At 39.5% G+C, this 115343-nt stretch carries 94 protein-coding genes and 7 pseudogenes (2 of these 101 cut by a window edge); 41 read left to right on the top strand and 60 right to left on the bottom strand.

Annotated elements, in window-relative coordinates; translation table 11 throughout:
* The 8 genes from gtfB to EL101_RS13640 form a co-directional block, all read right to left on the bottom strand.
* Window positions 1–867: the 5' portion of an accessory Sec system glycosylation chaperone GtfB gene (gene gtfB, locus EL101_RS00995; RefSeq protein ID WP_096598331.1), read on the bottom strand. The gene continues 465 nt to the left of window position 1, outside the view; only the first 867 of its 1332 coding nucleotides appear in the window; the start codon lies at window positions 865–867; its stop codon lies beyond the left edge, outside the window.
* Window positions 860–2368, bottom strand: coding sequence for an accessory Sec system glycosyltransferase GtfA (gene gtfA, locus EL101_RS00990; RefSeq protein WP_096598329.1), 1509 nt, complete (start codon window positions 2366–2368; stop codon window positions 860–862). Before gtfA ends, gtfB begins: the two co-directional genes overlap by 8 nt.
* 15 nt (window positions 2369–2383) lie before the next feature.
* The gene (gene secA2 / locus EL101_RS00985; RefSeq protein WP_096598327.1) at window positions 2384–4771 is read right to left on the bottom strand and encodes an accessory Sec system translocase SecA2; all 2388 of its coding nucleotides are present in this window, start codon (window positions 4769–4771) and stop codon (window positions 2384–2386) included.
* Window positions 4768–5694, bottom strand: coding sequence for an accessory Sec system protein Asp3 (asp3, locus tag EL101_RS00980; RefSeq protein WP_096598325.1), 927 nt, complete (start codon window positions 5692–5694; stop codon window positions 4768–4770). Before asp3 ends, secA2 begins: the two co-directional genes overlap by 4 nt.
* Window positions 5672–7228 (bottom strand): accessory Sec system protein Asp2, encoded by a 1557-nt coding sequence (asp2, locus tag EL101_RS00975; protein ID WP_096598323.1) that lies wholly within the window; start codon window positions 7226–7228, stop codon window positions 5672–5674. The genes asp3 and asp2 overlap by 23 nt, the downstream gene beginning before the upstream one ends.
* Window positions 7212–8777 carry an accessory Sec system protein Asp1 gene (gene asp1 / locus EL101_RS00970; RefSeq protein WP_096598321.1) on the bottom strand — a complete coding sequence of 522 codons (1566 nt, stop codon included), beginning with the start codon at window positions 8775–8777 and terminating at the stop codon, window positions 7212–7214. The genes asp2 and asp1 overlap by 17 nt, the downstream gene beginning before the upstream one ends.
* A gap of 10 nt (window positions 8778–8787) precedes the next feature.
* A complete protein-coding gene (secY2, locus tag EL101_RS00965) occupies window positions 8788–9996 on the bottom strand; it encodes an accessory Sec system protein translocase subunit SecY2 (RefSeq protein WP_373364894.1) in 1209 nt (402 codons plus the stop codon).
* Between the two features lie 117 nt (window positions 9997–10113).
* Complete coding sequence (locus EL101_RS13640; protein ID WP_103214025.1) at window positions 10114–10392, bottom strand: LPXTG cell wall anchor domain-containing protein; 279 nt, start codon at window positions 10390–10392, stop codon at window positions 10114–10116.
* Window positions 10393–10414: 22 nt separating this feature from the next.
* On the opposite strand from EL101_RS13640, the gene EL101_RS13635 reads away from it, so the two are divergent.
* From EL101_RS13635 to EL101_RS13620, 4 genes are all read left to right on the top strand, one after another.
* A complete protein-coding gene (locus EL101_RS13635) occupies window positions 10415–10819 on the top strand; it encodes a hypothetical protein (protein WP_126489866.1) in 405 nt (134 codons plus the stop codon).
* Between the two features lie 39 nt (window positions 10820–10858).
* Window positions 10859–11323 carry a hypothetical protein gene (locus tag EL101_RS13630; protein WP_126489865.1) on the top strand — a complete coding sequence of 155 codons (465 nt, stop codon included), beginning with the start codon at window positions 10859–10861 and terminating at the stop codon, window positions 11321–11323.
* A 39-nt stretch (window positions 11324–11362) separates the two neighbouring features.
* A complete protein-coding gene (locus EL101_RS13625; protein ID WP_103214032.1) occupies window positions 11363–12097 on the top strand; it encodes a hypothetical protein in 735 nt (244 codons plus the stop codon).
* A gap of 99 nt (window positions 12098–12196) precedes the next feature.
* Entirely contained in the window at window positions 12197–12493 is a 297-nt protein-coding gene (locus tag EL101_RS13620; RefSeq protein ID WP_197717999.1) for a hypothetical protein, read from the top strand.
* Between the two features lie 1085 nt (window positions 12494–13578).
* On the opposite strand, the pseudogene EL101_RS13765 reads toward EL101_RS13620, so the two are convergent.
* The 3 genes and pseudogenes from EL101_RS13765 to EL101_RS13760 form a co-directional block, all read right to left on the bottom strand.
* Window positions 13579–17940: pseudogene (locus EL101_RS13765) on the bottom strand (lectin-like domain-containing protein); the annotation flags it as partial.
* Window positions 17941–21071: 3131 nt separating this feature from the next.
* Entirely contained in the window at window positions 21072–21353 is a 282-nt protein-coding gene (locus EL101_RS13610) for a hypothetical protein (protein WP_126489864.1), read from the bottom strand.
* A gap of 313 nt (window positions 21354–21666) precedes the next feature.
* Window positions 21667–21765 (bottom strand): annotated as a pseudogene (locus EL101_RS13760) (KxYKxGKxW signal peptide domain-containing protein); the annotation flags it as partial.
* A gap of 750 nt (window positions 21766–22515) precedes the next feature.
* Here EL101_RS13760 and lqo point away from each other — a divergent pair.
* Complete coding sequence (gene lqo, locus EL101_RS00930) at window positions 22516–24009, top strand: L-lactate dehydrogenase (quinone) (RefSeq protein WP_096543297.1); 1494 nt, start codon at window positions 22516–22518, stop codon at window positions 24007–24009.
* 13 nt (window positions 24010–24022) lie between these two features.
* Window positions 24023–24124 (top strand): SE2200 family small protein, encoded by a 102-nt coding sequence (locus EL101_RS00925; RefSeq protein WP_019165094.1) that lies wholly within the window; start codon window positions 24023–24025, stop codon window positions 24122–24124.
* Window positions 24125–24177: 53 nt separating this feature from the next.
* Here the strand turns inward: EL101_RS00925 and lip are convergent, their stop codons facing one another.
* Window positions 24178–26127, bottom strand: coding sequence for a YSIRK-targeted triacylglycerol lipase (lip, locus tag EL101_RS00920; RefSeq protein WP_096596065.1), 1950 nt, complete (start codon window positions 26125–26127; stop codon window positions 24178–24180).
* Between the two features lie 264 nt (window positions 26128–26391).
* On the opposite strand from lip, the gene EL101_RS00915 reads away from it, so the two are divergent.
* Complete coding sequence (locus tag EL101_RS00915) at window positions 26392–26886, top strand: isoprenylcysteine carboxylmethyltransferase family protein (protein ID WP_096543295.1); 495 nt, start codon at window positions 26392–26394, stop codon at window positions 26884–26886.
* A 262-nt stretch (window positions 26887–27148) separates the two neighbouring features.
* Here EL101_RS00915 and EL101_RS13755 read toward each other — a convergent pair.
* From EL101_RS13755 to EL101_RS00900, 4 genes and pseudogenes are all read right to left on the bottom strand, one after another.
* A pseudogene (locus EL101_RS13755) lies at window positions 27149–27301 on the bottom strand (LPXTG cell wall anchor domain-containing protein); the annotation flags it as partial.
* Window positions 27302–27658: 357 nt separating this feature from the next.
* Window positions 27659–30643 (bottom strand): annotated as a pseudogene (locus EL101_RS00910) (SdrD B-like domain-containing protein); the annotation flags it as partial.
* A gap of 806 nt (window positions 30644–31449) precedes the next feature.
* A pseudogene (locus EL101_RS13750) lies at window positions 31450–31564 on the bottom strand (YSIRK-type signal peptide-containing protein); the annotation flags it as partial.
* A gap of 169 nt (window positions 31565–31733) precedes the next feature.
* Complete coding sequence (locus EL101_RS00900; protein ID WP_096596062.1) at window positions 31734–32264, bottom strand: HTH domain-containing protein; 531 nt, start codon at window positions 32262–32264, stop codon at window positions 31734–31736.
* A 354-nt stretch (window positions 32265–32618) separates the two neighbouring features.
* Here EL101_RS00900 and ssuE point away from each other — a divergent pair, with 354 nt between their 5' ends.
* The 3 genes from ssuE (at window position 32619) to EL101_RS00885 (ending at window position 34812) form a co-directional block, all read left to right on the top strand.
* Window positions 32619–33158: an NADPH-dependent FMN reductase gene (gene ssuE, locus EL101_RS00895; protein ID WP_096596061.1), complete on the top strand. Its 540-nt coding sequence runs from the start codon at window positions 32619–32621 to the stop codon at window positions 33156–33158.
* Between the two features lie 165 nt (window positions 33159–33323).
* Window positions 33324–34508: an AAA family ATPase gene (locus EL101_RS00890; RefSeq protein ID WP_096596060.1), complete on the top strand. Its 1185-nt coding sequence runs from the start codon at window positions 33324–33326 to the stop codon at window positions 34506–34508.
* Window positions 34495–34812, top strand: coding sequence for a hypothetical protein (locus EL101_RS00885; protein WP_096596059.1), 318 nt, complete (start codon window positions 34495–34497; stop codon window positions 34810–34812). The genes EL101_RS00890 and EL101_RS00885 overlap by 14 nt, the downstream gene beginning before the upstream one ends.
* Before the next feature lie 533 nt (window positions 34813–35345).
* Here the strand turns inward: EL101_RS00885 and EL101_RS00880 are convergent.
* Both EL101_RS00880 and EL101_RS00875 read right to left on the bottom strand, forming a co-directional pair.
* Window positions 35346–35921: a TetR/AcrR family transcriptional regulator gene (locus EL101_RS00880; RefSeq protein WP_096596057.1), complete on the bottom strand. Its 576-nt coding sequence runs from the start codon at window positions 35919–35921 to the stop codon at window positions 35346–35348.
* On the bottom strand, window positions 35921–36727 hold the full coding sequence (locus tag EL101_RS00875; RefSeq protein ID WP_096596056.1) for an arylamine N-acetyltransferase family protein: 807 nt from the start codon (window positions 36725–36727) through the stop codon (window positions 35921–35923). The genes EL101_RS00880 and EL101_RS00875 overlap by 1 nt, the downstream gene beginning before the upstream one ends.
* A 123-nt stretch (window positions 36728–36850) precedes the next feature.
* Here EL101_RS00875 and EL101_RS00870 point away from each other — a divergent pair, with 123 nt between their 5' ends.
* From EL101_RS00870 to EL101_RS00860, 3 genes are all read left to right on the top strand, one after another.
* Window positions 36851–38254 carry an MDR family MFS transporter gene (locus tag EL101_RS00870; protein WP_096596055.1) on the top strand — a complete coding sequence of 468 codons (1404 nt, stop codon included), beginning with the start codon at window positions 36851–36853 and terminating at the stop codon, window positions 38252–38254.
* 276 nt (window positions 38255–38530) lie between these two features.
* A complete protein-coding gene (locus tag EL101_RS00865; RefSeq protein WP_096596054.1) occupies window positions 38531–39487 on the top strand; it encodes an amidohydrolase family protein in 957 nt (318 codons plus the stop codon).
* 369 nt (window positions 39488–39856) lie between these two features.
* Window positions 39857–39961 (top strand): type I toxin-antitoxin system Fst family toxin, encoded by a 105-nt coding sequence (locus tag EL101_RS00860; protein WP_119529677.1) that lies wholly within the window; start codon window positions 39857–39859, stop codon window positions 39959–39961.
* Window positions 39962–40209: 248 nt separating this feature from the next.
* Here the strand turns inward: EL101_RS00860 and merA are convergent, their stop codons facing one another.
* From merA to EL101_RS00795, 14 genes are all read right to left on the bottom strand, one after another.
* A complete protein-coding gene (merA, locus tag EL101_RS00855) occupies window positions 40210–41535 on the bottom strand; it encodes a hypothiocyanous acid reductase MerA (protein ID WP_096596053.1) in 1326 nt (441 codons plus the stop codon).
* The gene (hypR, locus tag EL101_RS00850; RefSeq protein ID WP_240622743.1) at window positions 41536–41961 is read right to left on the bottom strand and encodes a redox-sensitive transcriptional regulator HypR; all 426 of its coding nucleotides are present in this window, start codon (window positions 41959–41961) and stop codon (window positions 41536–41538) included. It lies immediately after the preceding gene.
* Window positions 41962–42045: 84 nt separating this feature from the next.
* Window positions 42046–42708: an ABC transporter ATP-binding protein gene (locus EL101_RS00845; RefSeq protein ID WP_096596051.1), complete on the bottom strand. Its 663-nt coding sequence runs from the start codon at window positions 42706–42708 to the stop codon at window positions 42046–42048.
* A gap of 12 nt (window positions 42709–42720) precedes the next feature.
* Complete coding sequence (locus EL101_RS00840) at window positions 42721–43770, bottom strand: ABC transporter permease (protein WP_096596050.1); 1050 nt, start codon at window positions 43768–43770, stop codon at window positions 42721–42723.
* Window positions 43771–43920: 150 nt separating this feature from the next.
* A complete protein-coding gene (locus EL101_RS00835) occupies window positions 43921–45255 on the bottom strand; it encodes a nucleoside recognition domain-containing protein (protein ID WP_096596049.1) in 1335 nt (444 codons plus the stop codon).
* Window positions 45249–46358 carry an NAD(P)/FAD-dependent oxidoreductase gene (locus EL101_RS00830; protein WP_096596048.1) on the bottom strand — a complete coding sequence of 370 codons (1110 nt, stop codon included), beginning with the start codon at window positions 46356–46358 and terminating at the stop codon, window positions 45249–45251. Before EL101_RS00830 ends, EL101_RS00835 begins: the two co-directional genes overlap by 7 nt.
* 238 nt (window positions 46359–46596) lie before the next feature.
* Window positions 46597–48192 (bottom strand): xylulokinase, encoded by a 1596-nt coding sequence (locus EL101_RS00825; protein WP_096596047.1) that lies wholly within the window; start codon window positions 48190–48192, stop codon window positions 46597–46599.
* A gap of 222 nt (window positions 48193–48414) precedes the next feature.
* Window positions 48415–49572 (bottom strand): aminotransferase class I/II-fold pyridoxal phosphate-dependent enzyme, encoded by a 1158-nt coding sequence (locus EL101_RS00820; RefSeq protein ID WP_096596070.1) that lies wholly within the window; start codon window positions 49570–49572, stop codon window positions 48415–48417.
* A gap of 74 nt (window positions 49573–49646) precedes the next feature.
* Entirely contained in the window at window positions 49647–51023 is a 1377-nt protein-coding gene (locus tag EL101_RS00815; protein ID WP_096596046.1) for a sodium:solute symporter family protein, read from the bottom strand.
* Window positions 51024–51494: 471 nt separating this feature from the next.
* On the bottom strand, window positions 51495–51623 hold the full coding sequence (locus EL101_RS13745) for a putative holin-like toxin (protein WP_422396468.1): 129 nt from the start codon (window positions 51621–51623) through the stop codon (window positions 51495–51497).
* A 367-nt stretch (window positions 51624–51990) separates the two neighbouring features.
* Window positions 51991–52437, bottom strand: a complete 447-nt coding sequence (locus tag EL101_RS00810; protein WP_096596045.1) for a Dps family protein — start codon at window positions 52435–52437, stop codon at window positions 51991–51993.
* A gap of 119 nt (window positions 52438–52556) precedes the next feature.
* The gene (locus EL101_RS00805; RefSeq protein ID WP_096596044.1) at window positions 52557–52880 is read right to left on the bottom strand and encodes a hypothetical protein; all 324 of its coding nucleotides are present in this window, start codon (window positions 52878–52880) and stop codon (window positions 52557–52559) included.
* Between the two features lie 214 nt (window positions 52881–53094).
* On the bottom strand, window positions 53095–54585 hold the full coding sequence (locus EL101_RS00800; RefSeq protein WP_096540035.1) for a catalase: 1491 nt from the start codon (window positions 54583–54585) through the stop codon (window positions 53095–53097).
* A gap of 247 nt (window positions 54586–54832) precedes the next feature.
* Window positions 54833–55363: a YfiT family bacillithiol transferase gene (locus EL101_RS00795; RefSeq protein ID WP_096596043.1), complete on the bottom strand. Its 531-nt coding sequence runs from the start codon at window positions 55361–55363 to the stop codon at window positions 54833–54835.
* Between the two features lie 338 nt (window positions 55364–55701).
* Between EL101_RS00795 and EL101_RS00790 the strand changes: the two genes are divergently transcribed.
* The 3 genes from EL101_RS00790 (at window position 55702) to EL101_RS00780 (ending at window position 58496) form a co-directional block, all read left to right on the top strand.
* Window positions 55702–56139, top strand: a complete 438-nt coding sequence (locus EL101_RS00790) for an Hsp20/alpha crystallin family protein (RefSeq protein ID WP_096596042.1) — start codon at window positions 55702–55704, stop codon at window positions 56137–56139.
* Window positions 56140–56508: 369 nt separating this feature from the next.
* Window positions 56509–56811, top strand: a complete 303-nt coding sequence (gene spn / locus EL101_RS00785; protein WP_096596041.1) for an SPIN family peroxidase inhibitor — start codon at window positions 56509–56511, stop codon at window positions 56809–56811.
* A gap of 269 nt (window positions 56812–57080) precedes the next feature.
* Window positions 57081–58496, top strand: a complete 1416-nt coding sequence (locus EL101_RS00780; protein ID WP_096596040.1) for a pyridoxal phosphate-dependent decarboxylase family protein — start codon at window positions 57081–57083, stop codon at window positions 58494–58496.
* A gap of 217 nt (window positions 58497–58713) precedes the next feature.
* On the opposite strand, the gene EL101_RS00775 is transcribed toward EL101_RS00780, so the two are convergent.
* Window positions 58714–59172, bottom strand: coding sequence for an Lrp/AsnC family transcriptional regulator (locus EL101_RS00775; RefSeq protein ID WP_241523316.1), 459 nt, complete (start codon window positions 59170–59172; stop codon window positions 58714–58716).
* A 180-nt stretch (window positions 59173–59352) separates the two neighbouring features.
* Between EL101_RS00775 and EL101_RS00770 the strand changes: the two genes are divergently transcribed.
* From EL101_RS00770 to EL101_RS00760, 3 genes are all read left to right on the top strand, one after another.
* Complete coding sequence (locus EL101_RS00770) at window positions 59353–59916, top strand: TetR/AcrR family transcriptional regulator (RefSeq protein WP_170141202.1); 564 nt, start codon at window positions 59353–59355, stop codon at window positions 59914–59916.
* Window positions 59917–59947: 31 nt separating this feature from the next.
* Window positions 59948–60517 (top strand): isochorismatase family protein, encoded by a 570-nt coding sequence (locus EL101_RS00765; RefSeq protein WP_096596038.1) that lies wholly within the window; start codon window positions 59948–59950, stop codon window positions 60515–60517.
* A 100-nt stretch (window positions 60518–60617) separates the two neighbouring features.
* Window positions 60618–61829 carry a putative multidrug effflux MFS transporter TcaB gene (locus EL101_RS00760; RefSeq protein WP_096596037.1) on the top strand — a complete coding sequence of 404 codons (1212 nt, stop codon included), beginning with the start codon at window positions 60618–60620 and terminating at the stop codon, window positions 61827–61829.
* Between the two features lie 77 nt (window positions 61830–61906).
* On the opposite strand, the gene EL101_RS00755 is transcribed toward EL101_RS00760, so the two are convergent.
* Both EL101_RS00755 and EL101_RS00750 read right to left on the bottom strand, forming a co-directional pair.
* Entirely contained in the window at window positions 61907–62545 is a 639-nt protein-coding gene (locus EL101_RS00755) for an NAD(P)-dependent oxidoreductase (protein WP_096596036.1), read from the bottom strand.
* A gap of 77 nt (window positions 62546–62622) precedes the next feature.
* Complete coding sequence (locus EL101_RS00750; RefSeq protein ID WP_096596035.1) at window positions 62623–63318, bottom strand: CPBP family intramembrane glutamic endopeptidase; 696 nt, start codon at window positions 63316–63318, stop codon at window positions 62623–62625.
* A gap of 276 nt (window positions 63319–63594) precedes the next feature.
* On the opposite strand from EL101_RS00750, the gene EL101_RS00745 reads away from it, so the two are divergent.
* From EL101_RS00745 to icaC, 7 genes are all read left to right on the top strand, one after another.
* Window positions 63595–64221, top strand: coding sequence for an FMN-dependent NADH-azoreductase (locus EL101_RS00745; protein WP_096596034.1), 627 nt, complete (start codon window positions 63595–63597; stop codon window positions 64219–64221).
* Window positions 64222–64594: 373 nt separating this feature from the next.
* A complete protein-coding gene (locus tag EL101_RS00740; RefSeq protein WP_096596033.1) occupies window positions 64595–65119 on the top strand; it encodes a DoxX family protein in 525 nt (174 codons plus the stop codon).
* A gap of 391 nt (window positions 65120–65510) precedes the next feature.
* A complete protein-coding gene (locus EL101_RS00735) occupies window positions 65511–66392 on the top strand; it encodes a helix-turn-helix transcriptional regulator (protein ID WP_096596032.1) in 882 nt (293 codons plus the stop codon).
* A 77-nt stretch (window positions 66393–66469) separates the two neighbouring features.
* Window positions 66470–67696: a poly-beta-1,6 N-acetyl-D-glucosamine synthase IcaA gene (gene icaA, locus EL101_RS00730; RefSeq protein WP_096596031.1), complete on the top strand. Its 1227-nt coding sequence runs from the start codon at window positions 66470–66472 to the stop codon at window positions 67694–67696.
* Window positions 67693–67989, top strand: coding sequence for an intracellular adhesion protein IcaD (icaD, locus tag EL101_RS00725; protein ID WP_240622742.1), 297 nt, complete (start codon window positions 67693–67695; stop codon window positions 67987–67989). The genes icaA and icaD overlap by 4 nt, the downstream gene beginning before the upstream one ends.
* The gene (gene icaB, locus EL101_RS00720; RefSeq protein WP_096596029.1) at window positions 67973–68839 is read left to right on the top strand and encodes an intercellular adhesin biosynthesis polysaccharide N-deacetylase; all 867 of its coding nucleotides are present in this window, start codon (window positions 67973–67975) and stop codon (window positions 68837–68839) included. The genes icaD and icaB overlap by 17 nt, the downstream gene beginning before the upstream one ends.
* Window positions 68826–69884, top strand: coding sequence for a polysaccharide intercellular adhesin biosynthesis/export protein IcaC (gene icaC / locus EL101_RS00715; protein WP_096596028.1), 1059 nt, complete (start codon window positions 68826–68828; stop codon window positions 69882–69884). Before icaB ends, icaC begins: the two co-directional genes overlap by 14 nt.
* Here icaC and EL101_RS00710 read toward each other — a convergent pair.
* The 5 genes from EL101_RS00710 to bioD form a co-directional block, all read right to left on the bottom strand.
* A complete protein-coding gene (locus EL101_RS00710; protein ID WP_096596027.1) occupies window positions 69881–70915 on the bottom strand; it encodes a family 20 glycosylhydrolase in 1035 nt (344 codons plus the stop codon). The two genes, icaC and EL101_RS00710, sit on opposite strands and share 4 nt — an antisense overlap.
* A gap of 269 nt (window positions 70916–71184) precedes the next feature.
* Window positions 71185–71877, bottom strand: coding sequence for a 6-carboxyhexanoate--CoA ligase (locus EL101_RS00705; RefSeq protein WP_096596026.1), 693 nt, complete (start codon window positions 71875–71877; stop codon window positions 71185–71187).
* Between the two features lie 2 nt (window positions 71878–71879).
* On the bottom strand, window positions 71880–73004 hold the full coding sequence (locus EL101_RS00700; RefSeq protein ID WP_240622741.1) for an aminotransferase class I/II-fold pyridoxal phosphate-dependent enzyme: 1125 nt from the start codon (window positions 73002–73004) through the stop codon (window positions 71880–71882).
* Window positions 73004–74356, bottom strand: coding sequence for an adenosylmethionine--8-amino-7-oxononanoate transaminase (bioA, locus tag EL101_RS00695; protein WP_096596024.1), 1353 nt, complete (start codon window positions 74354–74356; stop codon window positions 73004–73006). Before bioA ends, EL101_RS00700 begins: the two co-directional genes overlap by 1 nt.
* A complete protein-coding gene (bioD, locus tag EL101_RS00690; RefSeq protein WP_096596023.1) occupies window positions 74346–75023 on the bottom strand; it encodes a dethiobiotin synthase in 678 nt (225 codons plus the stop codon). Before bioD ends, bioA begins: the two co-directional genes overlap by 11 nt.
* A gap of 466 nt (window positions 75024–75489) precedes the next feature.
* Here bioD and EL101_RS00685 point away from each other — a divergent pair, with 466 nt between their 5' ends.
* Window positions 75490–77094: an L-lactate permease gene (locus EL101_RS00685; protein ID WP_096596022.1), complete on the top strand. Its 1605-nt coding sequence runs from the start codon at window positions 75490–75492 to the stop codon at window positions 77092–77094.
* Between the two features lie 94 nt (window positions 77095–77188).
* Here EL101_RS00685 and EL101_RS00680 read toward each other — a convergent pair whose 3' ends face one another.
* Together EL101_RS00680 and EL101_RS00675 are read right to left on the bottom strand one after the other, a co-directional pair.
* Window positions 77189–78376, bottom strand: a complete 1188-nt coding sequence (locus tag EL101_RS00680) for a spr1629 family repressor/antitoxin (RefSeq protein WP_096596021.1) — start codon at window positions 78374–78376, stop codon at window positions 77189–77191.
* Window positions 78377–78397: 21 nt separating this feature from the next.
* Window positions 78398–79156, bottom strand: coding sequence for a spr1630 family ClpXP-sensitive toxin (locus EL101_RS00675; protein ID WP_096554158.1), 759 nt, complete (start codon window positions 79154–79156; stop codon window positions 78398–78400).
* A gap of 379 nt (window positions 79157–79535) precedes the next feature.
* Here EL101_RS00675 and EL101_RS00670 point away from each other — a divergent pair, with 379 nt between their 5' ends.
* A complete protein-coding gene (locus tag EL101_RS00670) occupies window positions 79536–80579 on the top strand; it encodes a zinc-dependent alcohol dehydrogenase family protein (RefSeq protein ID WP_019166823.1) in 1044 nt (347 codons plus the stop codon).
* Between the two features lie 129 nt (window positions 80580–80708).
* On the opposite strand, the gene EL101_RS00665 is transcribed toward EL101_RS00670, so the two are convergent.
* The 6 genes from EL101_RS00665 to ptsG all read right to left on the bottom strand — a co-directional run bounded on the left by EL101_RS00665 (window position 80709) and on the right by ptsG (window position 87906).
* Window positions 80709–81434 (bottom strand): DUF3169 family protein, encoded by a 726-nt coding sequence (locus EL101_RS00665; protein WP_096596020.1) that lies wholly within the window; start codon window positions 81432–81434, stop codon window positions 80709–80711.
* Window positions 81431–81634 (bottom strand): helix-turn-helix transcriptional regulator, encoded by a 204-nt coding sequence (locus EL101_RS00660; protein WP_014612771.1) that lies wholly within the window; start codon window positions 81632–81634, stop codon window positions 81431–81433. Before EL101_RS00660 ends, EL101_RS00665 begins: the two co-directional genes overlap by 4 nt.
* Before the next feature lie 288 nt (window positions 81635–81922).
* The gene (locus EL101_RS00655) at window positions 81923–82690 is read right to left on the bottom strand and encodes an IclR family transcriptional regulator (protein ID WP_096596019.1); all 768 of its coding nucleotides are present in this window, start codon (window positions 82688–82690) and stop codon (window positions 81923–81925) included.
* 30 nt (window positions 82691–82720) lie between these two features.
* A complete protein-coding gene (locus EL101_RS00650) occupies window positions 82721–84082 on the bottom strand; it encodes a YjiH family protein (RefSeq protein ID WP_096596018.1) in 1362 nt (453 codons plus the stop codon).
* A 31-nt stretch (window positions 84083–84113) separates the two neighbouring features.
* Window positions 84114–85046: a lactate/malate family dehydrogenase gene (locus EL101_RS00645; RefSeq protein WP_096596017.1), complete on the bottom strand. Its 933-nt coding sequence runs from the start codon at window positions 85044–85046 to the stop codon at window positions 84114–84116.
* A gap of 799 nt (window positions 85047–85845) precedes the next feature.
* Window positions 85846–87906, bottom strand: a complete 2061-nt coding sequence (gene ptsG, locus EL101_RS00640; RefSeq protein ID WP_096596015.1) for a glucose-specific PTS transporter subunit IIBC — start codon at window positions 87904–87906, stop codon at window positions 85846–85848.
* A 440-nt stretch (window positions 87907–88346) separates the two neighbouring features.
* Between ptsG and EL101_RS00635 the strand changes: the two genes are divergently transcribed.
* From EL101_RS00635 to EL101_RS00625, 3 genes are all read left to right on the top strand, one after another.
* Entirely contained in the window at window positions 88347–88862 is a 516-nt protein-coding gene (locus EL101_RS00635) for a YceI family protein (RefSeq protein ID WP_096596014.1), read from the top strand.
* A 693-nt stretch (window positions 88863–89555) separates the two neighbouring features.
* Complete coding sequence (locus EL101_RS00630) at window positions 89556–89993, top strand: hypothetical protein (protein ID WP_096596013.1); 438 nt, start codon at window positions 89556–89558, stop codon at window positions 89991–89993.
* Between the two features lie 308 nt (window positions 89994–90301).
* Window positions 90302–90748, top strand: coding sequence for a helix-turn-helix transcriptional regulator (locus tag EL101_RS00625; RefSeq protein WP_096596011.1), 447 nt, complete (start codon window positions 90302–90304; stop codon window positions 90746–90748).
* A gap of 378 nt (window positions 90749–91126) precedes the next feature.
* Here EL101_RS00625 and nagA read toward each other — a convergent pair whose 3' ends face one another.
* Genes nagA through EL101_RS00575 form a run of 10 tightly spaced genes read right to left on the bottom strand, consistent with a single transcriptional unit; the run spans window position 91127 to window position 100544 of the window.
* Window positions 91127–92284: an N-acetylglucosamine-6-phosphate deacetylase gene (gene nagA / locus EL101_RS00620; RefSeq protein WP_096596010.1), complete on the bottom strand. Its 1158-nt coding sequence runs from the start codon at window positions 92282–92284 to the stop codon at window positions 91127–91129.
* 31 nt (window positions 92285–92315) lie between these two features.
* Window positions 92316–92717, bottom strand: a complete 402-nt coding sequence (locus tag EL101_RS00615; RefSeq protein WP_096596009.1) for a PTS sugar transporter subunit IIA — start codon at window positions 92715–92717, stop codon at window positions 92316–92318.
* A gap of 21 nt (window positions 92718–92738) precedes the next feature.
* Window positions 92739–93623, bottom strand: coding sequence for a PTS system mannose/fructose/sorbose family transporter subunit IID (locus EL101_RS00610; RefSeq protein ID WP_096596008.1), 885 nt, complete (start codon window positions 93621–93623; stop codon window positions 92739–92741).
* The gene (locus EL101_RS00605) at window positions 93610–94509 is read right to left on the bottom strand and encodes a PTS mannose/fructose/sorbose/N-acetylgalactosamine transporter subunit IIC (protein ID WP_096596007.1); all 900 of its coding nucleotides are present in this window, start codon (window positions 94507–94509) and stop codon (window positions 93610–93612) included. Before EL101_RS00605 ends, EL101_RS00610 begins: the two co-directional genes overlap by 14 nt.
* Window positions 94510–94530: 21 nt before the next feature.
* Window positions 94531–95010, bottom strand: coding sequence for a PTS sugar transporter subunit IIB (locus EL101_RS00600; protein WP_096596006.1), 480 nt, complete (start codon window positions 95008–95010; stop codon window positions 94531–94533).
* A gap of 14 nt (window positions 95011–95024) precedes the next feature.
* Window positions 95025–96797 carry a glycoside hydrolase family 35 protein gene (locus EL101_RS00595; RefSeq protein ID WP_096596005.1) on the bottom strand — a complete coding sequence of 591 codons (1773 nt, stop codon included), beginning with the start codon at window positions 96795–96797 and terminating at the stop codon, window positions 95025–95027.
* A gap of 12 nt (window positions 96798–96809) precedes the next feature.
* Entirely contained in the window at window positions 96810–97751 is a 942-nt protein-coding gene (locus tag EL101_RS00590) for a tagatose 1,6-diphosphate aldolase (RefSeq protein ID WP_096539964.1), read from the bottom strand.
* Window positions 97745–98683, bottom strand: a complete 939-nt coding sequence (locus EL101_RS00585) for a 1-phosphofructokinase family hexose kinase (protein WP_096596004.1) — start codon at window positions 98681–98683, stop codon at window positions 97745–97747. The genes EL101_RS00590 and EL101_RS00585 overlap by 7 nt, the downstream gene beginning before the upstream one ends.
* Before the next feature lie 6 nt (window positions 98684–98689).
* Window positions 98690–99805 (bottom strand): SIS domain-containing protein, encoded by a 1116-nt coding sequence (locus EL101_RS00580; protein ID WP_096596003.1) that lies wholly within the window; start codon window positions 99803–99805, stop codon window positions 98690–98692.
* A gap of 28 nt (window positions 99806–99833) precedes the next feature.
* Window positions 99834–100544 carry a GntR family transcriptional regulator gene (locus EL101_RS00575; protein ID WP_096596002.1) on the bottom strand — a complete coding sequence of 237 codons (711 nt, stop codon included), beginning with the start codon at window positions 100542–100544 and terminating at the stop codon, window positions 99834–99836.
* Window positions 100545–100981: 437 nt separating this feature from the next.
* Between EL101_RS00575 and EL101_RS00570 the strand changes: the two genes are divergently transcribed.
* The 3 genes from EL101_RS00570 to EL101_RS00560 all read left to right on the top strand — a co-directional run bounded on the left by EL101_RS00570 (window position 100982) and on the right by EL101_RS00560 (window position 106681).
* On the top strand, window positions 100982–105559 hold the full coding sequence (locus EL101_RS00570) for an endo-alpha-N-acetylgalactosaminidase family protein (protein WP_096596001.1): 4578 nt from the start codon (window positions 100982–100984) through the stop codon (window positions 105557–105559).
* A gap of 456 nt (window positions 105560–106015) precedes the next feature.
* The gene (locus tag EL101_RS00565; RefSeq protein ID WP_096596000.1) at window positions 106016–106216 is read left to right on the top strand and encodes a helix-turn-helix transcriptional regulator; all 201 of its coding nucleotides are present in this window, start codon (window positions 106016–106018) and stop codon (window positions 106214–106216) included.
* Complete coding sequence (locus tag EL101_RS00560; protein ID WP_096595999.1) at window positions 106217–106681, top strand: hypothetical protein; 465 nt, start codon at window positions 106217–106219, stop codon at window positions 106679–106681. It abuts the gene before it with no gap.
* Window positions 106682–106805: 124 nt separating this feature from the next.
* On the opposite strand, the gene EL101_RS00555 is transcribed toward EL101_RS00560, so the two are convergent.
* Both EL101_RS00555 and EL101_RS00550 read right to left on the bottom strand, forming a co-directional pair.
* A complete protein-coding gene (locus tag EL101_RS00555) occupies window positions 106806–107726 on the bottom strand; it encodes a M23 family metallopeptidase (protein ID WP_096595998.1) in 921 nt (306 codons plus the stop codon).
* Between the two features lie 326 nt (window positions 107727–108052).
* On the bottom strand, window positions 108053–109372 hold the full coding sequence (locus EL101_RS00550) for an MFS transporter (protein ID WP_096595997.1): 1320 nt from the start codon (window positions 109370–109372) through the stop codon (window positions 108053–108055).
* A 645-nt stretch (window positions 109373–110017) separates the two neighbouring features.
* Between EL101_RS00550 and EL101_RS00545 the strand changes: the two genes are divergently transcribed.
* From EL101_RS00545 to EL101_RS00520, 7 genes and pseudogenes are all read left to right on the top strand, one after another.
* Entirely contained in the window at window positions 110018–110347 is a 330-nt protein-coding gene (locus EL101_RS00545) for a DUF3870 domain-containing protein (protein WP_096595996.1), read from the top strand.
* 225 nt (window positions 110348–110572) lie between these two features.
* A complete protein-coding gene (locus tag EL101_RS00540; protein ID WP_096595995.1) occupies window positions 110573–111511 on the top strand; it encodes a hypothetical protein in 939 nt (312 codons plus the stop codon).
* A gap of 14 nt (window positions 111512–111525) precedes the next feature.
* On the top strand, window positions 111526–112785 hold the full coding sequence (gene fahA, locus EL101_RS00535) for a fumarylacetoacetase (protein WP_096595994.1): 1260 nt from the start codon (window positions 111526–111528) through the stop codon (window positions 112783–112785).
* 20 nt (window positions 112786–112805) lie between these two features.
* Window positions 112806–112965: pseudogene (locus tag EL101_RS13740) on the top strand (homogentisate 1,2-dioxygenase); the annotation flags it as partial.
* A gap of 89 nt (window positions 112966–113054) precedes the next feature.
* Window positions 113055–113975: pseudogene (locus EL101_RS00530) on the top strand (homogentisate 1,2-dioxygenase); the annotation flags it as partial.
* 177 nt (window positions 113976–114152) lie between these two features.
* Window positions 114153–115337, top strand: coding sequence for a thiolase family protein (locus tag EL101_RS00525; RefSeq protein WP_096595992.1), 1185 nt, complete (start codon window positions 114153–114155; stop codon window positions 115335–115337).
* A gap of 4 nt (window positions 115338–115341) precedes the next feature.
* Window positions 115342–115343 carry a 2-nt sliver of a CoA transferase subunit A gene (locus tag EL101_RS00520; RefSeq protein ID WP_096595991.1) on the top strand. 697 nt of this gene lie beyond the right edge of the window, so a 2-nt sliver of its 699-nt coding sequence is all that appears in the window; its start codon straddles the right edge of the window (only 2 of its three bases are visible, at window positions 115342–115343); its stop codon lies off the right edge, out of view.

Below are 115343 nucleotides of genomic sequence, written 5' to 3'. Positions count from 1 at the left end.
CGTTAAAACGTTCATTGTATATTGATTTTGTTTTTCGTATTGATATAAATAACCACAGTGTGCGACGTATTCACGTTCTTTTTCAGTTAATTGCGCACAAATCGTATCATATTCGTCTTGCTCAGGAATTAAAATACGGCATGGACGCTCAGAACTTTCTTCAAACACAATACGCATATTAGCCGGAATTTCACCTTCTGAGGACTCTTGCCAGAATAACGTATCTTGCCCTGGAACATCCATATGGTAAAGAATTGAGAATGGCGTGCCGAGTGAATTCACAACGACATGACTTAAATCAACGCCAATCGCTTTCAAGAAAAAGATGTAGAAAGAAATGCGATCATTGAAATGATACTGTGAACCTTTCCACGTTAATATCGTACTTGAAGCAACGAAATTTTCATAAAGGACTTCACGCCCTTGTTGATCGACATAACGACGGAATATCATATTTCCCTCTAAATCATAAACGGTTTGCGCGAAATGTAGACCATGTTGATTGTAATGATTCACAAACTGTAAATTGCCATGTTGATCCAACCATTCGACATGGCTAACGAGACGACGTTTTTCTTCTGAATGGTAATAAATCATAGCACGTCGATGGCTCATATCTTTGACCCAAGCTTCTTCGTTGTTCCCTTCAATTTCCCAAAAACGCGGTACATCAACTTCATTAAAATAACGCGCGCGACGTTTTTTGGGTGCTTTGTAGTTGGCAAAAAATTGATAAGGCGAAATGATGCCTTCTGGTAAAAACCCATCATCGACTAACACGACTGTTTCATCGTGATGACCGGCAATGTCGAGTGTTTCAAATAACGCTTTTGCATTTTCATCAAAGTGTTCAAATAAATTAACCATGTAACACCTCTTCTATTAATTCTTTCCATTTTTTTCGCGTATTTTCGATTAAATAAGGGGAAGCCAAATCATATGAAGCTTGATGGGGTTGTGCCGGTCCCTTATTGAAGAAACGAATCATCGCTTGGGCTAAACGTTGAATGATTTCCTCGTTACCGTCTTCCTTCACTTGGATTGGCACAAGATAACCGTTCTTACCATCTTCAATAAAAGTAGGGTTACCATAGTTCACATCAAAACCAATCATTCCTAGGCCAGACCCGACCGCTTCCATTAATGTTAAACCAAACCCTTCACTCGTTGATGCAGCGACAAATAAAGGATATTGCGCATAAATGTCGTCTAACTTTTGATGACCGCATAAACGAATATAGTCTTGTGCGTCGAGTTTTTCTATCCAATTTTCAATATCTGCTCGCTCGCCACCTTCACCATAAATATCAAACGTCAGCTCTGGTACTTCTTTTTTCGCAATACTAGCCGCACGCACGAGCCAATCGACATGTTTTTCGCTGGCTAATCGAGATGCGGTCATCATACCGAATGGCTTTCTTGGCGCATCGGGTTGTTTCAGCGTCGTTAAACTACCCACTGGAACGGTATAAATGGCAGGTTCTGCGTTCAAATACTTTTTAAATTGTGCCCTTAAAATCTCATTTTGACGGTCTGTCGCTGTAATATAAAAGTCAATTTCGTTCACATTCGTAAATTGATACTCATAATAATTGTTCCATAAAATGTGGTGGTCATCTGTCGCATTTTCACTAAAGTGTTCGGCATGAACGACCACACCCACTTTACTGTCCCCTTTATTTTGTAACATCGCTTGACCCACTTTCGTCGCACGGTCATAAATCACAATATCTTCAGACGTTAACTTTAGCTTTTGCATAAAATACGCCACAAATTCTTCTTTCGTATACAATATCGCATCTTCCATCACATAGACATTCGTTTTCTCATCGATATGTTCGGTATACGCTACGGCACCATCTTCATTGTAAAAATGACGCATATAAAGTTTCGCTCGGTTGTCAGCTGGGGCATAAAATTCAGAAAAGATACGCGTATAACTATAATAATCTTTGCGCACTAATTTATTATTAATTACAAATTCCGCACAATCGACATACGGTTCATTCTCATTTTTTAAATAACACGTAATATAAGTGCCAGGATCCCCTAAATGCAGCCAGCGCACTTTACCTTTACTTTCTACATTAACGACTTCCTCATGAATGGTCGCTTTAATATCATCTATCGTGTACGTCGTCGGTGCAATTTTAATGTCCGTAAAATATTGATACAGCCACAAAACTTCACTATCTTTAAAACCGATGTTAGATGTTAACGTTTGAAGATTTTCAGAACTCATAAAGTCTAAAAACACAAATTTTAATGGGTTTTTCAGGCCACGTAACACTTGGGCACGATACATTTGTGCGTATTCGACCCCACTACTTGCCCATCCAATACCAAAATTAATATTATAAATTGTCACAGTCCAATCACCTCTCTAATTTGGAAAATGTACCACTAAATCATCATTTTCATCTGTATGCGTAATACTTTGACAAAGGTATTTGACGATATCCCTTTTAATCGCATCTGTCATATTATCGAACGATTCTAATGCCACACGGTGATATTCAAAAATCGGATTCCGCTTACCGTTTTGTCGTGTGTTCACGCTATTTTTCAACTTTTGTAAATGATCCACTTGTTTAATCCAATTACTGTCAATCGCTTTCAAAATCGCACGTTGCACAAAATGCGTATAGAAATAATCATCTAAATGCTGTTTTTGATAAGCCAGTTGTTGTTTAAATAAGCTGACAAGATATTCCGTCACGACCTTACGATCACGTAGATCTATATTTTCTAATCGGTCTTTAAATTGAAAACTTAAGTTTCTGTAGATGTAATTCACCCACTCTGAAGCTGTAAAATGCGTATGATCAAAGACTTCTTCAAAAACTTCTAACGCTAATTTTTCTAAATGGACATCATCTAGATTTTTAAATTGAAGGACCCGATTGCGCTCTTGATAGACTAATTCGCGTTGGATGCTAATACTCTTTTCGTGTTCATTCGCAATCTCGCGTGTTTTCACACCTTGTTCTTCTGACAAACGTTGCGCCCGTTGCACAGTTTTGCGCACGCGACTTTGGAACAGTTTACTCTGCTGTAACGTCGCCGAATCATATTGTTCCAACCGTTCCATTTTGAGTGCTTTTAAGTCTCCCCATCGTCGCACAAGATAATCTTCTAATGAGATATAAATTTGGCTCGTGCCTGGATCACCTTGTCGTCCAGAACGGCCTCTTAACTGACGATCAATCCGACTGTTTTCCATATGCTCACTAATGATAACCGCTAAACCGCCTAGTTCTGGCACACCTGGCGCTAGCTTAATATCTGTACCACGACCTGCCATACTCGTTGCTACGGTTACAGCACCTATTTGTCCTGCTTCTGCAATCATTTGTGCTTCTTTTGCAACATTTTGTGCAATCAACAAGTTGTTTGGAATGTCGAGCTCGAACAATGCAGCTGAAAAGTATTCCGCCATTTCTGCTGTACGCGTAATCAGCAAGACCGGACGCTGTTCCGCATAGAGCGTTTGGATGCGCTCAATAATCGCCACATTTTTATCTTCCACATTTTTAAATACGCGGTCCGGGTAGTCTATACGTTGAATCGGTCGATCAGTCGGAATTTCCACAACGATCTTCGTATATAAATCTAAAAATTCCTTTTCTCCCAAATGACTCGTCCCTGACATCCCTGAAAATTCATTAAATTGTTTAAATAAATTTTGGAAAGTAATCGTCGCCATGACACTCATATCCATGGACAATTGCACATCTTCTTTCGCCTCAATCGCCTGATGGAGACCCGATTGCAATTTCGTTCCTGGCATCATACGACCTGTAATACGGTCAATGAGTACGACTTCGCCTTTATAAACAAAGTAATCTGTATTATTTTCAAACAAATACTTTGCGCGTAAACACAAATTAATGTTACGCACTAAATCAAAGTACGGTGCATCATAAATGTTCGGCACCCCGAAATACGCATTGGCCGCTTCAATCCCTCGCTGCGTCAACCAAATTTCTTTTTTCGTCTGCTTCATCTTAAAATGGTGATTTTCTTCAAGCGTTTGCACAAATGTCGTCACCACATGAAATAAATTCGACTGAACACGGGGCGCACCCGAAATCACGAGTGGGGTTTGCGCAGAATCGAGAATAATCGAGTCAACTTCATCAATAATGCCGTAGTTGAGTTTCGGTAAGAATTTCCCTTCAGCACTATCCGCTAAATTATCGATTAAATAATCAAAGCCAAGTCGACCGCCTGTTGTATAAATAATATCGTGTTGATAAATATAGCGCTTTTCGCCTCGTTGATATTCGTAATCCGGAATATCCACAAAACCTAAGCCAATCGTCAAACCTAACCATTCAAAAAGCGGCTTCATTTCCAGATAGTCACGCTTCGCCAAGTAGTCATTTGTTGTGATTAAATACGCCCCTTTTCCAGTGAGCGCATTTAAATATAAGGGCATCGTCGCAGTTAACGTTTTCCCTTCACCCGTTTGCATCTCCGCGATATTACCTTCATGAAGTACAATCGCACCCAGCACTTGGACCTCTTTCGGAAACATCCCTAAGACCCGTCGACTTGCTTCACGTACTAATGCATACGCTTCAGGTAGAAGTGCATCCAATGTTGTCTTTTTGTCCAATAATTGTTGACGGAATAAAGCAGTCTTTTGTTGTAACGCTTCATCTGACAACTGTTCAAAAGGGCGCTCATATCGCTGAATACGTTTCAATATACGTTTTAAGCGTTTCAGACGCATATCGTTAATCGTTCGATGGAGTCGGTTACTCATGCGCTATTCCCTCCATTCAATCTTTGGATATCAAGTCCTTTAAGTTGGTGGCTTTGGTTTAATGTAGGCCCCAACCAATGAGAGATTGCTGTTGACACCTCATCATATTGATACGTCACCACAGGCACATCTACTTGTTCTGGCGTGCCGTAACGTTGACGAAGCTTTGTATCACGTTGCGGTGTGACGTAGAGTGTGGCGGGTAAATGTGCACCGACAGCATAAGCCATTTCATTCGAACGACTGCCATAGCCTACAAGTTGAAGCGTATAGTCTTTGGCTAGCGTTTGAAGTGATGCTGTGACCTTCGCAATCACATGACCGATATGCGGTTGATCCCAGCCCGTTACGCACACACAATTATCAATGTCTTGAATCAACTCATGCGCGAGGTCACTTTCTTCCACAAAAATCACAGTCGCCTGCGTGGCATCAGGGTCGATATGGCACATGTCATGCACATGTACATCCGCCATTGCTTTCGATTGTTCTCTCACATCTTCTATCGTCAGTTGTCGAAACGTTAAATGTTGTGAGGCCGCATTGATGATTTGGACGACGTAACTATACATCTCATCAGGCACCGTAATGTCTTTGTCATGGCCTTTAATTATTTGATAATCACACACCGTGCCATTGCGTCGTTTAAAAATAACTTTGAAATAAACGCTGTCCATTGGTTGGACATGATAATCAAAATGAAAACGATACGTCTGATTCCGCTTCAAAATCGGGAGTGTCGGCATCACCTTGTCATCTTCAAAGTTGGTTATCATCTTCCATTCATGAATTACGATACCTGAGGGCATTAATTCATTTTCAAATAAAGTTTCAGTCGCCTTAAAACGTAAGATCGACCCATACATAAAAGTTTCTTGTGTAATTTGAGTCCAGCGAATATTAAATTGATGCTTTTCTTTCATGTTTCACTCTCCCAAATTCGCTTTCCATGATCATGTAGTAAAAGTGATTGAACCAACTCGCAATCGTCGGGGTATCATCGTTGTGACGCCCAGGAATACTTCGACTCATCACACGTGCCCCTTGTCGTGATAATACCGGCAACAAATCACTAAATGCTTGGATGTCATAGTCGTCATTTTCCATATAGGACACCGCAAATATCGTGTTTTCGATGTTGGCACCATTCAGCACCGACCAAAACTTTTGATTCAACCGAGTGACTGCTTCGTCATCGATGCTGCCTTCGTTACCACGTAAAATATCAATCGCTGTCCCAAAGTCATTCGGTCGCATCAATCGCATATTTTTAGCAATAGAACCCATATTCACGAGCGGCTTTCCTACCACAATCGCAGTCGGGTTGAGTTGTGCACCATAATACAATGCGCCAAACGACCCCATGGACAATCCGGATAAAATTAACGCATCATCTTCAAAACCGAGCCAATCCAATGTCTCCTGAATGACCGTTTTAATCCGGTTCTCAAATGCGTCACTTCCTAAGTAAAAGCCGCCTCCTTCATATCGCAAATCCGTAAATAATAAGAAGGGTGCGTTGAGTTTCTCCATCATGAAGTAGCCCTCAAAACCTTCAGCAGTTCGATAACCACTAAAATAAACATTCAGTGGTGGCTTTAAATCACCTGGATGAAAATAATGAAGGAACTCTCCTCTATCTTCATCTACATAACGTTGCCCCCCTAAAATGGCATGCCCGTACTCCAATCGAGACCAGCGTTTATGAATGTTCCCCACACTTAAAGTCCCACGCCCTTTTGCTTGGGCTGTGATTAAAATATGCGCATCATGCGGCATGCTCGGAATTTCTAAAGGCTGTTGCAATGACGGACCTTCTAAAACATACTGACACATGAGCTTTTTCATAGTTGGCTCTTGGTAAAGACGGAGCGTATAAGAGATTTCTACATCTCCCGTTGCCGTGTACTCCGGCCAAATCGTATTCACTTTATCCTTGTCGTAATAAAGGTACATTTTCCAATTTAAAATAGGGGTATACGTCTCACCAAAATCACCTGTTAGGACAATAGCGTGTTGACCGTTATAGTACACGTCTCCTTCAAACTCAGGGTTTACTTCACATTGTTTCGGATGAATGCGGTCACCATATTGTTTGATAAAAGCAAGAGACCGTAAACGTGTGAGACAATCCGCTTTCGATTCATAGTGAAATGGCCGAATCATGCGTTCTCTGACGATTGGTTCGGCTTCAAAAGCGCCGTTCCAATAGTGCGCATCGACATACGTATTGTAAGGCGTACTCACCAACCGGAATGCGCGCATTAACGTTTCAGAGTATGGAGATTGAACAAAAACAAAATCAAAGGCTTCCGCTTCTTCCGTTTGCTGTTCTAACGCTTCCAAATCCGCTATTGAATTAAAGGGGATGTAGGTCCACTTCACATCTTTACGGTCTTCAAAATGGACGGTGTAATCCTCTCCACCCATTTGCAACATATTATATTGTTGCGCCATCTGTTTCACCTTCTAACCAGTCATCCAACTGTTTTAAAATTTCATTCGAAGCATACGCTTTAGCCAATTTCATCGCATACGCATACGAACGGTTCCAATGTTTTAAATAGCCTAAAAAGTATGAGAGCCCAGCCGCTAGCTCATCGATATTGGCAATCATGTAACCATTTCTTTCGTGTTGCACATAATCCGTCTGCATACGGTTAATTTGAGGAAGTCCTGCCCCCATACAACAAATTTGTAAAAACAAGTCTGGTTCCTCATTTAAATCGATGACGACGCGCAATGTCGAAATCGCCTCCACGACATCATTTTCAAACGGCACACTTTTTAATGTGGCGTAAACGACTGGGTCTGTTGATCCTTTTGGCGCAGTCTCTTGCATCTTTTCTTCTTCTTTTGTCCGTGAATCAAAGTATGCGTTCAATCGCTTCACTGCCCCATTCACCCAAATCGGACGCTTGTGATTTTCGAGACGTGACAAAAACGTGACACGTGTTTGCGGATTTCGCTCAATTTCTTTGATTAATTGATCAACCACATGATTAAGTGTCACTTCATCGATGCCGTCTGTCCATACACCGATATACGTCTCATACAGCTGGCTACTGATATTCGGATTCATACGCACATCGAACGGCGTAATACGGACAAGTGCATTATCAAGTTGATGCGCAGTTTGATGACGTTCAAGACGCGCCGCATTTTCCATCGTATCCGCAAGCCAATAATGCCCCCGTTCGATAGATGCCATCCCTGCTTCCGACAACCCTGTCTTCCGCTGTTGAAACACTGAAAAACATAATTGACGAGGAGAAAAATGACGTGTAATCAATGCATTATGGCGCATATCAGACGCTACGACCATGATGTCCGTATCTTGCACTGATGACGTGTAACGTGCGAGATACGCATCAATCAATTCGGTCATCGTTGCGTAACATTGCTGTTCAAAACGATGCGCATAACTCGAATGAATGTGGACTTCTCCTGTTTTCAAGTCCTCCTTCATAATCCAGTCTCCTGTGGCTGTCATATAATATTGCTCAGCTAATCCTCCAGCTTCATCAAATGTCTGATAACTCGACAGAAAACCACGATCATCAAAAATATAACGATACTGCTGCACCTCATGCTGAAAGGACTCAATCCATAACAAGTAACCCTCTTGACTAAAATGAATTTCGGAATACGTATCAGGTCCCGTAAAAGCCTTCACTAACAATAAAGACTGTACAAATTCGGTTCCTTTTGGCCAGTTCAATTGTCGATAGTCTAGCGGTTGCGGGGGTTGATGCGTAAAACCTTGAATCACGTCAAACAATGACCAGTAATCGGCTTCATATAACGCCTGCCGATGTAAAAAAGTCCGTAAATCAGGTGCGTGATTAAGTACCACAATTTCAAAAGGCACCTGATTTTTTATATGCATTCCCATTAAACTAATCAAATCATCAAATTCGGTCACTGCCTCTTTATAAAAAAACGGCAATGCTTGACTCCTCCACCATGGATCAGACCTGTACCAAGCTGGTATAAAACGTTTCATAGACTACTCCTTACCAATATTTATTTAAAAACGATTCATACTTATCAAAATATAAATATGTTCTTAATGTTTCAGTCAAGTTGATTGCAAGGTACACCATAATAATGAGTTGTACTGCGAAGTAAATATGTTCCGACAACTCTGGCACGAGTAACGAACTGTATAGCGGCACACCAATAATTACGGACACAATCAATGTCCCAAACCAACATAAACGACGTGCCATATGATTCAAATACTGTGCAGTCTCTTCACCTGGCTGAACACCGATGAAGTAATTGCCACTCTTTAAAAAGTCTTTCGTATTTTGCTTGGTGTTAATGATTAAGCGAGAGAGCAAATAACCTAAAACGGTCTGAACTAAGAGATAAACCGTAATTCCCGAAAAGCGCCCCAAAGATAACCACTGTAAATCTGGCGTCTTCCCCGTGATCATATGCACGACTAAACTCACTGTACTCGTTAACAGCACAAATACTGACAAACTAATCATGATAGCAATACTTCCACCTGGATTAATTTTCCAAGCTAAATACGTAAACCGATCCGCGCGTGTAATATCAGCAATGTCGCGATAGTGCGTCCGATACTCAATCAATTCAATCAACAGTAGTGTAAAGAGTGCGATGAGCATCAGCACAAATATGACTAAGATGGCGACAGTCTCCACTGAAAGACTCGGCAAATTTTGCGCAAACATTGACCGAATCACACTCATCATCACAATCGGCATCGGCCCTGCAATTCCGTAGCGCACATTTTGATCCGCCAACCACATCATCAACATTGCACCTGTAATGAGAATCAGCAAAATAAGCAATTGTGCCGATTTTTCAAGATAATCATGTATGACAAAATGATTGATGACAAAATAACCTTGAATCATACTCAGCCCAAGCGTCAGAGATTTTTCTTTAAAATGCTTTTCAGCACGAGTTTGACGCATCGCCTTCTCCATATTTTTATACGTCATCAAACTGATAATAATCATTGCTGTTAACCATGGTCCTAACCCGAGCGAAAAAACATTTAAGCGATGAATGTCTCCTCCCATATTAGAAATAGCTAACTTATAAAATGAGCTATCAGGGTGACGCATGGCTGATTCGCTCACAATGGCCACCTTACTCCCTAATATGTATATCAATAAAATAAAAATTGTAAATGATATGCGTTTGTATAAAATTTTATATTCATATTGATTAAAAATATGTGTGATTACATTGTTTTTCACGTTAACCCTCTTTTTTATAAAACATGGTGCCAAAGAGGCTAGAAACGTCCTTGGCAAGAAAATCTTGAATGACGCTAGCCCCTTTAACCATGTTCAAACTATTTATGATGGATCAGATGTGTGATCTTCATTTTTTTTGTCTTTTTTCGACTTTTTGAGTAATGCAAGACCCGTTAACATCGTCGCAAATGCACCCATCATACCTGTTGTTGACACAGTTTCACCTGTATCAGGCAACATGTCTGCGTGGCGTTGTTTTGCTTTTGATGATGCATGATGATCAGATGCTTGATCTTGTTTCATCGTGCTATGCATTGATGTAGATGTCATTGTTGATCCAGATGAAGTCGTTGATGACGTATCACCTTGAGATGTAGCCATTGACATACTCATCGATGTTGACGTGCTCGCTGATACTGATGCACTTGCTGACATCGAAGCACTTGTTGAGTCGCTCGCTGACATTGACGCACTTGCTGAGTCGCTCGCTGACATTGATCCACTTGCTGAATCGCTCGCTGACATTGATGCACTTGCTGAATCGCTTGCTGACATTGACGCATTTGTTGAGTCGCTCGCTGACATTGACGCACTTGCTGAGTCGCTCGCTGACATTGAAGTACTTGTTGAGTCGCTTGCTGACATGCTATCAGATGCTAATTGGCTTAACGATGCATGTGTCGATGCCACTGCTGACGCGAACTCTGATGCTGTACCGTTATTCGATGCCTTTGTTTTCAATGAGTCCACTGTTGATACAAATGTGCTTGCACCTTCTTTTGTTGTGCTACCATTTGATGTTTCGTGACTTAATGAATCTACCGCTGATACGAATTCGCTCACTTCATTGCTTACTGCTTCACTGTGTGAAGTTGACGCACTTGTTGAAGTTGACGTACTCATTGATGTTGATGCGCTTAACGATGCATGTGTCGATGCTACTGCTGACGCGAACTCTGATGCTGTACCGTTATTCGACGCTTTCGTTTTCAATGAGTCCACTGTTGATACAAATGTGCTTGCACCTTCTCTTGTTGTGCTACCATTTGATGCTTCATGGCTTAATGAACCTACCGCTGATACGAATTCGCTCACTTCATTGCTTACTGCTTCACTGTGTGATGTTGATGCGCTTGTTGAAGTCGACGTACTCATTGATGTTGATGCGCTTAACGATGCATGTGTCGATGCTACTGCTGACGCGAACTCTGATGCTGTACCGTTATTCGATGCCTTTGTTTTCAATGAGTCCACTGTTGATACAAATGTGCTTGCACCTTCTCTTGTTGTGCTACCATTTGATGCTTCGTGACTTAATGAATCTACCGCTGATACGAATTCACTCACTTCATTGCTTACTGCTTCACTGTGTGATGTTGATGCGCTTGTTGAGTCGCTTGCTGATACTGATGCACTTGCTGAATCGCTTGCTGACATCGATGCACTTGTTGAGTCGCTCGCTGATACTGATGCACTTGCTGAGTCGCTCGCTGACATTGATTCACTTGCTGAATCGCTCGCTGACATTGATTCACTTGCTGAATCGCTCGCTGACATTGATCCACTTGCTGAGTCGCTCGCTGACATTGATTCACTTGCTGAATCGCTCGCTGACATTGATGCATTTGTTGAGTCGCTCGCTGACATTGACGCACTTGCTGAGTCGCTCGTTGACATTGATGCACTTGCTGAATCGCTTGCTGACATTGACGCATTTGTTGAGTCGCTTGCTGACATTGACGCACTTGTTGAGTCGCTCGCTGACATTGACGCATTTGTTGAGTCGCTCGCTGACATTGACGCACTTGCTGAGCCGTTTGCTGACATCGATGCACTTGCTGAATCGCTCGCTGACATTGATGCACTTGTTAAGTCGCTCGCTGACATTGATGCACTTGCTGAGTCGCTCGCTGACATTGAAGTACTTGTTGAGTCGCTTGCTGACATTGACGCATTTGTTGAGTCGCTCGCTGACATTGACGCACTTGCTGAGCCGTTTGCTGACATTGACGCACTTGCTGAGTCGCTCGCTGACATTGATGCACTTGTTGAGTCGCTTGCTGACATGCTATCAGATGCTAATTGACTTAACGATGCATGTGTCGATGCCACTGCTGACGCGAACTCTGATGCTGTACCGTTATTCGATGCCTTTGTTTTCAATGAGTCCACTGTTGATACAAATGTGCTTGCACCTTCTTTTGTTGTGCTACCATTTGATCCTTCATGGCTTAATGAGTCTACCGCTGATACAAACTCGCTTACTTCATTGCTCACTGCTTCACTATGTGAAGTTGATGCGCTTGTTGACATCGATGCACTTGTTGAGTCGCTCGCTGATACTGATGCACTTGCTGAATCGCTCGCTGACATTGATCCACTTGCTGAATCGCTCGCTGATACTGATACACTTGCTGAGTCGCTTGTTGACATTGATGCGCTTGTTGAGTCGCTCGCTGACAAGCTGTCAGATGCTAATTGACTTAATGATGCGTGCGTTGACGCTACTGCTGACGCAAATTCTGATGATGTTCCATTATTTGACGCCTTCGCTTTCAACGAGTCTACCGTTGATACAAATGTGCTTGCACCTTCTTTTGTTGTGCTACCATTTGATCCTTCGTGACTTAATGAGTCGACCGCTGATACGAATTCGCTCACTTCTGTGCTTACTGCTTCACTGTGTGATGTTGATGCACTTGTTGAAGTCAATACACTTGTTGATTCTGACGCACTTACTGATGCTAATACTGATTGTTCAATTGATGTCATTTCTGACGCTGTGCTGTTGTTCGACGCTTTGCCTCGTAGAGAATCTCTTGTCGATGCAAACGCACTTTCTGCTTCACTTGTTGTGCTACCATTTGATACTTTATGGCTTAATGAATCTACTGCTGATGTCAACTCGCTTGCTTCTGTGCTTACTGCTTCACTGTGCGATGTTGATGCTGACACGCTTGTTGATTCTGACGCACTTACTGACGCTAACACTGACTGTTCAATTGATGTCATTTCTGACGCTGTACTGTTGTTCGACGCTTTGTCTCGTAGAGAGTCTCTTGTCGATGCAAACGCACTTTCCGCATCACTTGTTGTGCTACCATTTGATACTTTATGGCTTAATGAATCTACTGCTGATGTGAATTCGCTTGCTTCTGTGCTTACTGCTTCACTGTGCGATGTCGATGCTGACACACTTGTTGATTCTGACACACTCACTGAAGCTAACACTGATTGCTCAATTGATGTCATTTCTGACGCTGTGCTATTGTTCGACGCTTTGTCTCGTAGAGAATCTCTTGTCGATGCAAACGCACTTTCTGCTTCACTTGTTGTGCTACCATTTGATACTTTATGGCTTAATGAATCTACTGCTGATGTCAACTCGCTTGCTTCTGTGCTCACTGCTTCACTTTGTGATGTTGATGCGCTTGTTGAAGTCGATACGCTTGTTGATTCTGACACACTTACTGACGCTAATACCGACTGTTCAATTGATGTCATTTCTGACGCTGTGCTGTTGCTTGAAGCTTTGCTTCTCAACGAATCTCTTGTCGATGCAAACGCACTTTCTGCTTCGCTTGTTGTACTGCCATTTGATACTTTGTGGCTTAATGAATCTACTGCTGATGTGAATTCGCTTGCTTCTGTGCTTACTGCTTCACTTTGTGATGTTGATGCACTTGTTGAAGTCGATACGCTTGTTGATTCTGACACACTCACTGAAGCTAACACTGACTGTTCAATTGATGTCATTTCTGATGATGTACTGTTGCTTGAAGCTTTGCTTCTCAACGAATCTCTTGTCGACGCAAACGCACTTTCTGTTTCACTTGTTGTGCTACCATTTGATACTTTGTGGCTTAATGAATCTACTGCTGATGTCAACTCGCTTGCTTCTGTGCTTACTGCTTCACTGTGCGATGTCGATGCACTATCCGACTCACTTGTCGATGTCGATTTTGACAACGATGTTGACGTACTGTCTGATTCGCTTGTTGACGTTGACGCTGATGTACTATCTGACTCACTCGTTGATGTCGACTTAGATAACGACGTTGACGTACTGTCTGACTCGCTTGTTGACGTTGATGCTGATGTACTATCCGACTCACTTGTTGATGTCGACTTAGACAATGATGTTGATGTGCTATCTGAGTCACTTGTTGACGTTGATGCTGATGTACTATATGACTCACTCGTCGATGTTGATTTAGACAATGATGTTGATGTACTATCTGAGTCACTCATCGACGTTGATGTTGATGCACTATCCGACTCACTCGTCGATGTCGACTTAGACAATGATGTTGATGTGCTATCTGAGTCACTTGTTGACGTTGATGCTGATGCACTATCCGACTCACTTGTTGATGTCGATTTAGACAATGATGTTGATGTGCTATCTGAATCACTTGTTGACGTTGATGTTGATGTACTATCTGAATCACTTGTTGACGTTGATGTTGATGTACTGTCTGAATCACTTGTCGATGTCGACTTAGACAATGATGTTGATGTGCTATCTGAGTCACTTGTTGACGTTGACGCTGATGCACTATCCGACTCACTTGTTGATGTCGACTTAGACAACGATGTTGACGTGCTGTCTGAGTCACTTGTTGACGTTGATGCTGACGTACTATCCGACTCACTTGTTGATGTCGATTTAGACAATGATGTTGATGTGCTATCTGATTCACTCGTTGACGTTGACGCTGATGTACTATCCGACTCACTTGTCGATGTCGATTTTGACAACGATGTTGATGTACTGTCTGATTCGCTTGTTGACGTTGACGCTGATGTACTATCTGACTCACTCGTTGATGTCGACTTAGATAACGACGTTGACGTACTGTCTGACTCGCTTGTTGACGTTGATGCTGATGTACTATCCGACTCACTTGTTGATGTCGACTTAGACAATGATGTTGATGTGCTATCTGAGTCACTTGTTGACGTTGATGCTGATGTACTATCTGACTCACTCGTCGATGTTGATTTAGACAATGATGTTGACGTACTGTCTGACTCACTTGTCGATGTCGATTTTGACAATGATGTTGATGTGCTATCTGAGTCACTTGTTGACGTTGACGCTGATGCACTATCCGACTCACTTGTTGATGTCGACTTAGACAATGATGTTGATGTACTATCTGAGTCACTCATCGACGTTGATGTTGATGCACTATCCGACTCACTCGTCGATGTCGACTTAGACAATGATGTTGATGTGCTATCTGAGTCACTTGTTGACGTTGATGCTGATGCACTATCCGACTCACTTGTTGATGTCGATTTAGACAATGATGTTGATGTGCTATCTGAATCACTTGTTGACGTTGATGCTGATGCACTATCCGACTCACTTGTTGACGTTGATGTTGATGCACTATCCGACTCACTCGTCGATGTCGACTTAGACAATGATGTTGATGTGCTATCTGAGTCACTTGTTGACGTTGACGCTGATGCACTATCCGACTCACTTGTTGATGTCGACTTAGACAACGATGTTGACGTGCTGTCTGAGTCACTTGTTGACGTTGATGCTGACGTACTATCCGACTCACTTGTTGATGTCGATTTAGACAATGATGTTGATGTGCTATCTGATTCACTCGTTGACGTTGACGCTGATGTACTATCCGACTCACTTGTCGATGTCGATTTTGACAACGATGTTGATGTACTGTCTGATTCGCTTGTTGACGTTGACGCTGATGTACTATCTGACTCACTCGTTGATGTCGACTTAGATAACGACGTTGACGTACTGTCTGACTCGCTTGTTGACGTTGATGCTGATGTACTATCCGACTCACTTGTTGATGTCGATTTAGACAATGATGTTGATGTGCTATCTGAATCACTTGTTGACGTTGATGCTGATGCACTATCCGACTCACTTGTTGACGTTGATGTTGATGCACTATCCGACTCACTTGTTGACGTTGATGTTGATGCACTATCCGACTCACTCGTCGATGTCGACTTAGACAATGATGTTGATGTGCTATCTGAGTCACTTGTTGACGTTGACGCTGATGCACTATCCGACTCACTTGTTGATGTCGACTTAGACAACGATGTTGACGTGCTGTCTGAGTCACTTGTTGACGTTGATGCTGACGTACTATCCGACTCACTTGTTGATGTCGATTTAGACAATGATGTTGATGTGCTATCTGATTCACTCGTTGACGTTGACGCTGATGTACTATCCGACTCACTTGTCGATGTCGATTTTGACAACGATGTTGATGTACTGTCTGATTCGCTTGTTGACGTTGACGCTGATGTACTATCTGACTCACTCGTTGATGTCGACTTAGATAACGACGTTGACGTACTGTCTGACTCGCTTGTTGACGTTGATGCTGATGTACTATCCGACTCACTTGTTGATGTCGACTTAGACAATGATGTTGATGTGCTATCTGAGTCACTTGTTGACGTTGATGCTGATGTACTATCTGACTCACTCGTCGATGTTGATTTAGACAATGATGTTGACGTACTGTCTGATTCGCTTGTTGACGTTGATGCTGATGTACTATCCGACTCACTCGTCGACGTTGATGTTGATGCACTATCCGACTCACTCGTCGACGTTGATGTTGATGCACTATCCGACTCACTTGTCGATGTCGATTTTGACAACGATGTTGACGTACTGTCTGACTCGCTTGTTGACGTTGACGCTGATGTGCTATCCGACTCACTCGTCGATGTCGACTTTGACAACGATGTTGACGTACTGTCTGACTCGCTTGTTGACGTTGATGCTGATGCACTGTCTGACTCGCTTGTCGATGTCGACTTAGACAATGATGTTGACGTACTGTCTGACTCGCTTGTTGACGTTGATGCTGATGCACTATCCGACTCACTTGTCGATGTTGATTTAGACAATGATGTTGATGTACTATCTGACTCACTCGTTGATGTCGACTTAGATAACGACGTTGACGTACTGTCTGAGTCGCTTGTTGACGTTGATGCTGATGCACTATCGGATTCACTTGTCGATGTCGACTTAGACAATGATGTTGACGTACTATCTGAATCACTTGTTGACGTTGATGCTGATGCACTATCGGATTCACTTGTCGATGTCGATTTTGACAATGATGTTGACGTACTGTCTGACTCGCTTGTTGACGTTGACGCTGATGTACTATCTGACTCACTTGTCGATGTCGACTTAGATAACGATGTTGATGTACTATCCGACTCACTTGTTGACGTTGATGCTGATGTACTATCGGATTCACTTGTCGATGTCGATTTAGACAACGATGTTGACGTACTGTCTGATTCGCTTGTTGACGTTGATGCTGATGTACTATCGGATTCACTTGTCGATGTCGATTTTGACAATGATGTTGACGTACTGTCTGAGTCGCTTGTTGACGTTGATGCTGACGTACTATCTGAATCACTTGTTGACGTTGATGCTGATGCACTATCGGATTCACTTGTCGATGTCGATTTTGACAATGATGTTGACGTACTGTCTGAGTCGCTTGTTGACGTTGACGCTGATGTACTATCTGACTCACTTGTCGATGTCGACTTAGATAACGATGTTGATGTACTATCCGACTCACTTGTTGACGTTGATGCTGATGTACTATCGGATTCACTTGTCGATGTCGATTTAGACAACGATGTTGACGTACTGTCTGATTCGCTTGTTGACGTTGATGCTGATGTACTATCGGATTCACTTGTCGATGTCGATTTTGACAATGATGTTGACGTACTGTCTGACTCGCTTGTTGACGTTGACGCTGATGTGCTATCCGACTCACTCGTCGATGTCGACTTTGACAACGATGTTGACGTACTGTCTGATTCGCTTGTTGACGTTGATGCTGATGTACTATCTGACTCACTTGTTGATGTCGACTTAGACAATGAGGTTGACGTACTGTCTGACTCGCTTGTTGACGTTGACGCTGATGTGCTATCCGACTCACTTGTCGATGCCGATTTAGACAACGATGTTGACGTACTGTCTGAGTCACTTGTTGACGTTGACGCTGATGTACTATCCGACTCACTCGTTGATGTCGACTTAGATAACGACGTTGACGTGCTGTCTGATTCGCTTGTTGACGTTGATGTTGATGTACTATCTGACTCACTTGTTGATGTCGACTTAGACAATGATGTTGACGTACTGTCTGACTCGCTTGTTGACGTTGACGCTGATGTACTATCGGATTCACTTGTTGATGTCGACTTTGACAACGATGTTGACGTACTGTCTGACTCGCTTGTTGACGTTGATGCTGATGCACTGTCTGACTCGCTTGTTGACGTTGACGCTGATGTGCTATCCGACTCACTCGTCGATGTCGACTTAGACAACGATGTTGACGTACTGTCTGACTCGCTTGTTGACGTTGACGCTGATGTACTATCGGATTCACTTGTTGATGTCGACTTAGACAATGATGTTGATGTACTATCTGACTCACTCATCGACGTTGATGTTGATGCACTATCTGACTCACTTGTCGATGTCGATTTTGACAACGATGTTGATGTACTATCTGACTCACTCGTCGATGTCGACTTTGACAACGATGTTGATGTGCTGTCTGAGTCGCTTGTTGACGCTGATGTTGATGTACTATCCGACTCACTCGTTGAAATGGATTTCGACTTCGCTGTACTTAATGATTCGCTCGTTGAAATGGATTTCGATTTCGCTGTGCTTTCTGACTCGCTCGTTGAAATCGACTTCGATTTCGCTGTGCTTAGTGACTCGCTCGTTGAAATCGATTTTGATTTCTCTGTACTTAGTGACTCACTCGTTGAAATGGATTTCGACTTCGCTGTACTTAATGATTCGCTCGTTGAAATGGATTTCGACTTCGCTGTACTTAATGATTCGCTCGTTGAAATCGATTTTGATTTCTCTGTACTTAGTGACTCACTCGTTGAAATGGATTTCGACTTCGCTGTACTTAATGATTCGCTCGTTGAAATGGATTTCGACTTCGCTGTACTTAATGATTCGCTCGTTGAAATCGATTTTGATTTCTCTGTGCTTAATGACTCACTCGTTGAAATGGATTTCGATTTCGCTGTGCTTAACGACTCGCTCGTTGAAATCGATTTTGATTTCTCTGTACTTAGTGACTCACTCGTTGAAATCGATTTTGATTTCGCTGTGCTTAATGACTCACTCGTTGAAATGGATTTCGATTTCGCTGTGCTTAATGACTCACTCGTTGAAATGGATTTCGATTTCGCTGTGCTTAATGACTCACTCGTTGAAATGGATTTCGATTTCGCTGTGCTTAATGACTCACTCGTTGAAATGGATTTCGACTTCGCTGTGCTTAATGACTCGCTCGTTGAAATGGATTTCGATTTCGCTGTGCTTAATGACTCACTCGTTGAAATGGATTTCGACTTCGCTGTACTTAATGACTCGCTCGTTGAAATGGATTTCGACTTCGCTGTACTTAATGATTCGCTCGTTGAAATGGATTTCGACTTCGCTGTACTTAATGATTCGCTCGTTGAAATCGATCTTGATTTCGCCGTACTTGCCGCCTTGCTGTCCGCTATAGATTGACTCGTCGAAATCGATTTTGATTTCGCTGTACTTGCTGCCTTACTGTCCGCTATAGATTGACTCGTCGAAATCGATCTTGATTTCGCTGTACTTGCTGCCTTACTGTCCGCTATAGATTGACTCGTCGAAATCGATCTTGATTTCGCTGTACTTGCTGCCTTACTGTCCGCTATAGATTGACTCGTCGAAATCGATCTTGATTTCGCTGTACTTGCTGCCTTACTGTCCGCTATAGATTGACTCGTCGAAATTGATTTCGACTTCGCTGTACTTGCTGCCTTACTCTTCGCTATAGATTCGCTTGTCGAAATTGATCTTGATTTCGCTGTGCTTGCTACCTTGCTGTCTTCTATGGATTGGCTTGTCGAAATCGATCTTGACTTCGCTGTACTCGCTGCCTTGCTGTCCGCTATTGACTTGCTTGTTGAAAGTGATTGCGAATTATACGTGCTCAGCGATTTTGACTTCACTGTAGATTCTGAATCTGAGATGGATTGAGAACGGCTATCCTCAATAGATTGCACAATAGACCTTGAACGTGATTCACTCGCTTGCACTTCAGATGTTGATTGAGAAAGAGACGCACTGCCTTCTGGCGACTTCAGCCATGCATAATAAGGATCTTTCCCCCTTAAATAAGTACTTTCAAAAAAGTCGTATTTTCCTCCCGACCTAGTTTTTTTGTACTGTGCGTTAGGATGGAACGTCCAATTTAAATCTCCACTCGGATTGTTGATTGGAACATGAATCCATGCTGCTATACCATAGCCTTTCTCTGCCATGTATTTATAAAAATTTATACCTTGCCAATAATAACCATCCTTCGCGTTACCTAAAGCTGCTTTTGGAGAAGTACCGCCAATCCAAGTCTTTGCATTATTATCCCAAACACCTTGTTGGATCGTTGGCGTACCATACCCAGTTCCGAGCTTCAACTTGCCAAAAGGATTTTGATTACCATCATAAACGTTTTGAATAGGAAAAGTGTTTACAGTTGTTGGCCACCCATTCTTTTCGATTTGTGGTGTATTTGGATTGTCTATAGTGATTAAGTTAAAAACCTCCATGGTTTTACCATCACTGTAGATGACTGTTTTAGAGAAAATAGGATAATAAGGGTTATAACCTGTAGCTTGATTCACATACACTTTCGATACTTTGGACCTTTCTGTGAACGGCTTACTCTTATCACGTCTAGGAAGTACATTGCTATTAGCTGTAGAATCTCCGGCAGCTCTAAAACCTGAATACCCTTGCGCTGAACGTGGTTGAATATTCACACGTTGTACTGCTGAATCTGGACTTTGTGTCGCAGAGAATGGTGATTGTGCTAACGATTCGTTTTTAGCTTCATTTTTAATCTGGCTCAATGAATCATTGCGATGATTCGTACGACTATCAATAGAAGTACTCGAAATATTTTGGACTACTGCACTTGCTTGATGCTGTTGTGACACTACTTTTGTATCTTTTTCTGTTGACTTACTTTCGGATTCACTGCTTGCAGATTGGCTTGTTTCATCTTGGTTTGACTGGCTGCTTTCTGATTCAGCTTTAGCAGCGTCCGAAGCTGATGTTGATGCTGATACTGATCTTGAATCAGACTCAGATGTTGATACTGATTTTGAATCTGAAGTGGACATCGACGCTGATTGAGATGCAGAAAGACGACTTGTTGATTCTGATGAGGCAGCATTGGTTTGATGCGTTGATACTGGCGTTGCTTCAGAATCTGCATTACGTTCGCTCTCTACGCCTTGTTGACTTTGGCTATCTCCAGAAGTTGATTTTTCAATCGTAATAGATGTTTGATCCCCTACAGTTTGGCTTTTTGTTGAAATTTCTGAAGTCAGTGGTGCGTCAGATGCAGCAAATGCTTGTTGATCGTGCAACATATTAACCGTAAACATGCCCCCTGCAATGGCGGTTGTCCGCAGTGCCTGCTGTTTCACCTTGTCACCAAACGCGACTGTGACTTCTCCTTCTTCATTTTTTACAATGTCATGACTTAAAAATGAGAGACCGAGTGCTTTGAGAAAATGAAATTCTCTAATACTCGCCTTTACCCAACTTTTACCTGACTTGTAAAGTTTCACTCTTGCGGTTTCCTGTATTAAACTCTTTTTAAATTCCCTAAATTTTCTTGTCATTGCAAAACTCCCATATAATAAATTTCCATGAGGTTCAAACCTGCTGCCACTGCATTAATAGATAATAATACGTTTTTATCATGCGCGCAATATAATATTTCTCTTTATCTTGTTTTAAATATAACAGATTTCATCGTTTGTTTTTTTTACTAATAATAATGCATTAATTTTATGTAATGGAATATTTGTATAAACGAAAAAATAGACAAATAAAATCGCTTAAATAAAGGCTGTACATGGTGTTTAATTAGTTTTCATCGTTTGTCTATATATCTGATTAATCAAATCAATTAAAAATTTAATACCTTTTAAACTTTAGTTAAGTTTGAAAATAAACGAAAAAATATTCAAGTGCTGGCTTTAAGAAGGCATGTTGCTGAGGGAGTGGCGCTAAAAATGATCAAAAAATTTGCTAGAATACCTGAATAAACAATGACATGATCTTACGTAGCATCTTTATTCTCTTTTTATCTTTACTTATTTTTATCAATTTGAAAAACATTTTAATTCTTAATAAAAACCATTGATTCAATCCTTTAATACGGGTTATTATTAATAGAGTAACGCGTATGATCCCCTCTATGATTACTTTTATTGATGCGTCACAAATTTTTATTTTTTGTTTCAACCATACTTAGAGTGATATGTTTTCGTCATGATAGAAAATGTATTATAATATATATGAAGTAATTCGAGGGACATGGTTGCAATCATATTCCGCACTAAACAACAAATGAAAGGTGATTAGGTATGCCAACTCAATCAGAACCAAAAGACATAGTCATTATTGGTGCCGGTGTATTAAGTACGACTTTCGCCTCAATGATTAAAGATTTAGAACCAGAATGGAATCTTAAATTATATGAGCGTTTAGATAGTCCAGGTGTTGAGAGTTCAAATGAACGTCACAATGCCGGTACTGGTCACGCTGCACTTTGCGAATTGAACTATACTGTAAAACAACCAGACGGTTCAATCGACATCGAAAAAGCAAAAGAGATTAACGAGGAATTTGAAATATCAAAACAATTTTGGAGCTATCTTGTAAAAAGTAAAAACATTGATACACCAAAAGATTTCATCCACCCTCTTCCACACATCAGCTTCGTACGTGGGAAAAATAACGTTCAGTTCTTAAAAGACCGTTACAACAAAATGAAAGACTTCCCAATGTTCGACAATATCGAATACACTGAAGATATTGAAGTGATGAGAAAATGGATGCCATTAATGATGCAAGGTCGTAGTGCAAGTGACATTATGGCTGCAAGTAAAATCGACGAAGGTACTGACGTTAACTTTGGTGAATTAACACGCAAAATGGCGAAAAGTATCGAAGCACACAAAAATGCAGACGTCCACTACAACCATGAAGTGAAAGACTTCAATCGTCGTAATGACGGTAAATGGGAAGTCACAGTGGTCAACCGCAATACGGGTGAGTCTCAAGTTCAACTTGCTGATTACATCTTCATCGGTGCTGGTGGCGGTGCGATTCCATTGTTACAAAAAACAGGTATTCCTGAAAGTAAACATTTAGGTGGTTTCCCTATTACAGGACAATTCTTAATGTGTACTAACCCAGATGTTATCGAAGAACACGGTGTGAAAGTCTACGGTAAAGAGCCACCAGGTACACCTCCAATGACTGTACCTCACTTGGATACACGTTACATTAATGGCCGTAAAGCATTATTATTCGGACCTTTCGCAAGCATTGGTCCTAAATTCTTGAAAAATGGTTCAAACTTAGATTTATTCAAGTCGGTTAAACCATACAACATCACAACTTTACTTGCTGCGGCAGTGAAAAACTTACCATTAATCAAATACTCAATCGATCAAATCTTAATGACTAAAGAGGGTTGCATGAACCACTTACGTACATTCTACCCTGAAGCAAAAGATCAAGATTGGGAATTATATACAGCGGGTAAACGTGTTCAAGTCATCAAAGACACTGAAGAATACGGTAAAGGATTCATCCAATTCGGTACAGAAGTGGTTAACTCACAAGACCATACTGTTATCGCATTATTAGGTGAATCACCAGGGGCTTCTACGTCAGTCTCTGTTGCACTTGAAGTATTAGAACGCAACTTTGCTGAATATGAGTCTGAATGGACACCAAAATTACAAAAAATGATTCCTTCATATGGTCAATCATTAATTGAAGATGTTGACTTAATGAGAAAAACACGTCAACAAACTTCTAAAGACTTAGAATTAAACTACTACGAGTAAAGGAGTTGCTAGTATGAAAAAATTATTAGTCGTTGCAACTGTACTCACTGCTGCTTTTGTTGCTTTAAAACGTTATCAACAACATGTGAATAAAGCACCAAATATTGAATACTAGATAAACCAATGCCCAACATTCCTGCGATAGAGATGTTGGGCTTTTCTTTTGTGCTATGCTTCTTTACGTACTAAATCTTCCACTAAGTCATGGTAAAATTTTTGTAACTCTGCACCTGGATGATGCCAGTCGAGTGCATCTTGACCTGTAAAGTCCGTGTGATCCCAACCGTTTAATGTTGGTGTCACTTGCCAAATACCTTTGACTGCGGGTGCATTAAAGTCGACATTTTCGAACGCTTCATCATCAGGGTGTTGTGATGAAATAACTGACACGAGACCGTCATTTTCTCTCCAAGCTGGATCATCTGTCATCCCAATTAAATCGCCTGTTAAGACGTGGCCAATATTCATATACGGATCAGCAATTTGTGTACCAAAAATCGTTTCATATGTCGCTGAGCCTGTATAAGATTTATAATAAACATCAGGATTCAAATCGACACGGGCATTTAATATACTTGCACCTTCACGTGTTAAATCATATAGCGCTGTATCTTTAGATGTAAACAAAGGACTATTGCTGACGCGTTTTGCATATTCCGCATACGTTTCTCCCTCACGTTGCGCTAATCCCCACTGTTTTAGTCCATAATCAATTTTTTGACCTTTACGACCAGCAAAGATATTGTATTCGTATAATAAACGTTTAATAAATTCAGTATTGCCTAAATCATCTGAAGCCACTGTTCCATTATGCGGTGTAGCAATTGTCGTAATCGAAGTCACCATATTGTCATGATGACCTTGGAAGAGTTCACTGATTGTGCCACCATGTTCTTTTTGATAAGCAATTTCTTCTGAGTCTCCTTGACGCAATAACTGTTCTAATAGACGAATCGTTTGGCCTCCCATACTATGACCAACTAAATGAATTCTTTGTCCAGGATGCCAATTCGGTAAAATGCCTTCGTACGTTCTACCATAGCGTTCGTGACCATATTTTGTAGCATGTGCCGCACCATAATCGACGATGCCACCTTTAATGTAAGCATATAGCTCAGACGCACGATCCCAGTTACTACCAAATGCACTCACACTTGCTTCAAAAACGTTGTAACCTGCATTACGCAGATCTTCAATCATTTTGTATTTCGTTCCGCCCCAATAGTTCGAACCTTTAGGCGCATTATCCCCCACCAAAACGGAAAAACCGTGTACAAAAATAATCGGATCTCTATTAATAAACTTAGATTTAACTAGCGATTTGACTTTATCAGTAATCGTTGGTGCTGGTGTTGTTTGTGTTTGCCCATGCGAAGTGGTACGTGCGGGTTGGGCTGTTGCTTTTGAACGCGGTGCAACGACTTTTTTAGTTTGCTCAGCTGGTTTTGGTTTTACATCTTTCTTTGGCGCTTCTGTCGCTTTAGATTGTTGCTCCGTTTTATTCTTTGGATTCTTGTCTTTATTTTGTTGGTCGACTACCGAAAACTCTGGATCTAACTCTGGCTTTTGTGCCGGCTTTGTTTGTTCCTCTAGGTCTTTATCTTTATTTTGTCGGTCCACTACTGAAAACTCTGGATCTAACTCTGGCTTTTCAGTAGGGGCTGTTTGCGACGTGTCTTTTTCTGATACCATTGTCTTACTATTGCCCTTTTCAGTAACTGGAGGTCTTTGCGGAAGAGTGTCAGATACTTTTTTATGATCAACTTCTGTTGGATCAGTTGTTGTTTTTTCAGAAGGAGCAGGTTGTTTGACTAGAGGCGATTCGCTGGTTTCAGGCTTATCATTCAAAGAGATTGAATCGCTAGAACCCAATACTTTTTTCGTTTCTTGAGGTTGTGATTGCGTGATGTCTTGTTGCTTCACTTCTATTTGTGCTTCATTGGATTCTTGCGGCTTCTGAGTTATGTCTTGCTGCTGAACATCTGCTACTTGTGCGTTTTCTGCTGCTTGTCCATCTTGTCCCGCTACGATAAACAATCCCGATGCAATCATGATGGAAGAGACACCCATTGATAGTTTTCTAAGTGCAAAAGTGTTACATTTATTGAATTTCTCCAATTGTATTCCCCCTTAAATCTTATTTATCACACTATTAATATAACAAATCAACATCTTAAACATTTCGATTTTTGCCTAACTGTATTATTTTTACGCTTAACTGTTAATTTATATTATGTTTTACACATTGATTATATAAAATCATTTCAAAATACCAAAAAAGTTGATGGTTTCTATACATTTAATAATTAGTTAATAGCAATTGGAAATGGCAAACTATAAAATATAAGAATAAATTGACTTTATTTAATTGGGAGGAACATCATGGCTTTTATTATTTTACTGATTTTCTTTATTATTCGTCTGTTTAGCCTTGCGATTTCGATCAAACATTCGAAGCAACTCGTGCAACAAGGTGCGCAAGCTTACGGCGAAAAGAACTCGAAATGGCTAGCAATCACGCATATTTTAATTTATGTCGGTGCTGCAATTGAGACATTATTGAACCATGACACATGGCGTTTGATGAATACTGTAGGTCTGATTATCCTTGTGTTAGCGTACCTCGTTTTATTCCACGTTATTAAAACTTTAGGACCGATTTGGACATTGAAATTGTATATTTTACCAGACCACCCTATCATTCGTTCGGGCTTATACCGCATTACGAAACATCCGAACTACTATTTGAATATTATTCCAGAATTAATCGGTGTACTGTTGCTTACACATGCGACCTATACATCTATCTTATTGATTCCATATGCTTACTTCTTGTTCGTGCGTATTCGCCAAGAAGAAAAGCTTATGTCACTATAAAAACCAACACATGTTGAAGGCTTTCATGGTCAGTTTCGACATGTGTTATTTATTTTTCAAAACATCTTTCTGAACTGTTTCCCACTTTGATTACACCGTCCCCTTACCATGATAGAGTTCAATTTTCATCAATCATTGCCCCTGGATACGTACAAAATTGCTTTTAACAATGATGCAATCTGAGATACTTTCCCTGTCAATATGTAAAAAAGAGACCTAGAACTGTTACGCTCTAAGCCTCTTGAATCGCTATTACTTTGGATTATTGATCTTTTTGTTTTTTACGACGACCCACAACAAATAATGCACCTAATGCTGCAAGTAAGCCACCGAATAATGGCGCTTGATTTGTTGATGTTTCACCTGTTTCAGGTAATGCTTTCGCTTCATGTTTTGGTGCTTTGTCGTGTGACATTTCACCGTGAGCGCCCATGTTCATCGGTTGGTTCGGCATTGATGGACTTGGGTTACCTGGTTGTTCTGGCATTTCAGGTGTCGGGTTGTTTGGTTGTTCTGGTTTCTCTGGTGTTGGGTTTTCTGGTTGACCTGGTTGTTCCGGTACTTCCGGTGTCGGATTGTTTGGTTGTTCTGGTTTCTCTGGTGTTGGGTTTTCTGGTTGACCTGGTTGTTCCGGTACTTCCGGTGTTGGGTTGTTTGGTTGCTCTGGTTTCTCTGGTGTTGGTTTCATTGGTTCTTCTGGTGTTGGTTTGTGGAATCCTGAGTCAATTGTCATGTCATCTTTGTTGTTGATGATCACTTTCACTGTTTGTCCATCTGAATCCAATGCGTCATCTCCAACGTTTGTTTTCGTTGCTTCATAACCTTTTGGCGTTTCAAATGTCACTGTGTACTCACCATTTGGAAGTTCTGTAAATTTATAGTTACCGTTCTCATCTGTCGTTGTCGTTACAGTAGTACCATCTTCTTTCGTTAATGTTACTGTTACGCCACCAATACCTGGTTCATTTGAGTTTTGGATACCATCTTTGTTTAAGTCTTCCCATACTTTGTCACCTAAGTTGAATGTTGCTTCTACTTTTGGTGGTTCTACTTCTTCTGGTTTGTGGAATCCTGAGTCAATTGTCATGTCATCTTTGTTATCGATCACTACGACAACTGATTGACCGTCTGAATCTAACGCATAATCGCCTACTTTTTCTTTCGTTGGCTCGTATCCTTCTGGTGTTTCAAACGTCACTGTGTATTTACCATTTGGAAGTTCTGTAAATTTGTAGTTTCCGTTCTCATCTGTTGTTGCTGTTACTGTTGAACCATCTTCTTTCGTTAACGTTACTGTTACGCCACCGATACCTGGTTCATTTGAATTTTGGATACCATCTTTATTTAAGTCTTCCCATACTTTATCACCAAGGTTGAATGTTGCTTCTACTTTCGGTGGTTCTACTTCTTCTGGTTTGTGGAATCCTGAGTCAATTGTCATATCATCTTTGTTGTTGATGACTACTTCCACTTTTTGACCGTCTGAGTCTAACGCATGGTCGCCTACTTTTTCTGTTGTTGGTTCGTAACCTTCAGGTGTTTCAAACGTCACTGTGTATTTACCATTTGGAAGTTCTGTAAATTTGTAGTTACCTTGATCATCAGTTTTCGCTGTTACAGTACTACCGTCTTCTTTCGTTAACGTTACTGTTACGCCACCGATACCTGGTTCATTTGAGTTTTGGATACCATCTTTATTTAAGTCTTCCCATACTTTATCACCAAGGTTGAATGTTGCTTCTACTTTCGGTGGTTCTACCTCTTCTGGTTGCACAAGACCTAAGTCCACTGAATAATCATTCGCATTGTTAATTGTTACTTTAGATTCTAAACCATTTGAGTCTAATTGTGCGTCGCCCACTTGCGTTTCCGTTGGTGTATATCCTTCTGGTAATTCACTGAATGTGACAGTGTACGTACCATTTTCCAAACCAGTAAATAAATATTTACCGTCTTTATCTGTCGTCGTTGTCATTGTTGAACCGTCTTGTTTCGTCAATGTCACTTTGACACCTTCAACAGCGATTTCATTTGAATTTTGGATACCGTCTTTATTTGAGTCGATCCATACGTAGTCACCAAGTTCATATGTTGCTGGTTTTGGTTCTGGTTGTGGTTCTGGTTTCACGATACCTAAGTCTACTGAATAGTTATTCGCATTGTCGATTGTCACTTTAGACTCTAATCCGTTTGAATCTAATTTGTCATCGCCTACTTGCGTTTTTGTCGGTTCATATCCTTCTGGTAATTCACTAAATTTAACTGTGTATTCACCATTTTCTAAACCAGTGAATAGATATTTACCGTCTTTATCTGTAACTGTTTCCAAAGTTTCGCCATTTGGTTTTGTTAATGTCACTTTGACACCGGCAACAGGTGCTTCACCTTTGTTTTGGATACCATCATTGTTGTAATCGATCCATACGTAGTCACCAAGCTCATATGTCGCTGGCTTCGGTTCTGGTGCAACTTCAAAACCTCTATCTATTGATAAGTCATCTTTATCTTGAATAGTGACATTCACTACTCTGCTATCAGAATCATCTTCTTTATTACCAACATGCTCTTTAACTGGAATATATTGTTTACCTTCACCATTAGTTGCAGGATCAGTAAATTCAACGATATAATTACCATTTTTAAGACCTTCAAATAAATAGTAACCATCTTTGTCAGTAGTTGTCGTTTGAAGTACTTTATTAGTACCTGGCTCTTTTAGCGTTACGGTTACGTTTGCGATACCCTTATCATTAATGTCTTGAACATCATTATCATTCATATCTTCCCAAACACGGTTACCCAACTTGTATGTTTGTTCACCTTGTCCGGCAGCACTTGAATTTGTTGTTTCAATAAAGTTTTCAGAATACACGTGAGACAAATATTCACCATTTGCATCAGAAGTTTCTCCGTGTAATGTTACACTTTGTACAAGTGGTTGATTTGAATTCATATCTTGTTGTCCTTCAGTATAAACAACATAGCGTTTTGTACTATCTTTATCAGTTAATGTTACAGTGACCATATCTGTGCCGTAAACTAATGTATAATCCTTGCCTTCACTTAATAACGTTAATTGAGTGAAATCAGGTTTTAAGCTATCTGGTAAAGTCACATTAGATGGTACTTCATAGATTTTCAATGTATCTGTTTTAGAAATAACTGCGCTACTTGATTCTGGTGTCTTATCTTTCTCACCACCATAACCTTTAATTTCAATTTTAGGGTTGATTAATCTTTGTTGCTTAGTGTTAACGTACGTTGTTTGTGAGTATTTTCCTGTCACGTTATCGTATTCATCGTAAAAAGAGTTGAGATTAAGTTGTCTTTGTTCAAATAATCCTTGATATTTAACGTCCAATTCCTTTGTTGTTTTTTCTCCAGCTACATTAACTTCAAAGTTATATTTCCCTTCACTTTTTACAACATCTCTTTCCACATAAGCGATTAAATTTAACGACACTTTAACATTATTGTGTTTATCGACATAGTCTGTAAATGTGTATTTCATTGTTCTTGTATTTACATCGTAAGTTCCTGTCGCAATCACTTCTCCACCTGCGTTTTTAATTGCTGGTGGCGTGACACGGTTTTCAAAGAAGTCACTAATTTGTAGATTCTCATTATATTTAATTTCAAATGTATCGCCAGACTTCACACTATCTGCTACATTGAATGATGTTTGGACATCAACATAACCGTAATCGTGCGGATAAATGATACCGTCATTATCTGTCTCTTTATCATTGTCAGTCATAGTCGTTGAAATATTAGTAATACCATTATCTTTAGTAATCAATGTGCCTGATGGTTGTTCTGCGGCTACAGCCATACGCATCATAGGACGTGCACTTCTTAATGAAACAGGTGTCGCTTCAACTTTGTTTTTGTCTTGTTCGTTAGCAAACGCGACTAACATGTCAGCTAATACTTTTTGCGTATCAGCTGTTGAATAATCAATATTCATCGCTTTTACTTTTTCAGCTGCTTCTTCAGCACTTACGCCTGTATTTTCAGCATAAAGGTCTGCCAATGCCTTTGATTTTTCTTCGTCTGTCTCTAATTGATCGATATTTTCAGATGGCGAAAGTACTCGCTATAAAGTGCCGACTTCAGGTTGGTCCATTTGAGGGGCAGTCGTAGTTGTTGGTGTGTTGTCAGATGATGTTGTGGCTTTCTCTGGAGTAACTTCTTTTTCTGTATCAACATTTTCAGTAACGGGTGCGCTTGTTTCTGTTTCTGCTTCTGCTACTTCAGTTGAAACTTTATCAGCTTCTGCTTCTGTTGTGTCAGGTGTTGCTTCACCATTTTCATCAACAGCAGGCATTGTTTCTTCCTCAACTGCTCCCGTTTCTTTAGTAGATGCCGCTTCTGTTTCATCTACTGTATTCGCTTTTTCAGATGTTGTATCTGCTGCTTGCTCTTCTACTGATGGTTCGTTCGTTGTCGCTTCTTCTGCAACAGGTGCTTCTTTAGTTTCAGTTTCAGTCGTATCTGTCATTGGTGTGCTCTGTACAGCTGTCTCTTCTGTTTTTTCTGCTGCACTCGCATCAGATGTGTGTGCACCAAACATCAATGTTGTACCAATCAACAATGATGCTGTCCCCACTGTATACTTTCGGATCGAGTATTTGTTTTGTCTATTAGGTAAAAACGCTTTTTTCGTTTTATTGTTCATTATAATTTATCACCCTTTTTAAATTGTGCAACTCTCTTTTTGACGCATGAAGAATATTATAACACGATTTTTGGTTATAACAATAGTTTTTTGATATTTTATCTCTTTTTAAAAATTGAATGGATTTTTTAAATATTTTAAATTTAGAGCGAATAACCTCCTTTTCATCTTATTCTGTTCTCTCTTTCTGATAAATATCGTGGAGATAAGTGATTGCATGAATTAACTTTTCTTTGACCGGTTCTGGCTCTAAAAGTCTCATGACACCACGATATTCAAAGCATAGTTTCAGTGCTTCTTCCGGAGTGGTATACAAGCCTGCGATTACAAATTCATGATCACTAGAGTACTTTTTTAATGGATACTTTCGCTTTACATAACACCAAATCGTCATATCCACTTCAAATTTGACAAAAATTTTTTGCCTTTCTATTTTCTTTAATTGTAAGAAAGCATGCTGATGTTTAAATTGCTGAATATTTCGGTTCAAAAAATAGCTGTCATTTTCATGGTCATAAACAATCGAGTCGTCTTCCATAAACCAATCACAGCTCTCATACATAAAGTTCCGAATATGTGCAATATCTCGTTGTATCGTTCTCGTACTTACTTCCCATTTGTTTGCAAGATCTAATTTATTGACCGTCTTTCCCCCAATTAAAGCTTGATAAATAGAAAGCAATCGATATGGTTGATTCATAAGCTCCTCCCCATGCTATAGTTATATTGTAATAAATAGGGTGGACATATCGTGTCATTCATTCTACTTAAAATTTAAAATTGCAAAAAAAATAAGTAGTTTATCAAATTTCCTGACATTTTCTGAAACTAGATATTCCATTTATCTCACCAAATTTATATTTTTATAGTTTTAATTTTTAATACTTATTAATACACATCCTATTTGAACAATGCAATCTTTTTTAATAGGCATATTTCATTTTTTAGGGTATCTCGCTCAAACACCAAACATGCAAATCAACACCGTCTTGATATAATAGGACATACAAAAGGTAAATAGAAAAAACTTATGAGGAACAAAGGAGGATTTTTCATGGCAAAAGTAACCATCATTGCAGGGGGCCAAAAAGTAGCATCACGTCTGACAGGGGTCATCGATTATGCGGAACGTTTTCTCAATCAAGTCGATATTGAAACAGAAGTGATTCAAGTGCATCAACTCGACGCAAAAGCACTCATTACTGCTGACTTTACGAATGCATCTATCAATGCCACACATCAAGCTATCGAAGCGTCAGACGGTATTATCATCGTATCTCCTGTATTTAAAGCCGCTTATTCAGGCATTTTAAAAACATATCTTGATTTACTGCCACGTAGCGCTTTCGCTGGCAAAACTGTATTGCCGTTAGCTGTCGGGGGTTCGTTTGCGCACGTGTTGGCACTTCAGTATAGTTTGGATCCAGTCATTAAAGAACTGGGTGCCGATACGATTCATAAAGGCCGCTTCATCTTGGATCAACACATCACGTATAACGAAGACGGCACATATGCATTCGATCAAGAAGCTGACGACGCATTAAATAAAACATTAAAAAAATTCGTCAACGATCAATCACAAGTTACGGATTAATTTATATTAAAAAGGAGACTCAACTATGAAGGTTGGGTCTTTTTATATATGAAATTTACTACTATCTACGGATTTTCCGTAAATAATTATCGGAAATCCGAAAAATATAGTATAATAAGAAAGACAATAACAGAATACTCTATTATGTTAAGCGAGGTGTGAAACATGCATATACTGTACGCCAAAGTAGAAGGGATAAAGAATTTTGAAAATGATACGTTCGAAATAGACTATACAACCAATAAAAGAGTCAGTGCAGAAGAAGTAGGTGGAAATGTCACAAGGGTTAAAAATTCTTTGTATAAATTAAATACGGTTGCGATAACTGGTAAAAATGCTTCTGGGAAAACAACCGCATTAAACATTATTAAAGGGATTCAAGACATTTATTTGAATAATGAAAGCTTAACGCCTGATAATAGTTTAGTACGATATCTCAAACCAACTGCAACCATTCATGTCAAAATTTTTGATGCAGCTTACATTTATTCAATTCAATCTCATGTCATTAACAGTAAAGATGATGTATATTTTGAAAATGAAATCATCAACCGTTTAAAAGTGACAAGTAAATTCAACAAGAAAATATATGATGACGACCGTAACTATGAAAGTTTCTTGTCTAGGAGCGCATTGGATACTGATTATCTAAAAAAGGAAGACTCCATCTTTTCAGGAATATTAAATCAAAAAGAAGCGTTAAATAAATCTTACGACTTAATCATGCATACTAACTTCAATTTCCTATCATATTATAGCGAAAGTATGTCTGAAGATATGGTGAAATTATTGGATTCGGGTATCGAGGAGTTCACGATACATCCAGACGTTCATGAAAATGATAAAATGCCAAAATTTAAAATTAAATTTAAAGGTATCCCAGAAACTATCCATAGCGATTTAATGGATTTAGAAGATTATTTATCTTCCGGAACAATAAGAGCCTTGAATATATTCGGAAGTATTATACGCGTCCTTCATACTGGGGGATACCTTATTATTGATGAAATAGAAAACCATTTAAATAAAAGAATCATTCAACTCATTATCGAATTTTTCACCGGAGAATTAAACGTCAATGGCGCCACTTTAATATTTAGTACACATTACGTTGAAGTACTTGATACAATAGATCGCAGTGATGCTATATATGTGACTCAGAAAAAGCCTAAGTCAGACATACACAGATTTTCTGATTTACTGGGTGATAAAGACCGAAACGATAAAAAGAAAAGTGATTTATTTTTAAGCGGTATTATCGACACTATGCCAACATACCAAAGTTACAGAGGCACGAAAAACATTATTGCTGCCTTGCTACAAAAAGGTGACGCACATGAAAAGAATTAACGGTAATGATTTAGTTGCATGTATCGTAGAAGGAAAAACTGAAAAGATCATTCTAGAAATGCTCCTAGAAGATGAATTATTATTTTTCACCAAAGAAAATTTATTAGATCAAAAAATATTAGAAATAAAATACCGAAATCCAAAAGCTTTTACCGAAACTTATTTGACCTTATCTTACCCAGACACAGCGCTTTATCTCATTGTTATCAAAGACGATAAAAAAGATTATAAGCTCCCAATTCCTTATAGTAGTAAAATCACAAAAAATTCGTGGTCACCACATCACCAGAAATCGAAATATTAATGATCATTTCATTAAACAAATATGATGAATATACGAAAAAGTATAAATCTAAATATAAACCGAGTAAGTACTTGAAAATTCACTTTTACAATAAGCAAAATATAAAATCTGAAAAATTCATTAGAGACTTCTATAAAAAGTACTCGTTACGTGATGCGATTGAAAAGTATCATTCATATACTAAAAACTCGACAACTTTATTTGATTTATTCTCGGATTAATCCACATTAGAAAGGAAGACGGTAAGCACGTTATATTACATGCTTGCGGTCTTCTTTTATGTTAAACGTTATATTTAATTAAACCCACCATTCTTCTTGGTATACTTCTAAACGTAATATAGTTAAATCAATATCAAATTGTAATTTTTCGTCAATTTTTTGTATGTTCATGATGCTCACCTCTATGCTCTTCATACAATTATCATTCAAAATCCCCCCACCACAAATAGCCATAACATCAAAAAAGCATAGAACCTAGACACCCAAAAGTCTCTGAAGTTCTATGCTTTCATCTTAGAGCAACCGATTATGCTATTTTAAGTAGATATTGAGTAACTTTTTTAAATATTCGTCCTTGGAATAGCCTCGTGTAAAACGCTCGAACATATACATGTCTGAAGAAAAAGCGTTTAATAGCATGTCAATTTTCAACTCAATATCTACAATTTCAGATTCTTTCTCCATCTCACGCTGAATGTACTGATACAAATCATTGTAAAAAGGAGCCCCACTGATAGCGTTCGTCTTTAAGCCATTCTTTTCGATAAAATTTAATAAATTTAAGTTGTTTTCCTTTAATGTAAGAAATATGGCGAGTATACCATGAACTCTGTCATATAACGGCGCATTCGTATGTTCTGACAAAAACGTTCTGATATCTGCTAACATTTCATCGATTTGATTATCAATCACTGCTTGACAAAGTATTGATTTATTTTCGAAATGACGATACAGTGTGCCCACACCAACCTCTGCATGTTTGGCGATTGTTGTCATCTTCATGGCTTCTACATCATCATTTTCACGAATCATTTGAGCTACCGTTGTTAAAATCTTGTCTCGATTGCGTCGCGCATCTAATCGCTTCGTCTTTTTTGAATTTCCCATTATTTACACCCTTCGTGATTATTTTTCTTTTTCTCTAAACGCGGTACGATCAAGTCAATGCCGAAGTACTGTTGTAATAATTGTTGATAATTGTCTGGCGTCACTTCCGTTTTGTGTTTACCGTTTTCATCTGTCACTGTTAAATGATCTTGGGTCATCGTTACACGTCCTGTTGTTGTCGGCTTTGTCACAATTAATTTACGCACAAATACAGAGTCAGGATGGTGTTGGTTGTATTCAAGTTTATCATCAAAAAAGCTTAGTGTGCGTGGCTGATCTGTTGCTTCATATTTCGTTTGCCACGCTTCGTCTATATATTTTTGTACATAAATCATGCTGTCTTCTTTAATGGCACGATATTCTCCGTTGACATCTTTGACGACATCACTCCCATCTTGCGTGACATGCATCGCTTTAACAGGCAAGTCTCCAAAACCAACGTCAGCAATATACGTTTCTCCATTGATGACGACCGCTAGTGACATATGAGAATCTTCTAAGCTACGACCGCCATCTGGAGTGTGAATCGTTGCAGAGAGAAAGTGTGTCTCGAAACCTTTTTCTTTAAGATACGCCGCGAAAAATGTGTTGACTTCATAACAATAGCCTCCGCGGTTTTCCTCAACGATTTTTTGATATAGATTGTCTAAATCTGTAGACACCTCTACGCCATTTTGGACATCCAAATTTTCAAATGGAACGTGTTGCATAAATTGTTGTGTGTAATCATCGAGCGCCTCTACACGATTATGAAAATATTTTTGTTCATCTACCTCTAGTTTTTTGTCTACTTGTTGTGTATGCATAATGGCCCTCCTTATTGCTTTTCGTACTCTATCATATCGAGAATTCATCCGTTTGACAAATGGAATGCATTCCACTTAGAATAGACAAAAAAACATTTCTGTATAGAAAGGAGCAACATGAAAATGTCTCATAGCGAAAGCGAGAGTCACTCCATTCAACAACATTTGCCGGCGATTATCATCATGATTTCTGGTGCATTTATAGCTGTTCTTAACCAAACTTTGTTTACAACTGTTTTACCCGAAATGATGGCTGACTTTCATTTAACCAGTTCAGTCGCACAATGGGTCACGACGATTTTTATGTTGGTCAACGGGATTATGATTCCAGTTACCGCCTACTTATCACAACGTTTCACTTTAAAAAGTCTCTTTTTTACAGCATTAACGTTATTTATTTGTGGCTCACTCTTAGGCTTGCTCGCCCCTCAATACATTTTCATTCTTGTAGGACGCGCGATTCAAGCGATGGGGGCAGGAATTTTAATGCCTCTAACCCAAACATTTTTGTTCCTCGTCTTCCCTACCGAAAAACGTGGGATGGCTATGGGATTATATGGATTAGTGATCGGGTTCGCCCCAGCCATTGGTCCGACTGCAGCAGGTTGGTTTGTCAATCTGTTCAATTGGCGCTACCTCTTCTTAATCATTTTAATTATTTCGGTCATTGTACTGATTTTTGGTTTATTTAAAATGACGAACGCCACTGAATTAAGCCAACCTACACTCGATATTTTATCCGTTATCTTATCGACGTTCGGTTTTGGCGGTTTACTCTTCGGCTTTAGTTCGGCTGGCCCATATGGATGGCATCATCCGCTCAGTTACGTTTCTATCATCATCGCCCTCATCATTTTAATTGGGTTCGTGTTACGTCAACTCAAACTCGATACACCGATGCTTGAGATGCGCGTCTTCCAATACCGGTCATTTACAGTACCGATTGCTTTAGTTGTCCTCATGTTCTTAATCTTTATCGGAACGATGACGATGTTACCCATTTATATGCAATCGATACGCGGCATGTCACCATTACAATCAGGTCTAATATTGTTACCGGGTGGCCTTGTGATGGGCTTACTCGCACCAATTAACGGCAGACTTTACGATAAAATTGGCGGTCGTATTTTAGCGATCGCAGGGATGACATTCATCTTTATTGGCACTCTACTCATTTCATTTTTAAATGCCCATACGCCAATTTGGTACTTAATTTTATCTTTTGTCATCCTCACATTAGGTAACTCTGGCATTATGGTCCCAATGACGACAGAAGCGATGAATGCCTTACCTAAACCGCTCATCCCACACGGTGCAGCAATGAATAATACGTTACGACAAATTTCAGCAGCGATCGGAACAGGTTTACTCGTTACGTTGATGTCACAAATAGCTATGGCACACGGCGGCAATCCAATGATGCGCAATATTTTCGGTTTACAATGGACTTACCGTATTGTCGCAGTCGTTGTCATTGTCGGTATCATAGTGGCGACACGTGTTTCTAAAAACAAGCTTAAACATTGAGTCCACCTCATTGCACCCTATTCAATCAAAGTTTGGCGTGCGATTTATGATGATTGCCTTTCAAAATACGAGGATTAAACAGGTGGAAGTCGTTTCAAAAAAATAAAATGAGGCAATAATAACTAAAGGGTGGTATCGCAATCATGCAACATGGATGAAGTGATCTACAACTCAAACCACTACTGTAGTGAAGTGGCTTCACCTTATGGATTTGCGAGCTTGCTATACTATCCTCAAATATTAAATTTTAAAAACATGATTGGAGTGAAATAGACGATGGCCAAAGCAATTGATACACACGCTCATTTATGGAGCGAATCTTATCTTGAAAGACTAGGCAAATTAGGCAGTCAAGGAACAGAAGTGGCAAAAGGGATCAATCAATCAGACTCAGAAGAAGACCTAAAAAAACGGTTTAAAATGATGGACGATGCGGGTGTAGGTAAACAAATTATTTCCGCGACACCGCAATCTCCGCAATGGGGTACGAAAGAAGAAGCGAAAGAATCTGCACGTATCATTAACGATTTATATGAATCACTTGTTAAAAAATACCCAGATCGCTTTTTAGCTTATGGTGCTGTGTCATTACCGTATCTTGACCAAGCGATTGAAGAAGCACGTGAATTATTATCAAAAGACGAATTTATCGGTATCGCCATTCCAACACTCGTGAAAGATAAAGTTTCTATTGCAGATTTACAGTTTGAAGAATTTTTCGAAGCGATGAATGAACTGCATGCAACACTCTACATTCACCCGACAGGTTGCGGTGCACAAACCCCCATGGTCAATGACTATCAATTACACTGGGTCATCGGTGCACCACTAGAATCAACATTTGTCGCCTTACATTTACTGAAAAATAGAATCCCGCAAAAATACCCAAACATTCAATTCCACATTTCACACTTAGGTGGCGCTTTACCTTTCTTTATCCAACGTATTGAAGACAACTATGAAGATTGGGATGCCTTCGATGAGAGCCCATGGGACATTTTAAACCGTCAATTTTATTATGATACGGCGAATTTCCACGGTCCATCACTGAAAAATACAATTGATTCGTTTGATGCCTCCCACCTCATGATGGGGAGCGACTTCCCTTATTTCCAAGATGAGAAGTATACACGTGCAGTCACTTATATTCAGGACTCAGGGATTGATCCAGCTAAAGTGGATGGCATTTTATATGGCAATGCAGTGAAATTCTTTGAGATTGAGCATGAATAGAAATTGAATCATTTTAAAGTTAACAATAGCAAGTTGGATGTTAAAAATCACCCTGCACATATGCTGTGGGGTGATTTTATTTAAATCCATTTCATATACTGCTTTGGCGTTCTGCATTACTTTGACTTATTCGTACATTCTCTCATAGTCACGCCATCTTTAAGCTCCGTCATTCATGATACATTTAAGCAAATAACACTTGATTGAATAGTACCTAACCCGTTTGACAGTTTTCTATCATCATCTTTTTATGGCTTTTATCAGACATGCACAATTATTTTTCGTTAAACATTTAAACATATGTGCTATAATATTTTCGTCACTTATCCCTCAGCCGTCTGAACTTGACGTAGAGAGGAGGTGTTCACTATGCTAAACTTTTTGTTAAGTGTAGCGGCCTCTAGCATTAGCGGCTGCATCGTTGTGTATTTTACATATTGGTTAAGTAAACGCAACGTAAAAAAGAAAAAGTGACAAATAACCACACCATTAGAAATCCCCTCACTACTCCGATAGTGAGGGGATTGGTGTTCTATATGCTAAACTTTTATGTCCTTATTGTAGCATCCGTATCCACAAAATGCAACAATAAGGTTATTGTGTTGATGACAACTACTATGTGCACAATTTTATTTATAGATATAATAAACAGCAATCTTCATAAGAGGCAGTCGTTTCCACGCTTTATCGACCGCTCACCCATCATGATATTCATATTTACACTAAAAATTAAACAAATCATTAAACGACTCTGCCATTGTTGGATGCGTATAGATATGATCTCTCAACACTGTATACGACAACTGCTGATCTATTACTAATTTCACAATGTTGATCAGTTCCTCAGACTGTTTTCCATACAATGTGGCACCTAACACTCGGCCAGATTTCGCGTCTACCACCGCTTTGAACAATCCTCGTGTATCGTTATTAATTTTATGACGTGGCATCGCATGCACTGGTAATTCATTTTCTCGCACATCATAGCCTTTTTCACGTGCTTCTACTGCAGTCATACCCACACGTGACATCGGTGGGTCGATAAACATCGTATAAGGCACGGCACCACGTTGTTCAAGTGTACGTTGACCATCGCCGAAAATTTGCGATTTCACGATTCTAAAGTCATCTAATGAAATATACGTAAATTGTAAGCCACCATTAACATCACCGACTGCATAGATGTGATCGACAGACGTTTGTAGTTTGTCATTCACTACGACTTCTCCACGTTTTCCTAATTGAACACCGGCTGCTTCTAAGTTTAAGCCTTCTGTATTCGGTTTGCGTCCTGTTGCTACAAGTACAGCATCCGCTTCAAATGTCCCTTGACTCGTCACGACTTTTGTGACATCTGCTTCATCTTGAATGGCTTCAGTTTCAGCATCAAAAACAAATTGAATGCCTTTTTGTGTTAAATCTTCTGTCACTTGTTTTGCAATCGCTTCATCTTCTTTTTTCAAGATGTGATCCGCGCGTTCTAATACAGTCACTTCTGTCCCGAAATTCGCAAACATAGAAGCAAATTCAAGCGCGATATAGCCACCACCGACAATGACTAAACGTTTCGGTTGTTGCGTTAAATCCATAATTGCTTTTGAATCATATACACGTTTCGATGTGTCGATACCTTTAATGTTAGGAATGACCGACTTCGCACCTGTATTAATGACAATATTTGTACCTTCAATCGTTTTAACTGTATCACCTTGTGCATTCAATAAGTCGATTTCATGTGCAGATTTGAACGCTGCTGTCATATTAATCACATCTACTGTGTCTTCATCCGCAAGATTGTGATAGTTTTTGTTGTTTAATGCACTGACCACATCGCGTTTACGTTGCATTGCGTCGTTAAATGATACTGCTTCAATCCCATCATGCACGAGCACTTTTGATGGGATACAGCCGATGTTAATGCATGTGCCGCCATACATTTCTGCCGATTTTTCAATGACTGCGACTTTCTTACCTTGTTGTACTGCAAATTTCGCCAACGTTTTCCCTGCTTTACCAAATCCGACAACAATTAAATCATACTTTTCCATTTATGCTTCCACCTCTTTAATTTGGTTCAAAATATCACCTATCGTTTGATCTTGGTAATAATTTGCAATGATTTCTTGTTCCGTTAAATAGTGGCCATACATGACTTGTTCGATTTTTTGCGAGATTTCACAGTGAATTGAAGGATGACCTGTAAATAAGCGACCATGGTTCTCAGGGCGATTGAATAAACGAAAAAGTGCTTCTAACTTAATCGCCGCTCCCTCTTCCGTAGCGAGATAGCCCCCTTTTTGACCACGTACCACTTTGACATAACCTTCTTGTTGCAACTTAGACATGACACGTCGCAACTGCACTGGGTTCTCACAGACGTTGCTCGCAAGCGCTTGACTATTAAACACCTCTCTAGGATGTTGGTTTAAAAACGCAAGCACATGCACGGCGATATTAAATTCAAGATTCATCATTGCACCTCTTTAATTGTAATTATTATAGTTACATTAAATCACAACGATATGAAAAGGGGAATTTAAATGCTCCAAATCTCCATTTTATTTTTCTGTGAGGACGCCATCTTTCATTTCAAAGACTTTATCACAATAAGCCGTCAATCGTTCATCATGTGTCACAATCATACACATTTTGTTACGACGTTGAGATTGGTTTTTCAAAATTTCCATCACCGCCATCGCGTTTTCGGTATCAAGGGAGGCTGTCGGTTCATCGGCTAAAATGATGTCCGGATTCGTATAAATCGCTTTGGCAATCGCGACACGTTGCTTTTGTCCGCCTGATATTTCACTTGGCAATTGATTCATGATACTGTCTAATCCTAATTGTTCAATTAATGCATCAAAGTCTTCTTGTGCCAAAACATCCTTTTTTCGCTTTTTTAAGAGCTGAAATTGCTGTTTGACTGTTAAAAATGGCACCAAATTTGACGTTTGTAATATAAAGCCAATTTGTTGCATGCGCACACGCGCCAATGCTTTTTGACTTAGATGTGTAATGACTTGCTCACCAATCGTAATGTCGCCAGATGTCGGTGTTTGAAGTGCACCCGCCATCGTTAAAAATGTACTTTTCCCCGAACCAGATGGCCCTACAATTGCGATCAGCTCACCTTGTTCAAACTGTAGTGTTGTAGGCTTTACCGCTTCAATGACTTGCTGACCATCTTTAAATGATTTCGTGACGTTTTCAAATTTCAACATGTTGTATCCCTCCTACCCGATCGCTTTCAATGGATCAATTTTGCGTATTGTAACGATTGAAAATAGACTCCCCAACAATGACACTAAAATGAGGACAATACCGAAAAGCATCAATGTCAGTATATCGAACTTAATCGGTACGGCAGAAGGTAAAAATGCGCCTGTCACCAATGTCAAAATTAAGCCGATGCATGTACCAATCAAAGCTAAAATAAAGGTTTGAGAGAGCACGACTTTCACTAAATCACCATTCGTAAATCCTTGTGCTTTCAATACGCCAAACAATTGCGTCTTTTGTAAGGTAATGACATATAAAAAAACACCGATAACCGTGGCAGAAATAATAAATAAAAAGCTAATCATAAAGTTTAACGTCAAATTTTGTGCTTGATAGCCGGGTAGATTTTCAATGAACGTATGGATATCAATCGCTTCAAGTGACTTGTCTAATTTTTGATTTTGCCAGTCACTCCCCTTTACGACAACGGCATTCGTTTTGCCTTCTGTTAAAATAGGATTGATTTTTTCAATGGTTTGATTATTCCCAAAGAGCACAGGTGAGGCGTTGTATTTCGCTGATTCAGTAAATCCTACAATTTTCAATGTTTCGTCTGTTTGAGATAACGATAATGTATCACCCACTTTAAACCCTTTTTCTTTCAAAGTACCGTCCGCAATCACTTCATTGTTCGTTTTAAAAGTACGCCCCTCTGTTAATTTAGGAACAATGAATGCATCTTTTTGCGTACCATATAGCAATGCGTTTTCTTCAATTTTACCGTTAGAAACAATGACCCCTGTTTGTTTCAATGTGGCTTGTTTGTCGAATTGATCTTTGACAAGCGCTGTATCAAAGCTAGATTGTTGGACCGTTTGATTGGCATCTTTATTTAATACGATCGCATCTGCATCCCAACGATTGATGCCTTCCGTGTTCATATTGATAAGCCCTTTCGCTAATCCGGAAAGTAGAAACAAGAGATAGCTGATGAGAATGAGTACGCCGATGATGAGGCTAAATTTGAGTTTGTTACGTTTGATTTCGTTCCATGCTAAAAACATAGGCACCTCCAAGGATTGTATGGGTTATATCTTCCCTATATGTTCAATGTTTAATCCTCATTTCAATGTAAAAAATGGCAAATCGTAGGAAAAAGAGCTGGGGCATATCATGTGTCCCAACCCTCACGCAATGTCGTTTGCGATAAACTTCTATAATAGTATGAGCCATGTGATGCTACCCAAAATAGCGACGCATGCCAACGAAGTCAGCATTTGACGCCCTATCATCTTACTCCCTTCTCGCAACCCTAATTGTCGTATCACCATCGTCATTGTGACCGAACAAGCGGTGAATGTTGAACTGAAAAATACGAGGAGCAACACTTGCCATGCTGATAAACTTTGAATGAACTGACCGCTTCCCATATTAAATAACAACATCCCATCTTTACGAATCATCGAAAATAATAAACCTGGTGATAATTCATGTGGAATATGTAATAAACTGAGGAGCGGAATAAACAACTTTGAAATCATCTCCAATATTGGTGTTAACGCTAACGCACTCGCAATGAGACAAATCGCAATAAATATCGGCAAGGCTTGAAATAAAAACATTTTTACACTGTCCCACATTTGGGCTAACACACGTTTCAATGACGGCCAAACGACAGGTTCGTTTGACGAGACTTGCGCGGCTACGAATGATTGCTCTGATGGATACCACAATCGGTTGTGCACTAACCCACCTATTAAAACGAGTAATAAATACGGGATAAAGAGCCACGTTTGATGTGCAACGTTAAATATTGAAAGTGTCGCACCAATTTGATAACTACATGATGTCCCAAAACTGATGAGACTCATACAACGTGAACGTGTGCATAATTGACATTGATGGCCTGCTTGTACGATAGCGGCTGCGTTACAACCAAAACCTTCTAATAATGGAATAATATCTGTGCCATCGAGCCCTACTTTTCCCATAGACGGCGCAATCGACCAAATGATATATTGCTTCAGATGTGATTGCTCAATGACTGCACTCGACAAACTGAGCATCACAACGACAGGTAAAGCCCATACGAGTGAATACGTCCCGAGTGATAACACACCATAATCGCCAAATAAAAATGCTTGAATCAGTGCTGAACGAAAAAGTGCATGTTGGGAAAATGCATCAATCCAAGGCGCAACATATTGATTTTGTAGCCAATCAGACAAATGATACGCGACATAGACTGGTACAGCAAACATTAACAAGATGCATAACCAGCCGAGTAACGTATGTAACGGACGAGGGCGTTGATGATGATGTGCACGCCAAAACGATTGCAACTGTGCCACATGATTTCGTGTTTCTTCCGTCGTACAATGGACCGCTTGATTAAGTGATACCGCTAACCGTTGTTGAATCACGAAACGCTTTAACGCTTGCTGTTCATCTGGTGTCAGTTGTTTCAATCCGCGTAGTCGAAATTGATGCGGTTCATTCGGAATGCCGGATACCCGAGCACTGACTAAATCATACGTTACTGTTAGCATGAGCAATCCACTTCACAACAACTATAATCATCCAAATACATTTGATTGTCGCGATAACTATCAATCACTTTTTGGTCCACAGCCAAGCCTTCACGTTGCATCATGGTGCGTGCTAAGACTGCAAAGCGTGCTCTAAATTTATAAATGTAGCATAGTATCGCTTCATCATGACGGACTGTCGCACCAATTAAAAAGACATTCGGATAACGTGTCGACTCATCTAAATCCGTTAATCGTACTTCGCCATCTCTCACTGAAAAAAGTTGCCGAATCAGTGGATTTTTCGTCACGTCAAACCCTGTCGCAATAATCGGCTCTGTCGGACTATAGACGATGGCACCATTATCAAAATGGATTTCATACTGCCCATTACGAAAAAGAATAGACGTCGCGCGATAATGCACATTCATTTCAATTTCTGCACCTTGTTGTACTACTTCTCTTAAACGTTGATGCGTATACGGGGACAAACGAATACTTGGATCAGCTTCATCTGCGTCAAAACCTGTTGAACTCGTATAAAGCGACACTTGTGCACCTTGTTTAGCGAGATGAATCGCCGCATCAAACGCACTTTCGTTTCCGCCAATAACCGTAAACGTATGACCCGGCAACGCATTAAAATCATCCACTTCACTATAATGAAGCCCATGATCGAATGGTTGGTTTGGAAAGGCAAAGTCACCTGTCGCAACGTAAATATAATCTGCGGTATATGTCCCTTGAGATGTATTTAATTCATAAACGCCATCGACAAATTGAACATCTTCCACTGTCGTTTCTGTTCGCACATCGATGTCGTAATGTTCAGCAACAACTGTTAAATATTCTGCATACGTATCACCAGATAAATGTTCTTCATTAAATGTAAAAGCAGGCGATGTATCTTTAGCAATCGCATTCATGTCTGGCATACCAAAACCGTTTGAAGTAAAGGACGGCGTAATCGTGCGTGTCGACTTTGGCCAATTTTTAAAAGATTGACCGATAGCGCCAGCCTCTATCACACAAACATCTTCAAAGTGGAGTGTCTTCATCGTTACAGCCATACCAATCCCTGCAGCACCTGCACCAATAATCATGACTCGGTGATGTTGTTTCATTACAATCCCTCTTTCTAAATCGAAATAATTACGATTTATTAATTGTAGAACATCTTTTTAGTGATTGCAATACGAACAACTTGATGATGCACTTGTCATTATGATCCAAAAAACATAAAAGAAAACGAGGATGGGTATAAAAATTTTGATATCCCATCCTCGTCATGATATAAAATGCGAAGGCAAATCCTGCAATGTTCAGCACGATACACAACTTGTGCCGCTCCAATTCCCTCCATCAATCCAACGCGTCATTCAACCGACGTTCAACCGCCAAACCCGCTGCAAATCGTTGTACATAGGCGTTAAAACTTTCGATATCCTGTGCTTGTGGTGCCATCGTTTCCGTTTCAACGTCACGAAAGCCGACATGTTCTAAAAACGTCGCTAACGTGATATTGTTTTCTAACATATATCTTGCTAACACTGCCATACCCCATGCGCCACCCTCATTCGCATTCTCCATCACTGTGACTGGACTTTCTAACGCCGCTGCTAAATAACGTTGTACCACTTGTTTCGTCGCAAAAACACCACCGTGACCTGTCATCCGTTCAATTTGTAGTTGCTCGCGTGCTTTCAATCGATCAACACCTATTTTGAGCGTACTGAGCATCGTAAAAATATGGGTTCTCATGAAGTTTTGGATATTGAAATGACTGTCTTGTTGGCGTACAAATAATGGAAAGCCTTTAGGAACGTCAGTGATGTATTCAGCTGAAATATAGCCGTATGCTAACAGTTTTCCTAAATCATCGTCTCCATCTAATGCACTTTCGAATAAACGTGTCCATAATGTCGCCTTATCATATGACATATCCATAAGTTGAAAAACCTCTTCAAATAAACGTACCCATTGATTCAAATCTGACGACCCATTATTCGCATGAATCATCGCCACTTCATCTCCAGCTGGCGTCGTCACAATATCGACTTCTGGGTATACGGCTTGCAGTGACTGTTCGAGGACAATCATAGCGAAAATACTCGTCCCTGCCGAAACATTTCCAGTTTTTGGTGCAATACTGTTGGTCGCCACCATCCCTGTGCCTGCATCGCCTTCTGGTGCACACATCGGACATCCCGACGTTAATGTACCGGTCGGATCCAATAAACGGGCGCCATCTTCAGTCAAGGTCCCCGCTTGCTCACCTGCCACGTGTACAGTCGGTAAAATACGCTGTATGTCTTGATTATACCCATTTGTTGCCATTAACGTATCGAACTGTTCACATAAGTCTTTTCGATACGTGGCCGTCTTTGGGTCGATAGGAAACATCCCTGAAGCATCCCCTATTCCGAGCACTTTTTCTCCGGTCAATTGCCAATGAACATAACCCGATAACGTTGTCATGTACGCGACATCTTTTACATGTGTTTCTTGGTTCAATGCACTTTGATAATAATGTGCAATACTCCAACGCTCAGGAATATTGAACTGAAATGCTTCTCGTAACTGTTCACCCGCTTCTCGCGCTGTATTATTACGCCACGTCCGAAAAGGGACAAGCAGTTGGTCTTGAGCATCAAACGCTAAATAACCGTGCATCATCCCGCTAATCCCTATACTTGCAATATGTGTGAGTGCCACCCCATATGTCGCTTTTATTTCCCGGGTCATCAAACGAAAACTTTCTCGAATTCCTTGCCAAACTTCATCTAAATCATAGGACCAATATCCGTCAGTCAGTTGTTGTTCCCATTCATAATGTCCCGTCGCAATCGTGTGTGTCGTCGAATCAATGGCGACAGTTTTAATGCGTGTCGAACCTAATTCGATACCGACTGAAATGTCCCCCGCTTCAATTTGTTGACGTGTCGTTTGCTTATCCATCCTATCACCTCGTTTGTCTTCTTACCTTTTATTGTATAAAGATTGCTAAACGAAACCAAGACATGTTGCTTACGAAAATACTCAATATACATCTATCCAGTGATGCATCGAGTTCCTTTCATTACACAGTCGAGTTGAGACCATTCGTGCTCGCATCTCTATTTTTTCATAGTTAAAACGCGCATGAGATAGTCTGTTATCCCATACGCGCTTTGACGATTGTTATGCTTGATAATATGATAAGAAACGTTCCAATCGGTTACACGCTTCTTCGATTGTTGGCATGTCACATGCAAAGGATAAACGTACATAACCTTCTGCAAAATCAGAAAATGACTTGCCTGGTACGATGGCCAACTGTTCACATTCTAACAATTGATTACAAAAACGGAATGAATCTTGATCGTACGTTGACACATCAGGAAAAATGTAAAACGTCCCTTGTGGCAACATGACGGGTAAGCCCATAGCCGTCAATCGTTTGTAAATATAATCACGACGTTCACGATACGCGGCATTCATCTTTTCAATATCGGAAGCCCCTTCTTTCAATGCACGAATCGCACCGTATTGACTAGGTGTCGCCACACAAATTGAATTATATAAATGGACGGTCGTCACTTCTTCAATCAATTCAGGTGTCGAGAGCACATAGCCAACACGCGCACCTGTCATTGCATGTGATTTCGATAAACCATTCACCACAAACAGTTGCTTGCGAATCTCAGGAAACTCCATAAATGAACGATGTCGTCCTTCAAACACATTTTCACTATAAATTTCGTCTGTAATAATGAAAATATCCGTCTCTTTCAATACTGCTACAATTTCCGCAATATTTTCATATGACAATGTCGTCCCAGTTGGATTCGTCGGATAGTTAAACATAATCGCTTTCGTTTTTGGTGTGATGGCCGCCTTAATCGCATCGGCAGTCGGCACAAAACCTGTATGTGAGGTATCTATCCACTTCACTTCTGCACCTTGTAGTTTGACAATCGGCTCATACCCTAAATACGTTGGCCCTGGTAAGATGACCTCTTCTCCTGGATTTAAAATCGTTCGTAAAATGTCGTCAATCCCTTCTGAAGCGCCATTAGTCACGACAATTTCTGTTTCAGGATCATATGTCACACCGAATCGTTCAGCTGTATATTCTGAAATCGCGGTACGTAATTCCAACAACCCTTTATTGTGTGTATATTTCAATCGCCCCTCTTGAATTGCCTGAATCATCGCGTCTTGCACATATGAAGCAACAGGGAAGTCAGACTGCCCGAGCGTTAAATCTAAACAGTTCGGGTATTGATCAACTTTATTCGCAAACTGACGTGTTCCAGGTACTTCAATGTCTTTAATATGTTTATTTAATAATTCCATTTCATAGATGCCCCCTTTGTAATCATCCGTTTTAGCCACTGCACGATAGGATGTTGATGACATTTCGTCACACATTAGACTTCTCTTTTACGCTGAAATTGAGACATGATGATTAATATTATAGCATTAACAAGGATTGCATAAAATATCGTCGCAGTAGATTGTGGACCTGCAATACCAATACCGATAAAAACGACTATCACACTTGCGATAATGGCGTAAAATGCCGCTTGTGGTGTAATGCGTTTCATGAATAATCCTAAAACGACTGGCATAAAGATACCCCCCGTCAAAATCGCATAGGCAATATCTATCGCAACGAGCACTTCTTTCACCCAAATCGAAATGACTATGGCAATGACTGCGAGCGCGAGTGTCGTCAAACGTGTTAGCCCTAAAAATTGATGATCTTCCATATTTTTGAAAACATAAGGCTTCAACAAGTCATTCGAAATAATCGTAGCTGATGCAAGTAATGTCCCTGATGCTGTAGACATAATCGCCGCAATTAAAGCAGCAAACACAATCCCTAATAAGCCATTCGGTAATATTTCAAAAGCCATATGTGCGAATACATTTTGCGTATTTTGGATATTTGGAAATAGTACATACGCACACATGCCGACAATGACCATCACAATAGAATAGAGTGCGCTATATAAGCCTACGAGCACGCCTGACGTTTTTGAGATACGCTTCGTCTTCCCTGTAAAGAAACGTTGCCAAATGTCTTGGCCGACCATGACGCCTAGTGTATATGTCACAAAGTAATTCACAATTTCCCCTACACCGATATTGAAAAAGCTTAAATGTGACGCTGGCAGTTGTTCAAATAATGTCGTAAAGCCGCCAACGCTATGTAAACTCATCGGCAACATAATACAAAACATGCCTATAGTCATCACTAAAAATTGAATGACGTCAGTAATCGAGAGCGTCCACATGCCTCCTAGAATCGTATACACAAAGACGATACTCCCACCAACAAGAATGGCTGTCATCATAGGCCAATGAAAAATTTGAGACACGACTGCACCCATCGCAATGACTTGTGTCACACAAATCATAAGCGTATACATTGCTGTCACGACTGCGCCCATCACTCTTACACGATGACCAAACAACCGATATAACAGTTCACTAATCGTAATCACTTGTAAATCCATAATGCGATCAAGTAAAAACAAGCCAAACACTGTAATTCCGACACCAAGCGAAAATACAAACCAAAAACCTGATAGCCCGATTTCGTAGCCGAGCTGTGACGTCCCAATAGTAGAAGAACCACCTAAAAACACAGCCGTCAAACATCCAAATAACATAAACAGCCCAAGATTGCGGTCAGCCACCATATATTTTTCAGACGATTTTGCCTTTAATACACCGACGATACCTACTGAAATGAGTGCTGCGAAGTAAATAAAAAATACTAAAAAATCTATTGTTCTCATTTTAATCAACTCGCTTTGTTTGTTGTTGTTTATCCTTTTTGTACATAGTGATGCATGACCGAAACCACCGTCATTTTCAGAATAATCCTTCGCGCGAGTGTCGTCTTAAGTTTGCGAATCATACATTTTGAGGCTGTCGTTAAACACCACACCCTCGTCCAACAAAACCCCTTCTTTTCCCATGCGTCCACGTCAAACATTCTCGTAACCACCTGAGAATCTAGACACCGTAATAACGCCAGTGTCTCGTTACTTTGATACATTAAAATCTACCCCTTTGTCATATTTCTTTATTTTCTAAAAATTATAAACTTTATACATCAAATGTAAAGTATTAATCGTTTTCGACAAAAGAAATACTTATGATATAAAATAGACAAAAAGCGACTCATGTGCTAATTTATACATATAAAAGGCAACGCACACCATATGCATTGCCTCAGTGAGCCCGTTAAAAAGACGGTGGCTTCGTTAAATTTTAAAAAATAACCATTTAACTCGGTCAAAGTTAGGAATGGTTATTTTTTTGACATTTATAGCAATAAAAACGACTAAACTGATGAGCGCTACGATAAGATTACCGAAAACGAAGATCAGCATAAGTACGTCTATCACATTTATCATTCAAGGCCTCTCCTTTCTAAAGATTTCGTTGATGCGCGCATAGGCATCACCTCACTTTATACTAAGATAGCCACCATCCATCTAACTTTCTCACACCCTCATTTTATAGTCCGTTTTAAATTTTGTCTACAATTATGTTTAATGCTACTTTTATTTAATTTTTTATTAAATTCAAGTATTTGGACTAAGTTCTCAGCTTTCTGACGTCTCATCTCTTCAATTTTTCAACCTTTTATCTCCAACTTCAAAATAAAATTTTGATGATAAAACAAAAAAGACTCGAATCATCATTGAAATAGTCACACTATCTCAAGACGACTCGAGCCTCAAACCATCAAATGAATTAACCAATATAGGCTTTCAACATCCAAATGTTATGTTCTAATTCTGTCGCAATTTCGATAAACATATCTGCTGAACGATCATCGCCAGCTTCTTCTGCGTTACCTTGCGCTTGTTTTAATTCTTTAACCACTGTTTCGAAGTCTGCAGCTAATTGTGCAACCATTTGCTCAGCTGAAATATTTTTCTCAGCTTCTTCAATGCTTGAAACTTCTAAAACTTCTCTCATTGTGCCGACCGGATTGCCTTCTAATGCAAGTGCACGCTCAGCAATTTCATCTACATAAACAGCCACTTTGTTATAAAGTTCTTCAAATTTTTCGTGTAATGCGAAGAAATTATGACCTTTAACGTACCAATGATAGTTGTGAATTTTAGTCCATAATACTGTGAAGTTTGATAATTGTAAGTTTAAGTCTGCCACGACTTGTTCTCTACCTTGAGCCATTAATCATCTCACCTTTCTTATTTCTATTATTTTATATTTTTTGAATCATACATGTATATTTTAACCGATATCGCATGCACTCAAACACGAACAGCGAAATGTTCATGTGTTCTTCATATTTAGATTTTAGAATGTAAATACTCCGACATCGCTTTCACTTTGTCAGCTTCACTCTCTTCTAATGTGAACACGCCGTAGTCAAATGTAATTTCCAACGCATGATCTGTCGTTTTAATTGCTTTAATTTCACTAAATTGAATATTTCGGTAATAAAATTGACCGTCCATATCCACATTTAAAATCAGACGTTCATTTGTCGCAACATATGCTGCTTCAAAACGTTTTGTCACGTCTTTCATTTGATAAGGCATGATCCCTAATACAGACGTTTCAATATATTCTGTTGGAAATAAGTCGTCTGGGTTGATTCTATCTAATATCATTTCAAAAACCTCTCGAATTTTATATTTAATCATCGCACATATGATTTACCTTGTTTGAGACAGTAGATCATATACGGCGCATCAAAGGCGATTGTCTTCAAGATGCAGTATGTGCGCGCTATCAAATCAATCGCCTTTAATGATACCGTGTGTTAAACGGGAGCTGTAAGAGTATCACAGCTTGATTATTTAATTATTGATTAATGGGGCGACATTAGATTTCAGCAATAATGCTTGCTAATTGATCTTCCATGCCTAATGCTTTGGCAACACCCGTACCGTAGTCCACATCGGCTTGATAACAATGCTTAATGTGACGACGTTTTACTTCATCAGTTGTGCCTTCCATTTCGTTGGCAGTTGTGATAAACATACGTTGTTGTTGCTCCGGCGATTGAAGACGGAACAATTTACCTGGTTGTTCGAAGTAATTGTCATCATCTTCTCTAAAGTCATATTCATACGCGCCACCATTGATTTCTAATTCTGGTCGTTTGTATTCTGGTTGACTTTGATGCGCACCGTAACTATTTGGATAGTAATGTGTTTTACCGCCTTGGTTACCGTCTAAGAAGCGCATTGCACCATCACGGCTGAATGGGCAAATGTTTTCAATGCCTACACCTTTAGGTTGGTTAACAGGAATTTGCCAGTGGTTCACACCTAAGCGATAGCGTTGTGCATCGCCGTAAGAGAATAAACGACCTTGTAACATTTTGTCTGGTGAGAAGTCTAGACCAGGGATAATGTTTGTCGGTGCGAATGCAGCTTGCTCCACATCCATGAAGTAGTTTTCAGGGTTGCGGTTAAGTTCGAATTCACCGACTTCAATTAAAGGATAATCCCCTTTGTACCATACTTTTGTTAAGTCAAATGGGTTATCTTTATGGTTTCTCGCTTGTTCTTCAGTCATCACTTGAATGTACATTTTCCATTTCGGGAAATTGCCTTCTTCAATCGCATCGAACAAGTCGCGTTGTGACGACTCACGGTCATTAGCAATAATTGCTGCCGCTTCGTCTGGTTGTAAGTTTTCAATACCTTGTTGTGTTCTAAAGTGGAATTTCACCCAAACACGTTCGTTATTTTCATTAATCATGCCATAAGTATGTGAACCGAATCCGTGCATATGTCTGTATCCTTTTGGAATACCACGGTCTGTCATTAAGATTGTCACTTGATGTAATGCTTCAGGTAATGACGTCCAGAAATCCCAGTTATTCTGCGCACTTCTCATATTTGTGCGTGGATCACGTTTAACAGCGTGGTTTAAGCTTGCGAATAATTTTGGATCACGGAAGAAGAAGACAGGCGTGTTATTCCCCACAAGGTCCCAGTTCCCTTCCTCAGTATAGAATTTCAGCGCGAAACCACGAATGTCACGTTCAGCATCCGCTGCCCCACGTTCACCCGCAACTGTAGAAAAACGTGCGAACATTTCAGTTTTCTTGCCAACTTCTGAAAAGATTTTCGCTTTTGTATATTGTGTAATGTCATTTGTCACAGTGAAAGTACCAAATGCACCTGAACCTTTAGCGTGCATACGACGCTCAGGAATCACTTCACGATCAAAGTGTGCCATTTGTTCTAAAAAGTACCAGTCTTGCATCAATAATGGACCACGTGGACCCGCAGTCATCGAGTTTTCACGGTCACTGACAGGATGGCCAAATAAGCCCGTTAATTTTGATTCATCTCTGTTCATATATTCACACCTCTAGATTAGAATTATTTTAATTTAGTATACCATTTGTTTAAACTAATTACAAAGTGATTCTCATAAAAATTCGAAAAAAATAATGAGTATTATATGCTAAGTTGGCTATAAATGCCGTTATCATCGCATCGAAACCCATGTTGCAATTTTTTGTCTTAAAGCATCACGCCATTATTGGAATATCAATTCGCCTTGTTACATTTTCAACTGCGTCCTGCTTTATTGTTTTAAAACTTTAATTTGATTGACCGATGTCGAACTGTCCTAAAGCAATTTGAATGTGCGCAAGATGATGCCGTTCATGCCAAGACAACTTCGCAATCGTTTCACCTACTGTCGTTGCACCACTGCCTTCTAACACAAAGTCTCTTGTCAGTTCTGCTGCCGTTAAGTGTTCACCGATAGCTACCACGCGTTGATTGATTGCGTCTAACATTTGAATCGACACTTCAATGGGTAAATCTGAATCAGCGAGTTTCACCCATTCATCTTGCACAAAATTCGGTACTTGCGGGTGTGTATCCGTTAAAGCGAGTTTTAAGCGTTGAAACATATTCATCTGTGAGTCCGCAATATGATGCACAAGTTGTTGGACTGTAAAACTCCCCTCACGATATGTCGCCTGCAAATCATCTTGGTTTAAATGCGTCACCGTTTTTCTTAAATCCTGTACATATTGTGCAATCTCTTCTAGCCATGCATCAATGTGTGCACGTGTGATTGTTTCGGGCACTTCTAATCCTCCAATGGGAAACCTTACATCCATAATGACCCCTCCTTCATTATAAAAGATACTTTCATCATAGCATTTCACACCACAAGTGTAATTCAATACGAATGTTCAAAATATATGCTACTTTTCTTTTTCAACACCTCATTAATCCTTTTACCCGTTATCATTGTATGATATGTTTCTTTTTTTCATTAAATTGAATAAATGATTAAAAAGTGCAACCTCATTGTTTGACCTTGACTATCTTTGACCATTGATGTATACTTTAATCATAAAGCAATTCACTTTGATGTTAGAACGTCAAAGTGATTGTAAAATCTTATAAGCGCTAGTAATATTCCAATACTAACGTCATAAAGGAGAGATACATGATGGCTTTTGATATGAGACCTTTCAATCATTCATTTTTCAATATGGAACCTAGTGATTTCTTCAAAGATTTCGGACGTCATATGTTGTTAGACGACGCATTCACAACTTCTCAAATTAGAACAGATATTAAAGAGCTGGACGATGCTTATGTTGTTGAAGCAGAATTACCAGGTATGGATAAAGAAAACATTCAATTAAAATTTGAAAACAACGTCTTAACCATCGCAGCACAAAACACTGTAGAAGATCGTAAAGAAGATGAAGCAGGACGCATCATTCGACAAGAGCGTCACTTCAGCAACATGCAACGACAATTTACTTTCAATAACGTAGACGAAAGCAATATTAAAGCGTCTTATCAAAACGGCATGTTAAATGTCACATTAGGTAAACGCACACCAGGTCGTTCTACAAACTCTGATATTCCTATCGACTAAACATTCACAGTCTGCCATGTGAATGCCATCCCCTTTCCGTTATTCGCGTATCATGCCCCCCCACATGGTACGCGTTTTTTATTTTGCTGAAATCACACCAGTGTCTATGCGCTACACTTTCGAATAACAGCTGTACACTTTAATCAAGGTAAATGGCGTCGAGGCAAGTCCCCGGGAAACGGATGAACGCGCTCAGCAACCTTAGAATTAGTGGCAAAAACACATGCTATAAACCTTTTAATAAAACAAATCAACTGATATGCTCAAACATTAAACAAATATTAACTATTATTAAATACACTTAATAATGCAATATTCAACAAATTTACATGTTATATTAGTTTCATCAAAACAAAGGAGTTGTATAGTATGAAAAAAACATTAGTTGCAGGTTTCGCAGTAGCCGCTTTATCAACAGGTATTTTTGCAGTGAGTAACGAGGCAAATGCGCAAGTCACATCACAAAATGGTATCATTTTACATGACGACTCAAAATTACTCGAACATGAATTACAATATGTAGATGTCTTAGTCAATCCAAATGCAAACCCACAGACAAAAGAACGTCTCCAAACATACTTTAAAAATCTAGGTTTAAATTCAGTGAGTGAGATCATTCAAAAAGCAAAACAAGACGGTCTCGACACTTCAAAATACGATCATTTAATTTAACGCTAAACATTTATACGCTTTCTAACGCTTAATAGATAACGCCATCACCTTATCGCTACCATGAAGGTGATGGCTTTTTTTATTTTTGGTGACTCCATTCATTTCATAACGTGTATAGCTAGCTTCACTTTATAAAATAAGGTCTTCTCTTCGGTCATTGTTACTCACTAACTTTTTCATATTCAGTCTCACTTTTCCTTAGAATGATGGCTTTTCGTTTCGTTACAATAACAATATTGAATCAACAAGCATATTGTGGAGGTCGTCATATGAACATAGATATAAAAAAAGCACATACTCAATTCAACCATGTCGTCTATGATGAAGTGGCACACTTATTAAATAGAAAAATGAAAGATTTACCCGCGACACTTCAACCCACAGCGCACATGATCACCAAATACCAACATATGTCGTTTCCTAAAGAAGGCAAAGCGGTAGATGAAGTGATGGATTTACTGCACAACGAAATCTTAACTTATAACTACCGTGCGAACCATCCGCGTGCCTTTTCATTTATTCCTGGTCCAGCCTCCGAACTATCTTGGCTGACTGATCTTTTAACAAGCGCTCATAATATTCATGCATCAAATTTTGCGAATGCCCCGTTGCCTATTGCGATTGAGCACGCCCTCATCCGTTATTTAAGTGAAAAAATAGGGTTTGATTCCACACAATCAGGTGGTGTATTCGTGTCAGGCGGTTCGATGGCAACATTGACTGCGATTACTGCCGGAAGAGATGCGATGATTCCAATCTCTCAAATGTCTAATGCGACCGTCTATTTAACAGCTCAAGCACACTTTTCTGTCGCAAAAGCGTTACATATCGCAGGTTTTGCAGAATCACAACTTCGCTATATTCCAACTGATGATTTATATGCGATGGACGTGACCGCTTTAGAACATCAAATTGAATTCGACATTGCGCAAGGTTATCACCCCATTATGATTATCGCGACGACGGGCACTACGAATACAGGTGCAATCGATGACTTAAATCGCATTACACGTATCGCGCAACAACATCGCCTGTGGGTTCATGCTGATGGCGCTTACGGTTTATCACATATTTTTACTGATGAAGGTAAACAATTATTAAAGGATATCGATAAAGTGGATAGTGTCACGTGGGATGCCCATAAACTGTTATTTCAAACGTATAGTTGTGCGATGGTGATCGTTAAAAATAAAAATCATCTGCTTTCAACTTATGGCGTCGAAGCTGAATATTTAGATGATATTACTTCAACAAATGAAAATATCGACCCAGAAAAATTAGGTATTGAATTGACACGCCCACCTCGAGGATTGAAATTGTGGGTAACATTACAAGTGCTCGGTGAAGATGAAATCAGACGTCGCATTGAACATGGGCAAGAAATGGCACGTTATGCTGCACACCAAATTCAACAAATGAGCGATTGGAAAATTGTCACAGCGCCACAACTTTCCATTGTGAATTTTCGTTATGAAGACCCTCAAATGTCACCCGAAGAAAATGATAAAGTGATGCAATACGCCGCTTCACGTATTGCGCAATCCGGCTATGCTGTAGCGTATACAACAGAATTAAACCATCGTCGTGTCATTCGCTTTTGCACCATTCATCCAGAGACCACACATGCAGATATCGATGGGACTTTACAACGATTGAATACGTATGTCCACGAAGCATCTGGATAACATGAAGGCGTTCGGGGGCAGGACACCAAACCTTTGTTACACATAAGATTTCTGTACTGCTCCCGAAAATCCAATTTGGCCCCCACTCCATGTACACTTCAATCAAGCCAAATTAAGTTGTGGCAAATCCTCTGGGACTGGAGACCAACAAGAAGTCATCGTAAATCATCTAATGGCAAAAAAGCAACACACTTCATCCATCCATCAAAGGAGGCCCCTAATCATCCAACTTCATTTTATGCAAAACAATCGATGTATTAAACTCTGCCATGCGCTCCATCTTCAAAATCACCGCATTCAAACTCGCAATATCTTTCGTATGTCCTTTAATAATAAACTTTTCCGTCCCTGTCACCGCATAATACTCTTGAAAATCAGGAAATTCTTGAATCCGCTTTTCAAACTCTGAAATTGCCATTTTAATTTCTGTAATTTTCATAAAAAAACCGATCATATAACCTAACTTTTCATAATTGACATCTACATGAAAGCCGTCAATCACACCAGATTCAATCATTTTTGAAATTCGATTTTTCACACTCGGTTCAGATAACATGACAATAGAAGAAATAGTTTTCACTCTCATGCGTGCATTGGTTTTCAACAGTTTTAATATTTGTACATCGATTTCATCCATCTCATCGCCTTCTTTCTCGCTATCAATAAGGGCTCTCACCTTGGAAAGACCACTTCAAAGTTTGCCTCAGCATGTTTATGCATTTTACTTAATTATATAGGTGGAAACAAGTCACCTTCAATTTTAATCATAACATAGGCTTGTGAGTTTATTTCTTGAAACGGACACCCATCCCATTTATAATGACACTATCCTAATCAAAGAAAGAAGCTGGAAATTGTGTCAAAGCGTAGTGATGCCCTTAGAAACGAACAACACATTCTGACTACAGCACAAACATTGTTTAATGATGCCACTGTTGAAAAGGTCAGTATGAAAAAAATTGCGGAAACAGCTCAAATTGGTACAGGAACACTTTATCGTCATTTCTCCAACAAGTCCGATATTTGTTCAACTTTGCTCGCACATGAAGTGACGCAAATGTTTGCACGTATCAATCGCCATCAACAAAAGGTAGACGATTCACATGAACAACTCCGCTTCATTTTTTTATCACTGATTAAGCTAATGGAAGACAATGTCAACCTACTAAAAGAAATTGAGCGCACAGACAAACAAAAACGCGTCATGATGCAAACACCTTTTTACGTGAAGTTAAAAGAAGAAGTGATGGCCTGTGTCACACAACTCAACATAGTGAAAGACCCAGATTTCCTTAGCGACATGCTCATCAATTCATTTTCAGCGGATGTGTTTGAATATCAACATTACGTCAAAGGGATTCCGTCTGAACAGTTTGTCGACCGGATTTTAAAAATTTTTATTCGTGGCGTTCAATCATAAATTAAGTTAATAAATGGAAGGAAGTTATAACATGAATTTTGAAAATACAGCTTTAGTACTTGTCGATTTACAAAAAGGGATTGCCAACATGGGAGAGACTGCACCGCACAGCGTCTCGACCGTATTAGATAACGCGAGCCAAATGGTGAAGTTATTTAAAGAAAATAATGGTTTCATCGCTTTTGTACGCGTTAATTTTCATGATGGACAAGATGCCTTAAAACCGAATGCGATGCGCCCATTACCTGGAGGCGAACCTGCACCTGACTTTGCGGAACTTGCAGATGAACTTGGTGCAGAACCGCATGATTACATTGTGAACAAACGTGGCTTTAGTGGCTTTTTCGGGACAGATCTCGACTTGCAACTTCGTCGTCGTGGCATTAAAAACATCATTCTCGGTGGTATTTCAACGCATGTCGGTGTTGATACGACTGCACGTGATGCGTACCAACATGCCTACAATCAATATTTCCTCTCTGATATGATGTCAGCACCTGAGGCATCATTGCACAACTTTTCAATTGAGCACACTTTCCCGCTCATGGGACAAGTTTTAACAACAGCAGAAATGATCGCACAACTTCAATCTGAAAAATAAGAGGGACGCTCATTTAAGGGATTGCACGGAAGTCAAAGGGATGATTTCCGTGTTTTTTACCGTTTCGTATTGATTCTAATATAAAGAAAGGGATTAAGTTATGGAAAACAAGCGTACGTCTCCATTGTTTATTATCATTATGGCCGGTCTCGCTGCATTCGGACCGCTTTCTATAGATATGTATTTACCTGCATTACCCGAAATTAAAAATCACTTTGGTACAACGACTGCGATCACACAACTGACACTCACACTCTTTATGGTAGGGCTTGCAGTAGGAAATATCGTTGCCGGGACAGTGTCAGATTCAACAGGTCGTAAAAAACCGTTAATCATCAGTCTCATTTCTTACATTATCTCTTCTATTGTGATTGCACTCGCACCGAACGTCATCGTGATGATCGTCATTCGCTTTATCCAAGGCGTCTCTGGTGGTGCCGGCATTGTTTTATCAAGAGCCATCGCCACAGACTTATATAAAGGAAGCACGTTAACACAATTTTTAGCGTTGTTGATGCTCGTTAATGGTGCCGCACCAGTATTAGCACCGATGTTTGGTGGTTTTGTTTTAAGTTTAGCGAACTATCGCGCACTTTTCTGGATTTTAACCATCTTGTCACTACTCATGTTGGTCGGTACATTCTTTAAAATTGATGAAACATTACCGCAAGCTTCACGTCGTCCAGCACATGTCAAAGCAATTGCTGAAGATTTTAAAATGTTACTTACACGCCGTTCATTTATGCTGCCTATTTTAATTCAAGGGTTCACTTTTGTTATGTTTTTCAGCTATATGGCAGCATCTCCGTTCATTATGCAAAACTTATACGGCTTGACTGCACAGCAATATAGCTATATTTTCGCGTTAACAGGCTTAGGGCTCATCGTCACTGCACAATTAACAGGACGTCTCGTTAAATATATCAATCAACACGTCCTTTTCCGTACATTTTCATTGATACAACTTGCCGGTGCGATTTTAGCTATTTTCGCGTTAATCCATCATTGGTCTCTATGGATTTTATTACCTTCATTTTTATTCATTATGGCACCAGTCGCTGGTATCGCTACATTAGCTTTTGCGATTGCTGTGGAAGGTCAGAAAAAAGGTATCGGAAGTGCTTCAAGTTTAGTCGGCTTATTACAATATTTCATTGGTGGGATTTCAACACCGCTCGTCGGCTTACAAGGTGAATACAGCTATGTACCTTACATTTTCGTCGTGCTTGTTACAATGACTATCATCATGTTCCTCCAATTTTATCATTACTGGGCCAATACACGACATGAATCACAAGCACATGTAGAATAGCATGACACTGTCACAAGAAAAGTGTGTATCTTTAGGCGTACAATCAGCCTCGTAGATACACACTTTTTATTCATTCATTAACGTTTTTCACTGACGACTGTCATTTGTTGTTTAGGATGGTCGCCACGTTCAACTTCATCTAATAGTGCTAACGCCATATCTGGATAGCTGACGTAACTTTCTCCATCCGTATTAAATAACATCACATCGCCGCCGATACGATAGTTGCCTGTACGTGGACCATCTGCATCAAAAAATGCGGAAGGACTCACAAATGTCCAATTTAAGTCAGTTGTCGCTTGTAAGTCTTCTAAGTTTTTCGCTTGTCCGACCGCAATTTCATACGCAAAATCAGGAACACGACCGACATCAAAACTGTTTTTCGTTCTTCCTTCATCCATATAGAGACTGCCTGCACCACCAAGGACGATTAAACGTGTGTCAGTCCCTGATAATGCACGAATGAGTACACGTCCTGCGTCAATATGGGGCTGTGTTTGACCAATCGGCGTACCAAATGCATTCACGACCACATCAAATACGCTCAAATCTGCCGTCGTTATATCAAAAATGTCTTTTTCGATGACTTTCACATTTTTATTTAACACTTTAGACGTATCACGCACAATCGCTGTGACGTCCAATCCTCTGTTCACCGCTTCTTCAGTAATCAAACGCCCTGCCTTACCTGTCGCACCAATAATACCTACTTTCATAAAGGTGACCTCCCTAAGCTTTGTTATGTCTTTCATTATAGTCGAGCGATGACCTAAATGAAAAACTTGCGCTCGCATCAAATGCCTAACATCCCTAATATTTGAGAAACCGAGTTAATAATGATGTGCAAGGCCATTGCGACTAAAATATTGCGTCGTGAAGCCATATAGACATATGTCATCGCAATCCCTCCCGCAATGAAAGGTAAAAATGTCCATATCGATGTAAAGTGAAGAAAGTGGGAAACGCCGAAAACGATAATCGACACGACTGCCATGAATCGAAAACCCCATATCTTTCCAAGTTCACCAATAATGAGATGACGGAATAACAATTCTTCAACAATGGGAGTCAAAATACCGATCGTTACAAAGCTTAATGGTAGCGTAATGAATCGCTCATCCCATATCACCATCAATGGAACGACACGCTGATAAATAAGGATAAAACCAGTGAGCACGCAATAAACGATGACGATGCGCCACCCATGTTCACGCACCCCTTTTAATCGTGTTTGAATCGCAGTAATCATATGATGACGATGCAACAATATAAAAAGAATGATGACGATCACTTGAGCTAAAAACATCATGCTATTAAACAAAATGGTGCGCCCCGATTGTTGTAACGTGACATCAAAAAAACTTTTCAATAGATTCGGAAATACGTCTTCTGCTAATATCGGAAAAAGGTACTGCACTAAAATAAATGCAGGGACGATAATAAAATCTCGATATTGTATCGACCTCCCTGAAGTGGATAAAGTTGTCATATATGCGCTCCTTTAAAAGTTGTTGTTCGTGAGGTGAACTTATCATACCAACCGCGTCACACCATTTCAATGCTTTTTCAATCATTTGAATTCTATCATAAATCTTTCACTATCATTGTAGGAAAGCTGTTACCACGCACTTTCGACAGTATAAACATACAACTTTATCGTGCGATTCAAAAAAAATTACGAATTCGAGATTTTTCTGTTGATATATTTTTTATACCTGTTATAATAAGCATATCGATTCTTGAAAGAAGGAAGGAAATATTAACTATGGCTAAATTACTTTATATTACAGCACACCCTCTAGATGAATTACTTTCAGCATCAATGGCTGCAGGTAAAACTTTTAAAGAAACTTACGAACAAGCTCACCCAGAAGATGAAGTGGTACACATCGACTTATTCAAAGAAGATATCCCACAAATCGATGCAGATGTATTCTCTGGTTGGGGCAAATTACAAAATGGCGAAGCTTTAACAGCAGATGAAGAAAAGAAAGTCAACCGTTTAGGCGAAATCGTTGATGAATTCATTAACGCAGACAAATATGTATTCGTTTCTCCAATGTGGAACTTATCATTCCCACCTGTACTTAAAGCTTATATCGATGCTGTTGCTGTTGCAGGTAAAACATTTAAATACACTTCTGAAGGTGCTAAAGGTTTATTGACAGATAAAAAAGCCTTACACATTCAAGCACGCGGTGGTTTCTACTCAGAAGGTCCTGGCGCAGACTTAGAGCACGGCGATCGTTACCTTAAAACGATGATGGGATTCTTCGGTGTACCTTCATATGAAACAATTATTGTTGAAGGACATCACGCTGCTCCAGAACGTAGCGAAGAAATTAAAACAAATTCACTTCGTCAAGCTGAAGAAGTAGGACGTAACTTCTAATATCACTTTGATTTTCAGGGGGTGGGATATGGTGTTTCCCAGCCCCTCTCATTAATGTCTCATATGCACATGCGGTACATTTTGTGATTTATTGTCCAATGCATTTCGTTCCAATTCCCCTTCCTATGTTAAATTCATTTCACTCATCCCTGACCCCACCTCGATGTAAGCGCTTCAATCATTTTAATCATTATTATCACTTCCACAATCACTACAAACCGCGTCATAACACCATTTTTGTCTAATTTGTGAATTTTATCACATTACTATTGTGTTCTTTTTCGCTATTTAATATAATGCTTTTGTAGATATACAAAATATACTAATAAACGATTCAGTTTATGACGGAAGTTAATTAGGAGGCGTATGTTTTATGGTAAGATGGTTACAACAAAGTACCATTGCAAGTATTATTTTATTGGTGTTACGTGTTTACCTTGGATACGGATGGTTGATGTCTGGTATCGGTAAAGTCACGAGTGAAAAGGGATTCAATGCAGGTGGATTTTTACAAAATGCGGTACACCATCCAGTTATGGGAATGGATGGCAGCGCCCAATATCCTTTATTTACATCATTTTTAGAACACATTGTCATTCCGATGACGCCTGTTATCAATGTATTAGTACCTACATTTGAAATCGTCACAGGCATTCTATTGATTTTAGGTCTTTTCACACCGATTGGCGCTTTAATCGGCTTGGCACTGAACTTCTTATTCTTATTCGCTGGCACAGTGTCAGTTAATCCACTATATATTTTGATTGGGATTTTCATCTTTGTCGCTGGATATAACAGTGGTTTCTTCGGTGCAGACCGTTTCTTAAAATCACTACTCAGCAAAAAGTTTTTCAGTATCTTTAATTATCATCCAGAAGCTAAAGATAAAAGCGTTTAAACTTTTATTTTGACTATAAATGCATCAGGGCGTACTTGTGGCAGTTCAACTGCATTATGTCACAAGCATGCCCTGATTTTTTTATATCTAGTCCTTCCCTATCTGCTCATTGTATAAGGTGCATGACGTTGATTAAAATATCAAAAACTTCATTGATATCACAACATCTCTTATGAATATTTTTTACTATATTGTGTCACACTGTTGTCCAAAAAAGTCTTAAACATTTTCAATTAATACTATTTGTAGTGACATAATTTGTCCTCTATGATATGTGCGTAAAGTAATTGTTACCTATTTTTTAAAAAGTGACATTAAATTGAAATTAAGTTGTACATATAAATGTCCCAATCATCTTCTATAATACTAGTCAAAGAGGGAAGGTGAGGCTTTGAATAGGGCTCAAAGATTATTAAGTATTTATACACGATTAATTCATCATCAAAAAATTGACAAAACACTTTTAGCTGATGAATTTAATGTGAATGAAAGGACAATTAAAAGAGATATTCAAGAAATTAGAAATTATCTTTATGATAACGAGGAGTGGTTGATGAAGAAAGATATTCTTTTTAATTATAAAGACAATAACTATCTCATTCAGTCTAATCATCAAATGAAGAATATAGAGGGGTTTGAAGTATTACTCATTTATTTAGCAGCGAATAAAGCCGTCATACCACATTATGTGAAGGAAGCACTCAGATACATCGTCTATGAACTCTTTCCCAATGACAAACAAAAATTTGAAATTTACTTGAATAACATTAAAAGTACGAATCAATTCATGTCACACCAAATATTATTGATGTTATATCAAGCCATTGAGGAACGGAAATTACTGCATATTACAACAGAAGAGGGATTTATGACAAAGCTGCTACCGATTAAGGTAGTTCACTTTAAAGAAGACTGGCAACTTGTCTACAGGGGAACGAATTTACAAGAACAATATTTACCACTCAGTCGCATCTGCTATGTAGAAATTGATGAGCAAGCGCAACATACATTCTACAACAAAATGGAAGTTATTCTTGAAATGGATGTCACAGTGTGGTCACGTATTAAAGATCTGTATCAAGTCAACAAGGTTTTATCTCAACAAGAACATCTCTATACGGTCAACTTTAACATTGCATCTATTGAAGCATTCGAATTATGTCTCCTGCATAGTCCTCATATTAGAATTATTGGTCCACCTCGCTTATATAAACAATTCGTCACTTATATCAATCAACTTTGTCAAGTTTATTTATATCAAGAAATACCATAATTGCGTTTGATTTTAGCGCTGAGCGACATATGACAACACACTCCCCTTCACTCTTATGATTTAGGAGGTTAATTGTTATGGATGTTTTACTGATACTGCTGTTATATCCTATGTTTATGTCAATTTATTGGATTGTCGGCACATTATTTTATGCCTTTTTATATGAAATCCGACTCAAAAAGGCGCCGAATAAAAATATTGGAGAGGAGGGGATTTCTTTTTTAATTCCTTGTTTTAACGAAGCCGAAACGATAGCAGATACGATTCATAGTATTGCAGCGTTAGAATTTCCGAATAAAGAGATTATCGTCATTAACGACGGCAGTTCTGACAATTCGGCGGAAGTGCTCTATCAACTTCAACATACATTAAATTTTACTTTTGTTGATTTAACAGAAAATAACGGGAAGGCAAATGCATTAAATCAAGGGCTAGAATATGCAACATATGATTATGTGATGGGGATTGATGCGGATACGATGATTGATAACAACGGACCGTATTTTATGCTTGAACATTTCAAAAAGAATCCAAAACTTGCGGCAGTGACGGGGAATCCGCGTATCCGTAATAAGCGCGCATTGTTAGGAAAAATACAGACCATTGAATATGCTAGCATGGTGGGGAGTATTAAAAGAGCACAATCCATTATGGGAAAAATCAATACCATTTCTGGCGTGTTTACATTATTTCGTAAAAGCGCAATTGAGGCTGTCGGGCGTTGGGATATCGATATGATCACTGAAGATATCGCGATTTCGTGGAAGTTCCATTTACACGGCTACCATATTAAATACGAACCTCGTGCGCTGTGTTGGATGCTCGTACCAGAAACGGTGTCAGGTTTGTGGAAACAACGCATACGCTGGGCACAAGGTGGGCAAGAAGTGCTCATTCGCGATGGTTTAAAGGGACTGAAATCAATGAACCCTGCTTTATATATGCTTGTGTTCGAACAATTTTTCTCACTCATTTGGGTGTATTGGATTGTCATTTCGTTAGTATTGGCATTTTTGAACTCTAATTTTCTAGACATTTACTATCTGCAATATCATTTTTCAATCATTATTTTATCTGCGCTCATTTTGACATTTATTAATATTGTTCAGTTTACGGTTGCTTTGATAATCGATTCACGTTATGAAAAGCAAAATATGTTCACGCTATTTTATTTAAGCTGGTACCCCACTGTCTATTGGATTGTCAATGCACTTGTGGCGATGCTAGCATTCCCGAAAGCATTACTTAGAAAGAAAGGTGAATTTGCGACATGGTCAAGTCCAGACAGAGGAAAAAAAGATTGAGACATACCATATTAAATTTTATTCGAGAAGCAATTATCTTTTGTTTCTCCATTTCATTGTGGCTTTATTGCTTAGTCGCTTTCGTTTTAATTGTCGGGTCATTATTTCAGAGCAATGCGCATTCGGTGCTATTAATCCGTTCTGTGCTCAATATCGAAATCGACTCAATGAACCCAATGTTTATCAAGATGGCAATTTTCATTGGCATTGTCACACTTATTTTTACAACCAGTCTTGTCGTTCATCAACACAAAAATAAGAAAGAAGGCATTAACGATGGTAAATTTCTTTAAACTTTTCATGGTCATAGGATGTGTCGTCTTTACAATGGGTATTGCAGTTCTGCCGGTCCACCAAGCCGATGCAAAGACACATCAACTTAAAGATGATGGCGATCAAACCGCACTCGCCTTAAACTACCATAGAGTCAGAGATGATCACCTTTTAGATTTATTTTTGTCCATTTTTTCAAGTAGTAAAGAAATGTCGACGTATAGTGTGAGTAAAGAAGAATTTGAACGCCAAATCAAATGGCTAAAAGCACATGATGCACACTTTTTAACGCATGAAGAGTTGATTCGCTATAAACGAGAAGGCCACTTTCCGAAACGTAGCGTATGGATCAATTTTGATGATATGGACAAGTCGATTTATCAAAATGCATTCCCTATTTTAAAGAAATACAATGTGCCCGCGACTGGGTTTGTAATCACAGGAAAGGTCGGCGCTCAAAATTTCCATAATTTGAATTTGTCTACTTTATCAGAACTCGAAGAAATGGAACGCTCGGGATTATGGACCTTTCAATCGCATACGCACGACTTGCATTCTCTTGAAAAAGGCGACTCTAAAATGTTAACCGTCCCTTCTAAAATGCTCAAGTATGACTTACAAACGAGCAATGACTTTATCGACCAACATTTCAACCGTCACGAAACAGCCATCGCCTATCCTTATGGGCAAATCGATGCGCAGGCGGTCAAAACGATTAGAGACAGCGGCATTTCGTACGGTTATACGTTGGAAGAAAAAGCGATGTCCGTCGATGATGATAACTACTACATTCCACGTATTTTAGTGAGTGAAGACGCCTTTAATCAATTAGTCAAAAAATGGGGGGCTTTTCATCATGACGCTTCGTAAAAGAAAGTTGGAACTTGTCTATTTTAGAGCATTGACGTGTATGCTGATTATATTGACACACATTTTTACTGAATATATGCGGCATCTCGATACGACACAACTAGCGGAACAGAAACTGATCTATTATTTACAGCACATTGTCATTTTTGGTACACCCAGTTTTATTATTTTGTCTCAATTACTCACAACACTTAATTACGACACGGTTAATTGGAAATATATATGGGAACGTGTGAAATATATTTTGTTGCCTTATTTTATCGTTGGGGCATTTTATTGCTTCAGTGAAAGTAAAATTACCGCAACTTCATTTACACATCAACTGTATGAAAATTTATTGCTTGGGCGTTGGCACGGTTACTTTATTATCGTCATTATGCAGTTCGTCTTACTGAGCTATATGATTTTCAAAATTTCACCTAAAATCTTTGATAGTAAAATCATGCTCATCGCTACTTTTGTCATCCAGTTTAGTTTTTTACATCAATTTGATACGAACGAAACATTTTCAGAACGATTTTTAGCCATTTATCCATTAAGTGAAAATACATTTATTCTCGGTTGGATTTTCTTCTTCTTTTTTGGCGCCTATATTGGAAGAAATTATACTGCGGTCATCAATTTTTTACATCAATACGTCTTTATCGTTATTATTTTAGCGATTTTGTCGTTTGGCATCTTTGTCGTCTTTCAACACCATGATTATGGCTGGGTGACAAGCTTTAACGAAAATTTGATGTGTTACCATGCATCGATGTTCTTACTACTTCTTAGTTTATGTCTACACTTTAAACATTTAATGATTGGATCCATCAACTTAGTCAGCGCATTTTCATTTTTCATTTACTTGTTTCATCCAATTATTCTCAGCACACTTTACGAATACTTTGCCAGTTTTTCTGATTTAACAGTTGTTTTCATTGCGATTTCACTGCTTTATACACTCGGCATTTGTGTCGGTATCGGGTTATTTTTACGTGAGTTTCGTATTTTTCAATTCGCAATAGGCAAGCAACCCTATCATCTCAACATTCGCCTTTCTTAATTTTGGGTTAAATACGTTTTGATGAGCGGCTGAAGTTGTTGCAGCATTTCTTGTTGGGACAGTCCATCTGCATGTTCACCCCAAAATGACAATGTAGAACCTTGGATATTCGGTTGAGCGACGACGTGATGCGCATCATCGAACACATTAAAACGATTGTCAGCATAATGACGTTCAATAAACTGTTGTTGCTTTTGAATCGTTTGCTTAGAATGTTGTGACGAGGGTAAAAAATATAGCGTTTGTGCATTGTAGTTAAACACAGAGATGTTTGCTTTTGCCAAATCCTCTACATGTGCTTGCTGTTGATGTGTCGCTTCGTGTTGCGTCCAAAATAAGACAGAAACATGGGCATCTAACTGCTGAACACCTTGTTTTGTAAGGCTATCATTCCAAATTTGGGGTTGATAGCCTTCATTTTGTACTGTTTCGGCTAATTGGTTGATATAGTGTACGAATGCTTTTTGATGCGCCATCGCTCCAGGCACTTCATCTCCCCCAATGACGATACGCTGCTCCCCCTTATACTTCGGCTGTTCAAACAACGACATGACTTCTTTTAAATATTCACGACTCCATTTGACCGCTTCTTGATGACCAAAGTAGTCTACAGTGTTCTCGCTAAATTCGGACACGACCGCTTTATATCGTCCTTTATCTTGTTTTTTCAACTGTTCGAGTAACGCACCGGCATGTGATGGCAAGTCAATATCGGGCACAATCATAACGTCACGTTCATTGCTATATTTGATAAGTGCTTTAATTTCTTCATATGACAATGTATCCCGCTTTGTTGATGACATGCTTGGAAAAGCAATCGCATGGTGTTGATCGTCAGCAAAATGCAACTGTAAATAGTCTCCATCATATTGGGCTATCGTATCAACAATCTTTTTAACTGTCTCTAACGAATAGTCTTTACGTGCAATATCGATATTCACCCCTTTTTGAAATGTAGGTGCGACTGCTTCAGTTTGAAATATGGTGAAGATGAGCATTAAACTTAATCCCATTGTAAGCCCCCACTTCATTGTTACAACCTCCTTTATGTATGTTTTCCCAGGAAATGTTAAGATGTTAGACATATCGTGTCTCGACCTGCACTTTTTTTGCATTGTTATTCCATTTATTTCATTGCAGTAACGACAATATACGCCCCTTATCATATCAGACCATTTACCCTTAAAACGCCATGCATTCCGGTTATATTTCCCCACTTTATCAAAATCAAACCACGCTCATTTTTACATAAAAAAACAGGGCCACCTCTCTTTTTTTAAAGAAAAGCGACCACTGTTAACTATCGTTCATGGCGAATGACTTGTTTCGGTTGCTGTTGTAAAAATGCGATATAGTCGTCAATCTGTAGCGTCTCATCCACAAAAATGACACGCCCACCATCACGTGTGCCGACTGGTTTCAGGTGATGGATACGATGATAACCGCATTGTGCAGAGGCAAAATAACCTGTCGTGTAATATAAATCATCCGATACACACAATTCCCCTTTCACTTGTGCGAATGCTGTAATACACGTCGCGATTGTCAAAGCATCTTGAATACGCGTACTGACAAGCGGTGTATGCGCATGATCTTCAAAACAAAAATGGGTCACGCGCACACCTTTTGTCCCGCTTCGATCCAAACGTTTTCCTGTTTGCGCAGAGACGATTACCGCACCTCTATACTGCGTGTCATCAAAAATATAGCCCATCCCTTTATCAAGCGCCTCTTTCGTAATCCCATGCATCTCACACAATGCTTCTAATGTATGCGGTGTATTTTCGATAATCGGCAAAGCTTCAAGCGGATACAATGGATCTGCAATTTTTTCAATTTTTAAGTTCAAAAAGTCAACAGCGCCATTTTCATGTTGAAATCCTTTATCGAAAAATGTTTGTAGGACTGCCGGAATCGTTTGTGCTTCACAAATCGTTTCAGCACCACTGATATGAACGCCGTCCTGATGCGCCCTCATTTTAACACTGTACATCATTACACCTCCTTACGACGTACACGAGATAGTTGTTCGAACAAATATTCTAAATCATGGACATCGTGAAATAATGAAAGTGACATGCGCAATATCGGTCGTGTGACGGTTGGATATCTGAAATAGCTCACCCATATTCCTTGTGCTAACAACGCTTGATAGACACGTTCGATTTCATGCGCATCATCAAAAGCGATCCACTTAATCGGGGTCGTTGAGGGGCCTTCGTATCGTACACCAAAGTCACGTTCATACAACTGGTTGAATGTGTCACTTAATTGATGCAATACGTGTGCCTTTTCAGGTTGTGCGACCATTATTTTTAAATTTTCGTATAACTGAGCTAACTGAAGTTGCGGTAATGCATTCGAATAAATGACTGGTCGCGCGACATTAATCAACACTTGTTTAAAAAGCGATGAACATAAAATCGCGCCACCGTGTGCACCTACACCTTTGGATAAACTGGTCGTTAAAATATCAATATTTGCATAATGTGTATGCAAGTGAAGTCCGAAAGCATGTGCATCATCTACAACGAGCCACATATTCGGTACTTTTGCTTTTAACTGAACGAGTGCGTCGAGATTCGCAAAGGCGCCATCCGTGGAAAAGATACTGTCTGTCACGACAACTTTGGTCACCGTTTCAGGATATTGAAGCATTTCTTTTTCTAGTGCTGTGACGTCATTGTGCGGATAAACGACTTTCTTAAGACGACTCAACCGTATGCCATCAATGATACTCGCATGGTTCGCCGCATCCGAAAACACGACCACCGCTTCACCTTGAAAAGCTTGCATTACCGCTAAGTTAGCATCATAACCACTCGTCGTGACCAATGCATCTTCAAAATGAAAGTGTGTGCTTAACAACCGTTCAATCTTCGTATATAGTGCTGAATTACCACTTACTAACCGTGAACTTGCGAAATGCTTTCGTCCCTGTTCTGATATCCCCTCAGCAAGCGCCATTTGTCCTAATCCTAAATAGTCATTCGACGTAAAATTCAAAAACTGACGCCCTTTCATTGTGATCCACTTACCATCGACCGCTTCCACTTCTCGCAATTGACGTAGTTGCCCCTTTGCTTGAATGGCCTCTAACTTGCGCTGTAAATCCATCATTAACGCCCCTTCAAGACATGATTTAAAGCCTTTTTAAATATGCGGACCATCTGTTTCACTTCACGATTCGACATACTTAACACAGGTACAAAGGTGATAATATTTTCTAAATTTCTAATCATCAGCCCTTCTTCTTTACATTTCGCAATGATCGCTTCAACTTGCGCAATGTCAAGCGGCGTCTGATCTGAACGGCTTTCCACGAGCTCTACAGCATACATCAGTCCTCTACCACGAACCTCACCGACATAAGGAAGTTTCAGTAACTTTTCTAAAGCTGTACGTAAAGTGGTCGACGTCTTTTCAATGTGATGGATGAGATGACGCGTTTGAAACAGGCGTATATTTTCAAGCGCAACAGCACAAACGACTTGATTGCCCGTATATGTATGGCCGTGGAAAAAGGTCTGTTTAGCATGTGCATCACTTAAAAAGGCATCGTAAACCGCTTGAGATGTTAATGTTGCGGCTAATGGGACATAACCACCTGTCATCGCTTTGCCTAAACACATCAGGTCAGGTTGGACACCTTCATGTTCACATGCAAACATTTTGCCAGTTCGACCAAATCCGACTGCGACTTCATCCACAATGAGTAAAATATTGTACTTTCTACACAGCTGTTCAACCGCTTTTAAAAACCCTGTTGGATGCACGAAAAGGCCTGTCGCACCTTGAATCAGCGGCTCAATGACAAAGCCTACAATTTCGTCTGCACGCGTTTGTAAAATAGACTCAATTTGTTTTAAAATGTCGTCCATCATTGCCGCTTCAGACGCGTAGTCACTATGGTAAAAAGACGGACATGGCACTTGAATATTCTCGAAAATCAAGTCTTTGAAAATGCGGTGAAACGTATCAATTCCACCCACACTGACCGAGCCGATTGTGTCGCCATGATACGCTTGATGCAACGTCAAAAACTTATTTTTCTTAGCATATTTTTCGGCGTCCAAATTTTTCCAATATTGATAGGCCATCTTAATCGCAATTTCCACTGCTGCACTTCCTGTATCGGAGTAAAACACCTTCTGTAAGCGTTCAGGCGTCATCTTTACCAACTGTTCAGCGAGTAAAATGGACGGGACATTAGATGAACCAAGCAACGTTGAATGTGCAATCTGATTCAGTTGACGCTGTATCGCACGGTTGAGCTGTCGATTTTGGTGACCATGGACATTGACCCATAACGACGCATAGCCATCTAAATACTTCCGTCCTTTCGTGTCGTACAAATAGCTACCCTTGCCTTTCTCAATAATGATTGGGTCTTGTTGATTATACATCCCCATTTGCGTAAAAGGATGCCAAACATAATCACGATCCTTTTGTACTAAAGTTTCATGTTTCATGCGTTACCACTCCTTTAATTTGATCAAATAGCATCTCTGAAAAATCCTTGTCCGTTCCCTCTTCTGGAAAGATTTCGACACGGCGACCGGTCAATGCTTCAATCGTCTGATGATTATCTTGTTCAATAGGCGTATTCATGTATCGATTCATCACGAAAATGGCTGGCGGAAGCTCCATAGTTGTCAAATAGTGATGATGAACGATTGCGTCACTGATTGCCCCTAATTGTGAAGGCAAAACGCTGATGACACCATCCGCAACATCACGAATCAAATCGGCTGTCATATAAAATGTATCTTTGTCTTCATAAATGGGTACTGCAATGCCACCCGCCCCTTCAATAAGCAGCACATCACTTCGGGCGTGCCATGCTTCAACCCACGACTTCATCGCCATACGGTCTAAGTGTTGATGTGGCTCTAACTTAAAGGCCAAATGTGGTGAAACTGGTGCTGCAAACGTATAAAAAGAAGTGTCCGCATAAGGCAAACCACACATTTGTTGATAACGTTCTAAATCCGGATACTTGCCATCAGGTAACACTTCTGTTTGAAATGGCTTAATAATGTGCACCTTTAACCCATGGCGCGTCAGGTAATGATACAGATGGGTCGTCACGTACGTTTTACCGACATCTGTATTCGTACTCGTGATAAACAGTTTCATCGCTGTCACCTCATTCTTGTAGTTGCGTACTGTTCATATGTTACTGCTTTCGAAGTTTATTGTAAATATATTTTAATTTTAGTTTACATTGGAAAATCATGCCCTTACACGCGCATCCATACTATGAGCTGTCACATCTTTTATTAAAAAAGTTACATTCTTTTTTTATTATTCTATAAAAGTAAATGCCCTGAAAATATGCCGTCATTACATTGGTTTTCACACATCTATTCATGATGCAGAAAGTGTTTAAACCTTTAATGGTATCCCTCGCTTTTGTCTCATTTTGTGAAAAAACGAATTAAAAATTTATGTGTAATAGTAAAATTTGACAGAAATATGACAAATAAAAATGATACGTGAAAAATTTGATTGCAATTTGTAGTAAAAACGCTTACAATTCAATCGGTACAGTCATCTAGTCATTAGATGTCTATAAAGGGAAAGTTTTTTAGGGGGTCAAGAAATGAATACTTTATTGATGCTTGTTGCATTAAGTGCAGTCATCACACCATTTATTTGTCTTGTTTTGTTAAGGATGTCCGCGCTCGTTGGGATGACAATCAGTGCAATCGTCGTTACATTATTGGGCTTTTCAGTGTGGGGCATTGAAGCAGGTGTGATTGGTGCATCGTTATTACAAGGTGCACATAAAACATTAACGATTATTTTAATTTTATTTGGCGCATTAACACTCTTAAATACATTGCGTGAAACGAACGCCGTCGCACGTATCAACGCAAGTTTCCAAAGTGTATCCAGTGATATGCGTATCCAAGTCATTATCGTCGCATTTTTGTTTGGTTCTTTAATCGAGGGGGCCTCTGGTTTTGGGACACCTGCCATGGTGACTGCACCTTTGATGGTCGCACTCGGGTTTAGACCGCTTGTGAGTGTCACGACTGCGTTAATTGCTGACAGTATTTCCGTTTCATTCGGAGCAGTCGGCACACCTGTCATCGTCGGCTTAAGTACGTTAAAAAGAGCCAATGAACAACTCTTTTCCGAAACTGCAATTCACATTACATTAATTGATTTATTCAGCGGTGTGTTCATTCCATTGATCATCGTGACAACTATGATTGTTTTCTTCGGGAAATCTAACAAATTGAAAGCCGTATTAGAAATCTTGCCATGGACCTTACTCATCGGCGTCGTCTATGCGGTTGTTGCTTGGATCTATGCTTCACTTACAGGTCCAGAGTTCGTCTCCATTTTAAGTTCATTGACGACATTAATCGTTGCTATTGTAACTGCGCGTAAAGGCTGGCTCGTCCCTAAAAATGAATGGACAGAAGCTTTAACAGATGACTACAAAGCATCAGACTTATCACAGCCACATGAAATGAGTTTACTGGCTGCATGGTCTCCTTACTTAATCGTGGTCGTACTCTTGTTATTAACACGTATTGTGGCACCGGTCAAAACATTGACAACAACCGTACTTGACTTATCTTGGAATCAAATTTTAGGCTATGACACGATTTCATCTAGTTGGCAATTACTTTATTCACCGGGAACGATTTTATTCATCGCAGCCATTTTTGCGATTCTTATCCAACGTAAATCATTCCGTCACTTTTCAAAAGCATGTAAAGATTCAGCCAAAACAATTAGTGTAACAGGTTTTACCCTCATTGCCACGTTAGCAATGGTACACGTTTTCAGTAACTCAGGCCTTAACAGTAAAGATTTACTCAGCATGCCTGAATTTATCGCAAACGGGATGGCGCATACATTTGGCGATATGTGGCTATTCGTCGCACCGTTTTTAGGCGCACTTGGCTCATTCATTACAGGCAGTGCGACCGTTTCAACATTAACATTCGCACCTGTCCAAGCGAACATTGCAGATGCGATTGGTGCTGACCTGTATACCGTCTTAGCTGCCCAAGTCATCGGGGGTGCAGCAGGAAACATGATTTGTGTGCATAACGTCGTAGCAGTGTGTGCGGTCGTAAATATGGCAGGTAAAGAAGGTAGTGTCATTCGTAAAACACTCGGACCTGCATTGTTATACTGTGCACTTGTCGGTATCAGTGCATTTGTATTCGCAACATTTTTCTTATAACCTATCAAAAAGAGTGCTCGGCTATGAAGTCTTCGGCACTCTTTTTTTGTTGTTTAGTTTAAGGAGAAATATATCTACTTATGCTATGAGAGATTTATGTGAATGGGATAATGTAACCCTTTAAAACATCTGCTTCAGCTGTTTGCTTTTCTTGTTGCATAAATTTTTCGAATAACTTTTGACTGATATTTGCTTTTTTATATAAAAATTCAGGCTCAACTTGCAAGTCATTAACTAGACTTTCAGGTGTTAGTACTTTTTGGGTAAAAAGCATATTTAATAAGCTATTGATTTTTAATGGCTTAGGTAATTTGATTTCTGTATCTAAAGGTTCTCTTTTTTTATAACCATTTTTATTAATTAATGACCAAAAGTAACGATATTGTGTATCTGAAATGAGACCTAAGTAAAACGCACGCATCGCCATCGCTTGAATAGAAACATACCATCGTTCTTTTAACATCACAAAATGATCAGGATTCGATTTCTTTTTAACTTGATTAAAAGACGCGATAAATTGCTTTTCGGGTAATAAAAACTCAGCCGCAAAAATATCCGCTTCTTTTTCGATGCGTTGAAAATCTTCGGGTGACAACATATCGAATTCAACTTGACGATGAAGTAACAAATGACCTAACTCATGTGCTAAATCAAAGTGTCTTCGTACAGCAACACCCTTATTATTAGACAAAATAATGAATGGTACTTGATACTTTGACCAAAAACTATAAGCGTCTGCATCATCAGTTAAATCTTTTTCATAAATGTAAACCCCAAACTTTTCTAACGCTAATAAAAGCTGATGGTTCGATTGGTCACCTAGTATCATCTCGCGTGCGTCATTTGCAATCAGTTGAATACGCGCTCTCGCCTCGATATTCTGTGAAAAATAACGGTCAATTTTACTTACTAATGTTAATATCGGAGGGTGAGGTTGCTTTACATAACTCGATAAATGACTAGTCAATTGCGCATAAAAATTGGCTTGTGCATGGTTCTGACTTAAAATTTTCGTACTTGTCCTTTGATTTTTAGACCGAAAAGCAATCGAGTGCGTATCAACTGCCGTTATATTAAATAATTCTTGTTTTGGTGAGAAGAAGAACTTTGTTTTTACATTAAATTTTTGCGCCAAAGTATATATCTTGTTGATTTCAGGCATCATGTTTTGTTCTTCATACTGCCAAACTGCTTGTTCTGAAACTTGTAATACGTCTGCTAATGATTTACGACTGTATCCTTCAATCATTCTTAACGCTTTAAGGTTCTCACCTTTAAACATAATATTTCACGCTTCCTTTAATTATAAATCACTTTCTTTGATTTCCTCAATTTCAAAACCAAATACTTCTGTATCTATCCATTCTACATATTCTCGGTCTTGTTTTAAAACTTCAATTTCCTCTTCATTGATTTGATAGTGTTCATCATTTTTTATAACGTCATTCATTTCTTCTGTTAAATCTAAAAATTCGATAGCACTGTAGGTAATTGGATTTGGTATCCAAACCTTTATTTCTTTTAGCATTTTTGATATATTATCAACATCATAAGTAATCATAATAAATTTGATTTTGTCGTTTGAGTCATTGTTTATCATATCGAAAAGCATTTTATCTGCATTCAGCTGATGATTAACATGCAAGGACTGACTTAATTTTTCAAAATCAACTCCACGGTTTAATTCTATTAACTCAGTTAAATATTTCTTTTCTGGGGGCTCACCACTATTTTGAACTAAGCTTCTACCTTTATTTACTTTATCCTTATTAAAGGTTCTACGATTTACTACTACAAAATGAAAAATCTTTTCTTGATGCTTGTCAGTCGGACTAAATAATAAAAATTTCCATGAGGGACCAGCACTACGCTTTGTATTCTCCACAAACTTCTCTGTATTAAGCGCAACATGGTGATCAATATGGTTGGCTTTAACAAACGCATAACCATTACTCACTTTTAATTTTTTATGTGCTTCATTTCTTACTTTTACATAGTCTTTATAACCAGCAATAATCCCTTTTACAATAGATAACTTCAATTGATAATCAAATTGCGACATAAAATCAACTCCTAAGTGATAACTAACTCAATCATAATCGAATTTTTTTGTAAAATCAACGAAATAATTAAAGTAAAGTAATTAAAACTATAACAACTTTAAAGTTTGGTGAATGGATATCGTTATTGTTGCTTATTAAAACTAACTAGATTTGTAATATATCCCCACCATACCAAACTGTTTCAGACTGGTGAACGTTCTGTGGCATTACTGTGAATCTCATCCATATCGTCCCTAAAATACGTTGAATAATCATTTTCTAGTCATATAATATAGTTATAAATCGTGTAAATTTAATATAATATTTTTACACGATTGTTGACTTAATTTATAGAATAGTGCGAAAATAAAGACAGATATCCTGGGGAGGAATGTTAAAATGAAAGCACTTGTTTATCGTGGTCCTGGAAAAAAAGAATGGATCGATGTTGAAAAGCCACAATTGCAAAAGCCAACAGACGTTATTGTTAAAGTAGTGAAGACAACGATTTGCGGAACTGACTTACACATTTTAAAAGGAGACGTCCCTGCTGTTACTGATGGTCGTATTTTAGGGCATGAAGGTGTAGGGATTGTTGAAGAAGTGGGCGATTCAGTAACACAATTTAAAAAAGGAGACAAAGTCATTATTTCAGCAGTAACAGCGTGTGGATCATGTTACTACTGTAAAAAGCAACTGTATGCGCACTGTGAAGATGGTGGCTGGATTTTAGGTCACTTGATTGATGGGACGCAAGCAGAGTATGTGCGTATTCCACATGCAGACAACAGTTTACACCGTGTGCCGGATGGTGCGAATGACGAAGCGCTTGTGATGCTGAGTGATATTTTACCAACAAGTTTTGAAATTGGTACATTAAGCGCGAACGTTAACCCTGGCGACACTGTTGCGATTGTAGGTGCAGGACCAATCGGTTTAGCTGCTGTCCTCACTGCACAATTCTACTCACCTGCTGAGATTATTATGATTGACCTTGATGACAATCGTTTACAAGCCGCTAAAGATTTAGGGGCAACAGCTTCGATTAACAGTGGTAGCGAAAATGTCCTCGAACGCATTCATGAATTAACAGGTGGACGCGGAGTCGATGTCGCAATGGAAGCAGTGGGTATTCCAGCAACATTCGAACTATGTCAAAAAATTATTAGCCCTGGTGCTCGTATTGCGAACATCGGTGTTCACGGTACAAAGGTTGATTTACATCTTGAAGAATTATGGATTAAAAATATCTCTATTACAACAGGTCTTGTGAGCGGATACTCTACACCATTATTATTAAAAACTGTAGAGTCGGGGAAAGTTCAACCTGAAAAGTTGATTACACACCACTTCGAAATGGATGACATGTTAGAAGCTTATGAAGTGTTTGGTAATGCCGCTCAAGAAGGCACATTAAAAGTGATTATTTCTAACGACAAATAGACTGACATTCTTTTATATTCAAAATAAAAAGAGTAAGGACATGCACTTCATGTGACGTCTTTACTCTTTTCATTTCCAACCACTTCAACTATGCCGGCAGTGTTCGGGGAGACATCCTGCACACTTCCCTTATTCCTCTCGATAAAAGCGACTCACTTTCCATAAATAACCAAACGCATTGTAAGCAAACAATACAATCATAAACAAAATACCTAAAAACTGATTGATACCTGTCACTAAGGAAAAGAATGAAAGCAATACAACACCGATGATAATGAGTGATAAATTCATATGATACACCTTATAGAGTGACACAAGCGTGATATGACGTTCCCCTTCATCCATAATTTGGAAAGTTTTTTCCGTATATTTTGCCTCCCCCATTTTAGGGAAGCGACGATCAAACTTTCTTTGGAAAAAACCTACCATGATTGCGGGGATAATTGTAAAAAGAAATGGGATGACTGCTGTGACTAATGCCGTATCCCCTTCATTCCCTAACGCAAGGATGAAAAAGTAAACAAAACTAATGCAATATTGTACATAAACCATGATACTGACTTTTAAAAATTTCATATTCGCTTGGTTTTCCAATGTATCGGTTTCCTCAATTTCTGTCTGATAATCTACGCGAGACTTCAGTTTTAATGCTACTTTCTGTGTTTGATATTGCCATAATGTCAGCCCAACGATACATAGCGTGACGATGATACACGAAATAATCATAAACTGTTCACTCATAAAATCAATGTGCTGGATGAGATGTTGAAAGTCAATTCTAGTTAACAATAACGAAATGAAAAAACCGACGACACCGCCGAGAAATAAAAACGATAAATAACGCCATACTTTCATAGATCTTCCTCCTCTATGATAAAGACATTCTCTACCGGTTCTCCAAATATACGCGCAATTTTAATTGCCGTCAGTATCGAAGGTGTAAACCCATTGCGTTCGATTAATGAGACCGTTTGACGTGAAATGCCTGCCTTTTTTGCGAGTTGTGTCTGGTTGTAGCCGTCACGTGCCCGCAGCTCCTTCAACCTATTTTTCATGCCTTCAACTCCTTACTCCATTCAATATATATGCTATTAGTCATTTTGACAAGCATATTAGTCAAATCATAGGAGAGGAGATGGGGCACAAAAATTTTTGATACTATTGATACAGTATTTTGTTTCCCATTCACCCTCATTTTTCGACAGCTTTAAAATCATTAATGAATTATAAATCAATTAATAGATTGAGACTAAAAATTTCCCCTGTCCCTTTCTCAATATTAAATTATCGTCAAACATGCTACACGTTAAACTTATCTCAGTGTTGTGACTCTATTCAATCGCTCATCCCGATAACCAATAACCGATATCTTGCAAGTAATGACTCGCTTTTGTTGCTTCTTCAAGGAGCGCTTCTTGCATCACATCCAACCCTTTATGTTCTAATCGACTGACTGGCCCTGAAATACTCATCGAAGCCTGTATAACACCTGATTCATCTCTAATCGGGGTCGCAATGCACATCAACCCGTATTCATATTCTTCACGATCGACCACAATATTTTGGTGAGGCTGCGTCGCCATATCATGCCTAAAAGCTTCAACCGTTGTCATCGTATGAATCGTACGTGATGTCGCCGTCTTAAAATAAGTTTCCAACGCCTCATCTGAAAACGTATTTAAAAACCATTTCCCCATACCTGAACAATGCAACATCGATGTGGGACCAAGTTGCGCTTGTAATGTATACTGTTCCCCATATTCCGTATGCAAAATACACACTTCTTGATTGACCAATATGCCCAAATTAATCGCTTCCCCGGTTTTTTCTACCAGTCGACGCATATAAGGTTTGAGGTGATGAATCAATGAGTCCGTTTGCTTCATATGGTATTGATATTTCAACATTTTATAACCGAGGTAATAATTTTCATCCTTATCTTGCGCAACGACATGCAAATCCACTAACGTTCTTAAATGACGATAAATAGTGCTTTTCGGTAACGTTGTCAGTCGCGCCATCTCACTGATTCCTATTTTTTGATGTTGAGACAATATATCTAACATTTCAAATGCTTGAATAACAGTTTTAATAGGCGTATATTCGGCCACGTCAATCCCTCACCTTTTCTATGATTTCATTTAGAAGAATAGTTTCACGAATACGATAACAAATGGTAATGCGATGAAAGTGCGTTGCAAGAAAATAATGACAATGTGCGAAAACTTTTGAACCGCATTCGCTGATGTGAGCAACGTTGCAATTTCGGATAAAAAGATCAACTGTAAAATACTCATCATCGCAATCACGACTTTACTTGTTGTCTCTGTTAAGTTCGCACCTAAAATGACAGGTAAATAGTTATCCGCAAAGCCTGACATAATTGCACTCGCTGTGACAGCCGCTTCCGGTATACCTGCCAATTGTAAGATCCATTGAACTGGGTAAGACACCCAAGCAAGTAACGGCGTATAAACGGAAATCGCAAGCGCTAATGTTCCCCAACAAACAATGATGGGCATTAACCAAACCACATAGAACATCATATTATCTTTTTTACTAATAAAATTGTGTGCTGTTACTTTTGCTGCACGTTTAGTCGCTTGTGTTGTTGCCATTTTGAGCTTAGATTGTTGTGTTGACGTTTGTAGTTCTTTTAATGGCGTCCCATCAACATACACATCCGGATAACGTGAAATAGGTGGTATGCGCACACTGATAAAGGCAACAATCATGCCAATCACTGTAATCCCTAAGAAAATCATGCCGAAATCATCAACGACACCGAGCACACTACATACTAACACGACCCAACCGATACTGGACGTTGAAAACTGACTTCCAAGTATCGCTGTCTCTTTCACTGTATAGTATCCTTTTTCAAACAATTCCTTAGACGCAAGTATCGCTGCATTCCCCGGTCCGACCCACGCACTAATGGCACTCACTGCACAAATTTCAGAGATTTTGAACACTGGCTTAATTAAAAAGCCTATCAGTTCACCGATGAATTCCATCGCACCAAATTCTAAAATTAACGTTTGGAAAAGTAACATAATCGGAACAATGATTGATAGTTGCACAGCTAAATTCACCATCGTGCCACCTGTATCTTCAGAAATCAGGAAAAATGGCCCTATTTGAAACAAACACATTAAAGTAATCAACGTGCCAAGTATACGGTTAATCGTATAAAATGGCGTTGTCGAAAAGAGCGGTTTCAACGTCGCATTGTTACGAATCCACTCCGGCTTCCAAATTTGGTCAATAAGCGCCATCACTGCACTGACACAGAAAACGAGGGCAATCAACCAAGTGATAGGGCCTTGGAATGTTGAAACAAAGGACTTGATCACATGAAACAAAATCGTATCGACACCATTCGCAAAAGAAAATGGAATGAGCACAATGATAATGCCTAAAAGTGTCGCAACAATAAATTTAATCAAGTTTTTCATATCTACTTTACCAGTTGTCGGTTGTTGTAAATTATTTTTCATCATCAAAACTTCCTTGTCATTGATTTGTATTTCATTACAAAGTCATTTGCTGAATATAGTCAGCCATCACCGCACATGACGCATTTAATTGTGCTTCTTCTTCTGCATTCAGTAATTCAGGGAGCATTTGCTCAACCCCTCGTTCACTGACAATACTTGGCAGACTAATATATACCGTCAAGCCTGTCGATGTTGTATATAAATTCGACACTGGCAATACGCGTCGTTCTGGGCTTAACAGCGCTTCTACCAAACATTGAATCGCATTCGCCACACAATAACAATTCGGTCCTTTCATTTTCCATACATCAAAAGCTGTATCTTTCACACGTTGTGCCATTGTTTCCTTAAAGTCATCCGGTAACTTCATATTTTGAGTGGCCGCAAATGCTTCTAAAGTCAGTCCACCGATACGGACATGACGCCACAGTACAACTTGCGAATCACCGTGCTCTCCTACAACAGTTGCTTCAATACTTTTTGGACTGATGTTAAAGTAGTCGCTCAACAAATATTTCAGACGCGACGTATCGAGTAACGTCCCTAAACCAATCACATCTGAAGCTGCTTTTTTGCTAATTTGATAAGTCGTATACGCTAAAATATCGACTGGATTGCTCACAGTTACAATTTTGGCATTAGGACTATACGTCGTCATTTTCGGTACAATTTCTTTTAAAATATCCGCATTTTTTTGCAGTGGAATGAGACGAGACTCCCCAACTTTTTCCGGCACACCAATCGTAATAATGATGACATCTGAATCTTGTGTCGCTTCATAATCTCCCGCAATGACTCGTTTCGCTTGTGATACACCAATCCCATGCATCATATCTAATGCTTGACCTTGCGCACGATTCTGATCCACATCCACCAACACGATCTCTCTCACCCATGGCATTTCAGATAACAAATACGCAGCCGTTGATCCTACCGCACCCGCACCAATAATACTCACTTTACTCATATCAATTCATCCTTTCAAAATGGAACGTGTTTCATTTTTTCGATTTAAGCATACCTTAAACGCGGTGATGAAACAATAGTTTTGTGAAAAAAATCACAAATATGTCACAACTAAAAAATAACCTGGTGTGGTCGGACAGGTTACGTATTTATAAATCTTTTTTCGGGAGCGGAAACAGTTGAATTTCGCTGTAAATGGAAGAAGGAATTTCATTGCGTTTTGAAAGCAAGCTGATCCGTTTGAAGTGAGATTTGGACAAGTGATAACTGGACATTGGGACAATATCAAATATGGAGGCGACCATTGAAATGCATCTCTTTAATTCTTTTTTTCATGTATTTTTCTGATAATGTAGGCAACGATGGCCATCAAAATTATCCATAATAAAACAGTCACGTTAATAATGAATTTGCTCATATCATCATGGTTAAAAATGCCATTGATCATTACAATGCCTGTTAAAATGATCAGTATGATTTGTATAACTTTGTATAATTGATTCATGAAAAACACCTACCTATATTACGATTGCTGCATATGATTTAAACTATATTTTAGCAATAACTGTACTATTTACAACACAAACTTGTCAGTAACAGAGCACCCAGTGACTCACCCACTTCAAATCATTACTTTATAAAGGTACATTCGGTTAAGACTTCATGCCTTGGAAAGCACAGTCCTATTCCAGCAATCTGGCAAATACCACAAAAACCTTCTTCAAAGCACACAAAAAAAGATGCCATATTAGCATTTGAACAAACACTAATACAGCACCTGCTATCATTCACATTAACTGTTATAGAACAGTGAACACTCTTTGACCTTTCTCAACTTCCTTAACGTCTTCTACTTCAATTTGACGCTCTCCTAAGTTTGTCACTATCATCGGTGTCACAATACTTGGCGCATGTTGCTGTAGATATTCTAGATCCACTTTCATCAACAATTGACCTTCAGCTACTTCATCACCGACTTTAACGAAACTTTCAAAGCCTTCTCCATTTAATTTCACTGTATCAATACCGATGTGAATCAGCAATTCTACCCCGTCTGTTGATTCGATACCAATGGCATGTTTCGTTGGGAATAAGGCTTTCACTTTACCATGGAATGGCGCAACAATTTCAGACTGATGCGGAATAAAGCCCACACCGTCACCCATCATACCACCTGAAAAGACTTGATCAGGCACTTCTGATAACGGAATCACTTCTCCGTCACATGGCGCAACAATCGTCACACTTCTCGAACCATCAATATGCACGACTTCATCTTCCTCAGAGACCGTCGTTTGGCTCGGACTCGTAATTTCACCTTTCATAATGAGTGCCATGTCATGCTTGATTTGATCCGATTTCGGTCCAAAAATAGCTTGCATATTGTTGCCAACTTCAAGCACACCAGCAGCACCTAATTCTTTCAATGTATTCACATCGACTTTTGCTTTATCATGAACTTCCACACGAAGACGCGTAATACATGCATCTAAATGTTTCACGTTGTCTTTACCACCCATCGCATCAAGGACATCAAATGGTAAACGCTCAACTGACGTATCTCTCGCCTCTGCTACTTCATCTTCACGACCAGGCGTTTTTAAATTCATGTGCTTGATCACAAAAGTAAATAAGAAATAGTAAATAATCGCATAAACGATACCTACTGGAATGACGTATAAAGCATTTGTACGATCCCAATTCAGTAAACCATATAAAATATAGTCAATAAAACCACCTGAGAATGTCATCCCGATTTTAACGTCTAACAAGTGCATCACTAAGAATGACGTGCCTGCTAATAATACGTGCACGGCATATAAAATTGGCGCAACAAATAAGAATGAGAACTCTAATGGCTCTGTAATCCCTGTTAAAAATGATGTTAATGCTGCGGACAACATCAAACCGCCGACAATCTTTTTACGCTCTGGACGTGCTTGTCGATAAATCGCATAAGCTGCAGCTGGTAAACCAAACATCATGAATGGATATTTACCTGTTGTGAAAGCACCGGCTGTAAACGCAACGCCATCTTTCATTTGTGCCATCCAAATACGTTGGTCACCACGAACCAGTTCACCCGCATGATTCACGTATGAACCGAATTCAAACCAGAACGGCGCATAGAAAATGTGATGTAAACCAAACGGAATCAATGAACGTTCAATAATTCCAAAAATAAATGTCGTTAATACAAGGTTTTTGTTTAATAAGAAGTTCGATAATTCGTTAAGTCCTTCTTGAATCGGTGGCCAAACGAATGACAACACAATCCCTGTTACAATCGCAACTAATGACGTCACAATTGGTACAAAACGTTTACCCGCAAAGAAACCTAAAAACTGTGGTAACGTAATATTATAAAATTTATTGTAACACCATGCCGCTAACGCACCCATGATGATACCGCCGAAGACACCCGTTTGTAACGTTGGAACACCTAAAATTAAGGCATGTTGTGGGAGTTTACTCGCTTGGCTGAGCGTGTGTGCCCCATCTGCATAAGAATAAATTTGATCGATACTGATATGCATCACTTTACCAATCGTCGCATTCATAATTAAGTAACCCACAAGTGCTGCCAATGCTGCAACACCATCGCCACCTGCTAAACCTAACGCTGTCCCCACAGCAAAAAGCAATGGTAAATTATCAAACACCACTTGACCTGCTGATTCCATAATTGTAGATAGAACAACAAATACCTCATGCTTCAACCATGGTGCCAACGATACTAACTGCTCATTGTGCATGGCATTCCCTAGCGCAAGTAAAATCCCAGCAGCCGGTAAAATAGCAACCGGAAGCATTAACGCCTTCCCAACTCTTTGTAATTGCCCAAAGAAAAGTTTAAACACTTTAAAACACCCCTAATCCATCAATAATATATTAAAAAAGGCATGAGCAAACAAAACTATTTTTCAATAGCTTATATTTTGCTCATGCCTGTTTTACCAGTAACACGCTATTCAGTTAACCGCTTTCATTATACAATGAGATTGCGCACATCACAATAACTTTTTTACTTTTATTTCGAAAAATTAAACCCTCTCCTCTATGTTATCGCTCTATGTGTAGAAATCCCCATATTCACTCAATCCCTTTTCTTTGACGCGCCACTATCATTCCTCCATAATGTCTGTACAACTATTTGGACACAGATATTTAGTTGATATTGTTAATTATTGAAACATTATGATAGCAATTAAAATCTCTTTACCTTTACAACGATTTTTTATTTTGGTATATTTTTTATATCGCATTTTCATTTAACTACTTTTATATGGAGGGGCTTTTTATGACTAACCTTAAATTCGATCCAGTACACAGTTCATTAGAATTTTCAATCAAACACTTGATGGTGTCAAAAATTAAGGGGACTTTTAACGATTATACCGTTGATGTCACAGGTGATCTTAACGACTTAGATTCATTAGCGTCCGTTACAACGATTAACGTTGATTCTATCGACACTAAAAATGCAGATCGTGACAATCATTTAAAAACAGCAGACTTCTTTAATACAGAGTCTCATCAACAAATTACTTTCAGAAGTAAATCAATTACAGAAAACAAAATTACTGGTGATTTAACAATTGCGGGTCAAACAAACGAAGAAACGTTTGACTTTGAACAACACGGTGTGAGCGACAACCCTCTTAGCAGTGGTCAAGTCACTGGTTTCACAGTAACAGGTACAATCGACCGTGAAAAATATGGGATGCGCTTCAATAAAGCTTTAGAAACAGGCGGCGTCATGCTCGGTAAAGAAGTGCAATTCGAATTCCATGGTGAGTTCGCTATCGAAGGTTAAATGATAGATTTATGAAGAGAAGCGCATTGAATGGGAAATAAAAATTTTTGATGCTATTGATGCAGAATTCTTGTTTAACTTGCCCTCAATGATTTTTGGCTTTGATTGCCTTCATGGCTTCGCGTTTCCTAGGGGCTGAGGGGAGGTTGTGACAAAAGCGCTTAGGATTTGAGCAGAACCGAGCGATGAGCAAAATTGATTTCCAAATTTTGCCGAAATCGCGGGAGTTCTGTCGAAAATCCTGCTTTTGGAACACCGTTTATTGATTCCCAGCGCATCCATTCATTGTGGATTTTGGGAGCAGTACAGAAATCTCATGTGTAACAAAGATTTCGTCGTACTGCCCCCGCAAGGCTGACTAGACTTCTCAAAAGTGTATACGTTGAGAAGTCAGACAGCTACTGCGATAAACAGTAACCACTATTAAAGTAAAGAGGCGACTGTCAGCGGTATGCACGCATTCCCTCAGGAGTCTCAGCCTTCTGGCAATCTTACAGTAAACATTGGGAGGGCAAGTTTATGAAATCAAGAAAACAATAGCATCAATTTTTTATGCCCAATTCATCCTCATTTTTTCGACTGCTTTAAAGTCATTAATGAATCATAAACCTCTGAATGGACTGAGGCTTAAAATTTTCCACCCCCTTTCCTTTTGTGATACATAGTACATCTCAATTTAAGGAGGTTCATACGATGCTTTATGTAATCGCTATTTTACTTATGCTTATTTTAGCTGTATTGCTTTTAATGAATAGTAAAATCAATCAAACACGCCGAGAAATGACGGGCTTGCCAATTTCTACCAAATTTCCCATCCAACAAAAATTGAAGTATGACCGCAATGTGATGATCATTGTGAGTACAAACTGTGTCGTATGTCAGCGTATTTTCAAATCTTTAAAACATCAGCCACAACGAGACGCACTTTACTTGGTATTTAAAGAAGATGCCAAAACCGTTCAAAAATTTGTAGACCAACATCCCCACTTGAGAAAAGCCCATGTTGTTAGCGACATCTCACCTCAGCAACTTTTCATTCAAGCTACACCACTCGCATATACTGTGAATCAATCCGGCATCATTGTAAAAAAACAAGCGGTCGTGAGCCTTAAAGAGTTGAACCTTTCATGATTCAATTCTTGGGACGCGACCGCTTTGTCTCTATGACAATAGATGTTTTTAAAAGTATATTGAAACAAGTCGAACATGCCTTAGTAGATCATCACAAAATGAAGATCATCATGTCTTCATCTCCTCGAAATCTAATTATCCCCCTTCAAATCAGTATGAAGCTAGGCAAAAGAGGGTAATATGATTGTTACCATGAACATGTTTCATTCAATCACCTACTTGCTACTTTGCGGTTACATATTGCAACCATCATATGCTTACAATCATTCCTAAAAAGTTTTAAATTTAAATTAGAGGAGGATAGATGCATGAAATTCCACGAAAAAATTAAACAAGAAAGAAAAAAACACAATTTATCTCAAGAAGACTTAGCGAATAAAATTAATATCAGTAGACAGTCCATATCAAAATGGGAACTGGAAAAAGGTTATCCCAATATTGAAACACTGATAGAACTAAGTGAACTCTTTGATATTACAGTAGATGAGCTTTTAAAAGGAGATGATTTTTTGAAAAGTAAAATTGTTGAAGATGGTAAAAAACTCAAGCACCCTCTCCTTTTTAACCTCGGAGAAGTCATAGGCTTGTTAGGTTTAATCATTTTAATTTCTAATTTTGTACTTAGAGCTATTCGATTAGCCACACATCAAGACATATTACCTTTTTTACAAAGTAATCTCGTCACAACTGTAGCCGTCATATGTTTATTAATCAGTTGGCTCACTTATGAAACCTTTGGAAAAAGTTACAAATAGGTTGTTACTCCTAGAAAGGAATAACGCAGCATGTCCGATTACGAAATGCTCATGATTGTCATTTCAATCATCGGTTTAGTCGTAGTTGCACTGAATAATCAAAATAAATAACCATTCCTAACTTTTGACGAAGAATGGAATGGTTATTTCCACAAAAGTCACCGTCTTTATATCGGGCTTACTGGCAATGTGTTCTCGCACATTGCCTTTTTTTACATTGAGTTAACATGAAATATTCTTTTGAGGGAATGATTTAACTCAAACAATATTCTCAATCTGAGATGTAGACTAATCAAGCACCCGTGCTAACCTAAAAAATGAAAAAGACGATAGCAACCGGATTCATACCCCCATTGCTATCGCCCTCATTTAGCGTCTTTAGTGCATTATGTCGTGCACGCGCCCCATTTTAATCGTTTGATATACTTGAATGTCATCATCTACAATCACAAGATCGGCATCCTTACCTACCGCAATACTTCCCTTGCGATCATCAATCTTCAACGCTTTCGCCTGATTCAAACTTGTGATTGGCCATAACGTTTCTAAACGCTCGCCTGTAAATTGAATCAAATTGCGTAAACCGTCATTCATTTTCAAAATGCTTCCTGCTAAAGAGCCTGTTTCCAAATGCGCCTCGTGATCTTTCACAATGACCTTCTGACCACCGAGTTCATAGTCACCTTCTGGCATTCCTTTTGCACGCATCGCATCCGTAATTAAGTACATTTTTTCTGGACCTTTATGCTGGTAGGCAATTGCGACTGATTGAGGGTGTGAATGAACCCCGTCGACAATGACTTCTGTACTTAACTGATCATTTGTCCATGCTGCACCAAACATGCCCGGATTTCTGTGATGGAAACCGACACCCGCGTTGTACAAGTGTGTGACGTGTTTGACACCTTCTGCTGCTGCTGTGTTCGCTTGATCAAAGTCTACTTCAGTATGTCCCATTGAAAAGATAAATTCATCTTTTAACGTTTGAATGACTTCACTTGCACCTTCCACTTCTGGAGCGATGGTGACAATTTTAATGAGCCCTGTCGCAACCTCTTGGAAGTGACGCAACAATGCAACAGTCGGTCTTTGGATAAATGCCGGATTTTGTGCGCCGATTTTATGCTCAGAAATGAATGGCCCTTCTAAATGCACACCGCCCACTTCAGCAGCATTCGTCACATCTTGTTGCTGATGATACACACTAATGTTGCGTAGTGCTTTTTCAATCGCTTCTTGAGATTGTGTCATCGTTGTTGCTAAAAATGTCGTTGTGCCTTCTGTCAGTAAATGTTCAGCTAAATATTTCAAGCCATCGTATGAACCGTCCATCGCATCTTCACCATAACCGCCGTGAATATGCACGTCAATGAAACCTGGTAAGATGTGACACCCTTTTGCATCTACAACTTCTAAGTCACCCGTATATGCACCCGTTTCAACCGCTTTAATTTTGCCGTCTTCTACAATAAGGTAGCCATCTGAGATCACACCGTCTTCTGTATAAATGACGCCATTAGTAATTGCATATGTCATAGTATACCTTCTTTACTGTAATTTGATTGTTTTATTCATCATCGTCGTCATCGTCTTGATTTAACAGCGCGTTGACGTGAATGATACCTTCTTGCGCTTTTTGCACATAGTCAGGTTGTTCACCAATCATTTTACCATTAATATAGCTAATCACCATTGGTAAGCTCATCCCTACATAAAGGTTTAAGTCTGCCCCATTCATAATTTTTTTAGAAACGGTATTCGCTGGTGTACCGCCTAATAAATCTGCAAAAACTGTCACTTGATCGCCTTCATCAATGAGTGTGTCTAATGCTTTTTCAAAATCTTCAGGCCCCATTTCTGGTGTTAATGCCGCAGTATGAATGTAATCTTGAGGCCCAAGAATCATTTCTACACTGTCTTTAAGCCCTTCACAAAAAGCGCCGTGACTCACAAGGATTAACTTTTCCATAGTCCAAATGCTCCCATCGAATTAAATTTTTGAAATAACACCCAACGCTGACAAAATAATTGAAACGATAATCACAATAAAGATTGCACGTGTTGAGTTCATTTTTTTACGTCCTAATAACCAGTAAATCGCAAATACAATAATCAAAGGTAATAATCTTGGTAAAATCATGTCGGCATTGTTTTGGATGTTGACTGTTAAATCACCAATTTGTGGTTTCCAAGCAAATTGCACACGAATCATCGTAGCGACGAGTGCACCGACCATGAATACCCCGAGCAATGTTGCTGCATTCGTTAATGACTCTAAGCGGTGTTGCATCGTTGTTACAAGTGAAATCCCTTCTTTGTACGCGAATTTCAATTGTTTCCATCTGAATACGATGATCGCCAGCATTGCGACAAACCATAGCAATGCACCGAATGGGTTACCATCTTGCGCCATGTTTGCGGCAATGGCACCGAAAATTGTAGGCACTAATGAACCGAAAATCGCATCCCCTACAGCGGCAAATGGTCCCATTAAACCGACTTTAATCCCTTTGACAGATTCTTTTGATGCATAGCGTTCTTTTTCTTCCATCGCAATATCAATACCCATAATAATCGTGTTAAAGAAGTTACTTGTATTGAAGAATTGCGCGTGTGTTCGCATCATTTCTTGTAATTCAGGTGAATCGTCACCATAAATTTTACGTAATTGTGGAAGGATCGTGAATAAATAACCAGACCCTTGCATACGCTCATAGTTCCAACCCCATTGGAAGAACAATAAGCTACGTGTGTTCATTTGTCTAAAGTCTTTATCAGTCAGTTTATAAGGTGTTTGCGGCATTGTACCTGTTAACTTTGAATTTGCATCAGCGTTTTGAGAAATTTGTGTTTCCGTTTGTTTATAATTCGTCATCGTCAATCTCTCCTTCATCGTCCGCGTCTGTTGCTTGGTTTCCTCCATGATTTGCAACTATTGTTTTAGATTGTGAACTTCGACTGTATTCCATTGCCGCTAAAGCAAAACCAATCGCTGCAATCGCTAACATTGGTAATGATGAGAATGACATTGTAAAGTTTTTGTCTAAACCGGCAACTGATGTCCCTAAACCTGATAAACCGTTAAAGACTGTTACCATTAATGCTGTAATGATAAAACCTAAAATAAAGTAAGGATAATGTTTTTTCAAAGGTAAGTAACGTAATAAAATAGCGAAACCGACTGCTGGTAATACCGCACCTGCCACTGTCAAACCGTCACCTAACCATTTTAAGTCACCGTTCAAGTAGTCAACGATTTTACCTACCACGCTACCACCGAATACAAGTGCTAAAAATACTGGGATCGCACGAGATAACGCCCATGGAATCCCGCCGTAAAGGAAGTTACGTTCTACACCTTTGTAATCCATTTGTTCAATCTTTTTATCAATACGATGTGCAAAGAATGTGTTTGCAAAACGTGCTAAAATATCCGTTTGAATCATTAAGCTCGCTACAGGTACTGCTAGTGTAGCAAGTGCTTGTTGTGGGTTCATTCCTAATGCAACTGAGAACGCAACCGCTAATACCGTACCAGAGTTCGCATCGATTCTTGATGCACCACCGAATGTACCTACCCCTAAAATTGTTAACTGCATACCCCCACCGATAATTAAACCAGTAGTAATATCGCCCATGATTAAGCCTGATACAATCCCTGCAAATACAGGATGGCCGAAAATATTAAATTGCAAATCATCTAAAATTTGATAACCCGCGTACAGCGTTAAGAGCAATACTTGCCACCATAAAATATCCAACGAAAACGCCTCCTGATTTTTCTATTCTTTAATTAATGACATAAAGTCAACTGCTTTATCGTTTGGAACCATTTGTGAAATAATGTTCACGCCTTTTTCTTGCAATACTTTGAAGTTGTCTACATCTTCATCTGTAATGTTAATTGAGTTTGTAATTGAACGCGTTTCGTCTGTTTGAGACATGTTACCCACGTTTAATTCTTCAATTTTCACACCGTTGTTCACTAATTCAACAAAACGATCTGGGCGTCTTGCAATGACCATCACACGTTGTGAGTCATATTTACCGTTGTTGATATTGTTTGCTGCTTTTTCAACTGGTAATACACTTAATTTAATCCCTGCTGGTGTCGCAAGTTTTAATGCTTGTTTGTCGATATCACTTTGAGCGACTTCATTATCAATAACGATAAAACGTCCAATGTTTAATTTTGTTGCCCATAAGTTTGCCACTTGTCCGTGAATTAATCTTCCATCGATTCTGCTTCCGATAATTGCCATGATAAATCCTCTCCTTATACTTCAGAAAATTTTGGTGTTTCAATCAGTTGGATACTTTCTGGATGCTTTCCTTCCGAGTCAAACACGATAATTTCATTTTGTCCTTGTTTCAAAAATGCTTTAGGAATATAGAGCGATTGTGACGGTCCAATTTCCCAATAACGACCGATGTTGAATCCGTTGACGAGTACAACACCTTTACCGAAATCGCTTACATCAATATGCGTATTGTTCGGCTCTGCTAAGTCAAATGTGTATTTATAAAAAGCAGGTTGTTGTTCAGACCATTCACGTTTGAAATGATCCGCTGTTAAACGGTCGAAGTCGATATCGAATTGTTCCCACTGTTGTACGAAATGAAGATCTTGCATGAGTCCTTGACCTAAACCTTTACGTTGTGTTGGCGCTAATAATTTGTAGCCGTAGTTGACACGACCCATATTTTCAACGAGCACATCGATTTGGGGTTGGTCAGACGTTAATGTGACTTCAAATTGATCTCCAATTTCTTCTTGATACGCTGTGTAGACATGTTGTTGGTCTACAAAACAGTGGACACGGTCTCTTGCGTCTACAATGCGCAATTTTTCTTGTTCTGTCGCTTTATGGATACGCGTACGATATACCATATAACCATAACCAGAACCCGCTTCTTCCATCGTTTGTGGGTAGAAGCTTGTCGTTTTTGTCGAAATGTCTTCAAGTACTTCGAATAAATTCACTTTATCTGCCAATGGAATAGCTTTCATTGACATAAATGTTTTCGTTCTTGGTTCATGTTGCTCAATGTCAGGCATTTCTTCTTTGAGCATCCCTTGTAAAGCAAAGTATTTTTCTGTTGGATTCCCCGCTTCATCTAACGGCGCATGGTAGTCATAAGATGTCACTTGCGGTAAATCTTTCGTACCACGTGCCGAGCAACCGTTCCAAAAACCAAAGTTTGTCCCACCATGGAACATATATAAATTAAGTGAGCCTAATTTCACTGCATCGCGCACTTCTTCAGCCAAATCATCACTGTCTCGTTTAATCACAGGTTCACCCCAGCGATTAAACCAGCCATCCCAAAATTCCATACACATTAACGGCCACTTTTTACTAAATTCTTGTTGGAACGTCTTTAAGTTTTCGAAATTTTGAACTGTACGAGAACCAAAATTGCCTGTCGGTAAAATATCATCTTCAATGAGACTACCCGCTCTTAAACATTGATCCCAAGCCCCATCTGATGTAAAGAATGGTACTGTGACCCCTTCTTCACGCATCATGTGCGCAAGTGCACGTAAATAGTCGTGATCTTGACCGAATGAACCGTATTCATTTTCGACTTGCATCATGATAATCGGACCACCTTGATCAATTTGTAACGGCGTTAAGATTTTAAACAGTTCTTGATAATATTTTTTAACTTTTGCTAAATATTGCTCATCTCTTGAACGAATGCGCATCGTACGGTCATTGAGTAACCATGCTGGAAAGCCACCGAACTCCCACTCCGCACAAATATACGGAGATGGGCGCACAATCGCATAAAGTCCAAGCTGTTGCGCAAGTTCAATAAAATGTTTTAAATCTTTATGCCCTTCAAAATCATATTGATCTTTCACCGTCTCATGAAAATTCCATGGGACATAAGTTTCTACTGTGTTAAATCCGAGTGCTTTTAAGTTGTATAATGAGTCTTCCCAATCATCCCTTGGTATTCTAAAGTAATGGATGGCACCGGACAATATCTTGATTGGTTTGTCATCTAATAAAAATGTATCGCTTATTTTGAAACGACTCACATAATCACCTCATTAAGATTGAATTGGTGTTGCTGTTTTCTTATTCACTTCATTAAGCGCTTTTAAGTTATCAAGACCTTCACTTTCTAACCAAGCTTTTGCTGCGTCTTCACCTGCGTCTACAAGGGCATTAGTCGCACCTTTCCACGTTGCACGACCACATAAAATACCATTGAAGTGTGCGCCATTGTCAGCTGCGAATTGGAGTGAATCCATAAATAATTGTGCAGAAACACCACCACTTAAGTAAATATAAGGGAGATTTGTTGCTGCATCTTGCGCTTTAAACGCTTCTGCTGCTTCAGCTTGTGTCATCACTGCTTTATCCCCAAATCCTTCAACAAAGTTCATGTTCACTGGAATTTCCACTTTTAATGTATCGACATGGAAACGTGGCTCACTGAAAACACGCATCGCCTCATTCACTTTGTGTGGACGAACTTTCGCAAATGCCTCACCTTTTTCATCGCCAATGCTGTCATCGTAAGTTAAGATTTCCAGTAAAAATGGCACGTTTTCAGCTTGACACTCTGTCCCGATACGCTCAATCATTGCTTGTTTCTTTTGATTGATTTCGTCTGGCTCATCTACATCGTAATAAAGCAAGAATTTCACTGCGTCTGCACCCGCTTCAATAAGACGACGTACGCTTTGATCTTCAATTAAACGCGGTAAGCGGCCAGGACGTGACTTATCATAACCTGTTTGTTCATAAGATAACATTAAACCTGAGTTTGCATCGTTTGCTTTTGCTGCGTCCAAACCGTACTCAGGGTCCACTAAGAAGCTAGAACCGTATGGCGTTAACACCTCTGATACCAATCTTTTAAAGAGGGATAAGTTTTCAGGCGTCCCTGTCTCACCTAATAAATTTCTTAATGCGCCACGTTGGTCTACCGCCACTGCTGCATAAATGCCATTCTCATCTACTAAACGACTTAAATCTTTTACCATTCAAATCTCTCCACTTCTATTTCATTTTTAATCTCAGCAACTTGGCTGACATCAATAAAGCCCGTTTTTTCTTGCAAAGCATTAGATGTCCCACATGCGAGTGCTTGACGAATGAGCGCTTCAGGCTCCAAACCTTGATCCACACCGTAAGCAATGCCTGCTACAGTTGAATCACCGGAACCGACTGGATTGACAATGTCCTTATGTGGCAATGTCGCACGATAAACATCTTGCTTCCACTTCACAAGTGCACCGTCTCCACCTAGCGTTAAAAAGACATCGCAATTGCTAAAATACGCATGTGTTCGTAACAAACGTGCACAATCCTCAATCGTCAACTCTGTTTCGCCGACTAACATTTCAAATTCAGATTGATTCGGTTTAATACAATGAATCGGAAGCTCGGCTTGTAATAAAGCTTTCAACTCTCCTGCATGCGTATCCACAATGTTGTAAGTTTGATCGGTCGCTTTTAAAATTCGCGCCATATGGTCAAACTTCGAATGCGTTTCAAACTGCGGTGAACTGCCGCTAATCGTCATCACTTTCGCATCCGCAGCATGTTGTGTGACATTTTCAAAATAAGCTTGTTGTTCGCTTTCTGAAATCGTTGGCCCTTGCTCAAGCACTTCTGTTTGCGCTTGGCCATCATTCAACGCTAAACTTTGTCTCGTTTGCCCTTCGATTAATGTAAACGCACTTGTAATGCCCATCTTTTTCAATGCATCAGCCATCCATTGACCATTGGCACCTCCGAGATAACCGAAAGCACAATGCGCCGCCCCTAATTGATGTAGCACTTTCGTTACATTAATCCCTTTACCACCTGGGTTTTCGATTTTCTGTTTGACACGATGCACTTCACCGACTACAAGCGGCTCAATTTCGTACGTGATGTCCACAGATGGATTAAACGTATGTGTTGCAATCATTGTTCATCACCCTTCAACTGGATAAATCGTTACCCCTTTAACAACACGGTTAATAAAGCCGTCTGGACTTGGGTTATCCGGATTTAAACCTAATGCATCAGAACGTTGTGCAGCGAGTAACTGACCAAACATTAAATATTGTAATGCCAGTTCCATATCTGATAATGATTCAGATTGTGGTAATTGGACAGTGTGCTCACCTGCTTCACCTTGACCGTCTAAAATGTACATTTTGTAACGATCTTTCACTTGACCGACTTCTTTAATCAGATCCGCTTCATATTGACGGTGGTAAGCATTATTACTACGCATCATAATAAAAATAGCATCTTTACTTAGACCTGCTTTAGGACCGTGTCTGAAGCCTAACGTTGTTTCACGTGCGATTTCTGTTTGGCCAGCAGTTAATTCGTTCAGTTTTAAACTCACTTCTTTGGTTAACTCACCAATCAAGCCTGTCGCCACATAGAACACTTTTGAGAATTCCATCGTATTCACTGCTTGTGCTTGTTGTTCGAGCCACTCAAAGTTAGCCTCTGCAATCTCGAAAAACTGTGGGTTCACTGTCCCACCAAAGAGTAAGTAACTTGCAAATAACATTGACGAAAAGCTTGATGTCATTGCAAGTGACTTGTCGTTCGTTTCTTCAGGTAAAATCACTTTGAACACATTGTCTTTATCCGCTTCGTATGCCCCTAAAAAGCCGTCTTTATTGTTTGTAATGAATAAGTGATACACATTTTGAGAAAGCTCATTTACAAATTCAACTGTCGCTTTCGTTTCTGGACTGTTGCCCGAACGTGCAAATGACACAACGAGATATGCTGTTTGGTCATCGATATAAAGTTGTGGATCTGTTACAAAGTGTGTTGTTGGTACAGATTCAAATTCAAAGTTTGGCATGACAGACGTGTTGCGTGCCATACGTGCGACATCACCGACATAGGCACTTGAGCCCGCACCTGTGAAGAGCACTTTTAATTTTTTTCCTGCATGTTTTTGTTCAATTTGACTCACAAATTGGCTGAATGCCTCTTGTTGTGCTTGAACAATATCAAACGTTTTTTTCAACGTTTGTGATTGTTGCTTTATTTCGCGATAAGTATCTGTTTCGTATAACACAATACGACCTCCCATATCATTTTTATGATTACATCAATTGCACAGTGTATTTATATTTATGTCCACTTGCAATACTTTGTGTAAACTCAATCAAATCTTCATCTACATAACTAAAACGTTCAATAAACATGCAACTATCATCGACTACACCATTCAACAATTTCGCATGTTCTTTACTCAACTTACTCGCCGTCAAATTCTCACAAGCATTCGTTATCTGCAAACCGTAATGACGATTGAGCGTTTCATAGAGAGAGACACGATTAAAATCAAATTGCTCGAGCCCTTCGCAAAAACGCATCGGCAAATAACTCACCTCGTAAATGAGCGGGACATCATTTGAGAGTCGTAAGCGCTTTAGTTCATAAACATATTGATAGGGTTTCAAGTTCATTTTTTCTTGTAAAAAAATGGTGGATAGGATGAGTTTAATACTTAGCATTTTTGTGCTCGCCTCATCACCATTTTTTTCAATTTCATCTTTAAAACTATAAAGCTCATTTAAAAACTGTGTGTATTGACTACCAAGCACAAAAGACCCTTTGCCATGTTCTCGCTTAATGATGTGATCTTTCTCTAAGCGATCTAACGCCTCACGCACCGTAATACGACTCACACCAAAATGTTCACACAGCTTGCGTTCTGATGGTATTTTATCCCCTTCTTTATACTCACCAGCTTTGATACGACTATGAATCCCTTTGTACACTTGATAATACAATGGTAATTTTTCAGACATGACATTGTTCACCGCCTACTGGTTATAACCACCTTGAATTATAAAGACTTTTGATATTTTTGTAAAGGCTTTAATTTTATTTCACCGTTTTGAACTAAACGTTTAAAACATTTATCACAGCGACTTACAACACTATTATCACATTTTTAGAAAGCCCTTTCAAAACCATTGTTCAAAAAATTTTTTAGATCATCTTTGTGGTTATAACCACCTTGATTTTTTTCGAGTTTGCACACCATTGAACAATCGCATCAAACAATGTTGCTATGTACATTTTGAGTCACTCCAAAAGAGGAAAAACGGGGTAAAAAAGTGGTATTATTTTCCACACTTCTACTTACTAAAAACGCGTCAATACTCATTTTGTAAGGGTTTACAAAAAAGAACAATAATTATATATTCTATTCAATTAATCTTATGAGGAGGGCAAGACCAAAATGTTCAATCAACAGAAACAAAACTTTGGTATCCGTAAATTTGCAATAGGCACTTCATCTGTGTTGTTAGGCGTGACATTATTTATGACACACCATGCAACGGCATCTGCAGCTGAAAACGATACACCTGCGCAAACGGAAACAAATCAAGCAGAAACCACTTCTTCTCACACTTCGTCAGCCGACGTCGCCCAATCTAATGGAGACACGACTGCATCCACACCTATTACCAAAGTAACGACGCCAATGGATCAAAGTACTCAGAACCAAGAGCCGGTGCAACCTGAGACAAATCAATCCGCACAAAAAGGCACACCAGATACGGACACATCTCAAAAAACAGATTCAACAAGCGTGCCAACAGCCGAGGACAACACAGCACATCCAGATACAACAACTGCAACGGAGACAGAAGCGTCACAACCTCAATCTACTGCAGACGATAAACCACAAATACAACAACAAGCGACAGTTGCTGATGCGACACCAGAAAAACAAGTCCCAGCAAATCAAACACAGCCTAAAAATGGTGATGCTGGTGTCACAAATGATGCCCCACAAACGAATGGCTCAACGACACCGACACCTTATGCGCAACAAGCAAACAAAACGACGCCCGATGTTACAATCGAACGCGTCGACAGTAACGCACAACCGTCATCTCCATCACAAGATCGACCTGAAAATGTGGATACAGTAAAAAAATCAACTGTCGCGACACCACCACGTGACAATACAAAGACGTCCGATCCAACCAAAAACCTGTCACGTGCAGCAACGACACAACAAGATCGCACAACCGATACATTGATTTCAAAGGATATGACGGCAACAATTAATAAAAACTTTCCCGCTGTTAAATCTTACACGTTAAAAAATGGCAAAAAGGTCGACGCTCAAGTGACAGACGCCCGTCAAATCATCGTCAATGGCGAAGTGATTACGCCAACAGTCCAATACAACAAAATCGATGACCATACCGCAGAATATGATTTAACGGCACAAAATGACGCACGTTCGATTGATGCCCATTTCAAATTCCGCTTATCTGTAGTCAATAACACGGTTGATTTACAAATGACGGATTATACGAACCACAATAAAGATCCGAAAAATGTCATTCGCAATTTCGCTTTCATCAATCAATCGCTCGTATCAGTGAACAACCAACAAAAAAATGCCAAACTTCAAACAACGCAAATGTCAACGAACACGATGAAAAGTGGTGATCAATCCTATGACATTGACGACAAATTCAAAAGCGATTTCAATGATTTTATGATGTACGGTTTCGTGTCAAATGATGACTATAGTGCAGGTCTATGGAGTAATGCGCAAATCGGTGTCGGAGGAGCTCAAGACTTTTTACGTGTCAACGCCCAAGCCACGCAAACGGATAAAGGCGTCTCTGTCGGTTTAGGCTCAATGCCATGGATTATCCAAAAAGATGCTGAACATCCAGATGCGAAAGATCAAGGTTTATTACCACATGTCAAAGTAGCGATAGCAGAAGACGAAAACCAAGATGGGGTCATCAACTGGCAAGATGGGGCCATTGCTTATCGTGACATTATGAACAATCCTTATGGCTCTGAAGAAGTGCCTGATCTCGTTGGGTATCGTATCGCGATGAACTTTGGTTCTCAAGCACAAAACCCATTTTTAAAAACGCTCGATGGTGTGAAAAAATTCTATCTCAACACAGATGGTTTAGGGCAATCCATTTTATTAAAAGGGTATAACAGCGAAGGTCACGACTCTGGCCATTTAGATTATGACAATATCGGTCAACGTATGGGCGGCGCGAAAGATTTCAACACCTTACTTCAAAAAGGCGCAGATTATGGTGCACGCTTCGGTATTCATGTCAACGCTTCCGAAACGTATCCAGAAGCTAAAGCGTTCAACCCTGACCTGTTACGTAAAAAAGAAGATGGCACGTATATGTATGGCTGGAATTGGCTCGATCAAGGATTTAACATCGATGCAGATTATGACTTAACGCATGGACGTCAAGCACGTTTCGAAGCGCTTAAAAAGATTGTCGGCGATAACCTCGACTTTATTTACGTCGATGTCTGGGGGAATGGACAATCTGGAGACAATAGTGCTTGGCCATCGCATCAATTAGCGAAAGAAATTAACGACTTAGGTTGGCGTGTCGGCGTGGAATGGGGTCACGGTATGGAATATGACTCGACGTTCCAACACTGGGCAGCCGATTTAACATATGGTTCATATCAAAGTAAAGGGATTAACTCAGAAGTCGCACGCTTCATCCGTAACCACCAAAAAGATTCATGGGTGGGCAATTATCCATCCTACTCTGGTGCAGCAGACTTCCCACTGCTCGGTGGTTATGATATGAAAGACTTTGAAGGTTGGCAAGGACGTAATGATTATGCGGCGTACATTAAAAATATATTCAACGTTGACTTACCAACTAAGTTTTTACAACATTATAAAGTGATGCGTATCGAAAACGGTGAACCGGTTAAAATGACGGCCAATGGGCAAACAATTGACTGGACACCAGAAATGCAAGTCGATTTACAAAATGATGTAGGTGATAAAGTCACTGTTAAACGTAAATCCAATGACTATCAAAACGACATTGACAACTACCGTTCACGTACAGTAACGCTTAACGGTCAAAAAGTACTCGATGGCGATTCATACCTTTTACCATGGAATTGGGATGCAAACGGTCAACCTTTAACTGGAGATAAAGAGAAATTGTATCATTGGAACAAAAAAGGTGGCTCAACAACTTGGACATTGCCTGAATCTTGGAATACGGATCAAGTTGTACTTTATGAACTCACTGAAACGGGTCGCATCGCACCACGTACGGTAACAGTGAAAGATCATCAAGTGACACTCGATAATATCAAAGCGAATACACCTTATGTCGTTTATAAAGTGGCACAACCGGATCACACAGATGTGAACTGGAGTGAAGACATGCACGTGAAAGATGCAGGCTTTAATTCTCAACAATTAACACCGTGGACTATCGATGGAGACAAAGCAAAAGTAAGTATCGAAAAATCAGTGACATCTAATGAAATGCTTAAAATTGATAGCCCAACAACAACGACAAAACTGACACAACAATTAACAGGTTTAGTGCCAGGTCAACGCTATGCTTTATATGTCGGCGTGGACAATCGTAGTCAAGCAGCTACACATATGACAGTCACACATAACGGCGAATCACTCGCAAGCAATCAAACAGGACAATCTATTGCGAAAAACTATGTTAAGGCAGATGCGCACAACAATCGCTCTGAGACATTTAAAGGCGGTGGCAGTTACTTCCAAAACATGTACTTGTATTTCGTTGCGCCAGAAGATGGTAAAGCGACTTTCACAATTCAACGGGATCCAGGTGAAGGGGCCACATATTTAGATGATATCCGCGTCTTGGAAAACAGTTCTAACTTGCTTCAAAACGGCACATTTACACAAGATTTTGAAAAGGTACCACAAGGGTTATTCCCATTCGTCATCTCAGAAGTTGAAGGTGTGCAAGATAATCGTACCCACCTATCTGAGAAACACGCACCTTTCACACAACGCGGCTGGAATCATAAACGTATCGATGATGTCATTGAGGGTCAATGGTCACTAAAAGTCAACGGACTAACAGGTAAAGACAAAATGGTCATCCAAACGATTCCACAAAACTTCTATTTCGAGCCAGGAAAAACGTATGAAGTGTCATTTGATTATGAAGCAGGTTCTGACGATACGTACGCATTCGCTACAGGTAGTGGTGATATTTCAAAAAATCGCAACTTCGAACAAACACCTTTGAAAAACACCGTCGATGGTGGCAAAGCGAAACGTGTGACATTTAAAGTGACAGGAGCTGAAAACGGTCAAACTTGGATCGGTATTTATTCAACAAAAACACCTAATGATCCAAGAGGTGTGAAAGATGGCAATCAAATCAACTTCGAAGGGACAAAAGATTTCATTCTCGATAACCTTATGATTCGTGAAGTTGAACCACCTACACCTGAGAATCCGACGACGCAACCAGATCACACGACTACAGATCCGAGCAACCCAGACAAGACAACTACAGATCCGAACAATCCTAGCACGACTACTGACACGACGAACAACGGGAATGCTCCTGGTCAAACAGAGGGTAAAGGTGAAAGTACAACAGATACTTCAGTCATGACTACTGAACCAACCCCTCCTGCCACAACGACAGAAGTACACACACAAAGTTCGACAGCCAGTCAGGGCACAGGCACACAGATGAACAGTCAGGGGGCGTCATCAAGTCACGTGAACACTGTCGTCACACAAATGCCACAAGCGATGATGAATGATACAACTGGACAACAACAGATGATGCACGACGTACCACATGCGATGACTGCTAGTACAACGTTGCAAACATCAATGAATAAAGCAGCGATGCAAACACAAGCGGCACATACGTCAAAATTACCAGCAACAGGTGACACCCCTCAAAATACACGAGGTCCGTTAATGGCGATGCTGTTAGGCGCTGTCTTGACAGTATTGGGATTAAGACGTCATCGTAAAGAAAAATAACCTATTTAAACTGCTGATCATGCAAGTAAGCGATGTAAATTTGTAGCTTTATCTCTAAATTTGCGCTCAAAAAATGAAGCAGAGACATAGACATTCAAGCGCTTTTAAGAAAGCCGTTAAAATTCATTTTTAGAATTTAACGGCTTTTTTCTTATTAACGAATGAAGGTGAGACATCATTCTTGTCCCCAGTCTCGTCAAAAATATTGGCGCTGCTCCAACGCAATGTTAAGTTGAACACGTTTTGAAGGACAATAAAAAAGATGTAGCCATCAACTGGACGCACTGTAGCCTCATTAAAATGCAAGAAAATATTTTGGTGTTAATTATGATAAATGGCATAGGCTTTTTCATACAATCACATATGCGCCAGAAAAAGTGAAATAAACTTCACTTTTTCTGGCGTTTATGCTATATTTTTTCTAAATAGTCAGAATTTTACAATTAAGGGGTTAAGATGATTGAGAATAAGGTAGCCGAAATGAGAAAAAAAGCAGGATTCACCCAATTAGAATTAAGTCACTTAGTGGGGGTGACAAGAAGGACCATTATATCGTTAGAAAAAGGAAATTATACGCCGTCATTGCTTTTAGCTTTGAATATCGCTAAAGCCCTTGATGTTGATGTTAACAAAATTTTTACACTAAAGGATGAATAAATGAAAAAAGTTATTTTTGAACAAACAGGGAATATTATTACTACTTTATTACTATTAGCCGCATCATTCGAAATAATTCATAACTTCAAAGTCGAAAGTTATCAATTTCAATTATCATTTGGCGTTTATTCGTTTGCTTTAACAATATGGTTATTATTATTTGGTGTATCACGGGTGATTTACAGTAGATTTGATCAGCATTACGATATGAAGAAAGGGGAATTTAGTATTTCAGATGAGAGAGAGGCGGTTATTTCTCACAAAGCAAGTATTGGCGCATATAAGGCTTTAATTTTTACACTCATCGTCCTTTTTTTAGCCACCGTTATCATCGCTTTATTGGCAAAGCTACTCGTATTGAATATTGTTCATTTCTATGCTATCAGTTTGCTATTTCTAGGACTAGCCATCATCGTTGGTTTTTCAGCCTACTTACTCATTTGGATTGTTTTATATTTAAAATAGGAGAAGGGATGGGCATCAAAACACCCTCCAAAGTTTACATAGTTTAATGTCTACTTTGGAGGGCATAGATTAACCGGTGCCCAGTCTATTTCAAATAAAACTTATCTCATTGGCTTGTCGTCGGTTATGATTTGCTTGCTAAATAACTTGTTGGATTGACGGCATATTGGTTGCCTACACCACCTGACATACGTTGGAAGTGTAAATGCGGTGCAGTTGAGTTACCTGTATTCCCTGACAATCCAATTTGTTGTCCTTCAGTCACACGGTCACCTTTTTGGACATTTAATTGACTCATGTGCATATACCATTGATAATGATTGCTATCTTCTTCTTGAATAGTAATTTGGTTACCTCCACCATATGGGCTCCAACCACTTTCAATGACTGTACCATTGGTTAATGAACGGACCGGCGTCCCAACTGGCATACCATAGTCCACGCCATAATGCGCACCGCCCCCATGATATTGACCATAAGGTTGGATTTGAGGGTGACTTCTTAACCAACTTGCATCACGTGCTGTTTGGCCATCTGACTCTGCTGTATTCGCTTGTACATTTGTATTTTGTGGCGCCGTTCTCAATTGACTGGGTTGTACATGATTTTGAGTCGTTGTCGCTTGGCCTAATTGATCTGTTGTGTTAACTTGCCATTGTTGCGAAGATGCATTGTATGCTTCTGTTTGATGACGGCGTTGTTGATAACCTGGGTAGCCATTTTCTCGAATGTAGCCATGTGAGTAGCTAGCTGAGTAATCATTACCATTCATTTGTTGTGTCGTCGTGTAATACACATAGTGCATATATCCTTGGGCATCTACATAAGAAGATTGATACAGTTGTTGTTGAAACATAGATGGATTCCATACACCATCTAATGTATGATGACGATTGCCTTGCTCGTCAATTGTGACATAGTCATGTGTTGCTTCTGAGTATGAAGCAGTCAACGTTTGTTCTGCCGCATCAGCGTCATTTTGTGTGGCATAACCGAACGTCATTAAACCGAGTGTAGCGATTGTTGCAGTCGTTAATTTTTTCATAAAAATAAGTCCTCCAGTTAATAATGAAAATCATCTCCACACAAAATAACATAGACCCGCGCATATCGGAACCGTTGTAAGCAACTTTAAAAAGCATTGTAATCTTTTTGTAAAATATATTAAATAATAATCTTTAGCCATCAAGTCCAATTATTTAAACATTTACAACTTCTTCATCCCAATTGTCTTTAATATGATCATTCAATTGGTATCCTCGCTTTTCTATAATGCAGCCGACTTTGACAGTTCATATGAGTTTCAAATCGAATGCTTTGACAGCTGTTGATCAAGCTTTGAATGGGGGCACACACCATAAGCTAAAAAAATTATCGTGTCGCACTGTATTTCTCCTGAACAAACAAGATGACAATTGCAGCAATTAAACATGGAATCGCAAATACAACAAAATTATAAATATACGGCAGTGTACCTAACCCTAAGATCAAGCCACCGATTAATGGCCCACAAATCCCACCAATTCTTCCAATGCCAATACCCCAACCTGTCCCTGTAGACTTAATTTGTGAAGGATAAAAACTTGCAATATAACTGTTGATCAGCATTTGTGTTCCGCTGGTTGTCGCGCCCGCAATGAAAAGTAAAGCATAAGTGATCAAAGCAACAGGTTTGAAACCTAAAAACATTAGGACTGCAAAACATGTTGCAAAATAAAGTACAATCACATACTTCACTCTAAACCAATCAGCGAGTCCCCCTCCAACAATTGCACCTGCAATGGAACCAATATTTAATATGAGTAAGAAGCTAATGCTTGATGTCAACGAATAACCTGCGTTCACCATCATTTGAGGTAACCAAGTACTCAAGCCATAAAGTGCAACTAAATTCATAAAAGAAGCCGTCCAGAAAATGAGTGTTGTCAGTGCCCGATGGTTTACAAATAAGTCGAACAGTTTATTTTTCTGTTCACCTTTTTCATCTTTTCTAAAAATATATGTGTACATTTGTGCGTTGTAGGTTGTTTGATTTGTAATACGGTTTAAAAGTTGGGCTAAATCTTCAAAACGCCCATGTCGATACGAATACTCAGGTGAATTGGGTACGACCTTTAAAATCAGTGGCACAAACAATATAGGTAGCGCCCCAACCCATAACATCGCTCGCCAACCCAATTGTGGTATGATAAACATCGCAACTAAAGAAGTGAGTACACTCCCAATCGGCACACCAATGTTCACTAATGTAACCACACTGATGCGTTTGTCTTTAGGGAGCACTTCTCCTAGAGAGGCGTTAAGCACAGGTAAAATACCGCCTAATCCCAATCCAGCAATAAAACGACAAACTGAGAAAAATATTGCGTTCATAGAGAAACTCGCAATTAATGTAAACAGTGAAAATAAAACAGTCGCTGCCACAATCGTTTGACGTCGTCCCAGCTTATCTGCCATCATTCCTAAAAACAACGCCCCGATGACCATACCAAAAAGCCCCGAGCTCGTAATCATCCCCGCCGTCTCTGGCGTAATATGCCATTCACGGATTAAAGAAGGGATAATATTTCCTAAATAAAACATGTCATAACCATCAAACATGGCTAACAAAATAAATACGAATAGCAACTTAAAGTGAAACGAATTCATTTTTGACCCATCAATAACTTTCTTAATATCCACGTTCCCCATTGTTTTCACCTCATTATTGTTTTTTAACTCGAACGCACTTGTTTGGTCAGCATGCAATCATCTTTGCCGCAACTTTAAAATCGACTGTGCCCAACAACATCTCCATCCTGTCATACTGCCTTATTTAACAGTCCCCTTAGACAGACGGACGTCTAAATGAGCGTCTTTTTGCTTTTTTAAGTTGTGGAACGATTCGTTTTTGACAGTTCATCCATCATACGACTACTAAAAATTGATCAGCCGTAAACACGGTCGCCTTGCAAGTGCGTAAATAACACGTGGTTCACCTCTTTCAACATTTAATCTGATTGGATAGGCAGCACTATCCCCTACATCACTCGAAATTTCTATGATGTGTGTCAGCACTACTCTTGCAATGTTTGGCTTGAGACTCCTGCACTGAGATGGTTAAAAATATAGCCATTTACATCTCCTCCTAGGAAAAATAAAAGGGCTAATCATCACTCATATAAGACAGAAAATCCTTACATTTCTGCTTATATCAAGTAATCATTAGCCCCTACTCGTTGATAGACTTGTTTTGAAAGCCGCGCGAGTAAACTAAATTGCTTTTTGTTGTATAATTTCATATAATGCTAGCACATTAAAATTAAATTGGCAATATTAAACAAAGGGGTAATATTTATGGGAGAAAACAACACAATTTTAGTCACCGGCTTTGCTCAATTACCGAAAGGCACACCACTTTATGAACTGCATCGTCATATCGCCTGTGTGTTAGAAATTGATTTAGAAACTGCCATTATTACAGATGCAAGCTTTAATTTTATATTATCTACGACCAATCAATTTCTTTCTAGTTTAGTCATTGGCTACTGTCTGCATGATGGTATTGTAGAGCTGAGTAAAACGATACAAACTAAATTTATTTCAGGTGAACAAAAGGCGCTCATCCAATCTATTAACGCGTGTTTTGATCGCTACCAATATTTTTTAGAACGTTCGCGTCAATAAAAATTTGACATTTGTGTGAACTTGAGTAACAATTAAGAAAATACAATCAATTGTTTTGTGATTTTGATTGGTCTATTTACAGGGGTAAACGTTCACTTTACCTTGACGTAAATAATAGCCAGCAATCTATACAAAAATTTTTAAGTGCGTATGAAAGCGCTCTCATTTATTTTGTGTAGTTTTGCTGGCTTTTCTTTTTACAATTTTAAATAAGGAGGCAGCATCATGACAAACATGTTTAATGTTTTTGAAAAAAAGCTGATTGATTATGCCGGCATGTTTCCACCTACGCAATTGCCACTGGATGAAGCAATTCGAAATTATGCAGCCTACATTAGAACAGATGACGCATGGATGATTAATACATTCGTTATGCCATTCAGCCATATCGATCAACTGACACCTTATGCATCACTATATTCAGCAGCCTATCCACTTCGCTTATCCGTCACTTTAGGAAAATCTGAGACGTATTCGGCAACGAAAGACCAGTTGAGTGATGTACGTCAAACGTTACAAGATTTAGTTACACATCACCATGACTGGCTCTCTGTAGATGCTTTGGAAATTCCTATTGATACGTTAATTTTCGAGCATCCAGTATTGGAAGAGATATGGACACTGTCCCAAGCATTAGAGGCAGAAGCCTTTATGGAAATCCAAATGATTGGACGAAATGATTTTGAACAACACATTAGCCACATGTTAGAAGCCGTCAAAGTTTTTAACGACCAGCATGATGCAACACTCAAAGTCAAACTGAGAACCGGTCATGTTGACCCAACACAAGTCCCTACTACCGCTCAGATTGCGTACTTCATTCAGCAAGTGCATCATTTCGGTTTAGCGATGAAGTTTACAGCCGGTCTCCATCATCCTGTACGCATGTATCGTGATGAAATTCAGGATAAAATGCATGGTCATTTAAATGTCTTTGTTGCTGCTTTTCTGGCTAGCCAATTTGACCTACCACATTCAGTCATTCAAGCCATATTAGACGAAGAAGATGTGCAAAATTTCACTTTTACTGATGAAGCACTCGGATGGCAATCCTATGTTATAACCCTAGAAGATGTGCAGCATCAGCGTCTAACACACTTCAATAGTTTCGGCAGTTGTAGCTTTATCACACCGACCTCTGAACTACGAGAACTCATTCAATAAAGGAGCGACTCAATATGAAATCATTTTTAGACATTGATCCAAAATCAGACTTTCCAATACAAAATTTACCTTATGGTGTATTTTCAACAGCAAATGACGCCGATAAGCATGTGGGTGTCGCAATTGGCACATATGTTTTAGATGTCACAGCATTAGAGCGAGAAGGCTTGTTGGACGACGTACTTCAAGGCCATCGCAATGTTTTTAATCAAGGCGTTATTAATCCTTTTCTTGCATTAAAAAATGACATATGGTCTGCTGTGCGCAAAAAGTTACAAACGTTATTGTCCATCGAAGACGAGACACTGCAGTCTCATGACGCACTAAGGGAACGTGTATTGATTTCTCAACAAAACATTCAACTTCATGTTCCTGTCAAAGTAAATGATTACACGGATTTTTATGCATCCAAAAATCATGCAACCAATGTAGGGACACTATTCAGAGGTAAAGACAATGCTTTAATGCCGAACTGGACACATCTCCCTATTGGCTACCACGGTCGTGCAAGTTCTATCGTTATGAGCGGCACAGCTATTCAACGCCCGGTTGGCCAAACCAAACCTAAAGATGCAGACCAACCTTTATTTGGACCTTGTCAACAATTAGATTACGAATACGAAATGGGCTTTATCGTAGGTTATGGCAATGCGCTCCAAAACCCCATCGATGTAAAACACGCAAAAGACCATGTATTCGGCGTCGTGATTGTCAATGACTGGAGTGCTCGCGATATACAAGCGTGGGAGTATCAACCGCTGGGACCTTTCTTAGCCAAAAACTTTGCCACATCCATTTCACCTTGGATTGTGACAATGGAAGCTTTAGAAGCCTTTAAAACGGCAGGCCCCCAACAAGATCCAGTTCCTTTTGACTATTTGCAAGACCCAGAATCAGACAACAGTTTTGATTTAACATTGGAAACGTATCTTAAACCTGCTGAAGTCGATGTGCCTACAATGATTGCACAAACAAACTATAACTCAACGTATTGGAGTATTGCTCAAATGGTCGCACACCATACAATCACAGGGTGCAATCTTCAAACAGGAGACATGCTTGCAACTGGAACGATTAGCGGTAAAACACGACATGAGCGTGGCAGCCTCATGGAAATTGCTTGGCGCGGTAGTGAACCTGTTCAAATCGGCAACGTGACACGCAGTTGGTTAGAAGATGGAGATACTTTGACAATGAAAGCCTACGCAGAAAACGGCACATATCGCATCGGATTTGGTGAAGTCACAGGAACAATTTTACCTGCACAATCATAATCAAGGATGGAGGAATTTTTATGACATTTTATCAACAAAGGGGTATCCTTCCGCACAAACGACATGTACAGTTTAAAAAAGCAGATGGGACATTATACCGGGAACAATTGATGGGGATGAAAGGTTTTGACGGTGTGCAATCCCTACTGTATCACCATCATTCACCTACAGAATTCTTTAAATCAACATATGAAGGGGCATTCGAACCCGCTTATGAAACGCAAACAGAGTTACGGCCACGTGCCTTTTTCACGGACTTAGCGAAAGACAAAGCAGGGGATGCGATTTCAGGCCGTGAATATATTTTAGGCAATGACGATTTGCTCATTGGTGTTGCGACGACAAACAAAGCGATGGACTATTTCTACCGCAATTCAGATGGGGATGAATTGTTGTTTGTTCATTACGGCTCCGGCAAAATCGAAACTACTTTCGGTACAATTCATTATCATCGTTGGGATTACGTTAAAATTCCTATCGGTACAATTTATCGTGTCATTCCTGAAGAAGAAACAAAATTCTTAGTCGTAGAAACAATGAGTTGGATTACAACACCAAAACGCTATCGTAATGAATACGGACAATACCAAGAACATAGCCCATTCTGTGAGCGTGATTTTGTCGGACCAGAATCGTTGGATACTCATGACGAAAAAGGTGAATTCGAGGTGCTCACACGTAAACATAACCAGTGGCATAAGCATTACTTTAAACATCACCCATTAGATGTTGTCGGTTGGGATGGCAATATTTATCCTTGGAAGTTTTACATTTTAGATCACGAACCGATTACTGGACGTATCCACCAGCCACCTCCAGTACACCAAACTTTTGAAGGACATAACTTTGTCATCTGTTCATTCGTGCCACGATTATTTGATTATCACCCTGATGCGATTCCTGCACCGTATTACCACAGCAATATCGAAAGTGATGAAGTTTTGTACTATGTGGACGGTGATTTCATGAGTCGGAAAGGCATTCGTGAAGGTGCAATTACACTACATCCTGGTGGTATTCCTCATGGACCGCATCCTGGCAAAATCGAACAAAGTATTGGCGCTGAAGCAACAGCAGAATTAGCCGTGATGATTGATACATTTAAACCGTTAAAAGTATTAAAAGATGCACAGTACATGGAAGATGAAGCATACCAATACAGCTGGGTAGAAGAAGAATTAAAAGATTGATGACGCCTTCGCTGTATAACAAATCACATCACAAAGTGTGAAAATACTTGAATGCATAATGATTCGTGCGTTCACTCAGCACTTTTTATCCGCTTCAACCGTGTCGAGTGGGACTATGAACGCTTTCAGATGAAATCAGAGTATCTGTCCCACTCTACTTTTCAAAGGAGGTCCATTATGACAAAAATCGTCATTGCTGAAGCCTATCGATCGCCTATTGGGACATTCGGTGGTGCTTTTCAACATATTTCAGCAACAGAAATCAATTCTCAACTCATTGCGCATATTTTAAAACAATCCGGCTTGCAAGGAGATGACATTGATGAAGTCATTGTCGGCAACGTCCTACAAGCGGGATTAGGTCAAAATCCGGCGCGCATTTCAGCCATTACCGGGGGCGTTGCGGAAAGTGTCCCTGCCTTTACAGTCAATAAAGTTTGTGGCTCTGGTTTAAAAGCGATTCAACTTGCCTACCAATCCATTCGAGCTGGAGACAATCACATCGTACTTGCAGGCGGGACTGAAAATATGTCTCAAGCGCCCATGTTATTAGACAACGGGCGGTTCGGATTTAAAATGGGACATCAAACATTACGTGACAGTATGATTCATGACGGTTTAACGGATGCCTTTCACCACTATCATATGGGCATCACAGCAGAAAATATTGCTGAGGCATATCATATTAGTAGGGCACAGCAAGATCAATTTGCACTTGAATCTTATCAAAAAGCCATTCGAGCACAGCAAACTGGCGGATTCGATAAAGAAATATTACCTATCGAAGTGCCGCATCGAAAAAAACAAATAATCACGGTCTCTAAAGATGAAGATGTGCGTGAGGATACAACATTAGAAGTACTCCAAAAATTAAAACCTGTCTTTAAAAAGGACGGTACTGTGACTGCTGGCAATGCTTCAGGTCTTAATGATGGCAGCGCAATGATGCTCGTCATGACAGAAGAAAAAGCAAAAACACTTAACATCCAACCCCTCGCAACGATTGAAGGCTTTGCATCGAGTGGTGTCAGTCCAGCAATGATGGGCATGGGGCCTGTTTCAGCCATACAGCGCTTAATGGAGAAAACGAATCATAGCTTAGATGAAATCGATGTCTTTGAAATTAACGAGGCGTTCGCGGTACAGTCACTGGCAGTTTTACAAGCATTGAACCTGTCCTCTGAGCGCGTCAATCCTAAAGGTGGCAGTACCGCATTAGGCCATCCAATCGGCGCTTCAGGTGCCCGCGTGTTGGTGACACTGCTTCATCAATTAAGCGATGAAAATCCTCATGGCGTGGCTTCTCTATGTATTGGTGGCGGCCAAGGTATTGCCATTAAAGTCTCACACTACAAGGGGTGAAAAAAT

This window comes from Staphylococcus delphini (assembly GCF_900636325.1).
GTDB lineage: Bacteria > Bacillota > Bacilli > Staphylococcales > Staphylococcaceae > Staphylococcus > Staphylococcus delphini.
Note: the sequence above shows the minus strand (reverse complement) of the source record. Positions and strands in the feature narration are given on the sequence as shown.

Bases quoted from the DNA above. Each gene is read 5' to 3' on its own strand.
- secA2 (WP_096598327.1), bottom strand. From the start codon at position 4,771: ATGAGTAACCGACTCCATCGAACGATTAACGATATGCGTCTGAAACGC.
- asp3 (WP_096598325.1), bottom strand. From the start codon at position 5,694: ATGAAAGAAAAGCATCAATTTAATATTCGCTGGACTCAAATTACACAA.
- asp2 (WP_096598323.1), bottom strand. From the start codon at position 7,228: ATGGCGCAACAATATAATATGTTGCAAATGGGTGGAGAGGATTACACC.
- asp1 (WP_096598321.1), bottom strand. From the start codon at position 8,777: ATGAAACGTTTTATACCAGCTTGGTACAGGTCTGATCCATGGTGGAGG.
- EL101_RS13640 (WP_103214025.1), bottom strand. From the start codon at position 10,392: ATGGCTACATCTCAAGGTGATACGTCATCAACGACTTCATCTGGATCA.
- EL101_RS13610 (WP_126489864.1), bottom strand. From the start codon at position 21,353: ATGCAGATTCTGAAGCAACGCCAGTATCAACGCATCAAACCAATGCTG.
- lqo (WP_096543297.1), top strand. From the start codon at position 22,516: ATGCCAACTCAATCAGAACCAAAAGACATAGTCATTATTGGTGCCGGT.
- EL101_RS00925 (WP_019165094.1), top strand. From the start codon at position 24,023: ATGAAAAAATTATTAGTCGTTGCAACTGTACTCACTGCTGCTTTTGTT.
- EL101_RS00915 (WP_096543295.1), top strand. From the start codon at position 26,392: ATGGCTTTTATTATTTTACTGATTTTCTTTATTATTCGTCTGTTTAGC.
- EL101_RS00900 (WP_096596062.1), bottom strand. From the start codon at position 32,264: ATGAATCAACCATATCGATTGCTTTCTATTTATCAAGCTTTAATTGGG.
- ssuE (WP_096596061.1), top strand. From the start codon at position 32,619: ATGGCAAAAGTAACCATCATTGCAGGGGGCCAAAAAGTAGCATCACGT.
- EL101_RS00890 (WP_096596060.1), top strand. From the start codon at position 33,324: ATGCATATACTGTACGCCAAAGTAGAAGGGATAAAGAATTTTGAAAAT.
- EL101_RS00885 (WP_096596059.1), top strand. From the start codon at position 34,495: ATGAAAAGAATTAACGGTAATGATTTAGTTGCATGTATCGTAGAAGGA.
- EL101_RS00880 (WP_096596057.1), bottom strand. From the start codon at position 35,921: ATGGGAAATTCAAAAAAGACGAAGCGATTAGATGCGCGACGCAATCGA.
- EL101_RS00875 (WP_096596056.1), bottom strand. From the start codon at position 36,727: ATGCATACACAACAAGTAGACAAAAAACTAGAGGTAGATGAACAAAAA.
- EL101_RS00870 (WP_096596055.1), top strand. From the start codon at position 36,851: ATGTCTCATAGCGAAAGCGAGAGTCACTCCATTCAACAACATTTGCCG.
- EL101_RS00865 (WP_096596054.1), top strand. From the start codon at position 38,531: ATGGCCAAAGCAATTGATACACACGCTCATTTATGGAGCGAATCTTAT.
- EL101_RS00860 (WP_119529677.1), top strand. From the start codon at position 39,857: ATGCTAAACTTTTTGTTAAGTGTAGCGGCCTCTAGCATTAGCGGCTGC.
- merA (WP_096596053.1), bottom strand. From the start codon at position 41,535: ATGGAAAAGTATGATTTAATTGTTGTCGGATTTGGTAAAGCAGGGAAA.
- hypR (WP_240622743.1), bottom strand. From the start codon at position 41,961: ATGATGAATCTTGAATTTAATATCGCCGTGCATGTGCTTGCGTTTTTA.
- EL101_RS00845 (WP_096596051.1), bottom strand. From the start codon at position 42,708: ATGTTGAAATTTGAAAACGTCACGAAATCATTTAAAGATGGTCAGCAA.
- EL101_RS00840 (WP_096596050.1), bottom strand. From the start codon at position 43,770: ATGTTTTTAGCATGGAACGAAATCAAACGTAACAAACTCAAATTTAGC.
- EL101_RS00835 (WP_096596049.1), bottom strand. From the start codon at position 45,255: ATGCTAACAGTAACGTATGATTTAGTCAGTGCTCGGGTATCCGGCATT.
- EL101_RS00830 (WP_096596048.1), bottom strand. From the start codon at position 46,358: ATGAAACAACATCACCGAGTCATGATTATTGGTGCAGGTGCTGCAGGG.
- EL101_RS00825 (WP_096596047.1), bottom strand. From the start codon at position 48,192: ATGGATAAGCAAACGACACGTCAACAAATTGAAGCGGGGGACATTTCA.
- EL101_RS00820 (WP_096596070.1), bottom strand. From the start codon at position 49,572: ATGGAATTATTAAATAAACATATTAAAGACATTGAAGTACCTGGAACA.
- EL101_RS00815 (WP_096596046.1), bottom strand. From the start codon at position 51,023: ATGAGAACAATAGATTTTTTAGTATTTTTTATTTACTTCGCAGCACTC.
- EL101_RS13745 (WP_422396468.1), bottom strand. From the start codon at position 51,623: ATGCTGATCTTCGTTTTCGGTAATCTTATCGTAGCGCTCATCAGTTTA.
- EL101_RS00810 (WP_096596045.1), bottom strand. From the start codon at position 52,437: ATGGCTCAAGGTAGAGAACAAGTCGTGGCAGACTTAAACTTACAATTA.
- EL101_RS00805 (WP_096596044.1), bottom strand. From the start codon at position 52,880: ATGATATTAGATAGAATCAACCCAGACGACTTATTTCCAACAGAATAT.
- EL101_RS00800 (WP_096540035.1), bottom strand. From the start codon at position 54,585: ATGAACAGAGATGAATCAAAATTAACGGGCTTATTTGGCCATCCTGTC.
- EL101_RS00795 (WP_096596043.1), bottom strand. From the start codon at position 55,363: ATGGATGTAAGGTTTCCCATTGGAGGATTAGAAGTGCCCGAAACAATC.
- EL101_RS00790 (WP_096596042.1), top strand. From the start codon at position 55,702: ATGGCTTTTGATATGAGACCTTTCAATCATTCATTTTTCAATATGGAA.
- spn (WP_096596041.1), top strand. From the start codon at position 56,509: ATGAAAAAAACATTAGTTGCAGGTTTCGCAGTAGCCGCTTTATCAACA.
- EL101_RS00780 (WP_096596040.1), top strand. From the start codon at position 57,081: ATGAACATAGATATAAAAAAAGCACATACTCAATTCAACCATGTCGTC.
- EL101_RS00765 (WP_096596038.1), top strand. From the start codon at position 59,948: ATGAATTTTGAAAATACAGCTTTAGTACTTGTCGATTTACAAAAAGGG.
- EL101_RS00760 (WP_096596037.1), top strand. From the start codon at position 60,618: ATGGAAAACAAGCGTACGTCTCCATTGTTTATTATCATTATGGCCGGT.
- EL101_RS00755 (WP_096596036.1), bottom strand. From the start codon at position 62,545: ATGAAAGTAGGTATTATTGGTGCGACAGGTAAGGCAGGGCGTTTGATT.
- EL101_RS00750 (WP_096596035.1), bottom strand. From the start codon at position 63,318: ATGACAACTTTATCCACTTCAGGGAGGTCGATACAATATCGAGATTTT.
- EL101_RS00745 (WP_096596034.1), top strand. From the start codon at position 63,595: ATGGCTAAATTACTTTATATTACAGCACACCCTCTAGATGAATTACTT.
- EL101_RS00740 (WP_096596033.1), top strand. From the start codon at position 64,595: ATGGTAAGATGGTTACAACAAAGTACCATTGCAAGTATTATTTTATTG.
- icaA (WP_096596031.1), top strand. From the start codon at position 66,470: ATGGATGTTTTACTGATACTGCTGTTATATCCTATGTTTATGTCAATT.
- icaB (WP_096596029.1), top strand. From the start codon at position 67,973: ATGGTAAATTTCTTTAAACTTTTCATGGTCATAGGATGTGTCGTCTTT.
- icaC (WP_096596028.1), top strand. From the start codon at position 68,826: ATGACGCTTCGTAAAAGAAAGTTGGAACTTGTCTATTTTAGAGCATTG.
- EL101_RS00710 (WP_096596027.1), bottom strand. From the start codon at position 70,915: ATGAAGTGGGGGCTTACAATGGGATTAAGTTTAATGCTCATCTTCACC.
- EL101_RS00705 (WP_096596026.1), bottom strand. From the start codon at position 71,877: ATGTACAGTGTTAAAATGAGGGCGCATCAGGACGGCGTTCATATCAGT.
- EL101_RS00700 (WP_240622741.1), bottom strand. From the start codon at position 73,004: ATGATGGATTTACAGCGCAAGTTAGAGGCCATTCAAGCAAAGGGGCAA.
- bioA (WP_096596024.1), bottom strand. From the start codon at position 74,356: ATGAAACATGAAACTTTAGTACAAAAGGATCGTGATTATGTTTGGCAT.
- bioD (WP_096596023.1), bottom strand. From the start codon at position 75,023: ATGAAACTGTTTATCACGAGTACGAATACAGATGTCGGTAAAACGTAC.
- EL101_RS00685 (WP_096596022.1), top strand. From the start codon at position 75,490: ATGAATACTTTATTGATGCTTGTTGCATTAAGTGCAGTCATCACACCA.
- EL101_RS00680 (WP_096596021.1), bottom strand. From the start codon at position 78,376: ATGTTTAAAGGTGAGAACCTTAAAGCGTTAAGAATGATTGAAGGATAC.
- EL101_RS00675 (WP_096554158.1), bottom strand. From the start codon at position 79,156: ATGTCGCAATTTGATTATCAATTGAAGTTATCTATTGTAAAAGGGATT.
- EL101_RS00670 (WP_019166823.1), top strand. From the start codon at position 79,536: ATGAAAGCACTTGTTTATCGTGGTCCTGGAAAAAAAGAATGGATCGAT.
- EL101_RS00665 (WP_096596020.1), bottom strand. From the start codon at position 81,434: ATGAAAGTATGGCGTTATTTATCGTTTTTATTTCTCGGCGGTGTCGTC.
- EL101_RS00660 (WP_014612771.1), bottom strand. From the start codon at position 81,634: ATGAAAAATAGGTTGAAGGAGCTGCGGGCACGTGACGGCTACAACCAG.
- EL101_RS00650 (WP_096596018.1), bottom strand. From the start codon at position 84,082: ATGATGAAAAATAATTTACAACAACCGACAACTGGTAAAGTAGATATG.
- EL101_RS00645 (WP_096596017.1), bottom strand. From the start codon at position 85,046: ATGAGTAAAGTGAGTATTATTGGTGCGGGTGCGGTAGGATCAACGGCT.
- EL101_RS00635 (WP_096596014.1), top strand. From the start codon at position 88,347: ATGACTAACCTTAAATTCGATCCAGTACACAGTTCATTAGAATTTTCA.
- EL101_RS00630 (WP_096596013.1), top strand. From the start codon at position 89,556: ATGCTTTATGTAATCGCTATTTTACTTATGCTTATTTTAGCTGTATTG.
- EL101_RS00625 (WP_096596011.1), top strand. From the start codon at position 90,302: ATGAAATTCCACGAAAAAATTAAACAAGAAAGAAAAAAACACAATTTA.
- nagA (WP_096596010.1), bottom strand. From the start codon at position 92,284: ATGACATATGCAATTACTAATGGCGTCATTTATACAGAAGACGGTGTG.
- EL101_RS00615 (WP_096596009.1), bottom strand. From the start codon at position 92,717: ATGGAAAAGTTAATCCTTGTGAGTCACGGCGCTTTTTGTGAAGGGCTT.
- EL101_RS00610 (WP_096596008.1), bottom strand. From the start codon at position 93,623: ATGACGAATTATAAACAAACGGAAACACAAATTTCTCAAAACGCTGAT.
- EL101_RS00600 (WP_096596006.1), bottom strand. From the start codon at position 95,010: ATGGCAATTATCGGAAGCAGAATCGATGGAAGATTAATTCACGGACAA.
- EL101_RS00590 (WP_096539964.1), bottom strand. From the start codon at position 97,751: ATGGTAAAAGATTTAAGTCGTTTAGTAGATGAGAATGGCATTTATGCA.
- EL101_RS00585 (WP_096596004.1), bottom strand. From the start codon at position 98,683: ATGATTGCAACACATACGTTTAATCCATCTGTGGACATCACGTACGAA.
- EL101_RS00575 (WP_096596002.1), bottom strand. From the start codon at position 100,544: ATGTCTGAAAAATTACCATTGTATTATCAAGTGTACAAAGGGATTCAT.
- EL101_RS00570 (WP_096596001.1), top strand. From the start codon at position 100,982: ATGTTCAATCAACAGAAACAAAACTTTGGTATCCGTAAATTTGCAATA.
- EL101_RS00565 (WP_096596000.1), top strand. From the start codon at position 106,016: ATGATTGAGAATAAGGTAGCCGAAATGAGAAAAAAAGCAGGATTCACC.
- EL101_RS00560 (WP_096595999.1), top strand. From the start codon at position 106,217: ATGAAAAAAGTTATTTTTGAACAAACAGGGAATATTATTACTACTTTA.
- EL101_RS00555 (WP_096595998.1), bottom strand. From the start codon at position 107,726: ATGAAAAAATTAACGACTGCAACAATCGCTACACTCGGTTTAATGACG.
- EL101_RS00550 (WP_096595997.1), bottom strand. From the start codon at position 109,372: ATGGGGAACGTGGATATTAAGAAAGTTATTGATGGGTCAAAAATGAAT.
- EL101_RS00545 (WP_096595996.1), top strand. From the start codon at position 110,018: ATGGGAGAAAACAACACAATTTTAGTCACCGGCTTTGCTCAATTACCG.
- EL101_RS00540 (WP_096595995.1), top strand. From the start codon at position 110,573: ATGACAAACATGTTTAATGTTTTTGAAAAAAAGCTGATTGATTATGCC.
- fahA (WP_096595994.1), top strand. From the start codon at position 111,526: ATGAAATCATTTTTAGACATTGATCCAAAATCAGACTTTCCAATACAA.
- EL101_RS00525 (WP_096595992.1), top strand. From the start codon at position 114,153: ATGACAAAAATCGTCATTGCTGAAGCCTATCGATCGCCTATTGGGACA.